Origin of the sequence: Lancefieldella rimae ATCC 49626, assembly GCF_000174015.1 — a bacterium.
GTDB lineage: Bacteria > Actinomycetota > Coriobacteriia > Coriobacteriales > Atopobiaceae > Lancefieldella > Lancefieldella rimae.
In genome coordinates, this window is record NZ_ACFE01000001.1 from 402,177 (window position 1) to 517,519 (window position 115,343).

At 50.2% G+C, this 115,343-nt stretch carries 107 protein-coding genes (2 of these 107 cut by a window edge); 24 read left to right on the forward strand and 83 right to left on the reverse strand.

The window, feature by feature from the left end; translation table 11 throughout:
• Positions 1–401, reverse strand: partial view of a PTS sugar transporter subunit IIB gene (locus tag ATORI0001_RS01905; protein ID WP_003148175.1) — the 5' portion only. It extends 85 nt beyond the left edge of the window; 401 of the gene's 486 nt are visible here — the first part of the coding sequence; the start codon lies at positions 399–401; its stop codon lies off the left edge, out of view.
• Between the two features lie 20 nt (positions 402–421).
• On the reverse strand, positions 422–862 hold the full coding sequence (locus ATORI0001_RS01910; RefSeq protein WP_081450659.1) for a PTS sugar transporter subunit IIA: 441 nt from the start codon (positions 860–862) through the stop codon (positions 422–424).
• 193 nt (positions 863–1,055) lie between these two features.
• Here ATORI0001_RS01910 and ATORI0001_RS01915 point away from each other — a divergent pair, with 193 nt between their 5' ends.
• Complete coding sequence (locus ATORI0001_RS01915) at positions 1,056–1,856, forward strand: MurR/RpiR family transcriptional regulator (RefSeq protein ID WP_003148358.1); 801 nt, start codon at positions 1,056–1,058, stop codon at positions 1,854–1,856.
• A 22-nt stretch (positions 1,857–1,878) separates the two neighbouring features.
• Positions 1,879–2,700, forward strand: a complete 822-nt coding sequence (locus tag ATORI0001_RS01920) for a Cof-type HAD-IIB family hydrolase (protein ID WP_003148413.1) — start codon at positions 1,879–1,881, stop codon at positions 2,698–2,700.
• 55 nt (positions 2,701–2,755) lie between these two features.
• Here the strand turns inward: ATORI0001_RS01920 and ATORI0001_RS01925 are convergent, their stop codons facing one another.
• The 10 genes from ATORI0001_RS01925 to ATORI0001_RS01970 all read right to left on the reverse strand — a co-directional run bounded on the left by ATORI0001_RS01925 (position 2,756) and on the right by ATORI0001_RS01970 (position 11,496).
• A complete protein-coding gene (locus ATORI0001_RS01925; RefSeq protein ID WP_003148154.1) occupies positions 2,756–3,385 on the reverse strand; it encodes an RDD family protein in 630 nt (209 codons plus the stop codon).
• Positions 3,386–3,411: 26 nt separating this feature from the next.
• A complete protein-coding gene (locus ATORI0001_RS01930) occupies positions 3,412–4,191 on the reverse strand; it encodes a copper homeostasis protein CutC (RefSeq protein WP_003148361.1) in 780 nt (259 codons plus the stop codon).
• Positions 4,192–4,225: 34 nt separating this feature from the next.
• Entirely contained in the window at positions 4,226–5,338 is a 1,113-nt protein-coding gene (locus ATORI0001_RS01935; RefSeq protein ID WP_244851828.1) for a Sapep family Mn(2+)-dependent dipeptidase, read from the reverse strand.
• Between the two features lie 14 nt (positions 5,339–5,352).
• Entirely contained in the window at positions 5,353–6,321 is a 969-nt protein-coding gene (locus ATORI0001_RS01940; protein WP_003148228.1) for a glycosylasparaginase, read from the reverse strand.
• Positions 6,322–6,410: 89 nt separating this feature from the next.
• Positions 6,411–6,932 (reverse strand): GrdB-related putative oxidoreductase, encoded by a 522-nt coding sequence (locus ATORI0001_RS01945; protein ID WP_003148508.1) that lies wholly within the window; start codon positions 6,930–6,932, stop codon positions 6,411–6,413.
• 104 nt (positions 6,933–7,036) lie between these two features.
• Entirely contained in the window at positions 7,037–8,416 is a 1,380-nt protein-coding gene (locus ATORI0001_RS01950) for a PTS sugar transporter subunit IIC (protein WP_003148830.1), read from the reverse strand.
• 41 nt (positions 8,417–8,457) lie between these two features.
• Positions 8,458–8,796, reverse strand: coding sequence for a PTS sugar transporter subunit IIB (locus tag ATORI0001_RS01955; RefSeq protein ID WP_040324416.1), 339 nt, complete (start codon positions 8,794–8,796; stop codon positions 8,458–8,460).
• 256 nt (positions 8,797–9,052) lie between these two features.
• Positions 9,053–9,616, reverse strand: coding sequence for an alkyl hydroperoxide reductase subunit C (ahpC, locus tag ATORI0001_RS01960; protein WP_003148353.1), 564 nt, complete (start codon positions 9,614–9,616; stop codon positions 9,053–9,055).
• A gap of 216 nt (positions 9,617–9,832) precedes the next feature.
• Positions 9,833–10,504, reverse strand: a complete 672-nt coding sequence (locus ATORI0001_RS01965; protein WP_003148763.1) for a DUF3800 domain-containing protein — start codon at positions 10,502–10,504, stop codon at positions 9,833–9,835.
• A gap of 191 nt (positions 10,505–10,695) precedes the next feature.
• Positions 10,696–11,496 (reverse strand): class I SAM-dependent methyltransferase, encoded by an 801-nt coding sequence (locus ATORI0001_RS01970; RefSeq protein WP_003148635.1) that lies wholly within the window; start codon positions 11,494–11,496, stop codon positions 10,696–10,698.
• A 68-nt stretch (positions 11,497–11,564) separates the two neighbouring features.
• On the opposite strand from ATORI0001_RS01970, the gene ATORI0001_RS01975 reads away from it, so the two are divergent.
• The gene (locus ATORI0001_RS01975; protein ID WP_003148521.1) at positions 11,565–13,418 is read left to right on the forward strand and encodes an elongator complex protein 3; all 1,854 of its coding nucleotides are present in this window, start codon (positions 11,565–11,567) and stop codon (positions 13,416–13,418) included.
• Positions 13,419–13,476: 58 nt separating this feature from the next.
• Here ATORI0001_RS01975 and ATORI0001_RS01980 read toward each other — a convergent pair whose 3' ends face one another.
• The 4 genes from ATORI0001_RS01980 to ATORI0001_RS01995 all read right to left on the reverse strand — a co-directional run bounded on the left by ATORI0001_RS01980 (position 13,477) and on the right by ATORI0001_RS01995 (position 17,649).
• The gene (locus ATORI0001_RS01980) at positions 13,477–15,042 is read right to left on the reverse strand and encodes a S1C family serine protease (RefSeq protein WP_003148293.1); all 1,566 of its coding nucleotides are present in this window, start codon (positions 15,040–15,042) and stop codon (positions 13,477–13,479) included.
• A gap of 124 nt (positions 15,043–15,166) precedes the next feature.
• On the reverse strand, positions 15,167–15,841 hold the full coding sequence (locus tag ATORI0001_RS01985) for a winged helix-turn-helix domain-containing protein (RefSeq protein WP_003148387.1): 675 nt from the start codon (positions 15,839–15,841) through the stop codon (positions 15,167–15,169).
• Positions 15,842–15,973: 132 nt separating this feature from the next.
• A complete protein-coding gene (locus ATORI0001_RS01990; protein WP_003148158.1) occupies positions 15,974–17,287 on the reverse strand; it encodes a glutamine synthetase family protein in 1,314 nt (437 codons plus the stop codon).
• A 140-nt stretch (positions 17,288–17,427) separates the two neighbouring features.
• Positions 17,428–17,649, reverse strand: coding sequence for a FeoB-associated Cys-rich membrane protein (locus ATORI0001_RS01995; protein WP_003148273.1), 222 nt, complete (start codon positions 17,647–17,649; stop codon positions 17,428–17,430).
• A 221-nt stretch (positions 17,650–17,870) separates the two neighbouring features.
• On the opposite strand from ATORI0001_RS01995, the gene gpmA reads away from it, so the two are divergent.
• A complete protein-coding gene (gpmA, locus tag ATORI0001_RS02000; protein WP_003148819.1) occupies positions 17,871–18,635 on the forward strand; it encodes a 2,3-diphosphoglycerate-dependent phosphoglycerate mutase in 765 nt (254 codons plus the stop codon).
• A gap of 1,170 nt (positions 18,636–19,805) precedes the next feature.
• Here the strand turns inward: gpmA and crcB are convergent.
• From crcB to aspS, 4 genes are read right to left on the reverse strand one after another with little or no spacing between them, the layout of a single operon-like run.
• Complete coding sequence (crcB, locus tag ATORI0001_RS02010) at positions 19,806–20,177, reverse strand: fluoride efflux transporter CrcB (RefSeq protein ID WP_003148510.1); 372 nt, start codon at positions 20,175–20,177, stop codon at positions 19,806–19,808.
• Positions 20,178–20,189: 12 nt separating this feature from the next.
• Entirely contained in the window at positions 20,190–22,013 is a 1,824-nt protein-coding gene (locus tag ATORI0001_RS02015; protein ID WP_003148573.1) for an ABC transporter ATP-binding protein, read from the reverse strand.
• Positions 22,006–23,991, reverse strand: a complete 1,986-nt coding sequence (locus tag ATORI0001_RS02020) for an ABC transporter ATP-binding protein (protein WP_003148717.1) — start codon at positions 23,989–23,991, stop codon at positions 22,006–22,008. Before ATORI0001_RS02020 ends, ATORI0001_RS02015 begins: the two co-directional genes overlap by 8 nt.
• A 12-nt stretch (positions 23,992–24,003) precedes the next feature.
• Positions 24,004–25,809: an aspartate--tRNA ligase gene (aspS, locus tag ATORI0001_RS02025; protein WP_040324481.1), complete on the reverse strand. Its 1,806-nt coding sequence runs from the start codon at positions 25,807–25,809 to the stop codon at positions 24,004–24,006.
• A gap of 285 nt (positions 25,810–26,094) precedes the next feature.
• Here aspS and ATORI0001_RS02030 point away from each other — a divergent pair, with 285 nt between their 5' ends.
• The gene (locus tag ATORI0001_RS02030; protein ID WP_003148597.1) at positions 26,095–26,754 is read left to right on the forward strand and encodes an HAD family hydrolase; all 660 of its coding nucleotides are present in this window, start codon (positions 26,095–26,097) and stop codon (positions 26,752–26,754) included.
• Positions 26,755–26,917: 163 nt separating this feature from the next.
• Entirely contained in the window at positions 26,918–27,223 is a 306-nt protein-coding gene (locus ATORI0001_RS02035; RefSeq protein WP_003148313.1) for a hypothetical protein, read from the forward strand.
• Between the two features lie 406 nt (positions 27,224–27,629).
• On the opposite strand, the gene ATORI0001_RS02040 is transcribed toward ATORI0001_RS02035, so the two are convergent.
• From ATORI0001_RS02040 to ATORI0001_RS02050, 3 genes are all read right to left on the reverse strand, one after another.
• A complete protein-coding gene (locus ATORI0001_RS02040; protein WP_003148188.1) occupies positions 27,630–29,228 on the reverse strand; it encodes a 4Fe-4S dicluster domain-containing protein in 1,599 nt (532 codons plus the stop codon).
• Positions 29,229–29,371: 143 nt separating this feature from the next.
• Positions 29,372–30,118: an RluA family pseudouridine synthase gene (locus ATORI0001_RS02045; RefSeq protein WP_003148813.1), complete on the reverse strand. Its 747-nt coding sequence runs from the start codon at positions 30,116–30,118 to the stop codon at positions 29,372–29,374.
• Positions 30,118–31,065 carry a LysR family transcriptional regulator gene (locus ATORI0001_RS02050; RefSeq protein ID WP_003148525.1) on the reverse strand — a complete coding sequence of 316 codons (948 nt, stop codon included), beginning with the start codon at positions 31,063–31,065 and terminating at the stop codon, positions 30,118–30,120. Before ATORI0001_RS02050 ends, ATORI0001_RS02045 begins: the two co-directional genes overlap by 1 nt.
• 109 nt (positions 31,066–31,174) lie before the next feature.
• On the opposite strand from ATORI0001_RS02050, the gene ATORI0001_RS02055 reads away from it, so the two are divergent.
• On the forward strand, positions 31,175–32,677 hold the full coding sequence (locus ATORI0001_RS02055; protein ID WP_003148433.1) for a Na+/H+ antiporter NhaC family protein: 1,503 nt from the start codon (positions 31,175–31,177) through the stop codon (positions 32,675–32,677).
• 590 nt (positions 32,678–33,267) lie between these two features.
• On the opposite strand, the gene hisS is transcribed toward ATORI0001_RS02055, so the two are convergent.
• On the reverse strand, positions 33,268–34,581 hold the full coding sequence (gene hisS / locus ATORI0001_RS02060) for a histidine--tRNA ligase (RefSeq protein ID WP_003148834.1): 1,314 nt from the start codon (positions 34,579–34,581) through the stop codon (positions 33,268–33,270).
• Positions 34,582–34,819: 238 nt separating this feature from the next.
• On the opposite strand from hisS, the gene sufC reads away from it, so the two are divergent.
• From sufC to ATORI0001_RS02090, 6 genes are read left to right on the forward strand one after another with little or no spacing between them, the layout of a single operon-like run.
• Positions 34,820–35,617 (forward strand): Fe-S cluster assembly ATPase SufC, encoded by a 798-nt coding sequence (gene sufC, locus ATORI0001_RS02065; protein WP_003148673.1) that lies wholly within the window; start codon positions 34,820–34,822, stop codon positions 35,615–35,617.
• Positions 35,614–37,032: a Fe-S cluster assembly protein SufB gene (gene sufB / locus ATORI0001_RS02070; RefSeq protein WP_003148214.1), complete on the forward strand. Its 1,419-nt coding sequence runs from the start codon at positions 35,614–35,616 to the stop codon at positions 37,030–37,032. Before sufC ends, sufB begins: the two co-directional genes overlap by 4 nt.
• On the forward strand, positions 37,032–38,192 hold the full coding sequence (locus tag ATORI0001_RS02075) for a SufB/SufD family protein (protein ID WP_003148409.1): 1,161 nt from the start codon (positions 37,032–37,034) through the stop codon (positions 38,190–38,192). The genes sufB and ATORI0001_RS02075 overlap by 1 nt, the downstream gene beginning before the upstream one ends.
• Positions 38,189–39,478, forward strand: a complete 1,290-nt coding sequence (locus ATORI0001_RS02080; RefSeq protein WP_003148385.1) for an aminotransferase class V-fold PLP-dependent enzyme — start codon at positions 38,189–38,191, stop codon at positions 39,476–39,478. Before ATORI0001_RS02075 ends, ATORI0001_RS02080 begins: the two co-directional genes overlap by 4 nt.
• A gap of 56 nt (positions 39,479–39,534) precedes the next feature.
• Positions 39,535–40,035, forward strand: a complete 501-nt coding sequence (gene sufU, locus ATORI0001_RS02085; protein ID WP_003148571.1) for a Fe-S cluster assembly sulfur transfer protein SufU — start codon at positions 39,535–39,537, stop codon at positions 40,033–40,035.
• 2 nt (positions 40,036–40,037) lie between these two features.
• Positions 40,038–40,466 carry an RrF2 family transcriptional regulator gene (locus tag ATORI0001_RS02090; RefSeq protein ID WP_003148520.1) on the forward strand — a complete coding sequence of 143 codons (429 nt, stop codon included), beginning with the start codon at positions 40,038–40,040 and terminating at the stop codon, positions 40,464–40,466.
• A gap of 408 nt (positions 40,467–40,874) precedes the next feature.
• Here ATORI0001_RS02090 and ATORI0001_RS02095 read toward each other — a convergent pair whose 3' ends face one another.
• The 17 genes from ATORI0001_RS02095 to ATORI0001_RS02175 form a co-directional block, all read right to left on the reverse strand.
• Positions 40,875–41,750, reverse strand: a complete 876-nt coding sequence (locus ATORI0001_RS02095; RefSeq protein WP_003148691.1) for an ABC transporter ATP-binding protein — start codon at positions 41,748–41,750, stop codon at positions 40,875–40,877.
• 9 nt (positions 41,751–41,759) lie between these two features.
• Positions 41,760–42,806: an ABC transporter substrate-binding protein gene (locus ATORI0001_RS02100; RefSeq protein ID WP_003148198.1), complete on the reverse strand. Its 1,047-nt coding sequence runs from the start codon at positions 42,804–42,806 to the stop codon at positions 41,760–41,762.
• Position 42,807: 1 nt separating this feature from the next.
• A complete protein-coding gene (locus tag ATORI0001_RS02105) occupies positions 42,808–43,581 on the reverse strand; it encodes an ABC transporter permease (protein WP_003148406.1) in 774 nt (257 codons plus the stop codon).
• A 168-nt stretch (positions 43,582–43,749) separates the two neighbouring features.
• Positions 43,750–44,358, reverse strand: a complete 609-nt coding sequence (locus ATORI0001_RS02110; protein ID WP_003148429.1) for a sugar O-acetyltransferase — start codon at positions 44,356–44,358, stop codon at positions 43,750–43,752.
• 147 nt (positions 44,359–44,505) lie between these two features.
• On the reverse strand, positions 44,506–45,270 hold the full coding sequence (locus tag ATORI0001_RS02115; RefSeq protein ID WP_003148224.1) for a phosphotransferase family protein: 765 nt from the start codon (positions 45,268–45,270) through the stop codon (positions 44,506–44,508).
• A gap of 187 nt (positions 45,271–45,457) precedes the next feature.
• Positions 45,458–45,871, reverse strand: coding sequence for an EamA family transporter (locus ATORI0001_RS02120; protein WP_003148269.1), 414 nt, complete (start codon positions 45,869–45,871; stop codon positions 45,458–45,460).
• A gap of 121 nt (positions 45,872–45,992) precedes the next feature.
• Positions 45,993–46,358 carry a hypothetical protein gene (locus ATORI0001_RS02125; protein ID WP_003148733.1) on the reverse strand — a complete coding sequence of 122 codons (366 nt, stop codon included), beginning with the start codon at positions 46,356–46,358 and terminating at the stop codon, positions 45,993–45,995.
• A gap of 52 nt (positions 46,359–46,410) precedes the next feature.
• The gene (locus tag ATORI0001_RS02130; protein ID WP_003148447.1) at positions 46,411–46,719 is read right to left on the reverse strand and encodes a thiamine-binding protein; all 309 of its coding nucleotides are present in this window, start codon (positions 46,717–46,719) and stop codon (positions 46,411–46,413) included.
• A gap of 2 nt (positions 46,720–46,721) precedes the next feature.
• Positions 46,722–47,291 (reverse strand): Asp23/Gls24 family envelope stress response protein, encoded by a 570-nt coding sequence (locus tag ATORI0001_RS02135; protein WP_003148532.1) that lies wholly within the window; start codon positions 47,289–47,291, stop codon positions 46,722–46,724.
• A gap of 38 nt (positions 47,292–47,329) precedes the next feature.
• On the reverse strand, positions 47,330–47,557 hold the full coding sequence (locus ATORI0001_RS02140; RefSeq protein ID WP_003148365.1) for a DUF2273 domain-containing protein: 228 nt from the start codon (positions 47,555–47,557) through the stop codon (positions 47,330–47,332).
• Between the two features lie 5 nt (positions 47,558–47,562).
• Positions 47,563–48,258 (reverse strand): Asp23/Gls24 family envelope stress response protein, encoded by a 696-nt coding sequence (locus ATORI0001_RS02145; protein ID WP_003148316.1) that lies wholly within the window; start codon positions 48,256–48,258, stop codon positions 47,563–47,565.
• A gap of 451 nt (positions 48,259–48,709) precedes the next feature.
• Entirely contained in the window at positions 48,710–49,330 is a 621-nt protein-coding gene (locus ATORI0001_RS02150) for a DUF47 domain-containing protein (protein ID WP_003148233.1), read from the reverse strand.
• 61 nt (positions 49,331–49,391) lie between these two features.
• Positions 49,392–50,441, reverse strand: coding sequence for an inorganic phosphate transporter (locus ATORI0001_RS02155; RefSeq protein ID WP_003148390.1), 1,050 nt, complete (start codon positions 50,439–50,441; stop codon positions 49,392–49,394).
• Positions 50,442–50,580: 139 nt separating this feature from the next.
• Positions 50,581–51,288: a 5'-methylthioadenosine/adenosylhomocysteine nucleosidase gene (locus ATORI0001_RS02160; protein WP_003148835.1), complete on the reverse strand. Its 708-nt coding sequence runs from the start codon at positions 51,286–51,288 to the stop codon at positions 50,581–50,583.
• Between the two features lie 20 nt (positions 51,289–51,308).
• Positions 51,309–52,091: a mechanosensitive ion channel family protein gene (locus ATORI0001_RS02165; RefSeq protein ID WP_003148208.1), complete on the reverse strand. Its 783-nt coding sequence runs from the start codon at positions 52,089–52,091 to the stop codon at positions 51,309–51,311.
• Positions 52,092–52,098: 7 nt separating this feature from the next.
• The gene (locus ATORI0001_RS02170) at positions 52,099–54,630 is read right to left on the reverse strand and encodes an ATP-dependent helicase (protein WP_003148373.1); all 2,532 of its coding nucleotides are present in this window, start codon (positions 54,628–54,630) and stop codon (positions 52,099–52,101) included.
• A gap of 95 nt (positions 54,631–54,725) precedes the next feature.
• A complete protein-coding gene (locus ATORI0001_RS02175) occupies positions 54,726–55,673 on the reverse strand; it encodes an undecaprenyl-diphosphate phosphatase (protein WP_040324485.1) in 948 nt (315 codons plus the stop codon).
• Positions 55,674–55,945: 272 nt separating this feature from the next.
• Here ATORI0001_RS02175 and ATORI0001_RS02180 point away from each other — a divergent pair, with 272 nt between their 5' ends.
• Positions 55,946–57,070, forward strand: a complete 1,125-nt coding sequence (locus ATORI0001_RS02180) for a coiled-coil domain-containing protein (protein WP_003148500.1) — start codon at positions 55,946–55,948, stop codon at positions 57,068–57,070.
• A 180-nt stretch (positions 57,071–57,250) separates the two neighbouring features.
• The gene (locus ATORI0001_RS02185) at positions 57,251–57,760 is read left to right on the forward strand and encodes a hypothetical protein (protein ID WP_040324418.1); all 510 of its coding nucleotides are present in this window, start codon (positions 57,251–57,253) and stop codon (positions 57,758–57,760) included.
• On the opposite strand, the gene ATORI0001_RS02190 is transcribed toward ATORI0001_RS02185, so the two are convergent.
• The 6 genes from ATORI0001_RS02190 to rfbC form a co-directional block, all read right to left on the reverse strand.
• Entirely contained in the window at positions 57,747–59,768 is a 2,022-nt protein-coding gene (locus ATORI0001_RS02190; RefSeq protein ID WP_003148735.1) for an outer membrane protein assembly factor BamB family protein, read from the reverse strand. The genes ATORI0001_RS02185 and ATORI0001_RS02190 overlap by 14 nt on opposite strands.
• Position 59,769: 1 nt before the next feature.
• On the reverse strand, positions 59,770–60,588 hold the full coding sequence (gene lgt / locus ATORI0001_RS02195) for a prolipoprotein diacylglyceryl transferase (RefSeq protein WP_003148314.1): 819 nt from the start codon (positions 60,586–60,588) through the stop codon (positions 59,770–59,772).
• 14 nt (positions 60,589–60,602) lie between these two features.
• Entirely contained in the window at positions 60,603–61,160 is a 558-nt protein-coding gene (gene dcd, locus ATORI0001_RS02200; RefSeq protein WP_003148220.1) for a dCTP deaminase, read from the reverse strand.
• Between the two features lie 179 nt (positions 61,161–61,339).
• Positions 61,340–61,576: a NifU family protein gene (locus tag ATORI0001_RS02205; protein ID WP_003148550.1), complete on the reverse strand. Its 237-nt coding sequence runs from the start codon at positions 61,574–61,576 to the stop codon at positions 61,340–61,342.
• 182 nt (positions 61,577–61,758) lie between these two features.
• A complete protein-coding gene (locus tag ATORI0001_RS02210; RefSeq protein ID WP_003148443.1) occupies positions 61,759–64,392 on the reverse strand; it encodes a U32 family peptidase in 2,634 nt (877 codons plus the stop codon).
• 38 nt (positions 64,393–64,430) lie between these two features.
• Entirely contained in the window at positions 64,431–65,030 is a 600-nt protein-coding gene (gene rfbC, locus ATORI0001_RS02215) for a dTDP-4-dehydrorhamnose 3,5-epimerase (RefSeq protein ID WP_050768517.1), read from the reverse strand.
• A 153-nt stretch (positions 65,031–65,183) separates the two neighbouring features.
• Between rfbC and ATORI0001_RS02220 the strand changes: the two genes are divergently transcribed.
• Complete coding sequence (locus tag ATORI0001_RS02220) at positions 65,184–65,864, forward strand: glycosyltransferase family 2 protein (protein WP_003148152.1); 681 nt, start codon at positions 65,184–65,186, stop codon at positions 65,862–65,864.
• 19 nt (positions 65,865–65,883) lie between these two features.
• Positions 65,884–66,270 carry a DUF2304 domain-containing protein gene (locus ATORI0001_RS02225; RefSeq protein ID WP_003148338.1) on the forward strand — a complete coding sequence of 129 codons (387 nt, stop codon included), beginning with the start codon at positions 65,884–65,886 and terminating at the stop codon, positions 66,268–66,270.
• On the opposite strand, the gene ATORI0001_RS02230 is transcribed toward ATORI0001_RS02225, so the two are convergent.
• Positions 66,248–67,495 carry a lipopolysaccharide biosynthesis protein gene (locus tag ATORI0001_RS02230; RefSeq protein ID WP_003148263.1) on the reverse strand — a complete coding sequence of 416 codons (1,248 nt, stop codon included), beginning with the start codon at positions 67,493–67,495 and terminating at the stop codon, positions 66,248–66,250. The genes ATORI0001_RS02225 and ATORI0001_RS02230 overlap by 23 nt on opposite strands.
• Positions 67,492–68,433: a LicD family protein gene (locus ATORI0001_RS02235; RefSeq protein ID WP_244851829.1), complete on the reverse strand. Its 942-nt coding sequence runs from the start codon at positions 68,431–68,433 to the stop codon at positions 67,492–67,494. The genes ATORI0001_RS02230 and ATORI0001_RS02235 overlap by 4 nt, the downstream gene beginning before the upstream one ends.
• A gap of 75 nt (positions 68,434–68,508) precedes the next feature.
• On the opposite strand from ATORI0001_RS02235, the gene ATORI0001_RS02240 reads away from it, so the two are divergent.
• Both ATORI0001_RS02240 and ATORI0001_RS02245 read left to right on the forward strand, forming a co-directional pair.
• Complete coding sequence (locus ATORI0001_RS02240) at positions 68,509–69,300, forward strand: glycosyltransferase (protein WP_003148496.1); 792 nt, start codon at positions 68,509–68,511, stop codon at positions 69,298–69,300.
• A gap of 16 nt (positions 69,301–69,316) precedes the next feature.
• A complete protein-coding gene (locus ATORI0001_RS02245; protein WP_003148236.1) occupies positions 69,317–70,228 on the forward strand; it encodes a Gfo/Idh/MocA family protein in 912 nt (303 codons plus the stop codon).
• Here ATORI0001_RS02245 and ATORI0001_RS02250 read toward each other — a convergent pair.
• The 8 genes from ATORI0001_RS02250 to tyrS form a co-directional block, all read right to left on the reverse strand.
• Entirely contained in the window at positions 70,225–71,196 is a 972-nt protein-coding gene (locus ATORI0001_RS02250; protein ID WP_003148649.1) for a DMT family transporter, read from the reverse strand. The two genes, ATORI0001_RS02245 and ATORI0001_RS02250, sit on opposite strands and share 4 nt — an antisense overlap.
• Before the next feature lie 37 nt (positions 71,197–71,233).
• Positions 71,234–73,024, reverse strand: a complete 1,791-nt coding sequence (locus tag ATORI0001_RS02255; protein ID WP_003148178.1) for an NTP transferase domain-containing protein — start codon at positions 73,022–73,024, stop codon at positions 71,234–71,236.
• Between the two features lie 175 nt (positions 73,025–73,199).
• Positions 73,200–74,045: a LicD family protein gene (locus ATORI0001_RS02260; protein ID WP_003148176.1), complete on the reverse strand. Its 846-nt coding sequence runs from the start codon at positions 74,043–74,045 to the stop codon at positions 73,200–73,202.
• Entirely contained in the window at positions 74,045–75,112 is a 1,068-nt protein-coding gene (gene rfbB, locus ATORI0001_RS02265; RefSeq protein ID WP_003148235.1) for a dTDP-glucose 4,6-dehydratase, read from the reverse strand. The genes ATORI0001_RS02260 and rfbB overlap by 1 nt, the downstream gene beginning before the upstream one ends.
• Position 75,113: 1 nt before the next feature.
• The gene (rfbD, locus tag ATORI0001_RS02270; RefSeq protein ID WP_003148663.1) at positions 75,114–76,013 is read right to left on the reverse strand and encodes a dTDP-4-dehydrorhamnose reductase; all 900 of its coding nucleotides are present in this window, start codon (positions 76,011–76,013) and stop codon (positions 75,114–75,116) included.
• A gap of 1 nt (position 76,014) precedes the next feature.
• The gene (gene rfbA / locus ATORI0001_RS02275) at positions 76,015–76,917 is read right to left on the reverse strand and encodes a glucose-1-phosphate thymidylyltransferase RfbA (protein ID WP_003148808.1); all 903 of its coding nucleotides are present in this window, start codon (positions 76,915–76,917) and stop codon (positions 76,015–76,017) included.
• A gap of 38 nt (positions 76,918–76,955) precedes the next feature.
• The gene (locus ATORI0001_RS02280) at positions 76,956–79,163 is read right to left on the reverse strand and encodes a DUF6541 family protein (protein ID WP_003148594.1); all 2,208 of its coding nucleotides are present in this window, start codon (positions 79,161–79,163) and stop codon (positions 76,956–76,958) included.
• Between the two features lie 12 nt (positions 79,164–79,175).
• Complete coding sequence (gene tyrS / locus ATORI0001_RS02285) at positions 79,176–80,387, reverse strand: tyrosine--tRNA ligase (RefSeq protein WP_003148322.1); 1,212 nt, start codon at positions 80,385–80,387, stop codon at positions 79,176–79,178.
• A 166-nt stretch (positions 80,388–80,553) separates the two neighbouring features.
• Between tyrS and ATORI0001_RS02290 the strand changes: the two genes are divergently transcribed.
• Positions 80,554–82,731: a transglycosylase domain-containing protein gene (locus tag ATORI0001_RS02290; RefSeq protein WP_003148424.1), complete on the forward strand. Its 2,178-nt coding sequence runs from the start codon at positions 80,554–80,556 to the stop codon at positions 82,729–82,731.
• Between the two features lie 133 nt (positions 82,732–82,864).
• On the opposite strand, the gene ATORI0001_RS08050 is transcribed toward ATORI0001_RS02290, so the two are convergent.
• Positions 82,865–83,413 (reverse strand): arginine repressor, encoded by a 549-nt coding sequence (locus ATORI0001_RS08050; protein ID WP_003148421.1) that lies wholly within the window; start codon positions 83,411–83,413, stop codon positions 82,865–82,867.
• Between the two features lie 290 nt (positions 83,414–83,703).
• Between ATORI0001_RS08050 and ATORI0001_RS02300 the strand changes: the two genes are divergently transcribed.
• Entirely contained in the window at positions 83,704–84,552 is an 849-nt protein-coding gene (locus tag ATORI0001_RS02300; protein ID WP_003148196.1) for a cysteine peptidase family C39 domain-containing protein, read from the forward strand.
• Positions 84,553–84,637: 85 nt separating this feature from the next.
• Here ATORI0001_RS02300 and ATORI0001_RS02305 read toward each other — a convergent pair whose 3' ends face one another.
• Positions 84,638–86,359 (reverse strand): phospho-sugar mutase, encoded by a 1,722-nt coding sequence (locus tag ATORI0001_RS02305; RefSeq protein WP_003148677.1) that lies wholly within the window; start codon positions 86,357–86,359, stop codon positions 84,638–84,640.
• A gap of 218 nt (positions 86,360–86,577) precedes the next feature.
• Between ATORI0001_RS02305 and rlmKL the strand changes: the two genes are divergently transcribed.
• Both rlmKL and ATORI0001_RS02315 read left to right on the forward strand, forming a co-directional pair.
• On the forward strand, positions 86,578–88,821 hold the full coding sequence (gene rlmKL, locus ATORI0001_RS02310; RefSeq protein WP_003148252.1) for a bifunctional 23S rRNA (guanine(2069)-N(7))-methyltransferase RlmK/23S rRNA (guanine(2445)-N(2))-methyltransferase RlmL: 2,244 nt from the start codon (positions 86,578–86,580) through the stop codon (positions 88,819–88,821).
• A 182-nt stretch (positions 88,822–89,003) separates the two neighbouring features.
• The gene (locus ATORI0001_RS02315) at positions 89,004–91,337 is read left to right on the forward strand and encodes a KUP/HAK/KT family potassium transporter (protein WP_003148765.1); all 2,334 of its coding nucleotides are present in this window, start codon (positions 89,004–89,006) and stop codon (positions 91,335–91,337) included.
• A 198-nt stretch (positions 91,338–91,535) separates the two neighbouring features.
• On the opposite strand, the gene ATORI0001_RS02320 is transcribed toward ATORI0001_RS02315, so the two are convergent.
• The 17 genes from ATORI0001_RS02320 to rpsL form a co-directional block, all read right to left on the reverse strand.
• Complete coding sequence (locus ATORI0001_RS02320; RefSeq protein WP_003148696.1) at positions 91,536–91,778, reverse strand: hypothetical protein; 243 nt, start codon at positions 91,776–91,778, stop codon at positions 91,536–91,538.
• A gap of 59 nt (positions 91,779–91,837) precedes the next feature.
• Positions 91,838–92,155 (reverse strand): 50S ribosomal protein L24, encoded by a 318-nt coding sequence (rplX, locus tag ATORI0001_RS02325; RefSeq protein WP_003148577.1) that lies wholly within the window; start codon positions 92,153–92,155, stop codon positions 91,838–91,840.
• Between the two features lie 13 nt (positions 92,156–92,168).
• Positions 92,169–92,537 (reverse strand): 50S ribosomal protein L14, encoded by a 369-nt coding sequence (gene rplN, locus ATORI0001_RS02330; RefSeq protein ID WP_003148475.1) that lies wholly within the window; start codon positions 92,535–92,537, stop codon positions 92,169–92,171.
• Positions 92,538–92,599: 62 nt separating this feature from the next.
• Positions 92,600–92,866, reverse strand: coding sequence for a 30S ribosomal protein S17 (gene rpsQ / locus ATORI0001_RS02335; protein ID WP_003148345.1), 267 nt, complete (start codon positions 92,864–92,866; stop codon positions 92,600–92,602).
• A 16-nt stretch (positions 92,867–92,882) separates the two neighbouring features.
• Positions 92,883–93,098: a 50S ribosomal protein L29 gene (rpmC, locus tag ATORI0001_RS02340; RefSeq protein WP_003148377.1), complete on the reverse strand. Its 216-nt coding sequence runs from the start codon at positions 93,096–93,098 to the stop codon at positions 92,883–92,885.
• Positions 93,098–93,523: a 50S ribosomal protein L16 gene (gene rplP / locus ATORI0001_RS02345; protein ID WP_003148140.1), complete on the reverse strand. Its 426-nt coding sequence runs from the start codon at positions 93,521–93,523 to the stop codon at positions 93,098–93,100. Before rplP ends, rpmC begins: the two co-directional genes overlap by 1 nt.
• Positions 93,523–94,230 (reverse strand): 30S ribosomal protein S3, encoded by a 708-nt coding sequence (gene rpsC, locus ATORI0001_RS02350; RefSeq protein ID WP_003148217.1) that lies wholly within the window; start codon positions 94,228–94,230, stop codon positions 93,523–93,525. The genes rplP and rpsC overlap by 1 nt, the downstream gene beginning before the upstream one ends.
• A 6-nt stretch (positions 94,231–94,236) precedes the next feature.
• Entirely contained in the window at positions 94,237–94,599 is a 363-nt protein-coding gene (gene rplV / locus ATORI0001_RS02355) for a 50S ribosomal protein L22 (RefSeq protein ID WP_003148441.1), read from the reverse strand.
• Positions 94,600–94,613: 14 nt separating this feature from the next.
• Positions 94,614–94,874: a 30S ribosomal protein S19 gene (gene rpsS / locus ATORI0001_RS02360; RefSeq protein ID WP_003148471.1), complete on the reverse strand. Its 261-nt coding sequence runs from the start codon at positions 94,872–94,874 to the stop codon at positions 94,614–94,616.
• Between the two features lie 21 nt (positions 94,875–94,895).
• Positions 94,896–95,732: a 50S ribosomal protein L2 gene (gene rplB, locus ATORI0001_RS02365; protein ID WP_003148337.1), complete on the reverse strand. Its 837-nt coding sequence runs from the start codon at positions 95,730–95,732 to the stop codon at positions 94,896–94,898.
• A 150-nt stretch (positions 95,733–95,882) separates the two neighbouring features.
• Positions 95,883–96,182 (reverse strand): 50S ribosomal protein L23, encoded by a 300-nt coding sequence (gene rplW, locus ATORI0001_RS02370; RefSeq protein WP_003148299.1) that lies wholly within the window; start codon positions 96,180–96,182, stop codon positions 95,883–95,885.
• Complete coding sequence (gene rplD, locus ATORI0001_RS02375) at positions 96,182–96,808, reverse strand: 50S ribosomal protein L4 (protein WP_003148141.1); 627 nt, start codon at positions 96,806–96,808, stop codon at positions 96,182–96,184. Before rplD ends, rplW begins: the two co-directional genes overlap by 1 nt.
• Before the next feature lie 43 nt (positions 96,809–96,851).
• Positions 96,852–97,472, reverse strand: a complete 621-nt coding sequence (rplC, locus tag ATORI0001_RS02380) for a 50S ribosomal protein L3 (RefSeq protein ID WP_003148332.1) — start codon at positions 97,470–97,472, stop codon at positions 96,852–96,854.
• Between the two features lie 936 nt (positions 97,473–98,408).
• On the reverse strand, positions 98,409–98,717 hold the full coding sequence (gene rpsJ, locus ATORI0001_RS02385; protein ID WP_003148726.1) for a 30S ribosomal protein S10: 309 nt from the start codon (positions 98,715–98,717) through the stop codon (positions 98,409–98,411).
• 41 nt (positions 98,718–98,758) lie between these two features.
• On the reverse strand, positions 98,759–100,855 hold the full coding sequence (gene fusA / locus ATORI0001_RS02390) for an elongation factor G (protein ID WP_003148231.1): 2,097 nt from the start codon (positions 100,853–100,855) through the stop codon (positions 98,759–98,761).
• A gap of 26 nt (positions 100,856–100,881) precedes the next feature.
• A complete protein-coding gene (gene rpsG, locus ATORI0001_RS02395) occupies positions 100,882–101,352 on the reverse strand; it encodes a 30S ribosomal protein S7 (RefSeq protein ID WP_003148153.1) in 471 nt (156 codons plus the stop codon).
• Positions 101,353–101,386: 34 nt separating this feature from the next.
• Complete coding sequence (gene rpsL, locus ATORI0001_RS02400) at positions 101,387–101,758, reverse strand: 30S ribosomal protein S12 (RefSeq protein ID WP_003148259.1); 372 nt, start codon at positions 101,756–101,758, stop codon at positions 101,387–101,389.
• 69 nt (positions 101,759–101,827) lie between these two features.
• On the opposite strand from rpsL, the gene ATORI0001_RS07920 reads away from it, so the two are divergent.
• Positions 101,828–102,241 (forward strand): hypothetical protein, encoded by a 414-nt coding sequence (locus tag ATORI0001_RS07920; protein ID WP_162010738.1) that lies wholly within the window; start codon positions 101,828–101,830, stop codon positions 102,239–102,241.
• A gap of 6 nt (positions 102,242–102,247) precedes the next feature.
• Here ATORI0001_RS07920 and ATORI0001_RS02405 read toward each other — a convergent pair whose 3' ends face one another.
• The 7 genes from ATORI0001_RS02405 to rpoB all read right to left on the reverse strand — a co-directional run.
• Entirely contained in the window at positions 102,248–103,126 is an 879-nt protein-coding gene (locus ATORI0001_RS02405; RefSeq protein ID WP_003148399.1) for a GNAT family N-acetyltransferase, read from the reverse strand.
• A gap of 112 nt (positions 103,127–103,238) precedes the next feature.
• Positions 103,239–103,583 carry a hydrogenase maturation nickel metallochaperone HypA gene (locus ATORI0001_RS02410; protein WP_003148325.1) on the reverse strand — a complete coding sequence of 115 codons (345 nt, stop codon included), beginning with the start codon at positions 103,581–103,583 and terminating at the stop codon, positions 103,239–103,241.
• Between the two features lie 32 nt (positions 103,584–103,615).
• Entirely contained in the window at positions 103,616–106,621 is a 3,006-nt protein-coding gene (locus ATORI0001_RS02415; protein WP_003148339.1) for an FAD-dependent oxidoreductase, read from the reverse strand.
• Between the two features lie 37 nt (positions 106,622–106,658).
• The gene (hypB, locus tag ATORI0001_RS02420; protein ID WP_003148244.1) at positions 106,659–107,333 is read right to left on the reverse strand and encodes a hydrogenase nickel incorporation protein HypB; all 675 of its coding nucleotides are present in this window, start codon (positions 107,331–107,333) and stop codon (positions 106,659–106,661) included.
• Positions 107,334–107,628: 295 nt separating this feature from the next.
• A complete protein-coding gene (locus tag ATORI0001_RS02425; RefSeq protein WP_237755876.1) occupies positions 107,629–107,979 on the reverse strand; it encodes an ArsR/SmtB family transcription factor in 351 nt (116 codons plus the stop codon).
• 190 nt (positions 107,980–108,169) lie between these two features.
• Positions 108,170–112,612, reverse strand: a complete 4,443-nt coding sequence (locus tag ATORI0001_RS02430) for a DNA-directed RNA polymerase subunit beta' (RefSeq protein ID WP_003148828.1) — start codon at positions 112,610–112,612, stop codon at positions 108,170–108,172.
• Positions 112,613–112,617: 5 nt separating this feature from the next.
• Positions 112,618–115,343, reverse strand: the 3' portion of a protein-coding gene (rpoB, locus tag ATORI0001_RS02435; RefSeq protein ID WP_237755889.1) for a DNA-directed RNA polymerase subunit beta. It continues 727 nt past the right edge of the window; 2,726 of the gene's 3,453 nt are visible here — the last part of the coding sequence; its start codon lies off the right edge, out of view; it ends in the stop codon at positions 112,618–112,620.

The following is a 115,343-nucleotide window of genomic DNA, read 5'->3' on the forward strand; positions in this document are numbered from 1 at the left end:
TTTATCTGCTCTTTTTCTTCATTGGAAAGAAAAATATTTTTTGTAATTTGAACTCTTCCCGGCAAAGATCCCAAATTGCCCAAATTGAGCTCTGTTATAGGGATATTGGTACCTTCCAGCTTCTTTGAAAGCTCAAGTGCCGCTGAAATTCTCTTAAATAACAGCATTGTTCTTTCATCCGAATCGCTATGCATAAGACGTTTTGCAGTTTCATCAACAGATAAAATTTCAATATTTACTCCAGCAGGGGCACTCATAGAAAGCACTGTGGACATAAAATCGTCCTGAGCCAGCTGATTATCAACTACTATGATTCGTTTTAGCTGTAGGTACTTTAACCATGATGTCATGATTTGCCCATGCACCAATCGTTCATCAACTCTGTAGGCGGTTATATACATTCCAACCTCCTTTCCATATTCTATAAATCCAACTGAGTAAACAAGCTTCTTACTGACTGCATTCCTGAGGAGCAAGCAATTTCTGCAGCTTCAGAAAGCGTTTTTTCAGATTGAATTGAAGCGACTTCAAGCAACATGCCTAAATTCAATCCACTTATGACTTCAACGGGTATCGTGTCATGAAACTTCTTGTATGCACGAGCCGACATAAGAAACGGGCTGCCACCAGGTATATCTGTTACTATGAGACATCCCCCTCGATTTCTTGATTGCCAAACATAGTCTTCAACTTGAGCGTAAAGTTCTTCAGGACTCTGTTTTGCTAAAAATCCGCATGCATTTATCCAACCATTGGGTTTTCCGTAAACAAGATCCAATGTCGCTAGAAACTCTGTCCCCAAATTTCCATGCGTGACAATCAAAAGGTCGAACATCTTCTTTTCCTCCTCCACCACTCTCATTGCTATTCTATAATTTTAGAAATACTTATTCAATATTTAATGAATAAACTACCCTGAATGGCCTAATTTGGACGGTAAACGTAGCTTTATGTCAAAATTTTCAATACTTGGTAGCTTAAGAAGTTGCGACTATGCCAATCTGAGTATCATAGTTGTAACCAGACTGAATTGACTATTCAAATTGGAGCGATATATGGATGCATTCCAGCAAATGTCTTCAAATGAGCGTAAACTTACGCCAACAGAACATCTCATTTTTGAGGCAATTACTGCTGATCCTGAAAGCTTTGTCCAAAGCACCACAACTATGGCAGCTCAATATGCAGGAGTTTCTCAGAGTGCCATAAGTCGGTTTTGTCAAAAAATAGGATACGACACATTCAGCGAGTTCCGTATGGATCTCATGCTATCCCTGTCGACACACACACCTACACAAACGGCTTCACAAGAAAAAAACCCTATTGAGTATTTATGTAACATGGTACGAGCCACCGATATATCAGTAAAAAAAGAAGTCTTTCGCAATTTGACAAAGCGAATTATACGTTCGGGGAAAGTAATTACTACGGGTGGAGGATTAAGCGCTCCTCCTGCACTCATGCTTTCAATGGAACTTCTGAAATATAAAATCCCCTGTTATTTTGCCCAAAATGGACAGGAAATGATTTATATGCATGTCGTGAATCCAGACGACCTTATAATCATTTTTTCTTCAAAAAATGATACACAACGACTTCTTATCAATATCATTCAAGACTTACCAAAAAATCGACGTCCTTATGTAGTACTTGTCTCTCATTCAGCTACGCATCCTCTCAAAAAATATGCCGATGATTTCATTCTGCTTCCCACATGGCAAACTGAGCGCTATCCTGTTTATATTGAGCCTATGACCTCTATGCTTGCATTTTGCAGCATAGTAATGCTATCAATCTCCAAATTGTCTAAAAAGGATCCCGAGCCTCTCCCGCCTATCATATCCGGAATGTTCTAAGCACCAAACAGATTGGAACTCCATGTCATCCTACAAGCTCATTGCAAGCGATCTTGACGAAACGCTGCTTGACTCAGAACATTGTCTCCCCAAAAACGTACGCGAGGCTGTTCTTGCCGCACGTAAAAAGGGCGTGAAGTTTGTCCCCGCATCAGGCAGAAACTATCAAAGCATCCAAGTTACCTTGCGAGAGCTCGGTCTTTATGACCAACCAGACGAATATACAATCTCATTTAACAGTGGAATCATTACCGAAAACAAAGATAACCACATTATCAGCATGGAAGGCATCTCTCACGAGTTTGCTAACGAAATTCTTCAAAGGGCTCTTACCCTCGGCGATCTCTGCGTCCATGTCTATACGGCTCACAAAATCTGGGCATGGAACGTTCCTGAAATCGAGCGCTTCTATACCAGCAAGCTACAAAAAATGGATGAGACCACCGAACCTAATCTGGCATTTCTCGCCGGCGAGAAGATCATCAAGTGCCTGGTCATGAACACCGATGCAGCCTATCTCCACCGCCTTGCCGCCGAATGGCAAGACATCACTGAAGATATCGATGTGAGTTTCTCGGCAAATCGCTACCTTGAATTTAACAAGAAAGGCATAAATAAAGGTACCGGCCTCGTGCGCCTTGGACATATTCTTAACATTCCCACAAAAGACATCATTGCCATCGGCGATAACTACAATGATTTACCCATGATCAAAACGGCCGGCCTTGGCGTATTCATGGCAAATACCCCCGAAGAGCTTAAGAGCCAGGCAGACTACGTCACCACGCTTGACAATAACGCCGGCGGTGTCGCCGAGGTTATCGAGAAGTTTGTCCTCTCGTAAGCCTTTATCGTAAGTTCTTGTCGTAAGCCTTTACCGTAAGTCCTCTTGTAAGATTTTATTGTGCAGCGCGTACCACTTTTGTGGTACCGATAAAATCATGAAGTGCTCTGTGATCTTTGGTAAACCAAAGCAATGCCACGCTTACCAAACTCACAACAATCCCAACGTATAGCCCATAGGCAAGTGAAACCCCAGAGGTTAGCTGTACGACATTACGAAGAGTTGCACTGGCCGTTACAAGAGCCCCTTCAACGACGATGATTCCTATAACCTGTCTCAACAACAGCTGCCCAAGTGACGCTCGCGATCCGTCTGCGGCCACGATTTTAAGATGAAATAAACGCTTTCCCGGTGTCTGACCTTCCCAGACAAAGGCCGGCAAAATCACAAAATACAGAATGGCGCACAGCAGTGAGAGCGCTCCTGCAATGAGCCCATAAGGAGCTTCAAACGAGAGAATATTCTGTTGAGTTACGTCACCGTAGAGTTTCTGTGCAAAAAGAGCCGTCGGGAGTGACGTCACCAAAGCCCCAAGATACCAATCAACCAGATAGGCAATAAATCGTATTCCCAAATGAACGTCTGCCGGCTGGTTCTTCTCGCTTGGAACTAATTGCTGATCTTCGGATACGCCAGTCTTTTTGGCGCTGGTCTTCTTGTCATCTACGCTCTCTTGGCTATCCATACTATCCTCTCATACGCTCTTTGAAACTACGCCCATGCTTCTGAGGCGCTTTGTATAAGCTCCGATACACGACCGGTCATAACTTTTTCATGATAGCAAGCCTCGCTACCCTCACGATACGCAAAACTGACAAAGGGAGACCGTGTGGTGGGATCTTCTGCAGCTCCTTTACATGATGCGTGCACCTGAGTTACGCCGGTTTCTCGTATAAGCTGAGCCACATTTTCCGGCTTAATGCCCGATCCGGGGAGAATCTCAATGTGAGCGGCGTAGTTTTTCTGAAGTTTTGCGATCAAAGGGGCGCCGGCAAGGGCAGTCGGACGCTGGCCTGAAGTAAGAACTCTGTCAGCATGAACAATTTCAATCAGAGCTTCAATGGCATCAAAAGGCTGCGGCGTAAGATCAAACGCACGATGAAATACCACAGTGGCTCCCGCCTCATGGATAATGTCAGACAGTATGCGCGAGCGAGAAAGATCAATCGTTGCGTCAGGGGCTAATATGCCAAACGCAATTCCGTCGGCACCTGCCCTCAGAAGTTCCTGAACCTCATCTCTCATCTGATGAAACTCGTCGTCAGAATAGGCAAAGCCGGCGGCTCGCGGGCGAGCCATGCAGATGACTTTGAGCGACGTACGTTCTTTGACCAGCTTCAAGCTTGAAACGCTTGGCGTCAAACCTCCCAGTGGCAAAGCCGCGTTGAGTTCTATTCGGTGCGCACCGCCCTTCTCCGCTGATAAGGCATCGGCAAACGAACCGCAGCAAATTTCAACGCTGAACCGTTGCACATGTTCAATCTTCTGCATATCCGTATACAATCCCCTCTTTTAAACGCGCGTCTCACCGGGAAAGCTCATAGAGACTCAGAGCGTAAATCTTTGCATTTGTAACAAGATCGTCTAGAGCCATCCACTCATCCGGCAGATGTCCTATACCCTTCTGTCCCGGAAACGAAGGTCCAAACGGAACAATATGGGGCATCAGTTTGGCATAGGTCCCACCCGTTGTAGTCACCGGCGTACCGTCAAGCCCCGTAACACGCTCGTAGGTTGACCGTAGCGTTTGTACAAGGCGAGAAGATCGGTCAAATCGGACGGGGTTCCAGTTTGTTATCGTCTCAATGCACGTGTTCGGAAGAGCCGTACGCATACGACTAACCAACTCATCGGCAGTAATGCCGGCAGGATAGCTTATGGACATTTCAAGAGCGCGGAGCTGCGGATCAACGCGATAGTTTTTTATCTGAAGCTTCCCAAACTCTTTGTCTGCATACGCAATGCCAAAAGCCTCTCCCGTATCTCGCGCATTGAGCACGCGGTCATTTAAGAGCTCCGCAAGATCTTCCGGCGTTTGACGATGTGGAAGCACACGGACAACAAGCCGACCGCGCTCCGCATAGACGACCGGGTATTTGCAATCCGGCGTAAAGCCCATACAAGGCGGCTTTTGATGTGCAAGGTAGTATTCAAGATCCGTAAAGCCGGTTTCCTCATTGCAGCCGAATATAATGCGTATTTGAGTCTTTGGCTTAAAGCCAAGCTTTTTAAGGGCGGCAAGCGCATAGAGACAGGTATAGATGGGACCTTTGTTGTCAAGAACTCCCCTGCCGTACATGATGCCGTCTACAATTTCAGCTCCAAACGGCTCATGCGTCCATCCCGTTCCTGTAGGTACCACATCCAGATGTCCAACTGCACAGACATACTCCTTGGAGGAGCCAAAAGATGCATACCCCATATGATTGCCGATGTTTTCCGTAGCAAATCCAAGCTCCGCGGAATCAATGAGTGCCTGTGTCAGAGCTTTCTTTACACCTGCTCCGAAAGGAGCTTCCGGCACCGAACTTCCTTGTACGCTGTCAATGCGCACAATGTTTTGGATTGCGCGAATCATCTGCGGCACAAGTGCATCAACGGCTTCAAAAATGTCTTTGTCTGAAAAGGTGTTTTCCACAGGCACAAACATCCCTACCTCAGCTCAATCGGCGCCATACGAGCTGCCATATACTCATCGAGCCATGCCTGCGTAGCGGGCTGGTAGGTCGTATGAGCTTCTCGTTGTTCCGTCACATACACCGTAGGCTCAAGCTCTTCCGTTGCCACGACAAAAGAAAAATCATCCGTATTGGTAGCCACACCCCACAAGCCTTGGGCATTCATTGCAACCACCGAAAGATCTCCCGCAGAACCACGCATACTTTTGAGCTTTCGGTCAAGTTCAAAGACGGCACGTTCGCAAGCTTCCTGAGGGCTGAGTCCTTCTCCCATGAGTCGTACAACTTCATAGGAAATGCACCCTCTCATGCAATCTTCACCAAGACCCGTAACGGTAGCCCCACCATAGTGACTATCGGCATACAACCCTGCACCACATACCGGAGAGTCTCCGATACGTCCGGGACGCTTCATAAACAAACCGCTCGTAGAAGTTGCGGAGGTAATTGAACCCTTTTCGTCAAGACATACCATGCCAACGGTATCATGACCTGCATAGGGTTTCAGATCTTCTTGGTGAGGCAGACCGCCGTCAGCTTTAAGTCTATTCATGTAATGAATTTTTGCCCGATCGGTCAGCATGGTCTTACGAGCAAAGCCTTGACGTGCCGCGTACTTCTCGGCACCTTCACCCACAAGTACGCAGTTCACGCCATCATGAGAAAGTGCGCGCGCAATGGATACGGGATGAGCAAAGTCTTTGAGAGCGCCAACGGATCCAAAGTCAAGTGTGTCTCCGTCCATAAAGCCTGCATCAAGCTCTACGTCTCCCTCTGCATTGGGAAGACCGCCGAAACCCACTGATTTGTAATAGGGAAAGTCCTCTACTTCACGAATTGCCATCTCAACAGCGTCACCCGACTGCTCTTTTTTGGCAAGCATCTTTGATGCAGCGCTAACACCTTCTAAAGCCATACGCCACGTGGCAATGATTCCCCACACCGTACTCTCCTTATCTCCGCACGACGAATTTGTACAAAAGCTGTGCCGGATTTAATTCCATACGCAGCTCATTCCATAAAAGTCTGCTCTTAAAAACAATACGTTTGCTTAAACGGTTGAATATCGGCCCCGGTATATAACGCATGGGCAATCTCACACATAGCACGAAGCGATGCGTCCAAACCAACCCCACCTTTTTTGGGCACCTTTACCAACGGGACACAGTCTTTGAATGCCGCAATCGTCTCTTCATTTTCCGCGGAGAGAGCCGCAAACGCTTGAGCCACACCGGCTTTTTGTATTGCTTGGGCCACCTCGGCCGCCATACGACCAAAGCCAAGATAGTCAAAGGCAGGTCCGCACATAACAACGTCCGGCTTTATTTTCTCAACCATGGCGCAGTATTTGCGAAGACATTCCTGCTTGTTTTCCGCATAATAGCCGTCTCCGCAATACAGACATGCCAGTACCTGACCGTTATACGTTTTCAGATACGGCTCCATCATTATCGCAGGACCAACAGCACCTTTCATAAGGCCTAAGGGAACCATGTGGTCGTCCTTAATTCCGGCTCCTGCCTGGATCTGATCGAACACCATGACTATCTTCATGCAAAACTCCCGCCTTTGCCTTCACGAAAATCTTCACAAGACATCCGACTGAGCTTGTACGCCAGCCGGATGTCTTGCGTTCATTGACTACGTCTCAAATTACATCACAAATCGTCAAAAGAAAGATTGTCAAGGTCGATGGCATCAGCTTCATCAACTTCATCCATCTTGGAGACGTTCTCCTTTTCTTCCTTAAGGTATTCGTCATCCATGGCCTTAATAAAGGGCATATAGATAAAGACACCCATAACCAAGAGAAGTGCCTGCAAAAGCGCACCCACCCAGTTGGTTGCCAAGAAACCGGAAATGATTGCCGGCGTCGTCCATGGGATGTTAATACCCGAGCACACCGGAACAAGTCCGACAGCCATACAGGCGTATGAAATCACGATATTTAAGGTTGGCACCAGCATAAACGGAATCAGCATGGCCGGATTCAAGACCAACGGAAGTCCAAAGACAATCGGCTCGTTAATGCCAAAAATACCAGGAACAAGGGCAAGTTTGGAAAGCTTTTTAATGCGCTGTGACTTGCAGACCATAAACATCGCAATAATAAGCGAGAGCGTCGATCCGCAGCCGCCAAAGGTTGCAAAAAGATCCTGGAACTGTTGACAGATGATGTGCGGAGAGCCAACACCGTTGGTAAAGAACGCAACGTTCTCGGCTGAAAGAGTCTGAAGAATGGGGTTGAATACGGCACCCACCACAGAGCCGCCATTAACTCCAAAGAACCAGAAAAGATGCAGGAAGATATAGGCTATTACCATGGCACCCAAGGTATCGCCAAGGTTAAGAAGAGGCGTTTGCAAGAACTTATACACAATAGTAAAAGCATCAGTCTGTAAAAGACCCAAAATGAGATTGATACCGAAGAAGACGGTCATAACCACACAAGCGGGAATAAGTGCCGAGAAGGACTTGACAACCGTAGGTGGCACTCCCGGAGGCATCTTAATGGTCCAGCCTCTGTCTTCAACCCACTTATAGATATGAACGGACGCAAAGGCGCAGATGATACCAATAAAGATGCCTTTAGCGCCAATCCAGCCGGTGGAAATACCGGGAAGCGTCACAGCGGTCTTCTCGCCATTGATAAGCGTGGAGCCGTTTACCCAATATGGCATCAGAAGGAACCATGACATAATCGCAGTTGCTGCGGCAAAAATTTTATCCGTTTTCATCTCACGCGCAAACGAATACGCAATGCCAATCACGGCAAAGATGGCCATGATGGAAAACGTTGCGGACGAAGGCTTGGATACAAAGGCTTCAAGTGTCTCACCGGTATTTTGGTTCACAACGACAGAAGCAAGCCAGTCGGTCCAAGCTGGAATAGGAAAGTTTGCAATGAGTAAGAAGATTGATCCTGCAATGAGTAAGGGGGTTAAAACGAGAAAACCATCTCGAAGCGCAACAAGGTACTTATTTTTACCAATGGCTTCCGCAAGTGGTAACAGCAATTTTTCAAGCCGTTCCATCATGGTAGTTCCTCCGATTCACGTGTATATAGGGTCTGTACGAGTTACTTTCCTGCTTTTGCCTGCTTGATGAGAAGAACCGCCTTCTTGAGGACCTTCTCGCCGTCCATCAGACCGTAGGATTCTTTATCAATAAGACTGATAGGTATACCTGTAGGACCATAGCGTTTCACTGTTTCGTTATACATGTGTGAAACTTGAGGACCCAAGAGAATGCAGTCGGGATGTTCTGCCTCAATGATTTGACCGATTGAATCGACCGGCTTGGCCTCTACCGTAATAGGCAATTTGTGATTGTCAGCTACCTGCTGCATTGCGTATGCCAACATACTCGTAGACATCCCGGCACTGCAAAAAAGGAAAACCTTCTTTGTGTTTCCCATATTTCCCACCCCCTTTCAATCCTTCAAGACATCAATCCTTTCAAACACGTTAATCATCCTCAGTTAGTTGCATTTTTTCAAGACGGCAATTCCGTAAACGGTAGAAAAGTAAAGGTCAGTGTGAGCTTCCCATACAACAACGGGCAACGAACCCAGAAGGATCCATTGCCCGTCATATCGTGTCCGCATACCGCATAAGGAAACGATACAGTTACTCAAATGTTTTCTTAGGCCCTCATGAGCCTCTCAAGTCTGTCTATAGCCGGCCGACAAGATCAAGACCCGGCTTCAAAGTTTTTGCACCGGGCTGCCACTTGGCGGGACAGACCTGATCGCCATACTGAGCAACAAACTGAGCGGCCTGAAGCAAGCGTAAAAGCTCATCGGCATTACGCCCAATACCGCCGGCGGTAACCATCTCAACTTGAATGATACCTTCAGGATCGACGATAAATGCGCCGCGTTCAGCCTGACCGGCTTCTTCAATGAGAACGCCGAAGTTTCTTGCCAGCACATGCGCAGGATCGGCGAGCATCGGATAGGTTACCTTGGAAATACTCTCAGACTCATCGTGCCACGCCTTGTGCACAAACTCGGTATCACAGGAAACGGAGTAGATCTCCGCACCAATCTCTTGGAACTTAGCGTAATTCTCGGCAAGATCTTCGAGCTCAGTTGGGCAGACAAACGTGAAGTCGGCCGGATAGAAGAAGAAAAGGCTCCACTTTCCCAACGTATCCGCCTTTGAGATGGTTTTGATCTCGTTGTTTTGGAACGCCTGCACGGTAAAATCTTTAATTTCGTTGCCAATCTGGGACATGTCGTCCTCCTTCGGTCGGGTTTATCAGACAACGGTACGGTATTGCTACCTTGCCGGTAGTATTACCCATAAGTTAACCATTTCTAACTACATTTTCGTAAAATTTTGAAAGAGAAGATCTTTTCCCAACTATTATCACAGGCCAAAACATATACGAAATGATCCCAAAAGTATGTCATGTCCAGTTAACTGAAAATAATACGTTGTTAATGAATTTTAAAATAACCTTATTCGGTCTAACTGATTGAGCCAGTTTTTCTTAAGTTTTCTCTTACTCTCAAAAAAGATCTCTTCCGAACGCGAAAGCTTTCCCTCATCAGCCTTTTTCGCAGCAAGTTCGAGTGTGCAGATGAGATCTGCTGACTGGAAGAGACGATAGTCCGAGGGTATAACCTTACGAAAATCAACGTCGAAGAAAACGGATCCGAATACAGTGCCAATAAGCTCAGTGACAGGTGCCTGCCCATTGTCATAGTAAACAATAACATGGTCAAATGACAGAAAGTACTCCATATGATCGCGTAAGAATCCGGAAAGCTCACGTGCAAGCCGAGTCTTAAGACGTATACGGTCAGAACACTCTTGTTTTTTCACGACAATAGTAAAGAAATGTACCCCAGAATGACGGGTAAATGCAAAGAGAGCACCTGCAAGAGCCCTTCTTGTAGAGAGTGAGAGTGATGAAAACTCGCCTTCACGGCGCACGATAGGACCCGCATGGACTACCTGCGAGGACGGTAAACCAAGTTTGAGAACCCTCTGTTCAAATCTAGAAAGTTGTTCGGCAATAGAGTGATTCTGCTCATGAAAGACAAGTGTGAGGAGATAGTAGTCAGAATGGACACCGAAGTCACCTGATTCATCAACAAAAATACTGAGTTCAGACATTCGACTCCTAATTACACAAATGGCGGGGGACTTCCCCCGCCGTAGGGTGGACCAAGGCCACAAAAGCCAGTCCAACTACGATAAGTTTAACACATGATTTTGCCCAAACACAAACTTTTCCTGAGTATCGTGTTATTGCTTTGTTGGAAGATGTGATACGAGTTTATTAAAGTATCAGCGTCAACAAACGCTTAGATGCGCTGAAACACAATATACCGGTTAAGATTTCCCTCTTTCCCATCTGCACTAAACTGTGCACACATACGAGCCTGAGGGGTAAGTTGAGCAACAAGATCTTCAAGCTCGCCTTGGGTAAAATGATGACAGTAGCGCCACGTATGGGCCTGATTTTGCCAACCCAACAGATAGTCATTTTTCTCCAAAGCATCCGAGCTTATCCGGAGCTGTTGCAAAGCCTGAGCGGTTGTTTTATTGGCTTTGGCAGCTAATTTTGCACTGTTCATAAACTGCCAAAATGAAACGCAGAGATACCCTCCCGGTTTGGTTTTATCTAGCAGAGTACATAAAAGTCGTATTCGATTTTGAACTCCTGGTACATGATGCAGAAGACCAAAGGCAACCACCAAATCACAAGCCGATACCTTCAACTGAGTTTCCAAGGTGGTATCTAGGAGGCTATCAACTAAATCCATTTCAATGAAGGTAATTTGGGCGCCCGTCATGCCACTTTGAACCAGCGCCTCACAATTATCTACCGCAAAATACGATGCAGGTTGCACTCCTGCTTGATCCGTCAAAAATCGAGCAAAACGCAGATTCCCACACCCCACATCAAGCACGCAGGGCTTCTCGACAGCCATAAAACAAGACATGACATCCAAGCAGTGTTGCCAGCCTTGCCAAGGCATCTGTCGTGTGGCAGAGAAACTCTGAGCCTGCTGTGTGTAGAACTCAGAGGTAATTCGACTAAGCTGACGAGCGGTCTGCTTACTGATAGATGAGCCATTAGAAATGTTTCTGCAAGTATTCATGTGTAAATTTTACTCCACCGCCCTATCCTAACAAACGTAAAGTCAGACCAATTGCATATAATACGAGTATGGATGAACTCATTTTGGACATATTGCAACAACTTCGTGCGAACTCTCAGGGCGCTCTTGATGCGCACCAGCTTGAAGTATTACTCAACTCCCATAACAGTGGGATTAACAGCAGTATCAACAGTTCAGATCGCAAAAAACTGATACCCAAGCGCGCCATCCTTCCCTATTTTTTACGGGTTAAGGACCAAAATACCAAGCTGTGGCGCTCATGGAATGTTACACCAGAGCTTGAAGCGCGCTTTATACAATCGGTTCGTATGAAACCACGTCGCACTGCCTCAGGTGTAGCAACCATCACGGTTATCACGCGGCCACACACTTGCTCAAGTAACTGCATATACTGCCCCTGTGATCTGCGTATGCCCAAAAGCTATATTGCCAATGAACCCGCCTGTCAGCGTGCAGAGCTGGCATTTTTTGATCCTTATATACAAGTTGCTGCCCGCCTGCAGGCACTGCATCAGATGGGCCATTCCACGGACAAGATTGAACTTATCGTATTAGGTGGAACCTGGAGCGACTATCCCACAAGCTATCAATACTGGTTTATACGCGAGCTATTTCGCGCGCTCAATGAATGGCCGCGCTCACCTCAACATATCGAGAAGCGCACGGATTGGTATCGATCTTTTGGATTGCAAAATACAGAAGAGGCTCTGTCTTCGTTTGTTGCGTACCGGCAAGCAGCCATCAATACGGGAGCTGCAACATACAACCAAGCATTTCATGAGTTATACGATCCCAGCCAGTCACATCAAAAGGCATGGTCACACATGTGTGCCACATTTGACGACCTTCTCGAACAACAACACCGTAACGAGACTGCGGCTTGTCGCGTCGTAGGTCTGGTTATAGAAACACGTCCCGACACGATTACCCCCGATAACCTGCGCATGTTCAGACAGCTTGGGTGTACCAAAATACAAATCGGCATCCAAAGCACACGTCAAGAAATTCTTGACGCCAACCTGCGCCGCATGACTGTCGCACAGATAAAGCGCGCGTTCTCGCTTATCCGTCTTTATGGATTCAAAATTCATTCGCATCTGATGGTGAACCTGTTGGGTGCAACACCCGAGGAAGACAAGTGCGACTTCAATAACTTTGTAACTGACCCGGGCTTTCTGCCAGATGAGATTAAGCTCTATCCTTGCGCACTGGTAGCCGGCACGCAGCTCGTTAAGGCATACCGAGAAGGTCTCTGGCGTCCCTACTCCAAAGACGAGCTGGTGGATGTGCTCGTACACGACGTGTTGACAGCTCCTGCATACGTGCGTATTTCTCGTATGATTCGCGACATTAGCTCTACCGATATTCTGGTGGGAAACAAACACACCAATTTGCGCCAAATGGTTGAGCAGCAGCTGAACACAGAGGAAAAAGCTGCGCATGTACAAGAAATCCGCTTTAGGGAAATCAACCAGCAACAGGTACACGCAGACGAACTCATATTGCAAGATCACGCATATACCACAGCCGTAAGCGACGAACACTTCTTGCAATGGGTAACTGCGGATAACAAAATCGCAGGCTTTTGCAGGCTTTCACTGCCACATTGGGACGAGCTGGCAGCAGGCAGCTGTGACGTACGTGCGGATGAATTGTCAGTACAACCGGGTCAAGCGATGATTCGAGAATTACACGTCTATGGCCAGGCTTTATCTCTGGGCTCAGAGGGCTTATCGGCACAACATCAAGGCCTTGGGCAAAAGCTTCTGGCGCAAGCAGAAAAAATCGCCGCAGACGAAGGCTATGGCATCCTCAACGTAATTAGTTCCGTTGGCACACGCGCTTACTATCGTGCACAGGGCTTTAAGGATGCCGATCTATACCAGCAAAAGGAGTTGTAAAAGCGCATCGTAAAAGTGCATGCTCATGAGCCTGACTCTCACGATGCTACTTGTCCGGCTACTCCGTAAATATTGAAAAGATTTCCATGAACAGCCGGTAGAGCGACACTCCGATCTTCTCAAAAATATTAAGCCGATCGAACTTCTCCTTATACACTTTATCTGAACCATCGACACCCAACAGGTCATCAATCAGCTCATTGATAGGATCAATTTCAGCATCATCGTCACGAAGGTCATCTCGCGTGTCTGAGTTGGTGTTTGAATTGCTATCTGAATTGGTCTCCGAGTTGGTCTCTGGGCTATCCTGCGAGTTGTCTTGAGTGTTCTGATCTTTTTCCTTCGTCCGAGGGGCATTCTTTTGTGTAAGACCCTTTGGAGTGTTATCGGAATCGCCGGTTTTCTTCAATTTGCTCAAGGCCTCATCCGAACCAAGCACTACCTTAAAGGTCTTGCTTTCACCATCACGGATAATACCAACCTCAACCGTATCGCCAATTGAATGGGAGCGAACCTCAACGAGTACCTCATCGGAGGACGAAATCTTCTTGCCATTTATGGAAACGATGATATCCCCTTCTTGGATACCCGCTTTTACCGCAGGCCCTTCAGGATCGGAATCAGCAACGTATGCACCATAATCGACATCCAAGTCATTTGACTTGGCATTGCGTTCGTTTACCGTCTGCATAGAAAGACCCAGATACGCATGGGTTACCTGCTTTCCGGCAATGATTTGTCGCGCAATATCCACCGCATAATTTCCTGGAATCGCAAAGCCGATACCGGCAAATGACTTGGTATCTGACGAGAAGAGCGTGCAGATTCCCACTAACTTTCCGCTAGAATCAACGAGCGCTCCGCCGGAATTACCGGGATTAATCGCCGCATCTACCTGGATGAGATTTGCATAAACAGTAGTCTCTCCGCCCTCAGTTTGCAGAAGATCTCCTCGGGAAAGAGCCGACACAATTCCCGCTGAAACAGAATGCTCCAAACCAAAAGGACTGCCGACGCTCATGACCCAACTACCTGGGACAAGCTTTGAGGAATCCCCGATTTCAATGGGAACAATGGAAGCTCCCTTAAAATCAACATGAAGAACGGCTAAGTCAGACGAAGCATCATAGCCGACGACGGTTGCGTCATACTCGGTATTTCCTACAGAAACTGATACCTTTTTGTAATTCTCGATAACGTGATAGTTCGTAATGATGTTTCCATCTTTATCAAAAATAACGCCCGAACCAAAACCCTGTTTGCCGTCCTGGTAGTTGACATACACCGATACAACTGACGGCAACACTTTAGATGCCACCGCCTCACTCGTTTCTGCGCTTTGCTGACGGGCGCTGATTGTCACGTCCTGTACCGGTTGATTCGATCCGCTTACCGTTACGTTTGTGGAGCGATTGACAACCTGGGCAAATCGGCTAAAAATGCCGGTTGCAAGCAAAATTGCCACAACGACTGCAGCTCCTATGCAACCACCCAAAATTCCTACAAGAAAGCGGCCGAGAAGCCCATGCCGACCTTGCGGCCGTGAACTCGTCAATGTTTCTGTAACGCCCTGTGGATCTTCCGGCTTGCCCGTCTCTGGCGCACTATTTGTAGAGCTGTCCATACAATCTCCTCTAAACTCTTGCCAAGGCCCAACGCTCCTCCGCTAAGGCTCAATGTCCCTCGCAAGATGCTCATTCATATAAAAGCAACATCTCTATGTTTGCTTTGCATTATTTTACACGTCATTACACGCGAAAGAGATACCCAACACCGCGTACGGTTTCGATATGAGCCGCCGCCTGCGGGCCGATTTTTGAGCGCACACGACGCACGTGTACGTCAACCGTACGCGTACCGCCACAATACTCAAATCCCCACACGCGCTGCAAAAGAACCTCGCGAGAATATGCTCGGGACGGATGGTTTGCCAAAAAGGCAAGCAGCAAATACTCCATATACGTAAGATCTACCGGCGCATCATCAATGTATACCTGATAGGTAGCCAGATTGATTTTAATGTTGTCTACCACGACAAGATCACGAGAAGTGTTTTCTGTTGTAGGCCACAGTAAAATCGAACAGCGTAAGCTAAATTCCTGTAGACTTGCGGTAGAAAGAATGAAATCATTTCTTCCCTGTGGTGGCAGTACAAGACCCGTTATAGCCTCAAGATCGCATACAAAAAGGCGAGGGATGGCATTATTTTGTACCGCATAACTTTCAACGGCAGATGCAAATTCAGACGAGAGGCCCTTCTCGTCAATAATAATTAAATCGAAAACACGACCGGAAAGCGGCACCTGAGAAAATGTGGCCTCAGTGGCAAGGGCAACGGAAACATCAATCACACGGGTAAGCTCACGCATACGGTCGTGCAAGCGTGTGGTAGCTGAAATGAGAAGGATGTTCTTGTGGTGCATCAAACCCTCCTTAGGAACGTGCTATTTAGGTAGCGTAGCACAAGTGTCATGCGTATGCTCCAGCGTAATCGCGGGTACTCTCGCATACGCATACCTGCTCTTACGCAATCACGCATGCTTCTTCGTAATTGCTTATACCCCCGCATAATATTTCATGCGATCCCAGTCGGTAACGGCAATGCAGCTCTCACGCCACTCTTCCTCTTTGCGCTCACAAAGATAGGTAAAGACATGATCGCCCAACGTCTCGCGCATAAGCTTGGAACCCTTAAATCGCACGAGCGCCTCTCCAAGCGTAGTCGGCAAAGCCTCACCATACTCAGCAGGATCTCCGCCTTCATACTCAGCGGGTAGCTCAAGCTCTTCTTCAATACCTTTGAGACCTGCCATAAGTGTGGCAGCGAGGGCCAGATACGGATTGGCACAGGGATCCGGATTCAAGAGTTCTGCGCGCGTGGCAATGTGTTTACCCGGTTTATGTGCAGGAATACGAACAAGCGCCGCACGGTTATTGCGACCCCAGGTAGTATGACTTGGAATGGAATCGCGATCAAAGCGCTTATACGAATTGACCGTCGGATTTGTAATGAGCATAAATTCAGGCGCATACTTGAGAAGACCTGCCACATAATGCTGTGCAAGTACGGAAAGATGTGCCGGATGGCTTGACTTCGGTGCCCAGAACAGGTTTTCACCCTTGTGGTCAAGAAGCGATTCATACAAAAACATTGCGGATCCAGGCACGCCCTGCAAAGGTTTAGGCATAAACGTCGCAAAAACACCGTGAAGCGTTGCGATATGGCGGATAACCAATCGGGCTGTCATGATGCTGTCCGCGCAACTCACCGCCTCAGAATAACGAAGCTCTACTCCATTTTGAGAAGGACCGGCCGCATGGAAGGAATACTGTACCGGAATTGACATGGCTTCAAGTGCTCGTGTTGTTGCGTAGCGCAAATCATGCGACAGGTCAGATGACGCGAGATCAAGATAACCTGCATGATCAATCGGCGTAGGATGAACGCTGTCGGTAAAATAAAAGTACTCGAGCTTAGGGCCAACATTCATTGCATAGCCCTTCTCGTCAGCTTTCCTAAATGCGCGTTCAAGCACGCGGCGCGGATCGCCCTCAAACGGTGTGCGGGAAGGCGTCTGAATGTCACAAAACACGTTGGCAACGGCCTCACCGTCGTTTTCCCACGGCAATACCTGAAACGTTGCGGCATCAGGAAACGCCAGCAAATCAGACTGCGCTTGTGAGGCAAATCCATCAACTGATGAACCGTCAAAACCGATGCCTTCAACAAAAGCTTCTTCAAGCTCCTCGGGAGAGATTGAGAGAGCCTTTAGATTGCCCAATACGTCCGTAAAACAGAGACGCAAATATCGGATATCGCGTTCTTCAACGGTACGAAGAATGTAGTCAATCTTTTTATCATCAGTCATGAGGTCCTCCGAACCATCACAGAGCCATTGTATAGAGCATGACACAACTTTTACGCATATACCATCTCACAACAATGTTTCACGCCTGTTTCACTTTTGCTTATTTTTTACGTTTTGCTTACAAGGAGCAAGGAGAAAACTTACGCCGAAGCACTGTCATGGGTAGCTATGGCAGCGTCTGCATCGGCAATCATCTTCTGTGCAACTCCGCAATGACCGTCTTTTGTGCTATGGGCAGTGCAACTTTTAGCTGAAGAGCAGCCGGAGCATTCCCCTCCCTTAAGACCCTTAACCAAAGAGCGAATGCACAACGCAACTGCCGCAGCCACAGCGAGAAGAATGACAATATCAATTACGTGCATAATCAAGACCTTCCATCAATAAGCGCATCACACAGACAAATACCATCCAAAAAATTAACGTTACTCTGACTCACAAGATTTCGTGTTAACTGAAGCAAACTATACCCAAGTGCGTCATACTAATACACGTAAAGAACCATTCATCCGTTTTGGTGAATGGTCGTGCGACACGACGACGGCGTGCGCGGTGTCGCAAGGATTTCTAGAGAAGGGATACCTTCATGGCAGAAGACAAGTACATGCACCTGGTCATCGTACGTCACGGCGAGTCCGAATGGAACAAGCTCAACCTCTTCACTGGCTGGACCGATGTTGACCTCACTGAGACAGGTCACGAGGAAGCAATTGCGGGTGGCAAGGCTCTTCATGAAGCGGGCTACGATTTTGACGTGTGCTACACCTCCCTCTTAAAGCGCGCAATCCACACGCTTAACCACGTACTTGACGAGCTTGACCGCAACTGGCTGCCTGTCCACAAGACCTGGCGTCTGAACGAGCGTCACTACGGTGCACTTCAGGGTCTCAACAAGGCCGACGCAGCAGCCGAGCATGGCGAAGCTCAGGTCAAGATTTGGCGCCGCTCCTTTGATGTCCAGCCACCTGCCCTTGAACCCGGTGATGAGCGCGATCCTCACGTGCAGGAAATGTTCCGCGATGTTCCCAAGGAAGACCTGCCGTACACCGAGTGCCTGAAAGACACCATTGCCCGCGCATGGCCTTACTTTGAGTCCGAGATTAAGCCACAGATGGAAGCCGGTAAGCGTGTTCTCATTGCGGCTCACGGCAATAGCCTTCGCGCTCTTGTCATGCAGTTTGAACACCTGACCCCGGAAGAGATTCTTGAGGTCAACATCCCAACCGGCATTCCGTGTGCATACACCTTTGATGAAAACTGGAATGTTGTCGATAAGCACTACATTGGCGATCCGGCTACCATCGAAGCAAAGATCAACGCCGTTGCCAACCAGGGTAAAGTCAAGAAGTAGAAACTAATACACTTTACTTCGAAGCAACTTGGCAACGCTTATTCGCTTCAAATCAAGCCTTTAGTGGTGGATTGAATCACCACTAAAGGCTTAAATTAGCAAGAAAACATAACTAAACGTCATTTTTGACTTAATGTTTGTTGGAGCAGTATGCGAAATGCATCACTTCTATCCTCAGAAAGCAACTATAGAATCTCTTCTTGATTGAGAGCAATATTGATTTGAATCATGTTTTGCCTCTAAGCCTCTTCTGTTTTCTGGCGATTGCAAATTTACTTGGAAGTGGACCTATGGCTCATTTCCATCTTTTACACCATTTTAGGGACATGACCTGGTTAATTATTCTTTATTGATAAAAATAGGGCTAAAAGCGATAATTTCTACTGGTAAAACTAAAGATACGCGTATTTAGATACGTTCACTCATATACTGCACGATCTCTTCTTATTTGAGCTTTCTTACACTCGTGTGAGGAAACTCTCTGTACGTTGTTGCTGAGAAGATAGGTGCCATCTGAGAGCATCTCTTATCCCTATGTTTTTTTAAGAACTCTTCTAAATCAGCGACGGTTGGAAAAATTTTGTACGAAACCCTTTTATTTGCATCTGTTATCTCATAGATGCCGCATGCCATTTTCAAGGTATGGTCAGCAGTGCGTAAATAAAGCTTGGCAATCTCAAGCGACTTAAAGGGAAAATTCCATCTCTGCAGGCCTCTTTTTGGATCGTGTTCAATGCAGATACAGCGCCCGCAAGTACCGCATATATACTGCGTATGATGCTTCAAACATTCCAAGGGATTAATCAGTGGAGTAATCCTTTTGTCTTCGACATAACATTCCTCGCACATCCCAAGCCCTCTCTGTTGTTTCAGACTGTCTCGATAAGAGCATTTTACGGCCAACAAGAACATGTATTTGGAAATATCAACGATTCACAAAATGAACTTCTCCTCACGATAGTTAAGTAGCTACGCCATAGATAAATTGCCCGCACGGTCTCCAGCTTATAGAAAGATATGAGCCTCTCCATCGCAAAGCTGCTATGACTGCAGCAGAGATTTGCTTGGTTGATTTTCATTCTCAACCGAATATATCTGGAGTACTCGCTTCCTAAAAGACGTTCTAGACTTTCTGACTCCTTACAAGTCCTAAAAGATGCCGCGTCTGAACTACGCAACGGCCGCCGCAAGCTTCAGGCCAACAAATACGGCAAGCAAACAAGTCACGACGTTGACTGCAATGTTACAGCCTGCACCTACCCAGTTTCCTGCCTGAATAAATGAAAACGTTTCATTCGAGAAGGTCGAGAAGGTTGAAAGGCCTCCACAAAGGCCAACGGCCAAAAATAACTTAACCTGTGGCTGAAGCGGACTTGCAAGGTCAAGCCCTGTCACAAAACCAATTATCAAACCTGCCACTACATTTGCAGCAAACGTACCTGCCGGCATGCCGGGAATCCACTGCTTAAAGAAAACTCCCAACTGCCAGCGACCCAAACTACCAAGTGCTCCACCGAGGGCAACTGCCAGAGCTTCAAACATATCCGGTTCCACCTACTCCAACTCACGTGAGCCGGTGTAGAGCTGATAATACTCACCGTGCTGCGCAATCAGCTCATCGTGCGTACCGCGCTCAATGATATGTCCATGTTCAAGCACCATAATGGCATTTGCGTTACGCACGGTAGAGAGGCGGTGCGCAATCACAAAGACGGTACGGCCCGCCATGAGGGCATCCATGCCCTGCTCGATAAGAGCCTCGGTGCGGGTATCAATGCTCGATGTGGCCTCATCCAAAATTAAAACAGGAGGATCGGCAATGGCGGCGCGCGCAATCGCCAAGAGCTGGCGCTGACCCTGAGACAGATTGGCTCCGTCAGATGTCAACAAGGTATCGTAGCCTTTTGGCATGCGGCGGATGAACTTATCGGCATTGGCAATCTTTGCGGCAGCAATAACTTCCGCATCCGTTGCATCCAGCTTGCCGAAGCGGATATTGTCCGCAATGGTACCGGTAAAAAGATGGGTATCCTGAAGCACAATGCCCAAAGAAGCGCGCAGCGCCGCTTTCTTGATATCGTTTACCGGAATGCCGTCGTAGGTAATGGTGCCGTCACGCACGTCATAGAAGCGGTTAATCAAGTTGGTAATCGTAGTTTTGCCGGCGCCGGTTGAGCCGACAAAAGCAATCTTTTGGCCCGGTTTCGCAAACAGTGAAAGGTTGACAAGAACTGTCTGGCCTTCGTCGTACCCAAAGGTCACATCATCAAAGCGAACGTCTCCGGCAAGCGAGATCTTCTCGCCATCAGGTTTTTGCCATGCCCAGCATTCATCGCCGGTATCGTAGCTACCGGTACGGACGAGAGTAACGTTTCCGTCGTCCACCTCGGGCGAAAGTTCCATGACGCCAAAGATGCGCTCAGCACCGGAAAGAGCCGTCATGAGGAAGTTGCCAAGTTGCGTGAACTGATTGAACGGCATGGCGGCCTGTCGAACAAAAACCAGGTACGAGGCGAGACTTGCCACATCGGCGTGTCCGTTAACCGCAAGAATGGCACCCACAACGGTGACCACGGCATAATTGATATACGTCAACGATACCGTGATGGGCACCATAGTGGCTACGTATGTCTGCGCACTGGTACCTGCAGCTCTCAGTTCCTCATTGTAGGCACGGAACCCCGCAAGGTTTGCCGCCTCGTGGTTGAACACTTTTACGACTTTAAGGCCGGAAATGCTTTCTTCGGCATAGCCATTAAGAGCCGCAAGCGACGTCTGCTGCGTAGCGTAATACGCTGCTGAACGTCCGCTTGAATAGCGCGCATATAAGACAATCAAGACATCAAAAGCTACGGTGATAATAGTCAGCTGCCAATTCAAAACAAAGAGCAGGATAAGCGTACCCACCATCTGAATAAACGCCAGGATAAGATTGGCAAAACTGTTGTTGAGTGCTTCGGAAATAGTATCAACATCATTGGTAAAGTAACTCATAATGTCGCCGCGCGTTTGCCCGTCAAAGAATTTCAGCGGCAACGTTAAAATATGCTCAAAGAGGTCGCGACGGATGTCAAACACCACCGTCTGAGCAGCCCAAACCATGGTCTGTGTATAGCCAACGCTCGTGAGGGCACCAAGCAGATACACGCCTGCCGTAAAAAGTACCAGGCGCGTAAAGCCGGATACATCTCCCGCACCAACGGCAGCAACAACCGGTTTGATCATATACGTGCCGAGAAGCGCAGAAAGACCGCTTATCGTTACGAGAAATGCCACAAGAAGCAGGCGCTTTTTCGCATGCCCGAGATACGTTACAAAACGGCGCAGCGTGTAGCCTACGTTTTTGGGGCGCACCGATGCTCCTCCGCGACTAGCCATGATGCACCTCCTCTTCCGCTATGGCAGACGCAGGCAACACGTCGTTCTTCTCGCCAGAAACCAAATCTTGAGCAGAATCATGACTCTTAAGATCAGAGCCATGTACCTGCGACTCATACAGCTCTCTATAGATAGGACTTTGGGCGAGAAGCTCTGCGTGCGTGCCTGTCATGTGAACACGACCGTTGTCAAGGACGACAATCTGATCTGCCTCCATAACGGAATTTACGCGCTGAGCGATAATGATTTTGGTTGTACCTTTGAGACGCGCCAAACCGCTTCTGATCTTAGCGTCAGTTGCCGTATCAACAGCGCTGGTAGAATCATCAAAAATCAGAACCTGAGGGTGCTTCAAGAGCGCGCGGGCAATACACAAACGCTGTTTTTGGCCACCCGAAACGTTAACGCCGCCTTGACCCAAATCGCCGTCAAGGCCACCGATGCGGTCGAGAAACTCATCCACACAGGCAATTTTACATACCTCAAGCAATTCTTCGTCAGTTGCCTGAGGATTCCCCCAGCACAAGTTGTCGCGTACCGTGCCCGAGAATAAAACATTTTTCTGGAGCACCACCGCAACGGCATCACGGAGTGAGGCTAAATCATACGCGCGAACGTCATGGCCCCCTACTTCAACCGTGCCCGTCGTTGCGTCATAGAGACGGGCAATCAGCTGTACCAGCGTAGTTTTACCGGAACCGGTACCGCCAAGGATTCCGATAGTGGATCCTGAAGTAAAGGAAAGCGTAATGTCCTCGAGAACGTCTTCTTTGGCGTCAAAACTATATTTAAAAGAGACGTCCTTAAACGCGATGGAACCGTCTGGAACCTTTGTTAGACCATCTTGTGGAGACTTGATGGCAGGTATCTCAGAAAGTATTTCGCCGATACGATGCACGCTGGTAATAGCGCGCGCCGTCAACAGAAAAACGCCCGAAATCATCATGAGCGAGTTCATAATCAACAGCACGTAGCTCATGAAACCCGTGAGCTCGCCAACTCCAAGCGTACCGGCCATAATCATCCGGCCACCAAAAAGCAAAATGGCAACGTTTGCCACATACATGGCTGCCTGAAATGCCGGAACGTTCATAACTGACGTACCGAATGTACGTGTTGCCGTTTTGGCATAAGCGGCATTAACGGTAGCAAAGCGATCGGATACAAAGCCTTCACGCACATAGGCTTTAATCGCACGGATAGCAGCAAAATCTTCCTGGAGTACCTCATTGATTTTATCCATCGACCCCTGCAGCGCTTGGTACAAAGGACTTACACGAGTCACAATAAAGAAGAGACAAAGCGCCAAAAAAGGCAAAACGGCAAAGTAAACAAAGGCCAGTTCAGGACTCATTACACACGCCAAAAAGACACCCATAATCAGCATGATGGGTCCACGCATGAACGGACGCGTACCCATGGCAATGGCATTTTGAATGATGGTCACATCGGAGGTAAGACGCGTAACCAACGAGGAGGTGTCAAAACGATCAAGATTTGCAAATGCAAAGCCCTGCATGCAGGCAAACTCGTCCTCGCGAAGACGCGCACCAAGTCCCATGGCCGCACGAGCCGAAAAGCGTGCATAACCAATACCTGCACCCATGGCGAGAAGCGCAAAGGCAACCATGGCGATACCGTTGACAAACACGGTTTGCAAATTGCCATGCATGATTCCCTCATCGACGATACGTGCCATCAAAAACGGAATGAACAGCTCAAGCACTGATTCCGCAAACACGCACAGTCCCGACTTGATAAAGTCGGCGCGATAAGCTCCAAAGTGGGAAGCCAGCACTTTGATGTCGGAAAGTGCTACGCCTTTTTCAGTGGTGGCGTTGGCACCGGTTGCGGCAACGTTATCTGCAGTGACGTCGCCGGTAACAACGGTGGCGCCGGTTGCAGCAGCAGCGGTATCGGTGCCGCCGTTCTTCTCGGCAGACGAAACGCCCGCTCTATAAGAAGTATCTTTAGACACAATACTCTCCCCCTACAACGTGCGGAGAGATACCTCCTTTAGTTGATCATCAGTCACAGGCGACGGCGCGGCAGACATAAGATCCGAGCCCGATGTTGTCTTGGGGAATGCCATGACATCACGGATAGAATCGGCGCCCGCCAGCAGCATACACACGCGATCGAGGCCAAGCGCAAAGCCGCCCATGGGAGGTGCGCCATAGGTCAGCGCCTCCATCAAAAAGCCAAACTGAGCCTCTGCACGCTCTTTGGTGAAGCCCAGCTTCTCAAGGATGCGAAGCTGCAGGTCAGCGTTGTGGATGCGCATGCCACCGCCGCCCGCTTCAAAGCCGTCCATCACAAAGTCATAGGTATGCGAACCAATGGACAGAGGATCGGCATCCAGAAGGTCAATCTGATCTTCATTTGGCTGCGTAAAGGGCATGTGCTCTGAGGCGTAGCTTTGCGTTTCTTCGTCCCAGTGGAAAAGCGGGAAATTGACTACCCACAGGAAGTCATGTCCTTCGCGAGGAACTTCCAGCACGCGTGCCATATGCAGACGCATGCCACCCAGAATCTCATCCGTCTCAAGACGAGCTCCCACCGCAAAGAGAATGAGATCGCCCGGCTGCGCTTCCATCTCTGCGCGCAAAGCATCAAGCTCATCTGCCGAGAAGAACTTGGCAATGGGACCGCCGACGCTGCCGTCCTCTCTATACGCAATCCACGCAAGACCTTTGGCTCCGAAACCTGCCGCAACTTCGCCGAGCTTATCGATTTGTGAGCGCGGCGAAGAACCCGCTCCACGCGCATTGATGGCCTTTACATACTGCCCGTCGGTGTGCGCGGCGCCGCTAAAGAGCTTGAAGCTGGAATCTTGGAAGATATTGGACACATCGTGAAGTTCCATGCCAAAACGAGTGTCGGGCTTATCGGTGCCATACGTATCCATTGCGTCCCAATACTGCATCCGACGAAGCGGCGTCTGCATCTGAATTCCCATCTTTCCAAATGCATCTGAGAGGATGTCCTCAAGCTCAGACATCACGTCATCTTGAGTCACGAAGGACATCTCCGTATCAACTTGGGTAAATTCAGGCTGGCGGTCCGCCCGAAGGTCCTCGTCGCGGAAGCACTTGGCAACCTGGTAATAGCGCTCCACACCGCCAATCATCAGCAGCTGTTTTAAGAGCTGCGGAGATTGTGGAAGCGCATAAAAGCTGCCCCCCTGCATGCGTGAGGGTACGAGGAAATCTCGCGCACCTTCAGGCGTTGACTTAAAAAGCGCAGGAGTTTCCACCTCGGTAAAGTCACGCTTGTGAAAGGCTTCACGAAGCGCAAAGGTAAAGTCGGAGCGCAGACGAAGATTGCGAGCCATACGCGGACGGCGCAGGTCAACGTAGCGATATCTCAGGCGCAGGTCTTCGTTCACGTCAATGTGATTCTCAATTTGGAACGGTGGTGTCTGAGCGGTGTTCAGCACCTCAATCTCAGACGCCAAAATCTCAACCTCACCGGTTGCCAGCGATTCGTTCGTCTGACCTTCGGAGCGATGTTGAACGGTACCCGTGATGCAAACCGGCCACTCAGGACGGATACCCTCGGCCGTCTTGAATGCCTCAGATGCCACGTCGGGATCAAACAGCACCTGCGTCAAACCCTCGCGGTCACGAAGATCCACAAAGACAAGGCCACCGAAGTCACGACGGCGCCAAACCCAGCCGGTAAGCGTAACAATCTCGCCGATATTCTCGGCACGCAATTCTCCGCAGGTATGCGTGTGCATACTATGCTGATTGACGGGCTTGAGCGAAATCGATTTTGATTGTAACGTTGGCATGGCGCTTGAGTTGGATGTATCCACTAAAAATCCTCTCGTCTCTGCTGTCCTGTGTCAAATCGGACAGCGCTCAGCAGACGGCAAACGTGTGTAGACGGCACACATTTGCACCAAGATGACATTGTACTCCGCAAAGGTGACATCTTTGCGAGCAACTACTATATTGGTAACGGTTTTACGCGATTGTTACGTTTCCGACGGTTGCGCGATTGCTGCGTGTCGCGATTGCGCCGACGGCTACACGCGCCGATTTTTCTGCCATGCCGAGAAGAACGAGGTTTTGCCATGCCATACAAAGCTGCAGTGTTTGATCTTGACGGAACACTTCTCAATACCATCGTTGACCTTGCATGGGCAACCAATTACGCTCTCAAACAATACGATATGCCCACCTATACGGTTGACGAGATCAAGCACCTCGTTGGCAATGGAGTTGCCAAACTTATCCACGATGCGGTGCCCGAAGGAACCCCAGATGAGCTCTGTCGGAAAGTTCTTGCAACGTTTAAAGAACATTATGCCGACCACAGCCTTGACACCACCGCCCCCTATCCCGGCGTGGTCGATGCCATCGATCGGCTTCGCGCTTCGGGCGTGAAGTGCGCTGTCGTTTCTAACAAGCCTGACTTTGCCATCGCAGATCTCATGAACCATTTCTTTTTTGGTAAGTTCGACTATGCCTTAGGTCAACGCGACAATCTTAAGCGCAAGCCTGATGCGGAGCCCGTTCATTTTGCGCTCCAACAAATTGACGTAGCTCCGGAAGATGCCGTCTACATTGGCGATTCGGAGGTTGATATCGCAACCGCACGAAACAGCGATATGCCGTGCATTAGCGTTACTTGGGGCTTTAGGGACAAAGAGGTCCTTCTCGCCGCGGGAGCAACCACACTGGTAGATGCCGCTGACGAAATGGTCGATGCAATCCTTTTACCAGAGAAATAGTCCATAGGCAAGTGTCTGATACATGGCATACGTCTACCGTGTAAAAACCTACGCTTACCCGATGAATTGAAAACGTTTGAATATCAAAGCCTACTCGGCGGTATATTCAAAGAAAGTGCGTCCCACAGGATGGTTTTGCCGTCTACGAAGAAAGGATAGCATCATGGGTAAGAAAAGCTCTGAGGCACTTGAAATCTCTTACGAGGACCTGGTCAACTACCTGCACAATCATCATTCAATATATATGAAGGTTGGCAACCAGGTATACTACCTCACAGACGTTAACTTTGAAGCATGGCGTGCACAAGACACCAGTATTCGTAATACCAAGAATCACTTCGTTGATTGCTCTGAACTCGTTCCTACGGTCGATGAGTTTTTAAGCCTTCCCTTTGTTAACGGCAAAACTATCAAAGACGTATTCTCACATGCCACTTTCTATGCATCCGTCAAAGACCAGAAAGAGTAAGCACTACGTAAGTTCGTTTACGTTCATTTGACTCGGTAAAGTCCGACCTTGTATTTCCAAGGCCGGACTTTTGCCGTAAATCCCACGTTTAGTGGTGGTTTGATTCACCACTAAACACCAAAATCGGCCAAAAACCACCACTAAACATCGTTTCCCCGGAAAAAACCACCACTAAACCCGTCAAATGGTACCGTTTTACAAAATTTTTATTTAGTGGTGGATTTCAGAAAGCATTCTGAATTAAACATGGTGAATAGAATGCCGGATCTCAGAAGACCTCTCACGCGAGAAGAGCTGTGCGGGCGTTTCTCGCCCACAAACTCTTCTCGCTACCTCACGCAGTACATCTCACGTTGCGTACTGTAGCATCGTTCTTGGATACATGAGCTTTCTCCCTATCCGGTCCTCATTGCCCTTTAGGCTTCTGAACTTCCCTGACCTCGGCAATCTCAACCTCAGGAGAAACGGAACCGGCCAGCTCGGGAATGAGCGGATTGTACTCGTTTTTGGTCGCAACGTCTTTTGCGGCCGTCTTTGCGTAGCGTTTGACCGCGGCAGACGCGCGATTGATAGCGGAAAGGGTACCCGCACCGGCAACGCAGCCTCCCGGACACGCCATACCCTCCAGCAGATAACCGGGATACTTGCCCTTCACGGCATCTTTCATCATCGCGCGACAGTTGTCGAGACCTTCTGCGGCCATGACCTTAACCTCCAGGTCGGGATGCTTATCGTGAATGGCATTCACCACTGCCGTGGCAACACCGCCGGAAACCGCAAAACCGCGACCGTCACGTGAAGATGCTTCAAAATCACTCTTGTCGTCAGCAAGCGACTCAAACGCAATGCCCTTTGCCTCCATCATGCCGGCAAGTTCCTCAAATGTCAGAACAAAATCAACCTCTGACTTAACGGAACGACGCATCGCCTCCAACTTCTTAGCAGAACACGGACCCACGAACACAATCTTTGCTTTTGGATGGTTCTTGCGAATCAGGCGTGCCGACAAAACCATGGGAGTCAGCGCCATTGAAATGGCATCCGCATTGTCGGGAAACTCCATCTTTGCCATAGCCGACCAAGACGGACAACAGCTTGTTCCCATAAACGGAAGTTTTTCGGGAACTTCGTCCAAAAAGTCTTCGGCTTCCTGCACCGTACACATATCGGCACCGGTTGCAACCTCTTCAAGGCTTGCAAATCCAAGCTGCTTGAACGCTTCACGGAGCTTGCCGACGCCGCCCTTGCCAAACTGGCCCACAAACGACGGAGCCACCGTTGCAATAACCTCGTTGCCTTGGTTGATGGCGGTAATTACCTGGAAAATCTGGCTCTTATCGGCAATGGCACCAAAGGGGCAGTTAACCAGGCATTGCCCACAAGAAACACACTTCTCGTAATCAATATCGGCTCGACCATGCTCATCAGAGCCAATGGCGTGCATGCCACAGGCCTCGGCACAGGGGCGAAGATGATGCAGTATGGCGTGGTAGGGGCAGACCTTTTCGCACATACCACACTTGATGCACTTCTCTTGATCGATAAAAGCTTTCTTGTCGACAAAACTGATGGCGCCTTTTGGACAGATTTCTCGACACGGGTGCGCAAGACAACCCTGGCAGGCGTTTGACACACGAAACACATTGTCTTCGCAGGCATTACATGCAAACTTGATGATGTTAATCAGCGGAGGCTGATAGTACACCTCGGGAATGGCTGCCTTCTCGATACCCTCCGAAAGCTGCTCGGGATGGTCGACACCCTGCATGGGCATGCCCATGGTCATGCGCACGCGCTCTCCTGCTACCGCGCGCTCCAAAAATACGCTTTCACGGTAGGTTGCAATCTCTCCCGGAACAATGGTATACGGAAGGTGCTCCATCTTGTGAGCTACTTCTTCGAGGGGCTTCTCGCCACTCTCGTACGCAAGTTTAGAAACCTCTCGAAACACCTTCCGGCGAATCTCCGTAAGGTTAGTGTACACACCACGCATGGTACCTGGCATGAAATCCCCCTCGCTTTGTCTTCGGCAGTGTATCCCTCATACACGACCGATAAATCGTCTACCTGACCGTACGCACGTCACCGGTTGAAGCTAACTCAGTGTGCGCACAACGACTTTGACACATATTTCAGTATGACTGACTTTTACGGATTCTGCACGCTCCATCCGGTAAAACGCGACGGCCATTCCGTTTTCAACACAAGAGACTCGCCTGTCACCGGATGCACAAACGAAAGCTCATAGGCATGCAGCATAAGAGACGCCTGCGTGAAAGCGGCAGTCCTTGTGGAAGGGGCTCGCCCATACATGCTGTCTCTCGCAATCGGACCATACAAGCCGTCTCCCACAATCGGAAAACCCAGGGCCGAGAAGTGCACGCGGATCTGATGCTTTCTTCCCGTACCCAGCTCGGCAAGCATGAGTGATCGCGTGCTTTGACCTCGGCGTTGTACCTCTAGGCGGCGAACATGCGTCAAAGCTGCCTTTCCCGTCTTTGACACGTGCATTCGTCTTGCGTCATGGCGATCTCTTCCGATCGGCAGCGTAATGTCTTGCTCTCCTTCCGGAAATTCCCCTTTCACCACCGCAAGATAGGTCTTATGTACATTACGGCTTCGTATGAGCTCATCAAACAGTGGCTGGGTTTCTTTATCAAGCGAGAAGAGCACAATGCCCGTGGTGTCCTTATCAAGACGATGCAGCGCTTGCACATCTTGCGCCTGCTGTACACAACCATTGTTCTCAAGATAAACGCGGGCGAGATCGGTAAGCGTTTCGGCGGCGCACATGTCGGCGCGTTCGCCCGCGTGCGAGGTACCGTCGCTATGAATGATGATACCTGCAGGCTTATTAACCGCAAGAATATAGCTATCTTGATAGATGATATCCATTAGACACTCGCCTCAGAAGTCACTTCGGAAAGCTGCTCTTTGAGCACCTCATCGAAAGATGTGATGGCACTCCACACGTGCTCGGCTTTTCTCCACGCAACGCTTACGGAATAGGTCATATCTTTACCAAGTTCTATAACACACAAGCCCGCATCCTGCGGTTTTGTAAACGTTGAAGCCACCAGCTCAGACGGCAAAAAGCAGGCACCTACACCACGCACGGCCAGTGCCATGAGGGTCTCCGAATTTCGAGACATGACTTTGATGTGCGGGTTAATACCTGCGCTTTCAAATGCCTGCCGAGCCAAATTGCCCGCAACATCACGCTTGCCTACCGTCAAAAACGGAAGGTCGGCAAACGGTGAAAGGTTCGCGGTCTTCTCAACCTTGGCCACTACCGCATCGGCGTCGTTTCCATAGAGCTCACGCAAAAGGTCGTAAGCCACCACAAGCACAATCTTCTCGAGAAAAAGATCGTGGACCACCAAATCGTAGGCAGGACCCGTAATGGTTGCCACCACCAGATCAAGTTGACCGCCCGACAGCCATTCTACCAGCTGGTCATTCTCCCCTTCATGCAATTCAATCGAAATGAGAGGGTGCTGTTTTTGAAAAGCCGCTATTGAGCGCGGCATGATAATGTGCCCGCGAGTTGCCGTTACTCCCACTCGCAGACGACCACGTTCATTACCTGAAATATCTCTGAATTCTTGGCGCATCGCACGCCTGGTCGCTTGAAACCGACGAGCATATTTCAGAAATTCTTCCCCTGCATACGTCAGCGTCAGGGGCACACTTCTATCAAGCAGCTTGGTGCCCAACTCTTTTTCGGTGTGGGCAATATTTGCCGAAAGAGTCTGCTGCGTCACATTAAGACGTTCGGCCGCTCGCGTAAAACTTCGCTCCTCTGCTACCGCTACAAAATAGTCCATAGTTTGAAAGTTCATGACATCCCCACCAAATACTGTCTCAACCTCGTATTTTTTAAGTTTTCAGGAACCTTTCCATCGTTTTCCCAGTTCACATTAGCACAAATTTTACCTGTAATAATGACCAATGAAAACAGTTAGACATATCTTTTTTGAGCACGTACGCTATACCGTGAAAGGACAGATTTTTCAGGAAGTTGGTTGCATGACAGAATTTGTGATTATCGGTACCTTCGCCGTACTCCTTATTATCGGCACCGTCCTGTCTGTTCCCCTTATCTATACCTTACTTATGGGTTTTGCCCTCTTTTTTAGCTACGGTATTTCCCGTAGTATTTCCGCCAAAGCCCTCTTGCGCTCAGCCGCAAAATCCATTTGGGAAGTCCGTTCCGTTATTGCTCTTTTTGCCATTGTCGGTGCCATGAGCGCCGCATGGCGAGCCTCCGGAACCATTCCTGAGATTGTCAGCATTTCATCCAACCTGCTCTCACCCTCGGTCTTTGTACTGGCAACATTTCTCTTGTGTTCCATGATGTCCATGCTCATCGGCACCGCTTTCGGAACCGCCGCCACTATGGGCATTATCTGCATGTCAATAGGCCGCGCCATTAATGCAAACGAGCTTCTCATTGGCGGAGCAGTGCTTGCCGGCAGCTACTTTGGCGACCGCTGCTCTCCCATGTCCACAAGCGCCATGTTGGTCTCACAGCTTACCGACACCAACCTGTCAAAAAATATCGGTCGCATGCTCCGAACCAGCGTGGTTCCCTTCATCATTGCCTGTCTCATCTATGTTGCATGGGACACGTTTATGGGCGGATCGGGTACCGTACCTGATGTAACTTCCATTCTTTCACGCGCATTTCGTCTTTCATGGGTCGCGCTCGCGCCTGCCATTTTGGTAGTTGTTCTTGCCCTTTTGAAGGTCGATGTCATTATTACCATGCTCTCCAGCCTCCTGCTCGCCTGCGGCATCTGTATCTTTGTCCAGCACGTTCCCATCATAGAGCTCCCTCAGATCCTGCTTTTTGGTCTACGCGCCCCGGGAGCAACCGTCGCCAACATGGTCAATGGCGGCGGAGTATTCTCGATGCTGAATGTGGTATTTATCGTAGCTATTTCTTCAAGTTACGCAGGTCTTTTCCAAAGCACGCACCTGCTTCGACGTATGTGCGAGATGGTCGCTGACCTAAGCGATAAGTCAACACCCTTCTTGAGCATCCTTATTACCAGCATGTTTACTTCAATGGTCTCCTGTAATCAAACACTTGCCATCATGTTGACCAACAACCTTTGCGAGCATACGGAAAAATCTTCAAGCGCACTTGCCCTTGATATCGAGAATAGCGCCGTTATCTTGGCTCCTTTGGTTCCCTGGTCCATCTCAAACATCTCGGTACTTTCCGCTATTGGTGCGCCCTCCATGAGCCTTCTGGCAGCATCATTTTTGTATCTGTTGCCTCTGTGGTCGTTGGGGATTTCCATTTGGCTGCACCATCGCCCCGAGAATATCAATTGCCGCCGCGCTCACTTACTTGGACTTTCTGCTGATGATGTAGCATCTTCTTCGCTGGCACAGACACATCAAGGAGTCAATGTGGAGAAGTGCTTGGAAGTTCAAACAGCATAAGGCTACAAAGATTTTACTGTGTAGCCATACTAGATAGCTCCTTATGAACTTTTCAAGCGTTTTACTGTTTGTGTATATTTTAAGCTTCAGGCTTTGCCTTTGCTCTTCGATCCTTCGGAATGCAAGCCGCTCTTCACCTGCGCCTTGCTTCTCGCCTTTGCTTCTCTTCCCTTACTTCGCTCTGTCTTTAAAACCACCACTAAATAAAATATTTCCGAATTTCGCTCTATCTGCACGTTTAGTGGTGGTTTTTTCCGGAAAAACGATGTTTAGTGGTGGTTTTTCCGGGATTTGAGCGTTTAGTGGTGATTTGATTCACCACTAAAGAGCCATTTTTTCCACGAAGTTATTTGCTCGTGCTTCTCATTAAATATATCGTCAGAATCGGCATACATCATTGCGCCTCCACATCCACACTACTGGAAAGATGCCGAGAAGACCTTGGTTGAAAGTTAAGCATTTAAGGGATGAGGTTCTCTAACGAATCAGGCTGGTCGTGTGGGCCTCTGTCGTACAGATACTCATATTCCGACACCAACTTCACTCGAATCTCCAGGCAATTCTCGCCATTTGAGCCGGAAGTCTCAAAGCTACGCCAAGCGCTGACGTACCTCTTCAACAAGTCGATCTGCAGGAACCTGTATCTGCTCGTGAGTTGTCATATCTCGAAGAGTCGCCACTCCTGCAGCCACCTCATCGGGCCCCAGCACCACACAAAGCTTTGCCCCCAGTTTATCCGCCTGCTTGAACTGAGCTTTGAGAGAGCGGCCTGTACGATCGGCTTCCGTGCGGATACCGGCACCACGAAGTGCGAGTACGACAGAAAATGCCTCACGCGCTTCTTCGGCAGAAGTAGTTGCAACGTACACGCAACAAGGAGCTGCGATATCCGTTTCAATGCCCTGCGCCGCCAACGCCAACATGATGCGCTCAAAGCCGACGGCAAAGCCCACGCCCGGCGTAGGCTTTCCACCTTCAAGCTCCATAAGACCATCGTATCGGCCGCCACCACCGATGGCACCGATACCCGCATCCAACGCCTCAACCTCAAAAACGGTGCGCGTGTAGTAATCGAGACCGCGCACCAGCGTTGGATCTTCAACATACGCAATACCGGCTGCATCAAGATATGCTTTGACCTGCTCATAATGCGCTCGACAGTCGTCGCAGAGATTGTCGGAAATGAGAGGCGCGTCTTTCATGACGGCTTGACAGCTCTCGTTTTTACAGTCAAAGGCGCGGAGCGGATTGATCTCGGCGCGCTCAATGCAGTCGTCACACATGCGGTCCGCATGATCAAGAATGAACTGCTTGACCTTCTCGCGATATGCCGGACGGCATTCAGCATCCCCCATGGAATTAATCATGAGTTTCAGGCGAGATGTATCAAAGCCCAGCTCTTTAAAAAACTGCATGAGCATAATAATGGACTCGGCATCAGCGGCGGGATCCGACGCACCAAGCCACTCAACACCTACTTGGTGGAACTGACGAAGCCGCCCCTTTTGCGGGCGCTCCCCGCGAAACATGGCTTCGGCATACCACATCTTGGCCGGAGCGGCTCCTTGCGGCACAAAGTTATGCTCAACTGCCGCACGTACGACGCCGGCGGTTCCCTCAGGACGCATAGCCATGCGCTGGCGGGGCTTCAATCCCGCCTCACTGCCCGAGGCCAGCAAATCTTCCATAAGCGCACCGGAAAACACGCGGAACATCTCTTTGCGCACGACATCGGTAGACTCACCAATACCATGGACAAAGGTATCCACCTGTTCTATGGCCGGTGTCTCGATGCGATCAAATCCATACGTACCAAATAGATGACGCGCTATATCTTGCATACGCTCCCACGAGCGCATATAGCCGCCATACAAATCCTCGGTACCCTGAATTCGCTGCCCCATGTGTCCTCCTGTCATAATTCACAGATGGTGAAAGTATACCCGCATACAAAAATGGTTGCATAAAAGATCGCTTCATTTTTCGATAAATTACGACAGGATTCGATAAATTACGCCGGAAGACTTGTTTTTTAATTCCTATAATTTAGTATGAATTAGTCAACCTTCGGGTATGACTCAATCGCCATACATGTGCACTAACCGACCCAGGGTTTTGTGCATAACGATACGGGAGAGATATATGACAGATGAACTTCTCCGCATAAGCGGTATTTCTGCAGGTACAGAGGACAAGCCCATCCTGCATGACATTAACCTTACAATCGGCCTTGGTGAGACCCATGTGCTTATGGGGCCAAACGGCGCAGGCAAATCAACGCTTGGCCGCGTTGTTATGGGAGATCCAACGTATAGCACCACCTCAGGTACCATCCTGTTTGACAACCAAGACATCACGGACTTTTCTCCCGATAAGCGCTCGCTTGCCGGTATTTTTCTTTCCTATCAGTCACCGGTTGAGATTCCCGGTGTGCCTCTCTATTCTTTTTTACGTACCATTACGCAAATGCGTCCGGAGCTCAAAACAACCGCGCGCAATTTCCGTAAGCGCGTCGGAGAAATTTCCAACCGGCTTGAGCTTGATCAGAGCTTCTTGATGCGTGAGCTGAACGTAGGCTTTTCAGGTGGCGAGAAGAAAAAGATTGAGATGCTCCAACTTCTGCTTCTGCAGCCAAAGCTTGCCATTCTTGACGAAACCGATTCCGGCTTGGACATTGATGCACTTGCGGTCGTTTCTCGTGGTATTGAGGCCTACCGCACGTCCTGTAACGGCTCGCTGTTGGTCATTACCCACAATACGCGCATTCTTGAGCGCCTTGATGTGGATCGCACACACGTCATGGTTAAAGGTCATCTGGTAGCTGATGGCCCGGCTTCCCTTATTGACGAGATTAATCGCAGCGGGTTTGAGCAGTTTGAGAAAGACGTGGCTACAAAAGAGGAGAATGGCGAAGTTTCCAAAGGCGGTGTCAGCGAGTGAGCGAGAAAAAGCGGTCTCAGGTCGCTGATATTAACCGCTCCCTGTATGACTTCACCAAGTCCGAAGAGGGCTACGAGCGTTACGCAGACGGCCTTACGCCAGAGATTGTACGTACCATTTCAGCAAAAAAAGACGAGCCGGAATGGATGCTCCAGTTCCGACTTTCGGCGCTGGAAACCTATCACACCCGCGACATGGCATCCAACTGGGGCCCGTCCATTACCGGTCTTGATATGGATCATATTTCCACGTACGTCTCGCCAAAGACCAAACAGTCAAACAACTGGGATGATGTTCCCGAAGACATTCGCGACACCTTTGAGCGTTTGGGCATCCCCAAAGCGGAAGCGGAGAGCCTTGCCGGCGTAGGGGCGCAGTACGATTCCGAGATCGTCTATCACAACATGCGCAAAGAGGTTGCCGAACAGGGCGTTATCTACACCACCATTGAAGATGCCTTACATGATCCCAAGTGGGAGCCGGTGGTCAAGCAGTACTTCGGTACCCTCATTCCTCCCGCCGACCACAAATTTGCGGCACTTCACTATGCCGTTTGGTCGGGCGGATCCTTTGTCTATGTGCCCGCCGGCGTGAGCCTTGACTATCCGCTGCAAAGCTATTTTCGCCTGAATGCACAGGGCGCCGGACAATTTGAGCATACACTCATTATTGTCGAGAAGGGTGCTGACCTGCACTTTATTGAAGGTTGTTCCGCACCGAAATACTATGCCGCCAATCTTCATGCAGGAGCCGTTGAGCTTTTTGTTAAAGACGGGGCAAGACTTCGCTATTCGACCATCGAAAACTGGTCCAAGAATATGTACAACCTCAACACCAAGCGTGCGCTCGTTGGCTCCGATGCCCGCATGGAGTGGGTCTCCGGTTCTTTTGGAAGCCACGTCTCTTATCTCTATCCGTCTACCATTCTCAACGGCGACCGCTCCAACTGCGACTTTACCGGCATTACCTTTGCCGGTGCCACCCAGGATTTGGATACCGGTTGCAAGGTCATCATCAACGGCGCCGACAATACGGCATCGGTTGATACGAAATCCATCTCCAAAGACGGTGGCGTCAATACCTTCCGTTCCGCCGTTACCATTGGCCGCAAAGCTGCCAACGCACGTGTATCCGTTTCTTGTCAGTCACTCATGCTGGACGACATCAGCCGTTCGGACACCATCCCCGAGATGGACGTGAGAAACGCTACCGCACAGGTTGGACATGAGGCTACCATCGGTCGCATTTCTGACGACACCATCCTCTACCTCATGAGTCGTGGCTGCTCTGAGGCTGAAGCACGCACGATGGTGGTAAATGGCTTTGCAAATCCCGTTTCAAAGGAACTTCCTATGGAATATGCCGTTGAGATGAATAATCTCATCAAACTCGAGATGGAAGGGGCGATTGGCTAATGACTGTGCACACGGCCGAACATATCCGTATTAAATCTGCCAACGTTCCCCCTGCGCAAACATGGAACCGTCTTCGTGCCAACTCTCTTGCACTGACCGTCCCCAAAACGCCTGATGCGGGAACGGTATACCTTCCGCTCCCCCGTCTCTTTGAGCGTATTGAATGTGGCATGGGGCCCGAAGTTACCAACTACATAGACTCGCAAGTCTTTGAGGCCACCTACCATGAGGTTCCTGCTCACACCACACGTAAAGAGCCGATTGTCATCTCCGTCTCAGCCGCCGAAAACGAATGCACCAATACCGGCGTTATGGTACGCGAGGGTGCGGAAGCAACCATTGTCGTTGTCGCACGCGCCGGCGAGAAGAACACCGAGACTGCAGCCGATAACACCGGCGCAAAAGCCAATGCGGAAGCTGACGCTCCGGCAACAAGCGCCGCACTCGTGCGTATCGTTGCAGAGAAACACGCACGCATACATCTTGTGGAAATGCTCGGTATTGACGATGACCAGCAACATCTTGAAAGTGTTGGTATTGAAGCTCATGAAGATGCCGTTTGTGACGTGCGCCAATACGCACTTGGCGGAGGCGCCGTCGGCATGGGACTTGCGGTTAACCTTGTGGGCAACCGAGCTCGCCTTGATCTGAACAACCGCTACCACGCCTGCCACGAGGAACTTCTCGACATCAACCACGTTGCTCGTATGCGCGGATGCGCAACGCGCGCCGAAATTGCCGAATCGGGAATTCTGAACGATTCTGCGCGTAAAACCTTGCGCGCCACCATCGACCTTATCCGCGGCTCAAAAGATGCCAAAGGCAACGAGGCCGAAACGGTGCAGATTTTAGGCGACGGCGTTGTCAATAAAACCATGCCGGTCATTCTCTGTGACGAGGATAACGTCGCCGGTAACCACGGTGCCACCATCGGCTCTGTCTCCCCTGAGCAGATTGAATATCTGCAGGCTCGCGGTCTTTCTCGCCACGAAGCAGAGCTCCTTTTTGTGCGCGCCCTCTTTGAAGACGCCATCATTCATGCACCCGAGGCTCTCTCTCACACCGTTGCGGTTGAGCGTGCCGAGAAGGTCTTAGGGGCCGATGTTGCTCATGACTTTGACGATGCCACCGAGGCAACCTTTGGAGGCGACAAGGCATGACAGCTGACCGTTTGAGCTCATCAGAACTGACCTCTTCAGAACTGACTGAGATTGCCGATAACCCCTATAAAAAGGATTTTCCTCTTCTGGCGCAAAATCCTGAAATTGCGTATTTGGACAGCGCTGCAACTTCTCAGCGCCCCAGTAGCGTCATTGAAGCGCAGAAACACTTTTACGAGGCCATCAACGCAAACGCCCTGCGCGGGCTCTACCGTCTTTCCGTTGATGCAACCGCTGCTATTGAGGATGCTCGTAAGGCTTTGGCGCGCTTTATTGGAGCGGTAGATGCCGATGGCACCCCACGTGACCGCGAGATTATTTTTACACGCAATACATCGGAATCGCTCAATCTCGTGGCATCAAGCCTTGGGCGTCTTGTGCTCAAACCCGGCGATGACGTTGTTATTTCTATCATGGAACATCACTCCAACATCATCCCCTGGCAGCAAATTTGTGCTCAAACCGGTGCTCGCCTTGTCTATCTGCGTATGAATGATGCCTTTGAGATTACGCAAGAAGAGCTCGAATCAAAAATCACCGAGCGCGCAAAGATTGTTTCGGTTACTCAGGTATCCAATGTCCTCGGAGTTTCCAACGATATCTCTGCCATTGCGAGACGCGCGCACGCTATGGGTGCGTATATGGTAGTCGACGCCGCTCAGTCAGCGCCTCATCTTCCCGTTGATGTTCGTACGCTTGATTGCGATCTTTTGGCCTTTTCGGCGCACAAGATGTGTGGCCCCATGGGCATCGGCATACTGTGGGGAAAGGCCGACATACTTAACCGGATGCCTCCTTTCCTTACCGGCGGCGAGATGATCGATTCCGTTACGGAAACCGGTGCCGTCTGGGCTCCCATCCCAGAGAAGTTTGAAGCGGGTACTCAAGACGGCGCAGGTATTTGCGCTACCGGAGAAGCCATTGCGTACCTTGAAGGATTGGGTATGGCAAACATTGAGAGGCGAGAAGCGCTTCTCGCCCGTTATCTCACCGAACGCCTTAATGAGCTGGAATTCATTGATATCATTGGACCGCAAAACGGCGCAAGACACATCGGAGCCGTCTCCTTTAACGTGCGCGGTGTCCATCCACATGACGTTTCGTCCATTCTTGACATGGACAACGTGTGTATCCGTGCCGGTCATCACTGCGCCGAGCCGCTTCTCACAGAGCTTGGTCAATCCAGCACCTGTCGCGCAAGTGTGGCATTCTATAATGACGCATCCGACATTGACCAACTTGTTTCCGGACTTGCACGCGTCTGGACTATCTTTAATGGCAACTAGGTGATGGCAACTAAGCTGTAATGGCAACTGGGCTGGCTGAGGGAGAGCTAAACTATATGGCTGGTAACGACCTTTATAACGCAGAATTTATGGATCACGTCTCGCATCCTGACTATAAGTATGAGATGGAGCATCCAACCTATACGCATGAAGGCGTCAATCCCTCTTGCGGAGATGAGTTAACGTTTTCTGTTCGCCTTGCCGATGACGGCACTATTGCCGAGGCCGCATTCACCGGTCATGGATGCGCCATCTCGCAGGCAAGTGCCGACATCATGAGCGATCTTATGGTTGGTCGCACACCCGCAGAGGCCATTGACCTCTGTCAACTCTTCGGACGCATGATACGTGGCGAGGAGACCGACGATACCGTGCTGGAAAAGCTGGAAGATGCCAACCTCCTTCACGACATTGCCCATATGCCCGCACGTGTGAAATGCGCCGAGCTTGCGTGGCGCACGCTGGAAGAAATGCTTGAGGCGCAACAGCAAGGCGACGGCACAAGTGCTGCCCCCCTATCCACCAGCGCAAAAGCTGCTTCTGAAGGCGGTAAGTAGCCATGGCAAACATGTTCTCCACAAAGGGCATGTATGCGTTACGTGCTATGGCGGATTTAGCCGTACATGACGGTTGGATCTCACTTGGCGACGTTTCCGAGCGTCAACATATCTCACGCAAATACCTTGAACAGGTCATTTCTCTTATGCACAAGGCCGGCTATGTTGAATCGCTGCGCGGAAAAGGCGGTGGATACCGGCTCACACGCAAGCCCGAGGAGTACACGCTTGGCGAGATTTTACGTGCCACCGAAGGAAATCTTGCTCCGGCATCTTGTCTCAATTGCACAAATGAGACGCTCTGTCCTCAGATGGGTTCTTGCACCACCGTCAATATCTGGCGCGATCTTGGCAAAATGACCTCGAGCTTTTTGGATAGCAAAACCCTCGCCGATATTGCGTGGCATGAAGGGAATATACAAGCGCACTAAAAAAACTTACGGTACTGATGGGGCACCTGCGCTTTTCTTTACATGTCTCTTAGAACTGCAGTCAGGCGACTACAGAAACTTCATGCTGCGCGTTCTTCTCACTGTTTTCAAAATCTGCTCACATTTGCTCTTTTGCAGAGCTGTCGAAAGTGCCAGTGCTGCCGAAACTTTGTAGTGCTGCCAGAAATGCGCCAAGTATGGCTTGAACTGCCATACTTGGCGCAAGTTTGGTATATATGAACCATACTTGCTGCAAGTTTGGTTAATCGTGCCCAACTTGCAGCAAGTTTGGCAGCGCTATTATGACGACCCAACTTGGCGTCATTTTGGCAGCGCTGTTCCGGCAGCGCTAACCTAGCGGCGCTATTTGGGCAGCGCCAACCTGGCAACACCAGATTACAAACGCACTTACAAACACAACCTCAGTACCTCTCGCTTTGCTGCCAAAAACTCATCGGTCAGCTCAAATTCCACAGGAGAGGTTTCTGAATCAACGCCATTCGGAGCATCAGCAAAATTGCCCTCTGAAGTGGAGTGCTGCCGAGACCGCTGTGGCGTAACCTCGCCCACGATTTCCGTCACAACGCCTTGTGCAGGATTTCCCCGCATCACAAAAATATGCGACGCCATGGAAACCGCTTCATCCACGTCATGGGTGATAACCAGCGCAGACATGTTCATCTCAGCCACCGCGGACATAAGCCACTCACGCATTTCTCGCCGTGTAAGCGCATCAAGTGCCGAGAAGGGCTCGTCCAAGAGAATCACATCGGTTCCCGTCAGGCTGGTGCGCAAGAAAGCCGCACGCTGTCGCATGCCGCCCGAAAGCTCGGAAGGCCAGCTCTGCGCCACTTCCCCCAAACCCATGCGTGCCAGTAATTCTTGAGCTCGCACGCGGGCTTCTTGTCGAGAAACACCCTGGAGCACCAACGGAAGCGCAACATTGTCCACGATGCGCTTGTGTGGCAAAAGCAGGTCCTTCTGAAGCATGTAGCCAATGCGTCCCGGTGTGCCCGTTACGTCTTCGCCATGCAAAAGCACCGAACCCGATTGCGGCACAAGAAGCCCCGCAAGCGCATGTAAAAGCGTTGTCTTTCCGCAACCGGAGCGACCGACCAAACAGCACAGCTCACCGGGGGCAATCGCAAGGCTGATGTTACGGGCAACTTCTCGACCATCTCCCCAGGCAAGCGCAAGATGCCGAGCTTCAAGGGCGAGTGTGGTAGATGTTGCTGCCGTCGCCGCCGGCGATGTCGCCGTCGTTGCCGTTTTAGCCAATCCCATGTCGCTCACTTACTTCAGATAGTCAACGGTAAATCCTGCTGCAACGTCAATTTGCTTGTCAAGGAGCTTTTGATCATTGAGCCACTGATAAAACTTTGACCAGCGGTCTTTGTCAATTACGCCCCAGCTCTCTGCGTCGTCAATATATTTTGATGCCAAGAACTTCTGGCTTGTATGCACCAAATCATGGTCAAGCTCGGGAACTGCCTTCAACAAAATATCGGCCGCGTCCCCGGGATTGGAAACGGCATATTCATAGCCCTCTTTAACTGCAGCAAGAAAGCTCTTCACCGCTCCGGGATTGTCCTTCATGTACGCGTCGTTGGCAGCAATGACCGGCGTATAGATGTCAAAAACCGGATCAATCGACTGGAACGAGAAATAGTTGTAGGGAAAGCCCTGTACCTCAGCGTTTTGGACCGCCCACTGCTCGTAGACCCACACGGTATCAAACATATTGGCTTTAAGTCCCGAAACTTCATCGTCAACCTCATACGGCACCATCTTGATGCTTTCAGGGTCTCCACCGTCAGTCTGAACCACAGACTTAACCGTTGCCTGCTCAACGGGAAGATTCCATGTTGCGTATGTATGGTTTTGCATCTCGCGTGGACGAGTGATGCCGTCATCCTTGCGGCTCATAATACCCGAGAGGTTATGTTGAATAATGGCCGCCACGGCAGTATACGGAAGCGGATGCTCGGAAGCGAGGTTATTGGCGATAAAATCTTGATACGAGACACCCATCTGTGCGCCGCCTGAACCAATCAGCGCATCGGCACCGTCCGCAGGAGGCTGCTGAATCTCAACCTCAAGGCCGTGGTTTTTGAAGAAACCTTTTTCCTGTGCAACGTAGATACCGGTATGGTTGGTATTCGGCGTGTAGTCCAGCACAAACGTAATCTTGGCATGCTCGACCGAATTGTTCTTCTCGCCCACTGGAGCCTTTGGTTGTTCAGGCGTACATCCCGAAGCAAGAAGCCCGGCTGCCGAGAAGCCCATCGCGCGCAGGAAGTTTTTGCGCGAAAGAGTCCCGGTGCGAAAACGACGATTCATGTTATTCCCCTTTCACTTTATTTTTGCTCTGTTTGTCCCATGGCATAAGCTGCATTTTGAGGAGGCCAACAAACCACATCAACAGCAGAGAAAGTGCAGAAACCACTACGATAGCCGCGAACATCCGATCGTAGGCAAAGGCTTTTCGCACGCGCGTCATGTACACGCCAAGGCCCATATCTCCGCCAAGCCACTCCGCAATGACCGCCCCAATTACGGCATATGTCACGCTGATCTGCAATCCCGAAAAAAACTGACGAGCAGCAGCAGGAAGTTTGACATGACGGAAAATCTGCACGCGGTGCGCTCCCATAGTCCGCATAAGATCAATCACATCGGAGTCAACTGACCGAAAGGCCGATATAAGCGCCACGGTCACAGGGAAAAAGGTGGATATTGCCACGAGAACCACCTTCGGCAAAATCCCAAACCCCATCCAGAGCACCAAAAGTGGCGCAATAGCCACCACGGGAATAGTTTGCGACACCGTAATAAGCGGAGAAAATGCGTGGTAGAGGCCTTCAAAACGATCCATCAACACCGCAATTACAAAACCTATGACCACACCAATCGCAAGACCCAAAAGCGATTCTTCAAGCGTCACCAACGTGTGGGACGCGAGAAGACCTGCGTCTCGTATAAGTGCGAGAAAAACTTGGTAAGGAGACGGTACAAGGTAGTTTGGAACGATGTTTAGCACAACGACAATTTGCCAAAGCACAAGCAATACCACAATGGTTAATGCCGGCAGAAGCACTCGTTTTAATTTTGTCATGTCATCTCCTCTCAAAACCGCCGCGCGGACATGAGATGACATGATTCCTACGCTGGCATTATCCAGATCAGGTATGAGCAGAGTCTGCTCCGGGTCAAAATCGCAATGGATCTTATCTCAGCCGGCGTGCGCCAGCTCCCCGCTTCTTTTTGAGTGTAGCACGATTTGCTACTCTAAACCAAAAAGTTCTTTCAGACCGACACGATCCTTCTTGGTAATTTTGCGAACCGGCTGCGCAGGAGATCCCATGGCAAGATATCCTGCAGGAATGTCCTTGGTGACCAGACTGTTTGCTCCAATCACGCAACCATTGCCGATGGTTACACCACCCAGCACCGTCACGTTTCCGCCAAACCAACAGCCATCGCCAATGGTAATGGGCAGGGCGCGCTCTATACGAAGATTGCGCTCTTCAGTATCAAGGGGATGCTGTGCGGTGTACGCTTTGAAATGTGGGCCGATAAAAGCGTCGTCACCAATGGAAATTGGTACACAATCCATGAAATACGCATCGTGATTTACAAAGCATCCGTTCCCAAGCGAGGTATTACTGCCATAATCCACATAAAGAGGCGCCAAAACGGTTGAATGTTTGCCAAGATGACCAAAAAGGCTCGTAAGGATCTCTGTCCCGTGATCCCGATTGCTCGGACGCATCTGATTAAATCCCCACACCAAGTCTTTTGCGCGCCAGAATGCTCGGCTCAGTTCTGCATCAGGTTTCTCTCCATACCATTCACCCGCAGACATTCGTTCAAACATAGACTTTTCCGACACAAGATCTCCTTTACTTCAAAAAAACGGGATGCACCAATCAATGCATCCCGTAAAGACATCCTTCACAAGCTTTGGCTGTCGCAAAACCAGCGTATGTGCGTAGGTCAGCCCACAATACCCCGGTCAGCGTATACGCCACCAACCAGCCTACATACCGTCGTACACGTTTACCCAGCGGAGCAAAAACTCCGTCTCATGCACACGACCGCGGGCAAGCTCAGCTGCTGCAACAATGCCCATCCATTCGTTCACATATTCGCGTGTGCAGCCCTGTTTCTCACAGTATTTAGCGATGTACTTCTCGGCAAGTTCTTTCTCATCGTTGAGCAGCAGGCGCAAATAGGTGGTAGCGCAATCGGCAGCGCCATTGCCCTGGGTAGCATGAGCCCAGTCCACAATGACCGGCTCGCCCTTCTCGGGAATAATAACGTTTGACGGGACAAAATCGCCGTGGCAGACCTTCGCGTGATTCTTCATGCCGTCAAGCTTCATCAAAAGCTCATAGCGAGCATCTTCGGCGAGCACGTCGGGGATGCTGTTAATCATACGCGCAAACTTATCCCTCTGGCGCGGAAGGAGCGCGGAGCGATGCGCGTGGACTGAAAGTTCAAGATCGACAAACTTATCCAAAAGTTCATCGGTCTTTTCCGGATGATCTTTGAGCAGCTGACGAAGGGTGGGGCCTTCCACCTTAAGCGTAGCGATAGCCCAGCTATTCCCCACTTTGCTAATCTCCGTCAACGTTGGAACGTTAATGCCCGCTTGCTCTGCCCGAGCAAGATTCAAACCTTCATTAAGAATGTCTGCCGCGGGTTTGCTGCCATTAAAAACCTTTACGACGGTATCGCCGTTGTCATATACAACCTTGTTATGACGCTCAACGATAACCTTCTTCTCCTTGGATAGTTCCATAGCCAAGCCCTCCTCTTGCAAAGCCGATACGTGCAAACTCCAAGTCTGGAGGCTAGGGATGCATGTGCCTCCTCTAGTCACCCCCCTATTTTCCCCCAATAGTTCCGTTATGGCGAGAAGAACGGGCGGTGAGACGGCTGAACGGGGTTCATTATGTCGTAAACGGAAACTGTGACCGTTATATCCACTAGACTACCATCACTAACGTTCCTACCGTAATGAGAGCAGCTCCGAAGACAGACTTTAAAGTCAGTTGCTCATGAAGCAACACCGCAGCAAGTGCCAAGGTAATCACCACAGAAAGTTTATCCACCGGCACCACATCTGTTGCACGGCCAATTTTAAGCGCATAGTAATAGCAGAGCCACGAAGCTCCCGTTGCAAGACCTGAGAGAATCAAAAAGAGCCAGCTTCTAGGGCTTATCGAGCTCATCCCATTCTGCGCACCCGTCATAAAAACAATACCCCACGCCATTGCGACTACCACGACGGTACGAATGGCAGTTGCAAGATTGGAATTCACACCGTCAATTCCGATCTTTGCGAGAATCGATGTCAGAGCCGCAAAAATTGCTGAACCCAGAGCAAACACAAGCCACATATTCGATCGGCTTCCCCTCTGAAAAGAAATTTTAGAATGCATGAAATTCAGGCTCCATATGATTACTCGCAAGCACACTATGTGAGTTTGCTATAAAACCAGTCAAACCTCTCACCCTCAATCAAACCGTCGGCGGTTTGGTCCCAAAAATTGAGCCATTATATTTTTTGATTGCTCGTAACGTATCGATAATTGGAATAAAAAGAAACACAGTAAATGCTATACCGGCAACATAATAGGCAAGTGAATTCTGCTCAGAAAAAGATATCTGAGTCCATGCAACAAACGGAACTCCCACAGCAACAAGAATTCCTATAACAACCTCGTCAATTCCGGTTCTCCATGCAAGTTTTGGTTTATCGGCAGGTAAAACGCACACGGTATGGTAATCGTGCAACAAGCTGACGCTTCCTGTTTTCATCTGCCATACGCCAATAATGATAAAAACAATTCCGAATAAAGTGCTTCCTATAAGAGCGACAACCATAGGATCACCCTGCCTCATTTTGACAAACCCTTAAGAACCAAGGTTTTACAAATTAGTACCCCTCAGGATGATATTTTCCAATCTTATGCTCAGTAGTCATAACGTCACCCTCTGACTTGAAGTTAATCTTGGCGTATGTCATAACGTGAGTACAGCCCACCTTCGCGCCAATAAGCTGACAGTTCTTGAGTACCTCCATGCAAAGATCATAGCTGCCCTCAATGACTGTCTCAAATGGTCCGACAAAATACTCCACGCCGGTACTCGCAATATAGCCAATAACCTCATCAACGATACGACACGTCTCTTCATCGGAAGAAGCGTCCATCGGCAAATACTGAATGGCAACTGAACAATTCATACCTACTCCTGGGATTCTTTTGTTGCCTCTTTTATGGCATCTTTCGTTGCATCTTTTGCCGGTTCTTCTCCCGCTTTCTCAGAACCTCGCATCCGCTCGTACTCTTCTTCTGTCAGGACATCCTCAATACGCAAATTGATGCCGGCAACTTCAAGACCTGTCATACTCGTAACCTGAGCCGACACCGCCTGCTTCACGTCTTCGAAAACCTGGGGAGCGTATGCGCCAAAGCGGATAAGAACCGAAATACTAATGCGCACCGCATTTTCACGAGCCACTTCAACACTCACGCCCTTAGCGGCATCAGTTGCACCAAGTACATCTTGTACGCGGTTAAGCCAGTTGCCACGAGCTCCCACCACATTGTCTACTTCCCTGAGAGAAAGGGCGGCGATCTTTTCTATAACCCCATCGGAAAACGTTAGGGAATCCTCATCTGCGAGCTCAGTATCAGGCTGAGCTTGGGTATCTGTAAGCTCAGCACTCGGATTTGCGTTCGGATCTTTTGTAATATCTGCAAAGACGGTCTCATCTGCGGGTACAATCTCGGTACCAACGGTCTCATCAGCCATGAAAACTCCTCACCGGTTAACAAAACATTAATGACACATCAACGACGATCAGAAAAGAACTCGCGAAACTTTGTAATGAGCGTTGCAGCACCATCGAATATCTGGCCGATAGCTACACCGACAATAACCAAGATTATCAAAATTAATGTCCGCCAAAAGCCCAAATTAAAGAAGAGAATAGCCGTCAGCAGGCCGCACACGCCACCAATAAAGGCGTTTTCGTGACCGGGGAAATGATCATGAATCCATGCCTGAATCGTATTCATAGGCCTTACGCCTCCTCGGAAATTGAAGTCTCGGATCCACCATGCTCCGCTGTCATAGAGACCCTAATCTCAGATGACGAATCTGCTGAAACCATAGGCTGACCAGACACCTCAGTATTACGTTTTTTATCGGAAGAATCCGCTGTCTCTTCTGGTGAATTCTCTTCCGATAGGTCTTCTCGTGGCGAGAAATTCGCACCGTCCACAAACGCTATATTAATGGAAGCCACCGTATCTCCACACACTGCTGCCAAATAAGTTTCAAGTTGGCTGTGAAGACGTGGGCCGACTTCGGTAACGTCAAGTGCCTCCTGAGGTATTACTCGTACCGATACCCGCACACGATTGCCGCGGGTAATATCTACTCGCACGCGATCGCAAAGGCAATCTCCTTCAGCGGCAACGGCACTTTTAGCCTGTGAAACAATGGCATCGCGCGTCACGGAAATAACTCCTCCGTCAAGGGTTGCAACCGTGAGTGAGTGAATATTTCGAGAGAACAAGCCCATCAAAAGACACACGGTAAACCCGGCAACCGAAATAATCATGCACACTTGAAGTGCAATAAGGTACACCTCATTGAGCAAAAGATTTGATGCAATTTCAGTCCATGGACCAAACCATGTAAGAGTAAGCCCTGCAAGAGATGCGCCCCCTGCTAACGCAAATATAACGAGACAAAACCTCTTGAAACCGTTCATGAAACCTCCCACCGGAATCAGCTTTTTCTACCGGAATCGGCTTTTGTATAAGTTTACTCCATCACGCTTGCTTCATCGCGCTTGCTTCATCGTATGGGCAAAACACTTTAGGCCAACTTAACAAGTTTTGACTGGATTTTGGAAACCATGAAACGGCTCACTCAATCCACAGGGTGACTCTTACGACCTGTGATGTAGTTTTGAAAAGCTGTGATGTAGTTTTTCATGGCGAAAAGAGCGATTTTCTCGTCATATCTACATCACAGCACTGGTTTTTGAAGCAGAAAAGTACATCACAGCTTCAAAAAAGTACATCACAACCCTGGCTTTGAGCCACGCCTTTGAGCTATGCCGTTGAGCACACCTTTGAGTTATGCCTTTGAACCGCATGAACTGTGCTTCAAAACTTAGCAGCACTTCTCGCTAAGATCTGACCTACGTAAGATCTGACCTACGCGTTCTTCATAACCACTGAACGCACAATACCTGCTGCTTTATCGCAGGAGTCGAGCGCTTGCTCCATACGGTCAAAAATACGCAACCATGCAACGGTCTCACGGCCAGTCATCTCATCGCGGAAGAGACGAGAAAGAGCGTTATGGTACACAAGGTCACCCTCATCTTCAACGTGACCAACAGCGATTGCTTTCTCCATCACGATGGGGTCTTTCTTATAGTCAGCCAAATGGTCCAGCATCTCTTTGACCGTAATGCACGCACGGAGAGTGAGCTCGGCAAGCTGTGCGCCTTCTTTGCGGAACTCGTCAACATTGAATAGGTCAAGGCGCTCGGATACGGAATTCATGCCGTCGACAATGTCATCAAGACCAAGCGCAAGATCAGAGATATCTTCTCTCTCAAAAGGAGTGACAAAAGAGGAGTAGAGTTCTTTCATGATGCGCTGGACTTTTTCGTCGCATTCACGTTCATAGACCTTCATCTGTGGGATACGAGCCGCCGTCTCGGGGTACCCATCGAGAATGGTTGAATACTCCTCCGCCGTCTCGACAATCTTTGCCCCAAATTCCTTAAACAACGTATAAAAAATATCTTCTTTAGGCTCACCGAACATACAATCCTCCAATATAATTCAGCTTAACGAGACAATCTTTTACCTCAAACAATTGTGCAGATTAGAACAGCATCAAAAACAGCTTTGCAAACAAATACCCGATAAGCCCACAACCCGGAAAGGTAAAGACCCACGCAAGTACCATATCCTTTGCAACGCCCCAATTTACTGAACGTGTATTTTTGGCAGCACCGGCTCCCATCATGGCGGTCATCTTGGTGTGAGTAGTGGAAACAGGAAGTCCGGTAAGTGTAGACAAAAGCAGGGAGGCTGCGGCAGAGATGGAAGCGGCAAAGCCTTGGTAGCGCTCAAGTTTTACCATCTCCATGCCTACTTTTTTAATAATGCGGCGACCCCCGATGGCAGTACCAAATGCCATAAGCCCGGCGCACACTACCTGTAACCATAAAGGAAACACCTCGGTGCCGGAGGTTCCCGCACCGGCGGAAAGTGCAATAGCGAGCATAGCGATAGACAAAAATTTCTGTCCATCCTGCGCTCCGTGCATCATGGCAACAAACGCCGAACCCAGCACTTGAAGATGGCCAAACGTGCTATCGGCGTGTTTTCTGTTGACGTTTTTGCAGGTTGCATGAATGATTTTGACAATCACCCAACCGGCGATAAAGCCGGAAATAGTTGAGAAGATAAGACCAATGATGACCTTACTCCACTCATCCCAATTCACTGCATCGAAATTGCCGTGGAGCGCCAAAGCTGCTCCCGTAAGACCGGCGATAAGAGCGTGCGACTCTGAAGTGGGAATACCAAGTGCCCATGCACCCACCGCCCAGGTCACAATACCGACGCAGCCCGCTGCAAGCGCAATCAATGCCTGGTGATAGTCGGTTCCAAAATCGACCATACCAATGATGGTGTCCGCAACCGCGGTAGAAACAATACACATAACCACAAGACCCACAAAGTTGCAGATAACACTCATGGCAATAGCATTGTTAACCTTAATAGAACGGGTACCGACAGACTCAGCAATGGCATTTGCCGCATCAGTGGCACCGTTCACAAAAATACAACCGAAAATAAGGACAATGACAACGGCAAGAAACGGATTTGCCACAATCATGTCGAGGAAGCGTCCAAAGGTAATCATTCGGTACCTCTCCAGTACTCCTGCTCTGTCCTTCTCATAATAAACGAAATAGACAACGTTTAGCGAGAAAATACTACCGTCTGCCGAAGTAGTTGTCTACGTCTTGCCAAGTTGAAGAAAGTCGTATCGGCAACATTGCTCAGTTATCCATATACGAAAGCTGCTTGACCATCTGCAAAACTATCTCAGCACACCTTTGCGAAGCGGTTCTTTCAAAAGTCGCATAATCAAGCTGAGACGACACTCCCGGCTTGTCAGACATAAGCCGTACAATCACAAACGGAAGGTCGTTGAGCCATGCAACCTGTGCGATAGCCGAGCCTTCCATCTCGCAGCAGAGCGCTCCGAATTTTTTGAGCTCCTCTGCCTTTGACGCATCTGCAACAAACTCATCACCCGATACAATTCTCCCCTGCATTGCCTTTATATAGGGAGCGACTTTTTCCACCGCGTCAAGCGCCTGCTTGCAAAGTCCCGTGTCCGCTGGAAATGAAAACGTTGCAATACCGGGAATCTGACCTTGTGGATATCCCAGTGTATGCACGTCAATGTCGTGTTGCACACAATCAGACGACACCACGACATCTCCCACAATAAGATCATCAACGAGAAGCCCCGCAATACCCGTATTGATGACGCAATCAATCTCAAAGCGGTCAACGAGAATCTGTGTGCACAGTGCTGCATTAACCTTGCCAATGCCTGATTGCACCACCACAACGGCCGTGTCTCCGATACTTCCTTCGTAAAAATTTCTTCCAGCCACAGATACGACACGCTCAGACGACATAGTGCGCACGAGAAGAGCAACCTCTTCTTTCATGGCGCCAATAATTCCAACTTTCATGCGAGGCTCCACTTCTCACGCTAGGACTCCACTCCCGCAAGCCACAAACGCCCGACGAGAGCACGCACGAGCTTGTCTGCCACGGGTTCTGCCTGTACCGAATCTCTGATGTGAAGGTGAACGAGAGCCTGAACGCCCACGTTCGTAATGCTCTCAAACCGAACTTCAATCGGAAACGTAAGGTCAAGACTTTCGGTAAGTAACTCTTGAGCAACCTCGATAATCTCTTTCGTGACCACATCAAGATCTGCCGTAGGCTTTACCAAAACAGGCACGGCAACGTCTGTGATTGCCCAACGGGTTCGGTGTGTAAACGCGGTTTTATTCAACACCGAATTGGGGATAATCTGAATCCGGCCGGTACGCTCGCGCACAATGGTTGAACGCCAGTTTATATCCGTCACCTCACCGGAAATATCCCCTATGGTTACATGATCGCCGGGTTTAATGACTCCCGCCAGCATTAAACCAAGTCCGCCAATAAGGTTTGAAACGGTGTCTTGCAAACCAAACGACAGAGCAATGGAGGTTACGCCCAATGCCGTAACAAAGGCAGTCGGCTGTATGCCAAAGACGGGCTGCAATACGGACAGGATGGCAAACATCCAGATAATGCTTCGGATGACGTTAAGAAAGATTGAAGCCGAAGGAATCCGTGAAGCATCCAAGGCTCTTCTCGACACGCGAATTACCAGGTGCTCAATGATGAGCGCAATGACAAAAACCGTGGCGAGAAATACAACGCGATAGAAAAAGTCTGCAGGTGCAAGACCGAGAATTGTCTGATTCGTATCGGAGAGCATCCTTACCCTAACTTTCTATTTTGACGATGGGTGCAAAGCCTTTCATCAACTTTTTAATCTTATTCGTCCGAGTAAACTTAACCTCAATGGTATCGCCTTCCGCTGAAAGTACAATCCCCGGGCCAAAGGTTTTATGGGAGATCTGATCCCCCGCCTCAAATGTTACTTTTGCACGTACAGGGTCTTTTTGTATCGGTGCAAACGACGAAGAAGTCGTAGAGGAACCGCCGGTCGAGCGTGTCCGTGAACCAAAAACATTGCCACCGTATACCTCTGAGCCACGACCTGAGCCAAACGTACCGTGACGGTCCCCTCGTTTTTCCCAGCCGATGCCCAAAAAATCCGACGAACCGATGCCTATGGCTCTCACGTGTTCAGAAGGAATTTCCGAAATGAAGCGAGATACGGGATTTGCCTGTGTGGATCCGTACATACGTCGTGTGGAAGCATAGGTAAGGTAGAGTTTTTTGCGTGCGCGCGTAATGGCAACGTAGGCAAGACGCCGCTCCTCCTCCAAATGTGCTGAGCCCGTATCGGAAGCGATGTGCGGGAATATGGTCTCTTCCATCCCCGCCACAAAGACGGCCGGAAATTCAAGACCCTTTGCGGAGTGAATGGTCATAAGCGTTACGGCAGAGGTTGATCCCGCAAGGCTGTCCAGATCTGAACGGAGTGCCAGCCATTCCATAAACGCCGGCAGCTTCTGAGCAGCCACGGAAGGATAGTCGGGAGCGCCATATGCCGCCGCATCAAAAACCGTTCCGCTGGCACCCGCCGTATCAAAAACCGTTTCGCTGGCACCCGTCGGGCTGGAAACCGTCACACTGACGTCTGCCGCGTAGAAAGCCACATCGGCCGTTTGCGCATCTCCGCCATCCAAAGCACCCGCCGCGCGAAGTTGTTGGAGACTCTCAAGTGTTTCTGCTATGTCATCGTGCGTCTCATCAAACTCAGCGGCAACACTAAAGAACTCGCGGATATTCTCAATGCGGCCATCGGCCTCCATGGTATGCTCCGCCTCATATGCACGGATAAGGCCCGATCGATCGACTATTGCCTCAATGACTTCGTCAAGCTCTCCGTCTATCGTGCGACCAGCCTCAATGGTCCCCGTAAACTCCGCAAGCGAGTTACGAACCTTGGCAGAAAGTAGGCCTTCTTCAGCAATGCACGCTTCGCACGCAGCAAAAAACGACAGCTGATTGTCGAGGGCAAATTTCTGAATTTTGGAAATGCTCGTGGAGCCGATACCGCGTCGAGGCGTATTGACCACACGAAGCGCTGCCACATCATCGTCAGGATTGAGAATAACCTTCAGATACGCCATGACATCTCGGATTTCAGCCCGATCAAAGAATCGCGTGCCGCCTACGATCTTATACGGAACGCCTGCTCTGAGCAGCATATCTTCAAGAATACGGGACTGTGCGTTGGTACGGTAAAAGACGGCAATGTCGTCGTAGGAAGTTCCCCCGTCATGAAGTTTTTCAATTTCCGAGCCAATCCAACGACCCTCATCACGCTCGTCTGCCGCGCGATACACGCAGATCTTCTCGCCGTCACCTTCATTGGTAAAAAGCTTCTTCTCGGTTCGGTGTGCATTGTGGGCGACAACCGCATTTGCCGCTCCCAGAATATGCCCCGTTGAACGGTAGTTCTGCTCGAGTTTGACTACATGAGCGTCTGGATAGTCTCCCTCAAATGCTAGGATATTTTTGATATCAGCACCACGCCAGGAGTAAATGGACTGGTCGTCATCTCCTACAACCATAAGATTTTTATACTTTGATGCTAAAAGATTGGTAATTGCATACTGAACGCCGTTGGTATCTTGATACTCATCAACATTGATATAGCGGAATCGCTCCTGATACGCATCCAAAATAGCGGGATTTTTGGAAAGCAATTCAAACGCCTTAACGAGAAGATCGTCAAAGTCCATGGCTTCCGCCCGCTTCAGGCGGCTTTGCAAGGCCCGATACACACGAACGGCAACATAATCAGCAGGTGAAGATGCCGCCTGCTCCATATCGTCTGGCGTGATGAGTGCGTTTTTTGCGGCGCTTATCTTTGATCTCAGAGAAGCCATGGGAAACTGGCGAACGTCAATATCCAAATCGGCCATAATAGCCTTTACCAGACGCTTGGAATCGTCGTCATCATAGATGGTAAAGTTGGGGCCAAAGCCTACGGCCTCAGAGTCTTCTCTGAGCATACGTACGCACATGGCATGGAAGGTGCATACCCACATACCACGTGTGCCTCCGGGAAGAAGCGTACCCAGACGCTCGCGCATCTCGGCTGCGGCCTTATTGGTAAACGTAATCGCAAGTATCTGCCAGGGGCGCACGCCTTCATCGGCAATCATATGCGCAATGCGATAGGTAAGCACGCGCGTTTTGCCTGAACCTGCTCCGGCAAGCACCAAAAGCGGTCCTTGGGTAGCCAACACCGCTTCACGCTGAGCGGCGTTAAGATCTTGAAGACTCAGGCGCGAGGGATTGGCGGAAAAAAGATCTAGCTGTGACGCATCAGACATAGTGCTCCAATTACATCCGTGGAGAAACTCAGTAGGACACTCAATAGAATACGAGTGTAGCGCTAAGCGCGGACAACAATTCTTTTTGAAAGCCGTTATGCAAACAAGGCAAAGTATGCGATAACCGCAATACCTAAGATGATGCGATACACGCCAAACGGCTTAAAGTCGTGTTTACGCACGTACCCCATAAGGGCTCGGACAACGCCCAGAGACACCACAAAAGCCACCACACAGCCAACCGCAAGAATTGCAATTTCAGGTGAGGTAAACGAATTTCCCTTTAAGAAAAACTTTACCAAGCGCAAACCCGAAGCACCTACCATCGTAGGAATTGCCAAGAAAAACGTGAATTCAGCCGCAACCGAGCGCGAACATCCAAGCACCAAGCCGCCAATGATGGTAGCTCCGGAACGCGATGTTCCCGGAATGATGGACAGCACCTGAAAAAGGCCGATGCCAAACGCCGTCTTCCAATCCAGCGCATCAATGTCAACAACACGTGCCTGTTCATCGGCACTGCGACGCTTTACTACGGTATCTTCAGAGAGGCGCATGTGCTTTCCGTGAGGCTGCACAACAGGAGCTGCCTTGGCGACCTTCTCGCGATGTGCCTCCAAAAGGATAAAGATCAAGCCATATAAAATAAGAGTTGAAGCAATGACATACGGGCTGCCCAAGCGCTCTTCAATAAAATTATCCAAGGGAATGCCGACTGCCGCAGCTGGAATACAACACACCACGACCTTTGCCCACAACTTCCACGTGCAACGACGCTCTTCTTTTGTTTTATGAGGCGAGAAGGGATTGAGTTTATGGAAAAAGATGGCACACACGGCAAGGATTGCTCCAAACTGAATCACCACGACAAACATATCCCAAAAGTCAGCAGACACACTCAGCGGCACAAATCTATTCAAAAGCAGCATGTGCCCGGTCGAGGAGATGGGTAGCCATTCCGTTATACCCTCAACAATTCCATATACTGCAGATACGATAAGATTAAAAACTTCCACAACTCCCCTTTCGTTTTGTTTGTACATCATCGCGCAAAGCGTAAGTACCGACAAGTACGAGTTCTTCTCGACATGAAATCTGCTTTATAGATACCCCGTATGGATTTTCCTATAGCCGACCTTGAACGCTCCAAAGCACTGCTCTCACCTGCAATTCTTGCAAAATACCCCTCAAAACGTGTAAACTTGATACCCTCGCACGAGCGGAGAAGAGGTCATTGCGCACCCACGCATGCAAACCCCAATCGCGGAGGTATCGTATTTTGAGTTTTGGACAACATAGGGCACACAGCAATAGGATGCACGGCATCAAAGGTTCTGTGTTTGCCCTTACACTTGTATGTATTCTTTCCGTTTCTCTTGTTGCTATGCCTTACACGGCGTATGCCGAGTCTCTCGAAGATCTTCAGGCAAATATCGAGAAGAGCAACAACGACTACAACAACGCAACCAATCAGGTCGCTGACTTGCAGCAAAAGATTCAAGACAATGAGGCCCGTATCAAGGAAATTGAAAACCAGCTTCCGGAGCAACGCTCAAGAGCTGCGGCATCTATCGCAAATACCTATCGGATGCAACAGGGCTCTCTTGGCATTATTGATTTGATTTTATCGACCGACAACTTCAATGATCTGATTTCACTTCTGCAATACCTCAATATCATCTCAAATCGCAATACCGAAACCATTAATAACTTGGTCAATCTCTCAAACGAACTTGATGCCACCAAAAAAGATCTCAACGCTCAGATGGCCGAAGCTGAAAAGCAAAAGCAGGCCGCCTCTGAGGCGCTACAAGAGGCCGTTGATGCCCGTAATGCGTTGCAAAAACAAATGGAAGAGCAGCGCGCAGCAGAGAAGGCTCAAGAAGAAGCTGCCATTGCTGAAGCGCAGAAAAAAGCTCAGGAGTCTAACAACACCTTCACCAACGCATCAGGTCAGCAGACCGGCTATGTAGCACCTTCCGACAACTCGTCTAATAACTCCGCTGATAACTCTTCTGATAACTCTTCTGATTCATCTCATTCTTCCAATCCTTCCGGCTCCGTTGATTGGTCGGATGGAAAGAGTGCTTTTGTTTCAAAGTGGAGCGGCAGAATTGATGCATATCTTTCAGGGTCGCCCTTAGCGGGATATGGCTCAACGTTTGCGGAAGCCGCATGGGAGTACGGTGTTGATCCGCGCTTCTCGCCTGCAATTTCTGCCGTCGAGAGCACCAAGGGAGCCTATTGCTTCAGACCGCACAGCGCATGGGGCTGGGGCTCTTCCAGCTGGGGATCTTGGGAAGAAGCAATTTGGGCCCACGTTGCCGGACTCGCCAGTGGATATGGCGGCTACCTCACGTATTCAGGTGCGGCAAAATACAATCCCGCAAACCCCAATGGCTGGTATTCGGCCGTTCAAGCCAATATGAACATGATTTGATAGGTCGGCCGTTCTGTTTACCGTTCGGCATCCACGCCTCACTCGGCTACCCTGCGTGCCGCGTAGGTGCCACGCATACCGCTCGGCCGCTCCGTTTACCGCTTAACTTACTTTTCCAACCAACTTCCCCACGTTATGCCATACACTCTAAGGGAGTACGTTTAACAGATGGGGGTACGTATGATTTATGTCGGCAATTTTAGCTATAACGATACAAATGACGATAAGGACAACTACTGTCTTATGCCCTGCCTTGTGGAAGCTCAAAGTACCGAAGAGGCCTTGGAGCTCTTTTCCGAGCATCTCTTTGAAGTGAGCAAAGTGTCGGATTTGCTTGATGGCGCTCAGGAAATTTATCTTGATTCGATAGTCGAGCTGCCTGAGATTCCATCAAACCCACTCATTATGCAATGGCAAAAAATTATGCCCGCCGGAGACGGTCTTTGCAGCATTACAAGTGCTCTTCCTACGGTTGAATTTGATGATGACGTTGCAAACGCATACTCGTGGAACGAAGCCGAACACAATCATAGCCATGGCCACGATGACTGCGAACATGATGACTCCGTCTACGACCACGAAGATTACGAAGGCCACGAAGATCATGAAGATTACGGCACTCTCGATGACCTGAACGAGGAACTTCTTGAAGAATTGGCTCAGGACGAAGAGCCCTTTATGCGTTTCTAAAGGTACTTCTCCTATTTGAAATAAACAAATAGGAGAAGATTCCCATAAGCGCAATTACGGTTGTTCCTCCAAGAATGGCGCGCATCGGAAGCGATTCCTCTTTCTGGGAATCGTCCGTTGAAGTCGCACCTTTTCGCTGAGTCTCAGAAGACGTATTCATCGCATGATTCTCTTGAGAATTACCTTGCGTGCCACTTTCTGGCTCTTGTGTTGAGTGGGACTCACTCTGCCGAGAAGGACGCGCGGAAGTTTGAGTAGACACCGTACCAGCCGTATCGGATTTTGTCTGAGGTGTATACGGTGCGTTGCCATCATGTACATCTGATGAGGAATTGTTTTGGCTGGAATTATCCGAAGGCTTCTTCTCATCCGAAGAATTATCCGTATCGTGCGGAGCTTCTTTGTCAGCAGTAAGTGAGAAGAGCGTGCCTGAGTTGTTGGTGTAATACAGGTTTCCTTGTGCGTCGCAGATGACAGGCGAAGTCCCAAAGTTCTTATACGCATCTTCAGGAACATATATGTGCGTCAGCGCGTCACAATCCGACGTATTGTGTCCTGACACGTCAGAATCTCCAAGCACATATCGCCACACTCCACCAACCGGATCGTTAACCGTAAAGTAGACGTAGGTCTTCTCGCCCTGTTGTGAGACAAGAGGTGCACCGTTAACCTCGCCTTCACCGGCATGAACCGTGCGCTCAATTTTAAGCGTATCCAAATTAATAACGGAAAGCACGCCGGATTGGCCTTTGTCTTCCAAATCGACCATGCCTCCCACAAACGCCTTTCCTCCGGCAATCGTGGGAGTTGACGAAGACGAGCCGGCAAACTTCACGCTGCCACGGGCCACAAGCTCATTTCCACACTTTTCAAAGACATGAAGGGTTCCGTCATGGGTCACCGTGATGTAGGTGCCGTCTCCGGTTTCTGAGTTAACCTGATACGGAATCACGCCCGCACGTACAGAGCTCCCAAGATTCAGCTTGGACTTTACCGACCCCGTTTTCCCGTCGAGAAGCACCACGTCTCCCGACTCATTTCCTACAATGAAATCCGTTCCCGCAGCCGCAGCACCGCTGCCGCAATAACCGCTGGATTTTTGTTCTTCACTCGCGCGAAGTGCCCATTTTATAGAGCCATCGGTAAGGTCCACACAAACGAAATCTCCTCTGCTTCCCTTCCCCGATTGCATTTGAGTAAATCCCGTTACGACAGACGTTCCGTCATGTGAGGCGGTAAGCGTTGCAAGCGTCTGGTATGCCGAAGCTCCGGACAGATCCTCAGAGCGCCACACACGCTCAAGCGAATCCAGCGAAAATGCCGTCAGGTGTCCGTCATCGGTAGCAACCACCACTAAACCGTTTACAACGAGCGGACGAGTCGTGTGGGAAAGGGTGCTGTCCAACGTTGCCTGGCCTACGATCTTTCCCGTTGCACGCTGGGCTTTATACAGCGTATTTCCACGAACAAAGTAGACGTGATCACCAGAGATAACCTGATGGGAAACAACCGATGGATATGTGCCGATTGTCTTGGGAGGAAGGATCCATTGAGCATGTACGTTTCCCGTGGGAGTCAAAAACGAAACAAACGCTGAATTACTTCCGTTTGGATATCCTCCCCACGTTGGCGTAATTCCTAAACGAGTACTCCCTGCCTGAGAAGCAGCGGGTGTTTTAGACTTGACCTTTGCGGGCTCGGATATCCCGGATACAGACTCGGGTGCACTCTCAGAGGTTCCCCTAGGTTCACCCTCAGATTGAGACTTGGCCTTATTTACGGATTCAGTCTCAGACGTATCATTAGACGTTGGCACGCCTTCAGATGCAACAGTAGAATGAGCGGTATTTTCAGTGTCAGGAGACGTATTTTTTGAGGTTGCGTCACTGCTTTTTGAAGATTCGGTGTAGCTCGCAGCTAGATTGCCGGTCTCTGCATAAGCTGCAAAAGGTAGAACCGAAAGCACTACCACAAAAGAGAAAAGGATTGTTATAACCCTCTTTCTCATGCTACCTTACCCTCCCTACTTGAGGAGAGCCTACTTTGTGTGCATATACAAGAACTCCTATACCTAAAATTATAAGCGGAACACTGAGCAGTTGGCCCATGGTAATAACACCACCTAAAAGATATCCAAGCTGCTGATCGGGTAAGCGTACAAATTCAATAAGAAAACGGAAGACGCCATACAACAATAAAAATATGCCGATAAATGTTCCCTGTGAACGCGGAGGATATGCTCTTGAAAGCGCGTAGAGAACTATAAACAACACCAAACCCTCGAGAAGTGCTTCGTAGAGCTGGGAAGGATGACGGTAGACGGCACCGCCTGTTTCAAACATAACTCCCCACGGAAGATTGGTTGGCTTTCCCCACAGCTCTCCATTGACAAAGTTTGCACATCTGCCAAAAAAGAGTCCCAAAGGAGCTCCAATGGCCGCAAGATCGGCGATGGTCGGAATCGAAAAGTGCATCATACGGCACGCAAGTGAACCGCCAACGACAGCACCGACAAGACCTCCGTGAAAGCTCATGCCTCCCTGCGAGAACGCAAAAATATCCAAGGGATGTTGAAGATAGTATCCTGCGCCATAGAAGATGACGTAAAACAAGCGAGCTCCGATAATGACTCCGAACGCTATACTCACAAGAAGATTAAGCGTATCGTCAACGGTTATATCAAGCTTCCAGCGACGCGCTGTACGGTAGAGCATAACGCCCGCCAAAGTAAAGCCAACAAGATATGCCAGCCCATACCAACGGATGGAAAGCGGTCCGATGGATATGGCTACCGGGTTAAGAGAATGATAGAGCTCGTTAAGCCACACGTACTTCTCGCCACCTACTTTTGAAGGACATGAGACGGTGTAGCCCCACGCTGTCCCTGGTAATGACTGCCAAGAGCTTCAGATCCATAGGGACGCTCGACCGGAGAACTCATACGTTCAAAAGAGAGCTGACCAATGCGCATCCCCGGATGCAGGGCAATGGGAAGAGTAGCCACATTGGAAAGCTCAAGAGTCAACTCTCCATCCCAACCGGGATCAACATATCCGGCAGTTGAATGAATCATGAGGCCAAGGCGGCCAAGCGTTGATTTGCCCTCAAGCTTACCCAAGATGTCATCGGGAATGGCAATGCGCTCAAGAGTGGTTCCAAGTGCAAACTGACCCGGATGAAGAACGAATACCTCACCCTCGGGAACGTCAATTGACTCCGTAAGACCATCTTGTGTTGTTAAGGGATCGATGCAAGTGTGTATAGAATTGCGGAAGATCCTAAAATTTGAACCAAGACATACGTCAACGGAAGCCGGTTGGATATTTTTGTCGCACAAAGGCTCAATCAAAATACGACCAGCTAAAAGCTCACTTTTAATGTCGCGATCTGAGAGGACCAAATCATCTGCCTTTCCCTCACGGTGGTTCCCAATTTCTTGCCTTACTACAGTAACACGCTCACTTTAGCACGCGCACTTTCAAAAAAGAGGCGCGCACCAAAAATGCATCATATTAACGCAGGAAATTCAACATATTTCCATTAAATTTGAACGCGCCCTACTTACTTGAGCAAATACCGCTACAGCATCGCCGGCTGAACGCGCTTTACGCCGGGTACGTGTTCAACAAGAATACGCTCGATGCCCTCAGACATATCATAGGCAGACAGAGGGCAACCGGCGCAGGAACCGGTCATCTCAAGGGTTACCGTACCGTCGTCATTCACATCGATAAGCTCAACGTCTCCACCGTCCGCCTGAAGGCTCTGACGGATTACGTCAAGCGTAGCATTCAAAAGTTCCCTGTTAATTGCCATAGCCGATCTCCTTATGGTCTCAATACGATGATCAAAGTCTTTTGTATCGTACCCAATGACCTTCAAATGATACGTTTCTTACATCACACGTTTCTTGTGGACTCCCTCAGGAACTCCCTTGCGCGCTTCTCCCAAACGTGGCGTCTTAAAGCAAACGGCCGCATAAAGGCAATCGCACACCGCTAACCAATGGGCGAGAAGAGATGCCCTTGCGTTGCTCCCTCAAGACGGCTCGGCAAAGCTCTTTCCTGCTTCACGGCAGCTACTGCAGAAGCCACACGCGCAATGGCACGCTCTGTCTGCTCTTTGGTCAGCAAAGTGGCATCAACCATAAGCCGGGTAACTCCGTGGGCGAGAAGGACATCAAGCTCAGGTACCGCATCAAAAGGCTGAGGGGCCCAAATACGTGAGCGACCCTGAGTATCCGTGGTAACGGGAAGATAATCGTTATCAATTCCGCGCAGATAATGCGGCTCTTGGCGCAACTTACAGGTATCACAGTCATGGATGCACTTCCCCGTTGCCATAAGCACGCAATGCTCGCTTGTCATGGTGCGTATGCGGCCACTGACCAAATACCCCACGGGAACCGAGGCATTTTCCGCAATATGAGCAATCTCAGCAAGAGTCAACTCGGAATTCAGCCAAACGCCACAGGCACCGCTGTTTACAAGAGCGCTCACGGCATAATCGTTGTGAAGAGGAATACATTCCCGGATTTCTGCCATCGCATGGCAATCAAGCGCACACGCAAGCTCTGATATATTACCGACGGCCACGGGAGCTCCCGTGCGAATCCACGGATCAAGCCGCAAGTGATCCGCCTCGCGACACACTTCATCCAGCCACGGCACCACGCGTGCAAGCATATCATCCGGCCAGACACCTTGATTGAGCGCATCGGCGGATGCATAGAGACGAGAAGCTCCCGCCGCCTGTGCAATACGTGCCTGCTCCGGTGAGGTCACAAGCACACATATCTCAGCGTCTTTTGCCCTTGTTTGAGCAGAGGCTCTGTCTGACAGGAGCAAAGATGCCGCTTTGGCTGCTGCGCTGCGTTCATTTTCGGCGGCGCGACGAGAGAGAGGCGCCGTGTTCTTCTCGCGAGCTCGATAGCCGGCAAGAATCCGTTCTTCGAGAGCCATGCACGCATCTGCGCGCACGCCGTGGACGGCGGAAAAGCTCATGCCGCATTCCGCATCAAGATCAATGTCAAAGCATATGGGCTCAAAGGGAGATGAACCCATGCGTCCCACGTGCTCTCTTAACTCTTCCGTACTAACCGGCTTCGTGCGTGCCTTCTCAACCACAAAGCCCTGGACGGATGCGGAATGCTCCCCGTCAGCGGTGGTAAGTGAAACGGTAAACGGCTGGCCAATATGCGCAGAAACCCGCACGGAAACGGCGCGTTTGCGGGGACAGTCGAGTGAGGCAATCCGTTCCGCCTGAGCACGCGCCGCCTCCGAACGAATCACGCGTACCACGGAGCCAACCGCCATCACGCGAGCCGCTCTGACCGTCAAGGTGCTGTCCGGCTCCGCATCACAAGGAGCCAAGGCTGTTAAGAATTTCGTAGGGTCATCAAGAGGGCGAATCTCCAACAAGTCCCCTTTGCCAATGGGTGCATGGACGGCCAAATCAACATCAGCCTGCTTGTAGCGCCGCAGCTTTACCCGTCCGCCGTTAAGTCCGCCTTTCTTCTCGACGGCATCCTCAAGCGCGCGACCACCGACCACCTCGCCTACAGTCTCACCACGGTTGTTTGACCGCTCGTAGCTCATCATTTCGTTGCCGGCAGTACCTTGTAGATATGCGTCGATAAGCCCGCGATTAAAGGAACGTTTAAGCAGGCGATGGCGATACGCACGATTTGAGTCGCTGTCCTCACCAGCCACAAGAGCGTCAAGCGCTTCTCGATAGGCACGTACTACCGAATACACATACTCGGGCGCCTTCATGCGCCCCTCGATCTTGAGCGATTTGGCGCCCGACGCTACCAATTCTGGCAAATCGTCAATGGTGCAGTAATCCTTGGGACATAACAGGCGCTCAAACTCCGGACGAGAAACTACCGTATGATCGGTATCCACCAACACGTACGGCAGACGACACGGCTGTGCACACGCACCACGATTTGCAGAGCGTTCGCCGCGCATGGAACTCATATGGCAAATGCCCGAGTAGCAAAAGCACAGCGCGCCATGGCTAAAGCATTCCACATCAACGCCCTCTTGGGCAATGCGGCCGATCTCTTGAGAGGTGAGCTCGCGAGAAAGCGTTACGCGGCCAACGCCGAGCTCTCGGCAAAACGCCACGCCTCGCGCGTCGTGTATGTTGGCCTGCGTAGACACATGGCACTCCATCTGGGGCCACGTACTTCGGACCTGCCACAAAAGCCCCCAGTCCTGGATAATAAAGGCATCGGCACCTAAAAGCCACGCGCGGCGAATCAGCCTCAATACGCGTTGCATCTCGTCCCACTTGACCACCACGTTGACCGTCACATACACTCGCGTGCCCGCAAGATGTGCACGCCTGCATGCCTCCGCAAAAGACGCATCATCAAAGTTGTCGGCACTGCGCCGAGCATTAAAGTTGCTGCCAAGCCCGCAATAGATGGCGTCCGCACCGGCCGCCAGGGCCGCACTGAACGCTGAGGGGCCTCCTGCCGGAGCGAGAAGCTCCACAAAAGCGGCATTGGCAAGCGGCGTTGTGTGTTCAAGCTCGTGGGACGATGCATGGGTCCATGACGCTTCATTCATGCGGTTCTTCTCGCCAGCGGCACACGCACGCTCGCGACGGTTTCGATCATTCATGTATATCCTTGCGTAGACGGTACTTGGTTTGAGCGATATTAGTTTTTCAGTGCAGAAAGAGGCGGATGCACTTTATCCTTGTCGGACAAAATGACGCGCGCAGGATCAAAGTTCTTCTCACCGAGAAACGCCGGCCACACGATACCTATCTCAGGATCGTTCCACATAACGCCACCCTCATCGCCCGGATGGTAGGTGTCGTCGCATTTGTAGCAGAACTCAGCCTCATCCGAGAGCACCAAAAATCCATGGGCAAATCCTCGCGGCACAAAGAATTGACGGTGGTTCTCTTCGGAAAGGACGATGCCTTCCCACTTACCCCAGGTAGGACTCCCTACGCGCAAATCAACTGCCACGTCAAAAACGGTACCCCGAATAACTCGAACCAGTTTTGCCTGAGGATGTGCAATCTGAAAGTGAAGTCCCCGAAGCACCCCTTGCGATGAAGACGACTGGTTGTCCTGGACAAATTCCGCATCAATACCTGCCGCTACAAAGTTGTCACGTCGATAGGTTTCCATAAAGTATCCGCGGCGATCACCATACGTCTTTACATCGACTGCCATCACTCCCTCAATGGAGGTAGGAGTGAACACAAAATTACCCGATGTTATGGAACGTTCTGTCAACTCAGCCACGATACGGCTTCCCTTCACGCGCAACTCGTTTTATACTCACCACTTGTCTGATGAGTCCACAGATAACTATACTCAAACAATCACCCAATGAGTACGCTATTATTTTAGTGGGAGACTCAAAGACACCGCAAAGATCGTACAGAAGGAAAAGCCGTGAGAATTCTTGCACTTGTACCTGCATATAATGAGGAAGCCTGCATTGCGGACACTATCACTGAATTAACACAGACATGTCCGTCCGTTGACTATGTTGTTATCAACGATGGATCGAGTGATTCCACGTTGGCCATCTGCCGCCGGAATAATTTCAATTATATAAACTTACCCGTCAACGGTGGACTTTCAGCGGCTTTCCGCACCGGTATGCGATATGCCAAAGATCATGGTTACGATGCTGCCGTGCAGTTCGACTCCGATGGCCAACATATGCCGCAATTCATTCCAGCCATGGCAGAAGCGCTTGAGCGAGACCACGTCGACATTGTCATAGCTTCCCGCTTTGTAACCAAACAACGCGGATCAAGTGCCCGAGAGATTGGTTCCAAACTCATCAGCTGGCTTATCAAGCGCAGTACCGGACAGGTCATCACCGATCCAACCTCCGGTATGCGCATGTACAATGCCGCAATGATTGACAGATATGCGCGCTCGTTTGACTTCTCGCCGGAACCCGACACCATTTCGCTCCTGATGCGCAAGGGTGCGCGGATCAGCGAAATTCAGACCGAAATGCGTGAGCGCCAAGGCGGTAAGAGTTATCTCAACTTCTATAACTCTATTGTCTATATGGCACGCACGTGTCTTTCACTTCTTCTGTTCCAATGGTTTAGATAAACCGAGATAAGGTGGCTTTATGTCTATCATGCTTCGAATTTCTTTACTCCTTGGTGCTCTCTTTGCACTCGGCATTGTTATCAATAGCGTCCGCAAATCACGAATCCGCATTTCAGATTCAGTGTTTTGGGTCATATCCGCAACTCTTCTTCTCTTGTTTGCGATTATTCCGCAAATCCCCTTTTTCTTTTCTCGACTTTTTGGATTTGTCTCAACCAGCAACTTCGTTTTGGTTGTTGTGATAGCCCTGATGCTCATCAAACTGTTCCACCAGTCGTGCAGCATTTCTCGCCTTACCTATAAGGTTGAATCGCTTTCCGCTACGATTGCCCTTCACGATAAAGACTTACGTGACGAGAAGAACCTCGATTCCATCACCGACTTCAACCACGCTGCCCGCGTTTAGCTCGCAAGCCCAGCGCACAGAAGACTCCGAATACCAAGGCAAGCATCAGGAGCGAGGCGTCATACAAAAGGCAGGCACCCATCATGCCGCCCGTTGTAATGAAATAACCTGACGTCACAAATGCAAAACCGGCGCCGCAGGCATAGCTCACCAAAACGCCAATCTGCTTTCGCATGGTAACCACAGCATAGTAGAGAATCACCGTAAGCGCATTCAGCCAGCCTCCCACCAAAAGCACCATAAGTTCCGCTTGATACGGGGAAAAATCAAGTCCGTACAGTATGCCTAAAACCGGTGTGCCCAAAGGCCACGCAAGAGCCATGGTAAGCAGCGTGGCAAGCGTTACTGCGCCAAAACCCTTGAGGATGAGAGACAAAAACGAGGCGATATTGCCAGAAGTCCACCGATTAGCCATATCGGTCAAAAGCGGCTTAAAAATGAAATTACTGAGCAAGTTAATGACCATCGCCGGCATGAAAAGTGCCGCATAAAACGTCTGATACTCGTTGCTCATGAAACGTGCCATGGCGTATTTGGGAGCTCCCACCACATAGGTCAGCAAGAACGATCCCGCAAAAAGCGGTGCCGTGGTCAATAGCAATTTTCCAATGGACCCCAGGTTAAAAGATGGTTTCAGAGACTCCATTGCCTTTGCGGGCGCGTAAATCAGCACAACCATCACCACAGCAGACGCCGCAAAAGCAACAAGACATGATACCAGCAGATTCCTCGTAAGTACCACACCCGCAACAAATGCGACAACCGTCGTCAGTACACGGAAGAAAAACGCACGTCCTGCAATATCAAGTCTTCCGTGCTGTTGAAACATACCATGAAACACATCTTCAACAACGTCAAAGAGACGCAACGAAGCAATCAGAGTAAAAAGCAGACCTTCATACGTCAGTCCCTGCGTGGTAGCGGAGTAGATAACCACGCCGATCATCATACAGATCGTCGTAATGCAACGCGACCCCAGATATACGCCAAACGGAAATTTTTCTTCCGTATCGGTTGCTTGATAGGTGCGAATTTCAAAATGGCCGATTACCATGAGCTGCTGTGCAATGGCATACGCAAGCGAGAAGATGCCTCCGGCGGCAGCACCCATCGTCCGCGTCACTGCCATCAGCATGAGGACCGTTGACGCGGCATTCATCAACGAGCCAAGCGTGTTCCAAAAATAGTTTTTGCGCATTTGCGCCGGAGATGTTTCTATATTCATACGCTCTTCTCGCCAAAAGCCGCAAAGGCATCACGGCTTCCCTTAGTGACATCGATATCTTTCCACTTGCCAAAATCAAGTCTGCCGGGATGATGGTTCTTGCGATCATCCTCGGGAGGAAGCTGCATGTAATCGCCATAGCCCAGCCGCAAAAGTTTGTCATACTCCTTGGGGAGAACCGTCGTGATGTCTTCAAACGGAACGCGCACGGTTGGGAACACGTCGCTTTTGCTCATGGTCCAATTTTCGGGATCAGGCTCGACGAAGCTGGCGTAAACGTCGGTTTCTTCATGCTCGCCCAAGCGAGCCGCCCTGTCCCAATGGCTCAAAATGAACTTTGAAGGAACATGCAGGATACGCATGGTCCAGTGGATAAGAAAACATCCCGCAAGCGCGAGCGTGCGCTTCCAGCCTCCCAAGGGTATATGCGGCCTCGGTGTGGCACGCAGGAAATTCAAGCGTCCCCAAAACCACGTGCGGCGTTTGGTGCGGGCATACGTCTTTTGATCCCGAGGAATCTTGTCAAACGGAAAGATTCCGATGGAGATGGTATACGTAAACGGGCAATCCATAAATTCATCCGGTACGCACACGGTACCTCTCAAAGAGAGGTTGGAATTTACCGCAGGAAAGAAGTCGTCAGTGCGTCCGTTTTGAATAATAAAATCGGGTCTGATATGTGACGGACCTTCTGCAAGAAATTTTTCATAGTCTTCACGAAACATCGAAATGTCCACATCATCATCCCAGGGAATGAAGCCTTTATGCCGAATGGCACCGATTTCGGTACCGCCATACGCTTGATAAGAAATACCGAGTTCACCACAGACACGATCAAGCTCATCCATCAGCATGGTAGATAAAATCTGAATCCGACGCAATTCCTTCGGATCATCGTAACCCTTATATGTTTCAAATCCCACAAAGACTCCAGCCAACGAGTTCTGGTTAATGTTTCTATAATACAGATAATAAAAAGCTCCACAACGAACGCTTCATGATGGGATGATACCATGTACACACCAGCCGATCACACCTTTGCCATTTGTGCCTACGGGGAAAGTCCGTATTTGGAAGAGCTCATCTGCTCGCTTACAAAGCAGACACTTCCCACAACACTACTCCTTGCAACTTCCACGCCCAATGATTTAATTTGCAATCTTTGCGAGAAGTACAACATTAAAATGTATATCAATGAGGGACCCGGGGGCATCGCCGGCGACTGGAACTTTGCCGTCAGCTGCTGCACCACTCCCCTCGTAACCATTGCTCACCAAGACGATATCTACAAACCGACCTATGCGGAAGAAATGCTTGCGCGCATAAACGCCTCATCTTTGCCTCTTATATACTTCACCAATTACGGAGAGCTCAGAGACGGACGTGAAATAGACGACAATAGGCTCTTGAGCGTCAAGCGTCGTCTGCTCTATTCCCTCGGAAAACCTGAAAATGCGGGCAAACAGTGGGCAAAACGACGTGCGCTTAAATTGGGATGTGCCATCTGCTGCCCTTCCGTTACGCTCTGTCTCCCAAACCTTGAGCTTCCCGTTTTTGAAGCCGGTTTTGGCTCAAACCTTGACTGGCAAGCATGGGAGAAAATCAGTCGTAGGGAGGGAGATTTCCTCTACAACACAAATATTTTGATGCTTCATCGCATCCATGAAGATTCCGAGACCAGCCATCTCATACATGATAATCGCCGTGAAGCAGAAGACCTTGCAATGCTTGAAAAATTTTGGCCCACGCCCGTGGCAAAACTCATTAATCTTGCCTACAAAAAAGGTCAAAAAAGCAATGGATAGAGGTACCTCTATCCCCATGGCGATATATACTAAAGTCAACGGCATGGAGATTGTAGGGGTTGCAACTTCCCGCAAAGAATCGCTTGCTCAAGGACTTGCCTCACTGCCTCTTGTAACGAACGACATTGATGAGCTTCTCGCCGCCGTAGATGCGGTAATCATCTCTTCCGATCCGCTTTTACACCATGCGCAGGTAGAGCATGCGCTCAAAGCCGGCAAGCACGTACTGTGCGAGTCTCCGTTCGCCCTCACGCCCCATGAGGGTAACGCGCTCATGTCATATGCACATGAGCACAACCTCGTACTCCAAGACGCCATCAAAACCGCCTACTCCACGGCGTATCACCGCCTTTACCTCTTAGTCAAAGGCGGAAAGATTGGTAAGGTTGTCTCCGTTGATGCAACCTGCACCACACTTCGCTACAGCAAAGAAGACAAAGCGGTTTCGGGCGCCAACTGGGGTGGCATGGGAGAATGGGGGCCCATCGCGCTGCTCCCCATTTTTCAGCTTTTAGGAACCAACTATACATCCAAGCAGATAGTCGTTCGCGGCGAGAAGGGCTATGTCCACGAAGGAGAATTCACCAAAATTGATTTGGTATACCCAACTGCCGTTGCTTCCATGAAAGTGGCCACCGGCGTCAAATCTGAAGGCGAATTAATCATTTCCGGCACTGATGCCTATGTATACGTTCCCGCACCGTGGTGGAAAACCGACTACTTTGAAATCCGCTATGAGAATCCCGCTGACAACAAACGCTACTTCTACCAACTTGAAGGCGAAGGATTCCGCTACGAACTCATTACCTTTGTGCGAGCGGTATCCACCGGCCGAGAAAATTCCTATATCGCGCGAGACATTTCATCCGCGCTCTGTCACATCATGGGAGACTACTACAACAGCCCCAACACACTGCGCATCGACTAAGCTTCTCTTCCGGAAGACTCCCGTTTGATCCCCAATTCACGCCAGTCGGGCGTTGCCGAGAGCACCGTACCTACGATGATGACAATACAGCACAGTGCGGCCAAAGGCGACGGAATTGCTTCGGGCATGATAGCTGGCAACAATACACCTGCAAGAGCTGCAAAAATAACAGCCCACGCAGAATAAGAGATATTGAGCGCCATACCGCGAGAAGCTCCGATGGCGTCAATGGCCTTGTAATAGAAGAGATACGATACGGTGCCCGCTAGCGCGGCGAGAAGAACAATGCCGTTTGCAGGCGTCACTGCCGTCTGAACGGCAAAGCCAAACGAACCCGTCAAGGGAACCACCACGATACCGTAGGCAAGAGCAGAGGTAGTTTCTCGGATTTGAAGTGCCGTTTCATTGTCAACCGCACTGTCTTGCATACCCCAAGCCAAAATAACCGCTTCGGATCCCCAACCAAAAACGCAGGCACACACACCGAGAATACCAATAGCAACATTACCATTACCGGTAACGGCATCGGCAGAGGTTAGTCCCATCAGCATGACCCCAACAAGCGCCACAAGAAGTGCAAGCACCTGTTTAAGCTTCATGCGTTCTTTTAACAAAAGCCATGCAAGCGCAGAACCAACGGCAGGATAGAATGCGGAAATGGCTGCCGTATAACCTGGTCCAATATTATTGATGGCCGCGAGATATCCGCTCATACCGATAGGACCGCCGAGCAGCGCACCAAGCACGACAACCTTTCCGCTTCTCGTCTTTAAAGCAGAAACGGTGTCCCTCAAGCGTCCACGAGCACCCATGAATATCAAAAGGATCAACGCCGCAAAAACGTCATGCACACATGCACTGACAATTGATGCCTGAGGTGCATCAAGATATGGCGTCATGCCAAGAGCTACACCTAGGATGACGGTATCGATTGCCCACAGGATGCCGCTTATTAATCCGTATTGCATGTTGAAACCCGCCCTTCTTGCCTCATATGTACTACGTTTACGCCTGATTTTCTTCATACCAACTAAGAAGCTTGTCTATATACTGCGCAGCGTAGCGGTAATAGATAAAGAACCACTCGCCTACATTCTCTCCTTCAGCCTCTTTTACCAGCGACCAAAGATACCAGCACCAACCGGCAAAGACCACGTAGCTCCAAAAATGACGACGCTCCTTTGTGGTTGCCGTCCGTCCGAAATAATAGTCAATGGCTTTGTTTGCCTCATCCTCTGAAAGCTCGCAGCATACCGCAAAAGTACCGAAGTCATTTGCTTCATCGGACATACCTGCATATTCCCAGTCGATAAGACTGTAGGTATCGTTTTCGTCAATAAGGAAGTTGAGGGAGAAGAAATCATTGTGAGAAATGACTGTCTTGGCATGGTCTGCATCAGCATATGCCTTGAGTTTAAGGATTTTCTCGCGCAGCTCAAAATAGCCAGGAACTTCAATAGGGCCATGCTCCTTTAAGACCTTCTCATAGTTGAGACCCTCATCAACAAAGCTAAAGTGTCGATCAAGTACCGCGCCACTTTCATGAAGTGTCCGACCCATCTCCATGGCACGGCGAAGCTGCTCAGGATTATGCGGATCCAAATTCTTTGCGTCCTTTACAAAGTGAGAGATTTTCCAGCCCTCCTTTTGATCCTCATAAATGAACGTACTATCTAGACCGAGTTCTCGGGCAAGACGAAGACCTGCCTCCTCGCCTGCTCTGTCCACAAGCTTTTCCGTGCCAACGCCGGGATGGCGATAGACGTACTCCTGTACGTCCTTACCAAAGCCAACCGTAAAATGAGCGGAAAGATTGGTCAGACCCTGCTTAAGCGGATAGAAGCCATGAATATCGGACTTCTCGCAATGGAGCACGGAAACGATATTGTCAAATATCTCTGAGTCAATGTTTTCAATAAACGCAGGATCAAATTCACGCAGTTCATCAAGGGAATCAAACTCGTTGATAACACCATCGGGGTATTTACGAATGGTCATCGAGAGCTGTTTGATATGGTCAGCGTATATGTCTTCCCACAGTTTGTCGGCAGTTTCCGGCCTCTCGTAGACCGATTCAAGAATCTCAACGAATCGTTTTGAGAATGCACGGTCAAAATACACGTGTCCAAGCATGACCCACGCATCAAAGCCGCCAATCTCAACACCGGTAATACGACCTCCGGGCCCCTCCTTCAAGCACCACTCTTTTGTGGGTCCTGCAACATAGGTTGCCGAATAATACGCGCCATACACGTAATGCTCAAACGGGTTGACGGTAAAGTAGTCATCTGACGAGCAGATATAGGTATTACCAAGTCGGTTTTTAACGTACCAAAGCGTGGAGTTATTATTGCGCGTTGCATAGTCAGGATTAACCACGATGCTAACCCCAAACTTGCCTGCTAGGTAGAAGAAGTACTCCTTCTTGTATCCCACAACTACCGTAATATCGGTAATACCGGCTTCCATGAGTTGGCGAATCTGACGCTCGATCAGAACTTCTCCACGCACTTTCAAAACACCTTTTGGTTTTTCATACGAAATGGGAGCAAAGCGAGAAGAAAGTCCTGCAGCCATAATAATGGCGTTGTCAACGGCATACGGCTTAAGCGCCTCAAGACCCTTTTGAGTGATCATGCGGTTTTTGATAAGACCTCGATTTTCAAGACTCTTAACGGCCGTATTAACGGTTCCCAGCGAAAGCTTTGTTGCCTCTGAAAGCTGACGCTGATTCAGCTTTTCATTGGTGCTTGCAAACATCTTCAAAACGGTAAAAACATTTTTTGTCAGTGCCATGAAACCTCCCGCCGTCTATACCTGCACGGCATCTTGCCTACCGATATAGATGCATTTCATTACGATGTTCAATTTATCATAATTATATCAGTAATTTGAACATATATGCAAGAATAAACGCTATCTGCGATTACGGCAGATAGCGTTTCACAAAATATCCGATATTGGGATTTTCTTAATATGGTCCAAAATCCAACCGGGCGGGATAATGATTTTTGCGCTTTTCAACGGGTGGAAGCTGCATGTAATCACCGTATAGAAGTTCAAGCTGATGTTCAAGATCACGTGGGAAAGCAACCATCATTCCCTCGTACTCAAGTTTTCTTACCGGGAAAATATCATCAAAAAAGTATGTCTCTTTCCATTTGTAAGTATCGTTCATATAGGCAATACGCTTGGTCTTCACGTGTGCATAGCGATTACGGGCTTCTTGTTCACGCGCATACATCTTACGCGTTGAAACACGGAAGAGTTTGCAGATGCCTCTGCCGACTACTACACCAGCGCGCAACAGCTTACCCTTAATGCCGTCGGCAAGAATGACAGGATGAGGCACGTCAACAAGGATGCGCATATGCGACCAGAACCACGTATCATTGACCTGCTTCTTATATTCCCTCTCATCATCCGAAACATTGTCAAAGCAGTACACGTCCAAAAAGATACCCAAATCAAGCGGAAGCGTCGCAAGCGCTTCCTCGCAAAACTGTGTTCCGTTCAGCATGATGCGTGTAGTGGGAAACGGGTAGTTAATGTCCCGCTCGGTATTGATGATGTTGTACTTATCAGACCATTCCCGATCATATATCTCAAGCAGCTTGTGGAAATCTTCCGCCGGAAGTGCGACGTCAATATCATCGTCCCAAGGTATAAAACCCTTGTGACGTAAAGCACCGATACCTGTACCTCCAATACCAAAATAGCGAAGATTATATTTCTCACACGTGTCTATAAAGTCCTTGAAAATCATACGCTCAACACGCTGCAGGTGGTGGAGGGTTTCTTCATCATATTCGCGCATTATCGTCCCTCATACATTCTCTTATAGTAATCTTGATAGGCTCCGCTTACCACATGTTCCACCCACGTACGGTTTTCAAGATACCATGTGATCGTTTTAACAATCCCCTCTTCAAATGGGGTCTCCGGATACCAGTCAAGCTCTTCTCGGATTTTATCAGGTGCTATGCCATAGCGACGGTCATGGCCCTTTCTATCCGTCACGTGCGTAATAAGGCTTTCATTAATTTCAGGATCGCCGGTAAGTTGGCTCACTTCGGAAATAATCCGCTTTACGATGTAGAGATTATTTCTCTCATTGTGTCCGCCAACGTTATATACCTGCCCTAAGCGCCCTCTTTCAAGCACCATATCAATGGCCTTGCAATGATCTTCCACATACAGCCAATCACGCACATTAAGTCCGTCGCCATACACCGGAAGCTTGCGATGATCCAAGCAATTCTGGATCATCAGGGGAATCAACTTCTCAGGGAATTGATACGGGCCATAATTGTTGGAACAACGGGTGATAACCGCAGGGAACCGATAGGTGTCAAACCATGCTTTCACAAACATATCCGCACTTGCCTTCGAGGCTGAATACGGGCTGTGCGGAGACAGCGGCGTATCTTCACGGAAAAATGCTTCAGGATCGTCCAGAGGCAGTGAGCCGTATACTTCATCGGTTGAAACCTGCAGGTATATATGGTCTCCAAAGCCACCGCATCCATCATCCCATGCAGCTTTCGCAGTGCTGAGAAGCGCTACCGTTCCCATCACGTTGGTATCCGCAAAGGCTCCGGGATCTTCAATGGAGCGATCAACATGGCTCTCGGCAGCAAAGTTGACCACATACGTGGGAGCGTACTTCTCAAAGAGACGTGCAAGGGCCGCTCGATCCCGTATATCAACCTGCTCAAATACGAGACGGCTGTCATGTTCATAGGCACTCAGATTTTCAAGATTACCCGCATACGTCAGTACATCCACATTAACCACGCAAATGTCTTCATGCATACGAAGCAAATACTGAATGAAATTTGATCCAATAAACCCGGCCCCACCGGTAACCAAATATGTTTTCACGCTATCCTCTTCCGACTGTTGCAAGATAGGTGGCAAGGGCTTCTTGCCACGGACGCATTTTGTTTCCAATAGTAGCAGCCAAATGAGCATTTTCCAAAGAGGAATACGCAGGGCGAGAAGCACTTTCGGGATGCATCTCTTTCCAGTCCGCTGAACTCACGCGCTTGACGCGACAATCAAGCCCACTTCCTCGCATGATTGCCTCAGCAAAATCAGCCCAAGAGCAGGTACCTTCATTGGTGCAGTGGTAGATTCCATACTCGTCGGTTACACCTAGAGCAAGAAGCTCGTAGGCAAGGTCGTTTGCGCTGGTGGGATTGCCAAACTGATCGTCCACCACGCATATCTCATCGTACTTCTCGCCCAAGGAGCGCATCGTAGCCACAAAGTTTTTTCCCTCATATCCATAGAGCCATGCCACGCGCACGACAAACGTATGTGCGTATGCGGCAAGCGCAAGTCCTTCACCGGCGAGCTTTGAGCGTCCGTATGCCGAGATGGGTGCCGGTACGTCAGCTTCCGTACGCGGACGCGGATCGGTACCGGGAAATACATAGTCCGTTGAAACGTGAATAAACTTAGAACCCATACGACTGCACGCGCGAGCAAGGTTCATGGGCCCCAAGGCATTTGCAGCGAATGCCTGGTCAAAGTGCTTCTCGCAGCCATCAACATTGGTCATGGCGGCGCCGTTAATTACAAGATCATAGGGATCATGAGCTATAAACCAAGCATCAACGGCTTCATGGTTTGAGATATCAAGCTCGTCGATATCAATGTAGTCAACTTCGGCATCTTTATACGCAGAAGAGATTGGTCCGATCTCAGCCTGCCCACTCTCAAGCAATCGTTTGAGCTCATTGCCCAGCTGACCATGGGCACCGGTGATAAGAATCCTCACACTATTCTCCTCTTCCGCTGGGAACTACGCGGCCTTCGGCAACACTTTTAAGATGTTTGCCGTAATCTGACTTGCCATAGCGCGTTGCGCATTCAATCAATTTCTTACGGTCAATCCAGCCGTTATCAAAGGCAATTTCTTCAGGAACGGAAACAGGGAGCCCCTGCGCCGTCTCTACCGTCCGTACAAAGGTAGAAGCCTCAAAAAGCGATTCCATGGTACCGGTATCAAGCCACGCAAAGCCTCGGCCCAACGTCACTACGTCAAGCGTTCCGTCCTCAAGGTAGAGCCTGTTTAAATCGGTGATCTCATACTCGCCGCGGGCACTTGGTTTAACCTGCCCTACCATATCCGTTACACGGGCATCGTAGAAATACAATCCCGTTACCGCATAGTTTGACTTGGGATGTTCGGGTTTCTCTTCGATAGAAACGGCGTTGTAGTTTGCATCAAACTCCACGACACCAAAACGCTCGGGGTCATCCACGTGATAGCCAAACACCGTAGCTCGGCCGCACTTCTCGGCTTTGGCAGCCGCCTCTCGAACCAGTTTGGAAAGACCGTTTCCATAGAAGATGTTATCGCCCAAAATCAGTGCACAGGAATCCTCACCAATGAAATCCTTGCCGATGACAAAGGCCTGCGCCAAACCGTCAGGGGACGGCTGCTCGGCATAGCTGATGGAGATGCCAAAATCAGATCCGTCTCCCAGCAAACTCTTAAAGTTGGGTAAATCACGCGGAGTCGAGATGACCAACACATCACGGATACCCGCAAGCATAAGCGTTGCCAGTGGGTAATAAATCATGGGTTTGTCATATACCGGCAGCAGTTGTTTAGATGTTACCGTCGTCAGCGGATAGAGCCTCGTTCCACTCCCACCTGCAAGAATAATGCCTTTCATACATCCTCCAAGCAACGTTTGTACAATCAGATGCGCCTTTAATCAATCGCCGTTATGCGATACAGGCGATATGGTCCTTCTGCAAGTACTACCTCAAAGCCGGGCGTATTGTCGGTTATTTGAAGACCAGGAAACTTCTCTTTGTGATTTCCCCGCAAAGCAGGGTTGTCCACGTCAAGTAAGATGACATAGTGCGCACCGATGTCCCGAACAGCCTCCTGTACTTCACGGTCGCCACTAATTTGATTGAGCTTTGTCCGGATGAGCTTACTTTGTGAAGTCTCCTGATATTCAGCCTTCTCCCGGTAATATACACGCATGTCATGAGTTGCATTGGTAATAAGTGAGCCATCATATGGGTTATTAATCACGAGCGAATCATCACCAATGATTTTTTGCGATTTCTTAACAAAAGCTTCCTCCGCAGCCGAATATGTCATGCCATCACGAGGTTCATAGACTTCATTCATCCAGCCAATACCACAGCGAATCTCGCTCTTTACGCGTGCGGGAAGCTTGCTAAGATCCCATGGAGTAAGCAGTGCGCCTCCATACACAAGTGCAATAAGAATAGCCGCACACACCTGAACGGTCACTTGAGAGACGCAGATTGACGGAGCTTTTGGATGTTCTTCGATATTAAGAGGCTCGTAACGAAGCTGAAGTTGAAGAATACCCTCCCGAGAAAGTGCAAAGATATTTCTTTTTTTGATAAAAACAATAGCTTTACTGATGAAAAATCCAATTCCCATGGCTATGACATAAATGCCAGCCGCAACAATAGGAACGGCAGCAAAAACAACCATAGCCGCAGTTCGCTCTGGATCGGTATACCAAAATCCCGAGAAAAACCGTTTAATCGCAAGATTGTCAGAAAGACTGCATATAAGAATAACTGCACAGAATAAGAAAGCTCCATTCAGCCAACGATAGTCCTTCTTGATAAGGCAATATATAAATCCAATCCAAAAGGCAATAGTAAAGAAAAATAACGGCAGTCTTATAATCAGTCCAAAATTTACTATGTAGTAAATCATAGTTGTCGCATCTACTGTAATGCCCCACACAAAGTTCACAATAGGTGCCATAAAGCTGGAATTCAATACAACATACCAAGCCAAGACAGATACACCGATCACAAGTACTTCTGCTATCACGAGAAATATAAGCTGCCTCGATTTTTTCTTTATGCCATGTTTATGTGCAGTATATTCAACTATCCGAGGAACGTAGTTAAACAAAATGTACGGAAAAACAAGTACCGCCCAAAAGAAGTCAGCGTTCGGCTGCATTGACATAAGGCCAAAAAGGCTTATAACAAGCAATGTCATCCCAACCCAAGAGACAAAAAATTCGCGTTCTTTCACCTTGGGATTCTCTGTAGATACACCGGTACTCTTTCTTTCTTCAACAATTTCTGACATTCCGCCGGTGACAGCAATAAAGAGATATACACAAGAAGGGACGCAACAAAACGCAATGACATTAGGAAATATTCCATGTACCGTAACCATTCGAATGGGAAAGGCAATATTTGCAAATACCACAGAGGCAATAATAAAACTAGAAAGATAACTCTTTTTCTTAAAAATACCTTGAATAAGTGCAGCAATGCCTGTTGGATACACGATTGCAACAAATAAGAACCATGTAGCATTTTCACATATTGGAGCAGAAACTCCTGTAATTGAAGATGTTACGGACGCAATAGTATGAAAGGCATACGGATAAAAGCCCTCATCAGTAAAAGGAGCCTGGATAGATGGCACGGCCCCATTATAAAACGCTGCATGAAGCATTGAATATATGCCGGACTGCGTGCTGCGTACAATGTAGGCGAGATGAGCATAGTTATCTGCTGATTGTAAAAACCAAGCAGGATTTCGGACTGCTTTATGAAATATAACAAAGAAAAGTCCCAGTGTAAGAATCCCCACCACTAAAAGAAACTTTCCTTCTACATATTCAGGGAGATCAAGCTTTCGCGCAAGGCGGCCGGAAAGCAAACGAGTACAACCAAAAATGAGTACAGCACATACCGCGACACACCCTAAAAGAGGCACCACACCCCTGAGTCCAAGCGGGTAAATGACAACACCCGAAATTGCCAAGAGTGCTCCAGACAATACAGGCGCAATAACGCAGGAAGTTGCCCGTTTTCCTCCGAGCAAACGGGCAACAAGATATCCTGGTACATAACAAAGAACTGCTACCACAAGAAGTGCAAGCGCAAACTGTATCCACATACCAAGCGCTCCCTATACCAGTTTTGCGAAACGGCGCTTCCCAGCCTGAAGTATTGCATGATCGAGAAGATCCGGATCAACGTTATACGATTTTGGTGCAAGCGCTTCCCCGTTAATCTTAACGCCGCCTCCGTCAATAAGACGTCGTGCATCTCCTGCTGAAGCCGAAAGCTTAACTTCAACCATCAGCTTAGGCAGATACACAAGCCCCTGTTCATTACGTACGAGCTCAACAGAAAACTCGGCAACATCATCCGGAATCTCATGTTTCTTGAAAAGCGCGTCAAAGGCCTCTTCTGCCTGCGCTGCTTTATCGGCACCATGATAGAGTTCCACAATATTGCGACCAAGGGCGCGCTTGAGAGCATATGGGTCAGCCGTTCCATCCTCAAAGCTTGCATCAATGGCATCAATCTCATCAATTGAAAGCGTTGAGCAAAGGCGATAATAGCGCGCTACAAGCTCATCGGGAATGGACATAATCTTACCGAACATATCAGCGGGTTCATCGGTGAGACCAATATAGTTTCCGTAAGACTTTGACATCTTTTTAACGCCGTCGGTACCCTCAAGCAGCGGCATCGTAAGGGCAATCTGAGGCTCCATTCCTTCATCGCGCATAAGATCGCGGCCGGCAAGCAAATTGAAAATCTGATCATTTCCGCCCATTTCAACATCGGCTTTAATCATGACCGAATCGTATGCCTGAAGTACCGGATAGATAAACTCATGTAGCGCGATGGACTGCTGGTTGTGATAGCGCTTTGAAAAATCCTCACGCTCCAGGATACGCGCCACCGTAAATTTGCTCATGAGACTAAGCATCGTCTCAAGGTTCATTGGTTTGATCCAATCACCGTTATGCACCACGGTAGTGCGATCCGGATCAAGAATCTTCATAGCCTGCTCAACATATGTTTGAGCATTCACTTCAATTTGCTCCGATGTCAACGGAGGCCTCGTTGAATCTCTTCCGGACGGATCACCGATAAGTGCCGTGCCATTACCAATGATGAGGGTTACGTTATGCCCCAAATCTTGGAACTGACGCATTTTACGCAAAGGAACGGCATGTCCGAGGTGTAAATCAGGACTGGTTGGATCAACGCCAAGCTTGATGGTAAGAGGTTTTCCTTTTGCAAGTTTCTCTTTCAATCCCTCAAGAGGGACAATCTGCATGGTACCTGAAGTAATCACTTTAAGCTGCTCTTCAACTGGAAGCACGAGCACAACCTTTCAATCCCGATGATTACATAGATGTCTTGCGTTATCTATGTAGTCTTTGTGTCAAAATATATCTATATCAGTCTACAACAATATAAAGCTGTCTTTTTCCATAGAAAATGACAATCGCGCTATATAATTGTTTGGACTATGACAAGGAGGCGCAATGGGTATTAGGACCCGTCGAGCACATAAGCACGCAAATACGCACGTAGTAGGATTTGGTATAGCAGGGTTTTTTGGATTCCTTGCTCTTCTCGCTTTAGCGTTTGCCATTTCTTTGGGAGCAGTGGTTTCTTCATGGCTTGAAGATCTCCCCGACTACAACTCTGCAGACGCATATCTCGTTGCAGAGCCCACACGAGTCTACGACGCTAAGGGTAACGATATTGTCGATTACTACCTTCAGCAACGTCGCTCCGTAACTCTTGATCAGATTTCTCCTTACGTGCTCAAAGCAACGGTCGATACTGAGGACCGCCGTTTTTACCAGCACGGAGGCATCGATGCATGGGGCATTACCCGTGCTGCCGTTGGTACTCTGTCCGGTGGTGGCGAGGGAGCTTCCACCATTACACAACAGTTGGTGAGAAATACCGTTCTTTCAAACGAGCAGTTTGAGCGTTCCGCAAAACGTAAGATACGAGAAGCATACATTTCCATCCAGATGGAAAAGAAGTTCTCAAAAGACCAAATTCTTAACATGTATCTCAATACCATTTACTACGGCAACGGTGCCTACGGTATTGAAGCAGCCTCCGTCATCTATTTCAACAAGCATGCAAACGAACTTACGCTGGCCGAAGCCGCTACCTTGGCCGGTCTTCCCCAAGCTCCTTCATCATACGATCCAACTTCCGATCCCGAAGCAGCAAAAGAACGCCGTAATACCGTTCTTGAGCGCATGCACCGACAAGGCGATATCACAGACGAAGAGTACGAAAATGCCCTCAATGAGGAACTCGTACTCAATCCGGGAAAGCTCACGGAGTCGGTGGGTAAATACCCCTACTTTACGGATTACGTAAAGAACCTGCTCCAGGAAGACTTTGACTCCGATACCATCATGCAGGGCGGCTTGAAAGTCTATACCACGCTTGATCCCGATCTACAAAAGGCTGCCGAAGACGCTTGTAACAGGCGCCTTCAAGAGCTGGGAAATTCTCGCTTAGGTGCGGCACTTGTATCAATTGATCCATCAAACGGCTACATTAAAGCCATGGTTGGCGGTCAGGATTACAACAAGAGCCAATATAACCTTGCAACCACCACCTACCGTCAGATGGGCTCATCATTTAAGATGTACACCCTTGTTGCGGCCATCGATTCAGGAATGAATCCCAACATCATTATCAATGGCACGTCTCCCATGCAGATTACCCCTACATGGCTCGTACGCAACGCCGGCAACTATAACTACGGATCCATTTCTTTGCGCGAAGCTACCGCTTGGTCATCAAATACCGTATATGCCCAGGTTGCCGATGCAGTTGGTATCGACAAGGTCCTTAACACCTGCTATGCCATGGGTATTCGAACCCACCTCTCTCCGTATCTTTCCACCACACTCGGATCTCAAGGCGTCACTGCAGTCGAACAATGCACTGCCTTTGCAACGCTTGCCGCCGGTGGCGTACGACACGATCCCGTTGCCATTACAAAGATCGAAGACCGTAACGGCAATGTCGTCTACGAGCACAAAGACAATTCCGTACAAGCTCTCAGACCTGAAGTTGCGCAGGCAACTACTGAAGTATTGGGCGACGTTTTGAAATACGGTACCGGTCGTTTTGCCAATAATCTGAAGACATTTAACCAACCGGTTGCCGGTAAAACCGGTACCTCGGATAACTCTGAAGACCTTTGGTTCTGTGGCTACACGCCACAGCTGGCAACGGTTGTATGGATGGGCTATCCGGACGCACACGAGGCGGTTATTTTGGGTGGTGGCGAAGGCTCTACCTTTACCACGGCACAGTATGCCTGGGCATACTATATGAATGCGGCACTTCAGGGTGTTCCTCGAAAAGAATTCCCAACGACAACCACAAAAATAGACTACAAACCAAACAGTGCCTGGAAATTTGTGGGCGGCAATGGTAATTCAACTAAAACTACCACGACGACACAGCAGACTCAGACTACCGATACCACAAACACCAATACCAATAACACCACTAATGATTCTGACGATGACGATGACGAAGACGACAACGATGATGAAGAAGATACGCCAACAACACCATCAACGCCTTCTACACCTTCTACACCTTCAACCCCCACCACGCCTACAACACCTACGACACCATCAACACCTTCCACACCATCTACCCCGAGCGGGTAAAGACGTAGTGCTTTGAGTCTTTCATGTGGCGAGAAGAGCCGCAAACATATACATCGTGAGTGTATGTTTGCTCTTCTCGCCTTTTTTATAGCTGATTAAACGGTATTGTTGCTCATTCCGTCCCGCTAATGAGCTATTCCGTCCCGCTGAGCTGCTCAATAATTTTCAGGACATTTTTTGTATGGGACGCATCGTCAACGGCGAGAAACACCGTATCGTCTCCTGCTATGGTTCCTACACAAAAGTCCAGATCAACGTCATCAATGGCGCTCGCAACCGCAGGAGCCGTACTTGGCCGGCAATGAATCACCACGAGATTTCCCGCGAAAGATATCTCCGTCACAAATTCAGAAAGCATCCGCTGGAGATGGACGTCTTCCGAAAGCACATATCCCTCTTCCGGCAGCTTCTGGAGATCCATTTCTGCAGTATCTCGAGAGACCGTAGCTTGGGTACATACAAATCCACGTTTTTTTAAAAGCGATACGAGTTCACGCTGTGTCCGGACTGATTGGCTCCGAACAAGTTCACGTATTGCATTTTGTCGCACACTGTGATGTTTCACGAACTCGTCCCTCCTATCATCTTTTGAACTAAAATCATACTCCCAAAAAGCTATTTTGTTTACCTGTGTACCGTTTAGAGTTAAAAGTAGCGCGCTCAGGGGGCTTAGCGCGTCCATTTATCGCATTTTTTGACGAATATGACGGCTCAGCGGCTATTATTAGAATGATGTGATGAGCCGTATAGAATATGTGCGGAGGAAGTATGCCTTACGATAGTCAAGAACCTCGTTACTCAGCAAACACACCACATAACAGAGGTCTCAGCAACCAGTCCCATCGTCCTCAAAGAACACATACGCAGGCGAGGCGCCCTCGTCCACAAGGCAAACGGCATCGTCGCCGTTCCGCCTTTTCACTTGGCTCTCTTCATTTTCCAGGGCTACGTCAGTTGAACAGCCAGCGCCGTATGCTGATTGTGGGCGTCTTAGGCATTCTTTTGGTTCTTCTTTTGGTATTTGTAATTTCAAGCTGCGTACATGCATGCAGTAAAAAAGCTGCTCCAGAAGTCGAGAAGAACCCCGTGGATTCACGTGTTGCCGCAGGAGTAAGTGAAGATCTCACCAAAGAGTTCAGCACTGCCCTTAATCAAGGCGAAAACCTCAAGTGGATTGCCGAGCACGCAGCCGACTACAAAGACCCTAAGATTCCCGAGCTTGCTCTCAAGCATCCCGAAGCCATTGACTTTGTGGCAAACTACCCGTCCTCAGACGGTAAGGCAAGTGCGTATGAAGAAACAATCGAGAAGGGCACCGCTCCAAAACTCTTTACGTGGGATTCTCGTTGGGGCGGCGTAAGCTTTGGCTCGTCGATTCTGGCCGTAAACGGCTCCGGCCCCACTGCCCTTTCCATGGCATATATGGGACTCACCGGCAAAGGCGACAAGACTCCCGCAGATATTGCAGAACTGGTTACGAAAGCAAACGATGCTACCGGAGACTCAGGAATGCACAGCGATTTCGTTGAGAACCACCTGGATGACCTTAAGCTCCGCGCGCAGAGCTATGACTCCTCCGCCGCAAACATCAATGCCCTTCTTGACCAAGGTACATATCTTTTGGCAGAGGTAAAGGAAAATGCCTTTGGTGATAACGCTCCTGCTCACTGGGTTCTTATCGCAAGCGAAAATGCCGACGGCTCCGTCATGGTATACGATCCCACCTCGCCTGAGGTTTCCAGCCATCCGTGGGACTCTGCCACCGTCGCCGCAGCAACACAAACGCTCTACGTAGTCAGCGCGAGCGAATCTGCAGAATAACGTAGATCTGTCATAAAAAGCAAGTTAAAGGCTCCCGAGGGAGCCTTTAACTGTCTCAATTACAAGCTGTCTCAAGAATCCCTTGCTACTTCAAGAGCTTCTCGGCAGCGGCACTTAGAACCGTAAGGTGAGCCTCTGCCTCTTCGCGCGTCTTTCCGAGCGAGAAAAGATATGCCTTGACCTTGGGCTCCGTACCAGAAGGACGGAAAATAACCTTGTGGTCTCCTTGCAGCCTATACTCAATCACATTCGAGAACGGCAACGTCTGGGGGGCTTCTTTCTGAAGACCGGAGGTACGCGGCATTTGTGCTCCCGTTGCATAATCGGTCATACCGATAACCTCATAGCCACCAAGCTCTTTCAGCGGATGCTCGCGTAGGTTGCCCATTATCTCGGCCATACGCTCCGCGCCGGAAGCACCGGGGAACGCCGCATTTACCACGCCATTGAGATAATATCCATACCGCTGATATAAAGCATCCATTGCTTCATACAAATCCATGCCTTTTGCGGCGTAGTAAGATGCCATCTCAACGCAGAGCATCGTGGCTACGATAGCGTCCTTGTCACGCGCATGCGTACCCACCAAATAGCCATACGATTCTTCAAAGCCCATAAGGAAACGATTCTCCTCGCCTTCGGCTTTGAGTTGATCAATCTGATCGCCAATATACTTGAAGCCCGTAAGCACGCGGCGCATTTCAAAACCACGAGCACGCGCCAAAGCGTCGGGCATCGCAGACGAAACGATAGTAGAAACCGCTACTTTCTCATTGAGCTTCTCGCCGCGCTCTTCTGCCATTGAAAGCAACCAATCGAGAAGGAGCACGCCCATCTCATTGCCGGAGAGCAGCACGTAATCGCCATCATGCGGAATTGCCGTACCCATACGGTCCGCATCAGGATCGGTTGCAACCAACAAATTGGGCTTGACCGTATCGGCAAGACGAAGCGCAAGCTCCAAAGCCTCACGAAACTCTGGATTTGGATAGGTGCACGTTGGGAAATTGCCGTCGGGTTCTGCCTGTTCCGGAACAACGGCCACATCATGCACGCCGATTTCCTTCAAAATACGGGTAACAAGCTCCATACCGGTACCATTAAGCGGCGTGTAGACAACCTTGTATCCGTCGGCAGCCTTAAAGCCCGGAACGGAAACGCGCTTGATGGCTGCAATGAAGTTGTCGAGAACTTCTTCGGAGGTCCATTCAATGAGACCCTGCGCGAGACCCTCATCAAAGTCCATTATCTTTACGTCAAAGGGATTAACGCGTGCGATATTGGCAGAGATTTCCGCCGCGGCCTCGTCAGTAATCTGACCACCGTTGTCGTTATAAACCTTGTAACCGTTATAGACGGCGGGGTTATGCGAAGCCGTAAGCACGATACCTGCGGACGTATGAAGATAGCGCACCGCAAATGAAAGCGTCGGTACCGGCTCAATGCGGGGATACACATATACTTTGATGCCGTTAGCCGCTAAAACACCGGCAGCCACACGCTGAAAGTCTTCGCCCTTATTACGGGAGTCGCGGGCAAGCGCCAGTGAGGGATGCTCATAGTGGGCATTGAGGTAGTCTGCGACGCCCTGTGTTGCTTGAGCCACAACATACACATTCATGCGGTTGGTGCCCACACCAAGTACGCCACGGAGACCTGCCGTTCCAAATGCAAGATCGCGATAGAATGCATCGTAGAGCTTATCTGCATTCTCGGGAGCAAGCAGTGTTGTAAGCTCAGATTTCAAATCGCCTTCTTTTACCTGGGCATTCCAGAGATCGACCGCAGCCTGAATTTTTGCATCCATTGCTTCTCCTTTGTATGCAGACATTGTTTTCAATGTGCTCTCTTCTCTTTATTTTATGCTAAATAACCCTCCGTGGAAAAGCTCTGACAGAGGTATTTTTATCTCCTGTAAAGCTCTCAGACAGAAAGCCTCTCTTTCATGAGAAAATGGGAGTCGGTAATAACGTAAGCGTATTGGAACAACATGCCAATATTTCTTGACGGGCGAAGGGTGTCCCGATGACAACAGATATTCAAGAGTTCTTTGCAACATGTCCCAAGGGTTTTGAGCAACTCCTCGGGTGCGAATTATCAAGGCTTTCCATCTCTCAAATACGTCCTCTGAGCGGGCAGGTTTCCTTTAGAGGGACACTTGCGGACGCATATCGTGTCTGTCTTTGGAGCCGCCTTGCTTCTCGCGTTGTTCTCGTGTTGGGCCGTATGTCCGCAACACAGGCAGACGAACTGTATGCAGGGGTCTCTGAGATTGACTGGGAGGCACACATTTCCCCGCACGCAACTTTTGCGGTTAACGCACACGGAACCAATAGCGAACTCAGAAACGCTCATTTCACCGCCGTTCGCGTAAAAGATGCCATTGTTGACCAGCTGATTGCCAAACGCGGTAGCAGACCCATGGTTAACACGGATTTTCCGGATGTCACCGTCACGGTGCGGATTACAAAAACGCATGCGTCCTTAGGCATCGACCTTGCAGGAGATCCCCTCTTCAAACGCGGCATTATCTCAAGACGTACGCTCACGCAAAACCTTGCGCCTCTGCGACCAGACTACGCCGCAGCCCTTCTCGCCGCTCATGGTATCTACGGAGGAAACCGTAGCGAAAAGCATGGCGGAAAGTCTCTGGAAACCCCTGCTTATGAAGCAGCAGCCGCGACGCCCTCCATTCTTTTTTCCGGTGCAGGCTCCCTGGTACATGAGCTCGTTGGCATACGGAGCGACTGCGCGCCGGGCCTTCTCCGCACCAGATGGGGAATGCTTGGCTGGGTCGGCCATGACAGCAAGGTCTGGAGCGAGCTTATTGATGAGGCTACGTATCGTGCAAACGCGTGCGAGAAGAACCTTGAAGTATGCATCTCCGATACACGTCCCAAAGCGGACGTTGCCGCACGACATTCCCTTCGGGCATCAGGTCTTTCTGCCAGCCTTAGGTTCTTGTCGCCAAAAGAGCTTGCGGAGCATACCACAGACGGTGGGATTGTTGCGGATATGTCGTGGTTTGGTCACAACCTTGCCGTACAAGGGAGCGCGCTTTCGGCACTTGCACACTTCGTTGGCACGAAAGCTACCGTATTGTCACTGGATGAAACTTCCGATACCACACTCGGTCAGCAAAGTTCCTCCGTCACCAACGTTCTTGTCGGCAAGACTCCTGCCGGCATACGTACCTATGCTGCGACCAAAAACTTTGAGCTTCCTCCCACGGTTACGGTCCGTGCAAAACAGCTCCCGGTGCTTGTTGGTGCTTCCGATCAATTCAGTGCGCGGCTTACAAAGGTTGCGAAGCTGCGCGCTCGATGGGCAAAACGTGAAGATATCAGCTGCTACCGCATATACGATGCCGACTTACCGGACTACGCGGTCAGCATAGATCTCTATCAGGGTTGCACCTCTTCCAAGCGGTGGCTGCAGATTTCCGAATATGCCGCACCGCACGACATTGACGCAACGCTGGCAAAAAAACGCCTGCTTGACGTGCTCACCATTGCTCCCGAAGTACTTGAAGTTCCGCCTCACCACGTTAACCTGCGTATCCGAACGCGAGCCAAGGGAGGCTCTCAATATGTCAGTGAGGGTGAAGCGCCCACCTACGCACACAAACAGACGCTCCTTATTGACGAGGGAGGACTGACCTTTGAAGTCGATTTTTCTCAACATCTTGACTGCGGTATCTTTCTCGATCATCGTCAGACGCGAGCCATGATACGAGAGATGATGAAGACAGCCGGTACTGCCAAGAGTTTCCTTAACCTCTTTGCCTATACGGGCACGGCCACGTGTTACGCCGCTGACGGAGGCGCTCTTCATACCACTACCGTTGACCTCTCCAAACCTTCTTTGGAATGGGCACGGCGCAATATGTGCCAGAACGGCTTCGACGGACAAGAGCATGAGTTTGTCCAAGCCGATGCACTCACGTGGATTACGGAACAGCGTCGTTCCAAAAACCGCTGGAACGTAATTTTTTGCGATGTTCCGACTTTTTCCAACTCGTCTCGTATGAAAAAAGCTTCTTTTGACGTACAGCGCGACCATGCCGAGCTTATCATCGGTATCTCGCGCTTACTTACCCGTGGCGGAGTAGCGCTCTTCTCGTGCAATTTACGTTCCTTCAAACCGGATGTCGAGAAGATCGAGCGTGCAGGAGTTTCTTTGGAGGACATCACAAAAGAAACAATTCCGGAAGATTTTGCGCGAAACCAAAAAATTCATCACTGTTATCGCGTCACACGAGTAAAATAGCTGAGTTTGGCTGTATCCAAACGCGCTCACCCAACCCGCAATGAGCGGACACCGAGCGCGTATCGATATGTCCCAAACACTTGCAACTCGCCCAACCGCGCAAAGGCTGGTCATCTTTGCTCGATTGGACTATCCTAAGTAGGTATCTAAACTGCCATTTTATGGTTGTTGAGAGGAAATACATGAGTAATCAAAAGTCGGCTCCCGCCGCTCTTGCCGGTCGTAAAAACCTACGTAAATCAACTGGTGTGCCGCTCAGTGCCGGCATGGTGCTTGTAACGCTTGGTATTGTGTACGGTGACATTGGCACTAGCCTGATGTATACCTTAAAGGCAATCATTGCAGGCAACGGTGGCCTCTTTACGATGGACACCGATGTCATCCTTGGCGCGCTTTCCCTCATCATCTGGACTCTGACCCTTATTACTACCGTTAAATACGTTCTTATCGCCATGAAAGCGGACAATCACAACGAAGGCGGCATCTTTGCCTTGTACAGTCTTGTCAAACGCTGTGCGAAATGGTTGATTATTCCGGCCATGATCGGAGGAGCAGCGCTTCTGGCCGACGGTATTCTCACACCCGCAGTTACGGTAACAACCGCCATTGAAGGTTTGCGCACCATTCCTGCAATGTACGCACTTATCGGCACAAACCAACAAACGGTTGTTTTAATTACCATCATCATTCTTTGTTCACTCTTTGCCATGCAACAGGCAGGAACCTCACGTATTGGTAAGGCGTTTGGTCCCGTTATGACCTTGTGGTTCTTGTTCTTGGGTATTACCGGCCTTGTCAATATGGGTGCCGATCTTTCCGTCATTCGCGCCTTAAACCCCCTGCGCGGCATTACCTTTTTGTTTGACGGCAAGCTCAACGCCGCCGGCTTGATGGTTTTGGGCAGCGTTTTTCTTTGTACGACAGGCGCCGAGGCTCTGTACTCCGACATGGGCCACGTTGGCAAGAGCAATATCTATGTTTCTTGGCCATTCGTTAAGACGTGCCTTATTCTCAACTACCTTGGCCAGGGAGCTTGGATTATCTCAAACCACACCGATAGAGGCCTCAACGCTATCAACGATCTCAATCCATTCTTCCAGATGCTCCCCGATACCCTCCGACCTTTTGGCGTAATACTTTCCACTCTTGCGGCCATTATCGCCTCACAAGCACTCATTACCGGTTCGTATTCCATTGTTTCAGAGGCTGTTCGCCTGGATCTTATGCCTCACATGAAGATTAACTATCCTTCAGAAACAAAGGGTCAGATCTATATTCCTTTGGTTAATACCATTATGTGGGCCGGATGCATTGGCGTTGTACTTCTTTTCCAGAGCTCCGAGCACATGGAAGCCGCTTACGGCCTGGCCATCACGGTAACGATGCTCATGACCACCATTTTGCTTTACACCTATCTCATTCGTATTCGCAAAAACCCTTTGGCGGCCGTCGTCTTTTTAATCTTCTTTGGCGCCATCGAAGCAATGTTCTTCTTCTCGAGCCTGACCAAGTTCTTCCACGGCGGATATGTCACGGTATTTCTCGCCACCGCAATCTTCATTGTTATGTTTGTTTGGCGGCGTGGCACTGCCATTGAGCACACACAGAGCGTGTACCTGCCGGTTAATAAGTATATTGACCAGCTCAAGAGCCTTTCTCAAGACAACGATTATTCTCTGCTTGCCGATAACTTGGTGTTTCTCACCAACGACTCATCCTTTGACAAGCTCGACCGCGACATTCTCTACTCTATCCTGGATAAGCGTCCCAAGAGAGCTCGGACATATTGTTTTATCAACATTTCCGTTACCGATAAGCCCAATACCCGAGAGTTTGTTATTAACGACTTCGGGACTGATTTCCTCTTTAAAGTTACAATCCGCTTAGGCTTCAAAGAAAACCAGCGCATCAACACCTACCTTTATCAGATCATTGGCGACCTTATCGCCAGCGGTCAGCTTGCGCCACAAAATCACAAGTATTCAATCTACCGTGAGCATTCGGAGATAGGCGACTTCCGTTTCTGTCTCTTGCGAAAAGTGCTTGCCCCCGAAACCGACATTTCTGGTTTTGATAAGCGCTGTCTTGAGCTGAAGTACTTCATTCGTCGCATCTGCGGCTCCCCCGCTCGTTGGTATGGTCTTGAAAACTCAAATGTCATTTTTGAGTATGTTCCACTCTTCTCCAAGGTTAAGCGTGAACACAAGCTTACCCGAGTAACGCTTGAGGCAACTCCTGACATGGGTATGTCTTTAAAAGCCGAGAAGCAACATGAGCGTATTGCAGAAATAGAGGAAGATGACGACATCTTCTCTGCTGCCATGCATAAGGACCGCATTGAAAATGCTGCCGCCGTTCATAACCTTGTTGGCGGTGACACCGCAAGCTTCAAGCCTCTGAAGCTCGATGAGGAGGACGAAGACGAAGGCAGCGAGGTTGACGAGGTTGAAGGCGAGACTGAAGGCGAGGAGCTTCTCGACAGCGAAACTGCAGGCGGCACGCTTGATTCTGAGTAAGTCTAACGGCAACAGGTCTAGCGGCAACAAAGGCTCTCTCCGATAGAGAAGACACATGAAGGATTTCTGCTTTGGAGTGACTTTTTTGCCCCGAATTTAAAAAGCCCCAGTTAAGTCATCAAACTTTTAAATCACAACCACCCGCACAGCGGGTGGTTTTATGTTTCGCGCGTTACTCGCGCTCAACAGGCTAAGGCCTTAAAACAAGACGGCTGTCTGCAGATTTGCAGACAGCCGTTGATACGTAAATTCAACAGCCACAGCAAGGTTACGGCAAAGTAAAGCGAGAAGGCCTACGAGCATGATCATACTGCCTAGCGCTGCCAAACTTGCAGTAAGTATGGCAGTCCAAGACATACTTGGCGTATTTCCGGCAGCTCTGTTTTTAGTAGCACTAAAGCAATCAAAGAGTTCAAGCCACTCACGCAAAATAAAAACCACTCCAAAACTCTTTGGAGTGGTTTTTCGGTCATTATTCTGCTGCAAAAGCGAGAAGAAACTTACAGCTCCTCGCCTGAACGCTTGGAAACGCGCACCTTGGTGCCGTCCTCCTTGAACGCATAACCAACGCGCGTTGGCTTGTCGTCCTTAGGGTCGATAAGAGCAACGTTGGAAGCATCAATTGCTGCCTCATGCTCAACAATACCGCCCTGCTGGTTTGCTGCATTGGGCTTCATGTGACGCTTAACCATAGCGACACCCTCAACAACAACCTTGTTGTCCTCTGGGAGAGCACGAAGAACTTCTCCGCGCTTACCCTTATCTTTACCGGTGAGGACCTCGACCGTGTCGCCCTTCTTGATCTTCATCTTAGGCATCTGTCAGTCCTCCTTACAGCGTCTCGGGTGCGAGTGAGACGATCTTCATGTACTTGTGGTCACGCAGCTCACGCGCGACGGGCCCGAAAATACGGGTACCCTTAGGCTCACCCTCTTTGTCAACCAGAACGCATGCGTTCTGATCAAAGCGGATATAGCTACCGTCCTTGCGACGGGTGTCCTTAGCGGTGCGAACGATAACGCAGCGAACGATGTCGCCCTTCTTCACCGAACCACCTGGAGTTGCCTCCTGAACAGCGCCAATAATGACGTCGGCAAGGCCGGCGTAACGACGCTTGGAGCCACCAAGGACCTTGACGCACTTTACGCGCCTTGCGCCGCTGTTATCAGCGACGTTAAGCATGGTCTCCATCTGAATCATGTGACGTTCCTCCGGAACCTAATTTCTTGCGCCATACAGGCGCAAGAAACAACGAATGTTACTTACTTAGCACGTTCAACGATCTCAGCGAGACGCCAACGCTTGGTCTTAGACAAAGGACGGGTCTCCATAACGCGGACCTTATCGCCCAGAGCAGCCTCGTTCTTCTCGTCATGGACGTGAAGCTTCTTGCCGATAGTCATCATCTTTCCGTACTTAGGGTGGTGCTTGCGGTAGGTAATCTCAACCGTGATCGTCTTCTCGCCAGAGATTGAGACGACGGTTCCGGTACGAACCTTACGCGCATTCCTGCTTTCGGTCTCTGCCATAACTTATCTCCTGCGACTAATTCTGATCTGCGGCTTGTTCCGCAGCAATCTGACGGGTACGCATCTCGGTCTGAACGCGAGCAATGTCACGCTTGACCGTTTTAACGCGGGCCGTGTTATCCAGCTGGCTGGTTGCCATCTGGAAACGAAGATTAAAGAGCTCTGCACGGCCTTCTTCGAGCTTCTTTGTGAGCTCGTCATCGCTCATAGCTTTGATGTCCGTATACTTCATTATTCCTCCCCGTCCTGATCGGCGCGGGTGACAATCTTGGTCTTGATGGGAAGCTTGTGCTGTGCAAGACGAAGTGCCTCACGAGCAACTTCCTCAGAAACGCCATCGATCTCAAACATAATGCGACCTGGCTTGACAACAGCAACCCATTCCTCGGGATTGCCCTTACCCTTACCCATGCGGGTTTCTGCCGGCTTCTTTGAAACTGGCTTGTCAGGGAAAATGGTAATCCAAACTTTACCGCCACGCTTCATTTCACGGGTAATCGCAATACGAGCAGCCTCAATCTGGCGGTTAGTAATCCAGTGAGCCTCCTCCGCACGAATGCCCCAAGAACCAAAGTGCAGACGGGTGTTACCCTTTGCCTGGCCCTTCATGGAACCACGCTGAACCTTACGGTGCAAAACACGCTTAGGTGCAAGCATTAACGGCCCCTCCTCTCATTGCGGCGACGAGGACGAGAAGAACCTTCAAGAGCCGGATTTGGTGCGGGCTGACCTGGCATCTTCTCGCCGAGATAGATCCAAACTTTGATGCCGCAGGCGCCCATTGTGGTGCGAGCCGTTGCGGTGCCATAGGCGACAACAGCGCGAAGGGTGTGCAGAGGCACGCGACCCTCACGGTACCACTCGCGACGACCCATCTCAGCGCCGTTCAGACGACCGGAGCACTGAATACGGATACCCTTGGCGCCGGCCTTACGGGCGGACTGAACCGCTTTACGCATGGCGCGGCGGAATGCAACGCGCTGCTCAAGCTGCTCGGCAATAGACTCTGCTACAAGGTTTGCGTCAAGCTCAGGACGCTTAACCTCGATAACATCAACGTTAACCTGACCCTTGCCAACCTTGGCAACGCGCTCAAGGTCCGCACGAAGTCCGTCAATCTCTGCGCCCTTCTTGCCAATGACAATACCGGGGCGGGCTGAGAAAATAGTGACCTTGACCTTATCGCCAGCGCGCTCAATGTCAATACGTGCAATGGCGGCTTTCTCAAGGCGCTTCTCAAGATATGAACGGATTGCAAGGTCGTTGCCGAGATTCTCGGCGTAGTTTTTATCGGCGTACCAACGAGAGCGCCAGTTCTCAGTTACACCAAGACGGAAGCCTGTAGGCTGAACCTTCTGACCCATATGTTCCTACGCCTCCTTTCGAGGTGCAACGACAACAGTGATATGGCTCATACGCTTATTGATGCGTGAAGCCGAACCCTTTGCACGGGGACGGATACGCTTAAGCGTCGGACCTTCATCAACGTAGGCATACTTGACGACAAGATCGCGAGCATGCAGGTGATTGTTGTACTCAGCATTAGCAACAGCGGAGCGCAAAACCTTTGCGATGTCAACGGCGGCTGCGCGCGTTGAGAACTGAAGGATCTCGAGGGCCTTCTCGACAGACTTACCGCGTACCAAAGCGATAACGGTACGTGCCTTACGAGGGGCGACGCGCACATACTTTGCCGTAGCGCGAACCTCAAGTGAATCGGTATTTTTAGCCATGTATGATACTCCCCCTAGTCGGCCTTGTGACCACGGAAGGTGCGGGTCAGGGCAAACTCGCCCAGCTTGTGACCGACCATGGACTCGGTGATGTACACAGGAACGTGCTTGCGACCGTCATGAACGGCGATCGTATGACCAACCATCTCGGGGAAGATGGTGGAAGAACGTGACCAAGTCTTGATGACGTCCTTCTTGCCGGCCTCGTTCATTGCAGTGACACGCTCAAGGAGGCGAGTCTCCACAAAGGGGCCTTTTTTGAGACTTCTGCTCATAAATCTACTCCTACTCGTGTCTTACTTTGACTTACGACGACGGATAATCAGACGGTTGGAAGCCTTCTTCGGATCGCGGGTCTTATAACCCTTGGTCGGCTTACCCCACGGGGTAACGGAAGGACGACCGGACGTGTGATTCTTGCCTTCGCCACCGCCGTGTGGGTGGTCAACAGGGTTCATGACCGTACCACGAACCGTGGGGCGTACGCCGGCCCAACGTGCGCGACCGGCTTTGCCGATCACAATGTTGGAGTGCTCGGCATTGCCGACCTCGCCGATGGTGGCGCGGCAGGTGAGAAGCACGCGGCGCAGCTCGGAGGACGGAAGGCGCAAAACGGCATATCCGTTATCCTTACCCATAAGCTGTACGGACGTTCCCGCAGAACGTGCCATTGCAGCACCCTTGCCGGGCTGGAACTCAACTGCGTGCACGAGCGTACCCACGGGGATCTGCTCAAGCGTTGTGCAGTTGCCGGGCTTAATGTCAACATCCTTTGTGCCGGAAACAACCGTGTCACCAACACTTAGTCCCTGAGGACACAGAATGTACGACTTTGCTCCGTCAACGTAGTGCAGAAGAGCAATACGTGCAGAGCGGTTTGGATCGTACTCAACCGTAGCGACCTTTGCCGGTACGTCATCCTTACGACGCTTAAAGTCGATGCGACGATACTGGCGCTTATGGCCACCGCCCTGATGGCGAGTAGTAATGCGACCGTTGTTGTTACGGCCGGCCTTCTTTGGCAGGGGCTCGAGAAGTGACTTCTCGGGCTTATCAGTCGTAATCTCTGCAAAGTCAGAGATTGTCTGGAAGCGCCTGCCTGCGCTTGTTGGCTTTATGTGCCTAACTGCCATAAAATCTTTCCCTTTCTCATCCGTTGGCCAGCCCGTTTGGGAATGAGCGGATTGACACCGGACAACCACGGCGCCGCGCGTATCTACTTAAGCGCCATACAAACCCGCATATCTACATGTGCTATATGCGGGTAAAAGAACCGAACGTACTTACTCAGCAGACTGATTTGCAAAAATCTCGATCTGCTCGCCCTCAGCAAGCGTCACGATTGCCTTTTTCCAACTGCGGGTCTTACCCTTTTGCTGATAGCGCAGACGCTTACTCTTTGGCTTTACTGACAGCGTATTAACCTTGGTCACGTGGACGTTGAAGAGTTTTGCCACGGCAGCGGCAATCTCCTCTTTACCGGCAGACTTTGCAACCTCAAAGGTATACTTGCCCTCGCTCATCAAATCATACGCACGCTCAGAAACAATCGGGCGAATAATAACTTCATATGCGGAGTTCATTATGCAAGCACCTCCCCAAGCTGCTTGGCAATATCTGCAGACATGACAAGTGCGGCGTTATCGATAAGCGAACGGGTTGTTGCCTCAGAGACGCCAAAAATGCTGACCTTCTTAAGGTTACGGAAGGACAGGTAGGTATTGATGTCGTCATCCGGAACAAGAAGGGTAACGCGCTTATTCTCAAGGCCAAGAGCCTTCAGAACAGCCACTGCCTGCTTGGTAGAAGGCGTATCAAACTCCAAGTTGTCAACGAGAACAAGCTCGGAATCGGCAACTTTACCGGAGAGGACAGACCTCATGGCAAGCTTAACCATCTTGCTGTTAACGCGACGTGCGTGGGAGCGTGGCGTAGGTCCAAAAATAACGCCACCGCCGGTCCACTGGCCGGCACGAATTGAGCCCTGACGAGCACGACCGGTGCCTTTCTGACGATACGGCTTCACGCCGCCGCCGGACACCTCGTGACGGTTCTTGGTTGAATGGGTACCCTGACGCAAAGATGCAGCCTGGCAGGTTACAACCTGATGCACGACAGGGATATTTGGCTCGATGCCATACACGTCAGCAGAGAGATCAGCGTCGCCGACCTTCTTGCCTTCTGTGTTTTTAATCTCATACTTCGACATGTTGTCTCCTTGTTAGCCTAAGTGTTTGCTTGTAAAGCGGCCCTTAAGCCATGCGGACTTGGACGAGAGCGTTCTTACCGCCGGGGACAGCACCCTTGATAAGCATGAGGTTCTGCTCAGCGTCAACGCGAACCAGCTTGAGGTTCTTAACAGTCACGCGCTCTGCACCCATGTGACCATACATGTGGAGACCCTTGCGAACACGCGCAGGGTATGCGCACTGACCAATGGAACCCGGACGGCGCTGGTTACGAGAACCGTGTGTCATAGGACCACGGGAGAAGTTCCAACGCTTGATTGTGCCCTGAAAGCCCTTACCTTTGGAAGTACCAATAACGTCGACAGCTGTGACTTCAGAAAAGTCAGCAACGGTAACAGTGTCGCCGCATTTGTGCTCCTCACCAGCAGGAACGCGCACCTCGCGGAGGTAACGCATAGGCTCAACACCCTGAGCCTTAAAGTGACCGGCCATTGGCTTGTTGACATGCTTCTCAGAAATGTCACCAAATCCGATCTGTACGGCATCATAGCCGTCTGTCTCTGCAGTCTTTACCTGCGAGACCGTGCAGGGGCCAGCAAGAATAACGGTAACGGGAACGACGTTGTCGTTCTCATCCCATACCTGGGTCATGCCCAGCTTGCGGCCGAGGATGGTATTCACCATGCTCTTTCCTAACTCTCGGTGGTCATGGGACCCTTATGGGCATATCGGATGCCCCTCCCCAGCGGACCACTTCCTGTACTATGCTGCTTTTAGACATACCTGTCCCATTCGAGCAGCTTGTCTACTTTACGCTTGTTCGAGATCTTTTACAAGGAAATTTTTCAAATTCGTGTGTAAAATGTGATGCTGTAGCTGCAGATTCCATTTGCACGGTCTTCTCGCCGCGTGTTTTGCGAGGTCAAACCCCGCTGCCGGGCGTATCTATCGTGTATTTTCGTGTGTATTCGCACGTGTATTCTTGTGTGTGCTCGCGCGTATATTCTCGTATGTGCTCTCACTTTTGCGACAGGCGCCATTTCACCACCTCGTGACCTATTTCACCACTAAACGAGAATTTCTGGAATCTGCCGGAAATCAACTGTTTAGTGGTGGTTTTTCCGTAAAAACGATGTTTAGTGGTGGTTTTTCTCGGATTTGAGCGTTTAGTGGTGAATCAAATCACCACTAAACACCCAGTTTGGTACCAATTTCCTACGTCACGAGAAAACCACCACGAAAGCAAGACGGCTGCCTGCGGATTTGCAGACAGCCGTTGATACGCAATTTCAACGATTGCGAGAAGACCTTACGAGCATAATCATACTGCCTAGTGCTGCCAGAAATACGCCAAGTATGGCTTATATTGCCATACTTACTGCAAGTTTGGCATATATTAACTAAACTTGCTGCAAGTATGGTTAATCGTGCCCAACTTGCTGCAAGTTTGGCAGCGCCATTATGACGACCCAACTTGGCGCATTTTTGGCAACACCCTCTTGGCACCACCCTCTTGGCAGCACCAAGGTAATCAAAGAGTTCCCGGTGTCTCGCGCAAAAATCAAAAACCCTCCCACGTGATGCGGGAGGGTTTTGCGATTTCTGGATTACGCCGCTTGCTTAGAGCTTGATCTCAATGTCAACACCAGCGGGAAGGTCAAGACGCATCAGCGAATCAACCGTAGTGGAGTTGGGGTCGAGGATGTCGATAAGACGCTTGTGTGTACGCATCTCAAACTGATCGCGGGAATCCTTATCCTTGTGCGGTGAGCGGATAACCGTATACAGGTTACGCTCGGTTGGCAGAGGGATGGGACCGGACACGCGTGCGCCGTTCTTCTGGGCTGTATCGACAATCAGCTTTGCAGACTGATCAACAACCTCGTGATCATAGCCCTTGAGGCGGATCCTGATCTTTTGATTTGACACTTTAGGTACCTCCATACATGAGCCTGAGCTCGTGGTTGTTATTAGGACTCGGAACCGCCGTTTTTGGCGACGATTTCATCACGGACTGCTTTAGGAACAGGCTCGTAAGAATCAAACTGCATGGTGTAGCTTGCACGACCCTGGGTCTGGGAACGCAGGTCGGTTGCGTAACCGAACATCTCGCCGAGAGGCACTTTTGCGCGAATGACCTTGGTATCGCGGCGATCCTCCATGCCCTCAATCTTGCCACGGCGAGAAGAAAGATTGCCCATGACATCGCCCATGTACTGCTCGGGAGTCTCAACTTCTACAGACTCTACCGGTTCAAGCAGTACCGGATCGGACTTCTTGAGAGCGTCCTTGATTGCCATAGAACCGGCAATCTTAAATGCTGCCTCAGAGGAGTCGACCTCATGGTATGAGCCGTCAACAAGGGTAACCTTGATATCCACAACGGGATAGCCTGCAATGACACCACTGTTGAGCGCCTCACGAATGCCCTTGTCGATAGAGGGGATGTACTCCTTGGGCACGACGCCGCCAACGATGGCGTTGACAAACTCGTAACCTTTACCCTGCTCGTTGGGCTCCATGTCGATGACGGCATGACCGTACTGACCGCGACCACCGGACTGACGGACAAACTTGCCCTCAGCATGAGTAACGGCCTTACCGGCAGTTTCACGGTAAGCAACCTGCGGCTTACCCACGTTGCAGTCAACCTTAAACTCGCGGCGGAGACGGTCAACGATGATCTCAAGGTGCAGCTCACCCATACCGGCAATGATAGTCTGGCCGGTCTCGTGATCCGTGTGAACCTGGAAGGTTGGGTCTTCCTCGGCAAGCTTAGCCAGACCCACGGACATCTTCTCCTGCTCAGCCTTGGTCTTAGGCTCAACAGCAACGTCAATGACAGGGTCGGCAAAGCTGATGGACTCAAGCACGATGGGGTGCTTCTCGTCACAAAGGGTATCGCCCGTAGTGGTGTTCTTGAAGCCAACGCAGGCAACGATGTCGCCGGCAGAGCACTCCTCACGATCCACGCGGTCATTGGCGTTCATCTCAAGGATGCGGCCCAGACGCTCGCGACCGTCCTTGACGGAGTTATAGACATACGAGCCTGCTTCAGCCTGGCCGGAATAGACACGAATGTAGGTCAGCTTACCAACATACGGGTCGGTCATGATCTTGAAGGCAAGTGCCGAGAAGGGCTCTTTGATGTCTGCGTGACGTACCTCTTCCTCACCCTTGAGGTTGGTGCCATCAATCTCAGGCACATCAAGCGGGCTTGGAAGATAGTCGATAACGGCGTCGAGAAGTTCCTGGATACCCTTGTTCTTGTAGGCAGAACCCACAAAGACGGGATTCATCTTGCCAGCAAGAACACCGGCGCGGATAGCGCGCTTAAGCTCATCGACGTCAATCTCTTCTCCCTCAAGAATTGCCATCATGAGGTCTTCGGAGAAGTCGGAGGCAGCCTCAAGAAGCTCCTCGCGCTTCTCGGCAGCAATCTCAGCAAACTCAGCTGGAATCTCATCAAGAGGCTCAGGGTAAATCATGCCCTTTGCATCCTCTTTGAAGTCCCACGCCGTGTTGGTAACAAGGTCAACGAGGCCCCAGAAGTTGGACTCGGCACCCATAGGAACCTGTGCCGCAACTGCGGGAGCGGACAGACGCTCTTTCATGGTCTCGATGGCGTGGAAGAAGTCGGCGCCCACGCGGTCAAACTTATTGATGAACGCGATACGAGGCACGTTGTACTTGGTTGCCTGACGCCAAACCGTCTCGGACTGTGGCTGGACGCCCGCAACGGCGTCAAAGACGGCAACGGCACCGTCGAGGACGCGAAGCGAACGCTCGACCTCAGCGGTAAAGTCAACGTGACCCGGGGTGTCGATGATCTGGATAACGTGATCCTTCCAGAAGCAGGTGGTTGCTGCGGACGTAATGGTTACGCCGCGCTCCTGCTCTTGGACCATCCAGTCCATCGTTGCCGCACCGTCATGGACCTCACCGATTTTGTGAGTCTTGCCGGTGTAGTAAAGAATGCGCTCCGTAGTGGTGGTCTTACCAGCATCGATGTGAGCCATAATACCGATGTTACGGAGGTCTTTCAGATTGTACTTGGTTTTAGCCATTGTATTAGATACTCCTGATCTCCGACTTAGAAGCGGTAGTGGGAGAAGGCTCGGTTGGCCTCTGCCATCTTGAAGAGGTCTTCACGACGCTTGACGGAAGCACCAACGCCATTGGTTGCATCAATGATCTCGTTGGCAAGGCGCTCGGCCATTGTCTTCTCTTTACGTATACGGCTGAAGTTAACCATCCAACGGATAGCAAGGGTAGTGGCGCGACGAGAGTTAACCTCCATAGGAACCTGGTAGGTAGCACCACCCACGCGTTTAGGCTTGACCTCAAGAGTAGGACGGATATTGTCCATAGCCTTCTTGAAAACAGTCAGAGCATCCTCGCCGGTCTTCTCGGCAACGATATCAAAGGCACCGTAGACAATGCGCTCTGCGGTAGCTTTCTTGCCATCGAGAAGAACTTTGTTGATGAGCTGGGTAACCAGTCGGTTGTTATAGACGGCGTCAGGCATAACCTCACGACGTACTGCTGCTGCGCGACGCGGCATGTTTATCTCCTAAGAACTAAATCGAGTAGTGAGGTTACTTTGCACGCTTGGTGCCGTAACGGGAACGAGCCTTTGCGCGGTTCTGAACTGCAGCGCAGTCATATGCACCGCGAACGACCTTGTAGCGAACGCCAGGAAGGTCGCGGACACGGCCACCGCGGACAAGCACAATGGAGTGCTCCTGAAGGTTGTGACCCTCGCCGGGAATGTAGGCGGTAACCTCGATGCCGTTGACAAGACGTACACGAGCAACCTTACGAAGCGCCGAGTTAGGCTTCTTAGGGGTTGTGGTGAAAACGCGGGTGCAAACGCCACGCTTCTGAGGGTTGTGCTGCAAGGCGGCGTTCTTGGATTTGGCCTGAACGCTCATACGACCCTTGCGGACGAGCTGGTTGATAGTAGGCAAGATATTCTCCTTCTTATACCTATCTACGTGCAGTTTTACATATTCTAAAGGCGACACAGCACTGTCCCCTTGGAATTACGCAAGGAAGAACTTTACGCCGATGTTTGCTGCTCGTCAACACACCACGTTGCCGGGCGTATCCATACCACAGAATATCCATACCACAGGAAGAAAACGTTTTGTCGTTGGCGAGAAGTGCCTCTCGTCGTACAGCTTGCGCGCCTGTTCTCTTCTCTTGATGAACTGCCGGAACTGTCCGTGCTGCCAGTGCTGCCGGAAATGCGCGAACTTTGTAGTGCTGCCAAAAATGCGCCAAGTATGGCTTGGACTGCCATACTTACTGCAAGTTTGGCATATATTAACCATACTTGCTGCAAATTTGGCAACTTGTGCCCAACTTGGCGCTATTTTGGCAGCACTGTTCCGGCGGTACCAACTTGGCGTCATTTTGGCAGCACTATTAATTCGAGGCAGCGCCGCTAATTCAACTTAGTCCAAAATAACCTCAAGCTCAAAGACGATCTTCTCGTCTTCAAACCAAAACATATCACACGAACGCATACCTGCGTCGTTTACAAGCATGGCGGCAAGACACGAAGCATCGGCTCCTATGTACAGGCTCTCACAGCTAAACGTTGCGCCGCTCCCCTTGTACGCAGAGCGAATATGGTTCATGTATGCGCGTTTGCCTCGGATTGTCGTAGTTTTCCCAGCTTCTCTAAGTTCCCAAACAACGTCCTCGGCAAGGAACGTCTCGTATGTTTCCCAATCGCGCATGTTTTCCGCTTGGAAAAACTGGGCGAGAAGCTCTTCATTGTCAGAAGTAAATACCGCGCCGTTGGCGAGAAGTTCCTTATTGCCAGACATTCCTGCAGGTACATTTGAAGCTAACTTCAAAACGGCGATTAATTCCTCGCCGTCCTTCTCGCCCGTCTCAACAAATCCAAACGAACGATAGAGATTCCGAGCAGCTTCATTTTCAGGTTCATAGGAAAGCCAGCAATAATCTGCCTTGCCACACGGGAAGGTGCGTATAAACTCCAGCGCGAGTTTGAGGGCTTCTTTCCCGTATCCTTTACCCTGATGCTTTGCGTCTATCATCAGACGTCTGAGATCGTAGCTGCCATAGGCTATCGCCGGAGCGTCGTCCCAGCAGTCGTCCGCGCCAAAGCCGACCATCAAAAAACCCACCGGTACGGCACCCTCGTAGATGCCAAAGGGAAATACATGCCCATTTCCTGTTATGGAAGTATAGGCCTCGATAATGCTTACGTCGTTGCCGGCAACAAAGGCCTTCTGCTCCTCAGACACCTTGAGTTCAAGGATGTCCCATACATTTTTTCCGTTTATGCGTTCCAGTCTTAGCACGAGCTCACCATTCGCTTGGCGCTTGCTTGTTGAAGGACAATCACATTTTACGATAGTAGGGTTGTTGATGCGCGGCGGACAAATGCCACAAATCTCTCACTACAAGAATCTCTCACGTGGCTTCGATCTCATCCAGCTCAAGCTCTTGACCTTGGATAAGCTCGGTTTTCTCGCTGGCGCAATACGGACACGTGCGGCCGTATTCAACGGTAGCATAGGTTCGATCACAATCAAGACAGCGGGTTACTGCCGGTACGCTCTCAATCTCAAGCTCGGCCGCGCGCATCAAATCGGTGCGGTCGGCCGCCCAACGCCATACATCTTGAAGATACGACGGAATGACGCCTGAAACCTCCCCCAGCCGCAACTTTACGCGAGCGACTGAGGTGAGGTCATTTTGGCGCCCAAGGTCTTCGACCATATCAATAATGTAAAACGCAATGCCCAGCTCGTGCATGAACCGTCCCTGATACCTTCACCAAATCAACGTCAGCTTGAAATGCCCGTACTGCCGGCCGGCACCGGATTGCCAAGCTCATCAGTGGTCACGTGCGACTCGGGCTTAGCGGATTTCTCGCTGCGCTTCTTATTCTTGATGATCTTAACGGCTCGCTTGCCAATATACCCCAGAATCTTTGTTTTCTTGTCTTCCGCACGCACCATCGTGGAACACTCGGGGTTGTCTCGGAAAAGATGTATCGCATCGAATTCGCAGCGTGTCGTGCACAGGCCGCAGCCAATACATTTGTTGGCATCAACCACGGACGCACCGCACTTAAGGCAACGAGCAGTCTCAATGCGCACCTGCTCAGGCGTGAACGTCTTGCGGACATCGCTCCAGTTATGACGAATACTCTCAACTTTTCCGCACGCAGGAATCTGCCTACCCGCATGATCGTACGAATCGGGATTGAGCGCAATCTCGCTTTTATCCAGCTCAACGTAATGGCGCTGATTGCGGCCAATGGTAAGCGATGACCCCGCTTGCACAAAACGATGCAGCGAAACCGCAGCTTCATGACCCGCGGCAATGGCATTGATGACAAAACTCGGACCGGTATATACATCACCGCCGACAAAAACATCAGGCTGCGCCGTCTGGTACGTCTTGGGATCAGCCACGGCTCCCTTGCCGCGACCCAGCTCCACCGCCTCACCCTCAAGCAGATTCCCCCACTCGATGGACTGGCCGATGGAAAGCACCACGTTATCGGCTTCAACAAAGACGGTGTCGGTCTCGTCATAGCGTGGCGAGAAGCGCTTGTTTTCGTCAAACACCTGCGTGCAGCGCTTAAACGTAACGCCACGGACACGACCGTCTTCCGTGGTTTCTATTGCAGCCGGACCCCAGCCGTTATTGATGGTAACGCCGTCTTCACGCGCCTCCGCGATCTCTTCGGGAAGCGCCGGCATCTCATCGGGCTGCTCAAGGCAATACATGGCCACCGCATCAGCTCCGCAGCGCATGGATACACGAGCGGCGTCAATGGCAACGTTGCCGCCACCGACGACAACGGTCTTTCCGGAAACCACATGTGCGAGATCATCCAGAGCCGTCCGTAAAAACTCAACGGCAGTACTTACGCCGACAGCGTCTTCTCCGGCAATACCGGCTTTGCGACCTCCCTGGCAGCCAATGGCCACATAGAACGCTTTGAAACCGTCCTGGCGCAAATCGTTCAAAGAGATGTCCTTGCCCACCTCAACGCCACAACGGATCTCAACGCCCATTTCACGCAAGACGTCAATCTCTGCGGCCACCACGTCCTTCTGGAGTTTATAGGCAGGAATGCCGTAGACCATCATGCCGCCGGGGAGCGCATTTTTCTCAAACACCACCGGATTATAGCCACGCTCCGCAAGATAGAAAGCACAGGAAAGACCCGCAGGACCGGCGCCGATAATGGCAATCTTTTCCATAAAGCGACCGCGATTGGAAGGAATCACCGGCTCGGGAACAAAGCGATGTTCTGCTTCAAGGTCCTTCTCGGCAATGAACTTCTTGACTTCGTCGATGGCAATGGCCTCGTCAACCGTACCACGCGTACAAGCCGCCTCGCAGCGACGATTACACACACGTCCGCAGACGGCCGGGAAGGGATTTTCTTTCTTGATAAGTTCGAGGGCGTCGCGATAGCGTCCTTCGGCCGCCATACGGAGATATCCCTGCACCGAAATATGGGCCGGACAGGCAACTTTACAAGGAGCGGTGCCGGTATCGTGGCACTCAATGCGGTTGTTGTTCTTATAATTCCAGTCCCAGTCAGCCTCGCCCCAGAACTTGTCGTCCGGAAGATCCTGCATAGGATAGGTAAGCTGACCGTGCACGGTAGAAAGCTTCTGACCCAGCTGAGGCGCTCCCGCCGGACATACCTCCACGCAGCCGCCACACGCCACGCATTTTTCCGCGTCCACATGAGCCACAAAAGACGAGCGGGAAAGGTTCGGCGTATTGAACAGCTGCGAGGTACGCAAAGCATAGCAAACGTTTACGTTACAGTTGCAGATGGCAAAGATCTTATCCTCGCCGTCAATGTTGGTAATCTGATGGACAAAGCCGTTCTTCTCGGCACGCTGGCAAATGTCAATGACCTCGTCGTAGGTGATATAGTGGCCTTTGCCGGTTTCCACGCAATAATCGGCCATGTCGCCGATAGCAATGCACCAGTCCTCGGGATCGTCGGCACAACCATCGCCGCGGACGCGCTCGGCCAAACGACACGAGCACGGCGTTGCCGCATATCGATCATATTTTTTGAGCCAATGCGAGATATGCTCCACCGAAACCGTATGGTTAACCTGCTCAATGGAACGCTCAACGGGAATCACGTGCATACCTATGCCGGCACCTCCCGGAGGCACCAGCTTCGTAGCCATTTTCAGCGGCAGATACGTCATACGCTCAAACAGCGTCGCTATCTCCGGATGCTCCTCCAGCTGGCTCTCATTCATAACGGTAAACTCAGCAGATCCGGGCACAAACATGGGTAGCACGTACTGTTTTTCACGCTCGGCGTTTTCCCAGTTGTATTCAATAATGCCTTTGAGGGACATACTGTCGAGAAGCTCCTGCAATTTTGGAGCCGCCAGACCGGTGGCACTTTGCAGTGCCGAGAAGGTCATGGGCACGCGCACTTTCATGTGCTTGGTAACGGCGGCTTCTTCTTCGGTCATCACCGATGCGATACCCCAGTATTCAGGATCATCCTTGGTCACTTTGTGGCCAAGACGGTCGGTGATTTTTTGAACTTCACGGAGAACGCCGGGTTTCAAAGGCTCATCGGCAGCAGGGCCGGGTTCGTTCGGATTTGATTTGCGGTAGGACACCACGTCTTTGTTTTCGGTAATGTGATTTTCTTTAATGTTTTTGATGGCCTCGCCAGCGGGATTGGTCACAGGCAATACATTGCGAGCCGCAATCTCCGCATCGGTTAAATCTCCTCGCATAGGATTGCCGTCGGGCGGGGTTACACGTACGGGAATCTCCTCAGCCATTTCCTCTCCTATCTGGCCAGATGAAACCACTTTAACCTTACTTCTCTGTCTTCCACGCTGCAACGCGCTCGCGCAGCCACTGATACCACGCGTCCATACCCTCTCCCGTCTGAGCCGAAATGGGGATAACACGTGCCTTGGGGTTGCGCATGGCGACGTTTTTGCAAAGGGTATCGAGATCGAAATCAAAATATGGCATGACGTCCGTTTTATTCACAAGCACCAAATCACAAACCTGATACATAAGGGGATACTTAAGCGGTTTATCATCCCCTTCAGGAACAGATAAAATGGTGATATTAACGCCCGCTCCCGTATCAAATTCCGCAGGACACACAAGGTTGCCCACATTTTCCAAGAAGATTACGTCGGTGTCGCCTGCGGCAAGACCTTCGAGTCCTTGTGCACACATAGCGGCATCCAGATGACACATGCCTCCCGTATGAAGCTGAATCGTCTGAGCGCCCACCTCTGAAATAGCGGCGGCATCGACATCGGAATCAATGTCGGCTTCCATAACGGCAATATCAAGCTCCCCTTTAAGTGCCTTGATGGTTCGACGAAGCATCGTTGTTTTTCCGGACCCAGGAGACGACATCAAATTAATAAGCAGTGTCCCTTTTTCCTTCATTTTGCTGCGAAGTTCGTTGGCTTTTTGGTCGTTGGATGCCAAAACGCTCTGTTTAACTTCTATGACGCGATAGTCACTCATTATTGTCTCCCCCGATAATTACGTTATGTGGACAGCGCAGACGAGAAAAGTGCAGACAGACTCCCCTATTGCAGTCTCCATCCACAAAACGTACCGTTCACAAAACCTTCCGTCCGCAAAATCTACTACCGTTTAATTTTACCAGCATACTTGAAATGACACCGAAATCGCGCCGGTTTTCTCATCAATCGATGAACGGAGCCAGGCGCCCGCAAAGTCATGCCGTATGCGCAAGGCTGACTCCGGTGCGCCTCAACGCTCAGCTCACTCGTGGAGGTATGCCATATGTCTCAACTCACTCGTGGAGGTGTGCCGCATGTGCAAGGCCCACGCTGATCAGCGTAATAACATGCTCGTCGGCAAGGGAGTAAATGACACGGCGACCGTCTCTGTGAGCGGTAACCAGCCCCCTGTCACGCAGGAGGCGCAGCTGATGCGAAGTTGCCGATTGCGAAACAGGAAGAAGATCTTGCAGCTCTGTAACGCTCTTCTCGCCAAGCGCAAGCGCACCAAGAATTTGAAAGCGAGTAAAGTCCGAAAGCGCATCAAAAATCTGCGTTGCATCATAGATGACATCGTCGTTCACGAGAAATTCACGAAGCGCTTCTTCTGAAATAGGCTCACAGATTGTGTGTAGTTCACTCATAGCTATCCACTCTATCTTCATCGAAATCGTTCCTTGCAAGTATACCTGCTTTACGGATACCTACGCGATATTTACATGGTATGTATTCGTCCTTCTCGCTCACTCAGCTCATTATCTGCCTGTCCCCATACTCATAAAAAGAACCCCGACCAAAGCCGGGGTTCTTAAAGCATTGCTGCACGAAGCAAAACTATTTGGTCTTTTTGCCTTCTGCCTGTGCATCGAGACGTACAACCTGAGAAAGCAGGTCATCAAGCGAGCCAAGATCTTCGTTGATGATATCCGAATCAAGGTTATCGGTATTGCTGCTGCCAATAAGCTCAAGGTCAGAGTCTTCATGCGTTGCCGGAGCAGCCGTACCAAGCATCAACCCTCCGTCAGCATCCGGCGAGAAGACCATGTTAAGCAGCTGAGAAAGATCCTCAGCGTCGGCCTCGTCCTCATCGGGCTCAAGGATGTAGAGAAGATTGCGAGCATCGAGACCTTGACGGAGCTCTTCGATTGCCTTGGAGCCAATTCCGTCAATACGGAGAAGGTCTTCTTCGGTCTTGCCAATCAGATCCCCAACCGTCTCAATACCAACCTCGGAGAACTTATTGGTCCAGCGCTGGGAAACCCCAAGGTCGTCAAAGAGGTACAGCTTGGCATCCTCACTTGAAAGGGTGCGCCCGTTCTTCGAGAAAATGCTCCCGTTGCCGTATTCGTCGCCAACCCAATCAAGCTGCTTTGGAAGCTTCTCTTCAATATCTTTAAGGCTCTGTGGCGCCCAATCCGGCAACACCTTCGCCCTATCGGAAGTGGGTCCGTCAATCTTAGTACCGTGATAGGTAAGTTCAACGTCGCTGTACGCGGAAAGTCCGGTACCTGCAGGAATCTGCTTACCAACGATGACGTTGGACTTGAGATCCAACAGGTGATCGACATCGCCCTCAATGGCGGATGACGTGAGAACGCCTGCGGTACGGATAAACGAAGCGCTGGAGAGCCAAGAGTCAATGGAGCTTGCAACCTTTAAGGTGCCCAAAATGGCAGGCTCGGCCTCAGGCGGCGTACCGCCGGCAAGCGTGATATTCCTGACCGTATCCGCAAAAACATACCGGTCAACGTACTGTCCCAGCAGATACTGAGAATCGCCGGGGTTCGTAACCTGAACGCGACGAAGCATCTGACGGGCAATAACCTCAATGTGCTTGTCGTTCAGATCAACGCCCTGTGACGTGTAGACGTCTTTAACGGACTCGACAAACGTATGCATCGTGGATTCGATGTCAGTAAGCTTACGCAGCAAGCGGAAGTTAACAAAGCCGCGCGTGATTTGATCGCCTGCACGAACTTCCACGCCCTCCTCAATGTCAGGCATGAAACGAACGGAAGCAGGAACGCGCCACTCCTCAAGAATGCGGGAGTGATCTTCGCTGTCAACAATCCGAAGCAGATATTCGGTCGTCTCCGGCGTAATGAGAAGCGTGCCCGAAACAGGAGCGAGGTCGGCCTCACGACCGAGGATCTTCTCGTTAACATTACCGACAACGTCGAACATACGAGCGACCGTCGGGAGACCCTGCGTAATATCCTCGGCACCGGCAACACCACCGGAGTGAATGGTACGCATCGTAAGCTGAGTACCCGGCTCGCCGATGGACTGAGCGGCAATAACGCCGACAGCCGTACCGATATTGACCGGACGACGGGTAGAAAGATCCCAGCCGTAGCACTTCTGACACACGCCATATTTGGACTTGCAGGTAAGCAGCGCACGGAGGCGAATCTTCTTCAAACCGTGCTCAATAAGCTTCTTCAGATCGTCAACAGACTCTACGTAACCGCCGGCTGCGATAAGAACTTCGCCGGTCTTGGGATCGCAAACGTCCTCAAGCGTGCAACGGCCTACGAGATCGGCATCAACGGAGCTCTGACCGGGCTTAATAATGGGATAGGTAATTGCCTCATCGGTACCGCAGTCCTCCTCGCGCACAATGACGTCTTGCGCAACGTCAACAAGGCGGCGAGTCAGATATCCTGAGTCAGATGTGTGAGAAGCCGTATCGACAAGACCCTTACGTGCACCATAGGTTGAAATGAAGTACTCAAGTGGCTCAAGGCCTTCACGGAAGTTTGCCTTAATGGGAAGGTCGATGGTCTCACCGGACATATCAGCCATGAGTCCACGCATACCAGCCAGCTGGCGAAGCTGTGTCTTGGAACCACGGGCGCCCGAATCGGCCATCATGTAGATGGGGTTATTCTCTGCAAAGCCCTCAAGCATCTCAGAGCCAAGCGTATCGGTGCACTCCGTCCACGCATTAACAACCTCGGTGTGGCGTTCGCGCTCGGAAAGGAAGCCATCCTCGTAGTACTCGTTAATCTGATCGACGCGCTTCTGAGCCTCAGACAAAAGCTGTGCCTTATTGTCGGGAATGACTGCGTCCCACACGGAAACGGTCAAACCGGCAATGGTGGCATAGTGGAATCCCGTTGCCTTAATGGCGTCAAGGATCGGCTCAACGTCTGCCATCGGGTAACGATCGCAGCAATCATTGACCAACATGCCAATATCGGATTTCACCATCTTGTAGTTAATGAACGGGTAATCCTCGGGCAGACATTGACGGTTAAAGATGATGCGACCAACCGTTGTCTCAAAACGCTGAGGATGCTCGGATACGTCCAAATCCTCAAACTGGCCGCGGCCACACATAATGCGGAAGATTGGATGGCCGTTCTCGTCATGCGCGTTCGCATCGGCCGAGCTTACACGAACGACAACCTTCGCCTGAATATCCTGGTCGGGATTTGTGTCAATGGCGAGAAGCGCATCGTTAAAGCTTGCAAACGTCAGCGTCTTGTCTTGCTCGCCGGACTTTTCCGAAGTAAGGAAGTACACACCGAAAACCATATCCTGAGAAGGTACGGTAAGCACCTTACCGGATGCGGGACTACGCAGGTTATTGGACGAAAGCATGAGTACGCGAGCCTCAGTCTGTGCCTGAGTGGAAAGGGGCACGTGAACCGACATCTGGTCGCCGTCGAAGTCAGCGTTAAACGGAGCGCATACCAACGGGTGAAGGTGAATTGCCTTACCTTCAACAAGAACTGGCTCAAACGCCTGAATGGACAGGCGGTGAAGCGTAGGTGCACGGTTCAAGAGTACCAAACGATTCTGAATGACCTCATCAAGGACGTCCCAAACCGCAGGAAGACCACGGTCAATGGCGCGCTTCGCACCCTTGACGTTTTCAACCTTATGCAGCTCAACCAAGCGGCGCATCACAAACGGCTTAAAGAGCTCAAGCGCCATGGCCGACGGAAGACCGCACTGGTGCAACTTCAGATGCGGGTCAACGACAATGACGGAACGGCCGGAATAATCGACGCGCTTACCCAGAAGGTTCTGGCGGAAGCGGCCTTGTTTGCCCTTGAGAGCCTCGGCAAGAGACTTCAAAGGACGGCCTCCCCTGCCGGTTACCGGACGGCCTCGACGGCCGTTGTCAAAGAGGGCATCGACGGATTCCTGAAGCATGCGCTTCTCGTTGTTGACGATGATTGCCGGAGCATCCAGATCAAGCAGACGCTTCAGGCGGTTATTGCGGTTGATAACACGACGATACAGATCGTTGAGGTCAGATGCCGCAAAGCGACCGCCGTCAAGCTGAACCATAGGACGAAGATCAGGCGGGATAACGGGAATGACGTCAAGAATCATGTTAGCGGGATCGTTTCCGCCCTTAAGGAAGGCATCAACGATCTCAAGACGCTTGATGGCCTTCTCGCGCTTTTGCTTTTGAGAATCCTCGTTGGCGATAATGGCGCGGAGCTCCTCGGCCTCTTTGTCCAAATCAACACCACGGATAAGCTCGCGGATTGCCTCGGCGCCCATACCACCCTTAAAGTAAATGCCATAGTAGCGCTTAAGCTCGGAGAAGAGCCCTTCATCGGTGATGAGTTCACGAGTCTCAAGCTGCATGAACTTCTCGTATGCCTCGCGACGAAGAACCTTCTCTTCCTCGTACTCTTCTTCAAGATCGGCAATACCGGCACGAATTTCATCCTCAGAGAGAGGCTCGAAGTCATCAAACTCCTCGCCGGCAGGCTTTCCCTGCTCTTTGAGACGCTCAATTTGATCGTCGCGCTCGGCATCAAGCTCTTCAAGATCCGCTGCCAGCTCTTCGCGCAGGTCTTCAGCGTCAGCCTCTCGCGCTTCGGTATCGACACTCGTGACGATATACGACGCAAAGTAGAGAACCTTCTCAAGGTCTTTGCTCTTGATGTCAAGAAGACGCGCAAGTGGGAAACTTGTAGGGCTCTTGAAGTACCAAATATGGCTTACCGGAGCGGCAAGCTCAATGTGGCCCATACGCTCGCGGCGAACCTTGGCGGTTGTCACTTCAACGCCGCAGTTTTCGCAGACAATGCCCTTAAAGCGAATGCCCTTGTATTTGCCGCAATTACACTCCCAGTCCTTCACCGGTCCAAAGATCTTCTCGCAGAAAAGACCGTCACGTTCCGGTTTCAAGGAGCGGTAGTTGATGGTCTCAGGCTTTTTTACCTCACCATGGGACCATTTGCGAATATCTTCAGCAGACGCCAGGGAAATCTTAATGGCGTCAAAATCAGTGGAATCGAAATCTGCCACAGTCGCTACTCCTTATCGGTGGTCGCGTCGCCTACAAGTGCTGCTACATCATCGTCAGCCTGAGACGGATCGGCATCAAGTTCGTTTGCTTCAAGCCCGGCAAGAACATCAAAGGTCTTCTCACTCGAATCCTCGGTGGACTTGTGAGTCTGCTCGTTGCGCTTGCGATATGAAATTGGCTCAATGTCCAGGGCAAGCGAGCGGATCTCTTTGACCAGAACCTTGAAGGATTCCGGAATGCCTGCCGTAGGAATGTTTTCTCCCTTGATGATGGACTCGTAGGTCTTCACACGTCCATTGGTGTCGTCAGACTTAACGGTCAAAATCTCCTGGAGAACGTTGGCGGCACCATATGCATACAGTGCCCAAACTTCCATCTCACCAAAGCGCTGACCGCCAAACTGAGCCTTACCGCCCAACGGCTGCTGAGTAACCAGCGAGTATGGACCGGTTGAACGTGCGTGGATCTTGTCGTCAACCATATGACCAAGCTTCAGAATATAGGAGCAGCCAACCGTAATGGGACTCTTGAATGCCTCACCGGTACGACCATCATAGAGGGTGGTCTTGCCGCGTCCGTTAAGCTGGGGAATAAACTCCTCACGCATATGCTCGCCATACTCCTGCTGAGCCTTATTAAGCATGTTGATGTTGGTACGACGGACAATCTCCGCAACGTCTTCATCGGTTGCACCGTCAAAAAGCGGCGTGGACACGGGGATGGGTCCGGGCACATAGCGCTTGGAGTCTGCATCATCGTCGTCCCAGCCATGAGCGGCACCCCAGCCGAGGTGGCACTCAAGCAACTGACCCACGTTCATACGGGAAGGAACGCCCAATGGGTCGAGAATTACGTCGATAGGCGTACCGTCCGCCATATACGGCATATCCTCAACAGGCAGAACCTTACAGATAACGCCCTTATTACCGTGACGACCCGCGATCTTATCGCCCTGCTGAATCTTTCTGCGCTGCGCAATGTAGACGCGAACCAGCGTATTGACTCCTGGAGGAAGCTCATTGCCCTTCTCGTCAGAGCCTTTGTCTTTGCGGTCAAAGCGTACAACGTCAACGACACGGCCATATGAACCGTGGGGGACGCGCAGCGAAGTATCACGGACATCGTTGGACTTGTTGCCAAAGATGGCGCGCAGAAGCTTTGCCTCCGCCGTCTCAGATGTCTCGCCCTTTGGAGTGACCTTACCAACAAGGATGTCTCCGGGGCCAACCTCGGCGCCAATGCGGATGATACCGTCTTCATCAAGGTTGGCGAGCATGTCCTCACCAACATTGGGGATCTCTCGCGTAATCTCTTCGGAGCCGATCTTAGTATCGCGTGCGTCAATCTCGTGACGAGAAATGTTGACGGACGTGAGAAGATCTTCCTGCATAACGCGCTCGGAAACGATGATGCCGTCCTCGTAGTTGTAGCCTTCCCACGGCATATATGCCACGGTAAGGTTCGCGCCAAGCGCCAACTCGGAGTGATCGACGGAAGGACCGTCCGCAAGCGGCTGACCCTTCTCTACCAAGTCGCCCACTTTGACAATGGGACGATGGTTGATGCAGGTAGATTGATTGGAACGCTCATACTTAGGAAGATCATACGTCTCCGAACCGTACTCATCCGAATACACGGTTACATGAGCGGCGTCTGCCTCGGTAATCTCGCCCGCATGTTTTGCACAAATAAGCTCTCCGGAATCAAGAGCCGCTCTGGCCTCCATGCCGGTACCAACGTATGGTGCATGAGAGCGAATCAGAGGCACTGCCTGACGCTGCATGTTTGCACCCATGAGCGTACGCTTTGCATCGTCGTGCTCAAGGAACGGAATCAGGTTTGCCGCAACGGAAAGAAGCTGTCGCGGAGATACGTCCATGCGATCAACGTCTTCAACGGACACCTGTGCGGGAGCACCAAAAGAACCGTCGAAGTCGCGCGTACGTGCAATGACACGATCAGCATTGACTACCTTGCCGGAATGGTCAATCTCAACAAAACGGCCGGTTTTAGGATCAATGGGCGTATTTGCCGGCGCAATGATGTGGTTTTCTTCCTCATCTGCCGTCATCCATACGATCTCATTGGTAGCCTTGCCACCTGCGACCTTACGATACGGAGCCTCGATAAAACCGTACTCATTGACGTGCGCATACAGTGCCAGCGAGCCGATAAGACCGATGTTGGGGCCTTCGGGAGTCTCGATGGGGCACATACGAGAGTAGTGTGAGTTGTGGACGTCGCGGACAGCCGTTGGTACGTTGGTACGGCGGCTAGAACCTGACTTGTGACCCGCAAGGCCTCCCGGACCAAGCGCTGACAAACGGCGCTTGTGGGTAAGACCGGCCAGAGGGTTTGATTGATCCATAAACTGAGACAGCTGAGAAGAGCCAAAGAACTCTTTAATGGCTGCCACAATGGGACGAATATTAATGAGGGTATCAGGTGCAATATCATCGGGATCCTGAGACGCCATGCGCTCACGAACCACACGCTCCATACGGCTCATACCAATACGGAACTGATTTTGAACAAGCTCGCCTACGGTACGCACACGACGATTACCAAAGTGGTCGATGTCGTCAAGATGCTTTGTCTCATCACCTGCATGAACCGCAAGCAAGAACTGAAGAGCAGCGACAATATCTTCATCGGTTAAAATGCGCTGATCTGCAGCTATCTCAAGACCAAGCTTCTTGTTAATCTTATAGCGACCAACGCGAGCCAAAT

Bases quoted from the DNA above. Each gene is read 5' to 3' on its own strand.
- ATORI0001_RS02180 (WP_003148500.1), top strand. From the start codon at position 55,946: ATGCACGGCATCAAAGGTTCTGTGTTTGCCCTTACACTTGTATGTATT.
- rpsC (WP_003148217.1), bottom strand. From the start codon at position 94,230: ATGGGTCAGAAGGTTCAGCCTACAGGCTTCCGTCTTGGTGTAACTGAG.
- ATORI0001_RS01965 (WP_003148763.1), bottom strand. From the start codon at position 10,504: ATGTCTGAACTCAGTATTTTTGTTGATGAATCAGGTGACTTCGGTGTC.
- ATORI0001_RS02425 (WP_237755876.1), bottom strand. From the start codon at position 107,979: ATGAGTGAACTACACACAATCTGTGAGCCTATTTCAGAAGAAGCGCTT.
- rpsS (WP_003148471.1), bottom strand. From the start codon at position 94,874: ATGAGCAGAAGTCTCAAAAAAGGCCCCTTTGTGGAGACTCGCCTCCTT.
- ATORI0001_RS02035 (WP_003148313.1), top strand. From the start codon at position 26,918: ATGGGTAAGAAAAGCTCTGAGGCACTTGAAATCTCTTACGAGGACCTG.
- ATORI0001_RS02300 (WP_003148196.1), top strand. From the start codon at position 83,704: ATGCTGATTGTGGGCGTCTTAGGCATTCTTTTGGTTCTTCTTTTGGTA.
- ATORI0001_RS02115 (WP_003148224.1), bottom strand. From the start codon at position 45,270: ATGGAACTATCCAAGGAGAAGAAGGTTATCGTTGAGCGTCATAACAAG.
- ATORI0001_RS02095 (WP_003148691.1), bottom strand. From the start codon at position 41,750: ATGGGATTGGCTAAAACGGCAACGACGGCGACATCGCCGGCGGCGACG.
- ATORI0001_RS01980 (WP_003148293.1), bottom strand. From the start codon at position 15,042: ATGGACAGCTCTACAAATAGTGCGCCAGAGACGGGCAAGCCGGAAGAT.
- ATORI0001_RS08050 (WP_003148421.1), bottom strand. From the start codon at position 83,413: ATGGACGCGCTAAGCCCCCTGAGCGCGCTACTTTTAACTCTAAACGGT.
- rplV (WP_003148441.1), bottom strand. From the start codon at position 94,599: ATGGCTAAAAATACCGATTCACTTGAGGTTCGCGCTACGGCAAAGTAT.
- ATORI0001_RS02045 (WP_003148813.1), bottom strand. From the start codon at position 30,118: ATGGATATCATCTATCAAGATAGCTATATTCTTGCGGTTAATAAGCCT.
- ATORI0001_RS02015 (WP_003148573.1), bottom strand. From the start codon at position 22,013: ATGGCTAGTCGCGGAGGAGCATCGGTGCGCCCCAAAAACGTAGGCTAC.
- ATORI0001_RS02165 (WP_003148208.1), bottom strand. From the start codon at position 52,091: ATGCTCTCCGATACGAATCAGACAATTCTCGGTCTTGCACCTGCAGAC.
- rplP (WP_003148140.1), bottom strand. From the start codon at position 93,523: ATGCTTGCACCTAAGCGTGTTTTGCACCGTAAGGTTCAGCGTGGTTCC.
- ATORI0001_RS02225 (WP_003148338.1), top strand. From the start codon at position 65,884: ATGTCTATCATGCTTCGAATTTCTTTACTCCTTGGTGCTCTCTTTGCA.
- ATORI0001_RS02140 (WP_003148365.1), bottom strand. From the start codon at position 47,557: ATGAATACGATTCAGGCATGGATTCATGATCATTTCCCCGGTCACGAA.
- ATORI0001_RS02250 (WP_003148649.1), bottom strand. From the start codon at position 71,196: ATGCAATACGGATTAATAAGCGGCATCCTGTGGGCAATCGATACCGTC.
- hisS (WP_003148834.1), bottom strand. From the start codon at position 34,581: ATGGGGCAGCGAATTCAGGGTACCGAGGATTTGTATGGCGGCTATATG.
- ATORI0001_RS02150 (WP_003148233.1), bottom strand. From the start codon at position 49,330: ATGTTCGGTGAGCCTAAAGAAGATATTTTTTATACGTTGTTTAAGGAA.
- ATORI0001_RS02205 (WP_003148550.1), bottom strand. From the start codon at position 61,576: ATGGCAATTAACAGGGAACTTTTGAATGCTACGCTTGACGTAATCCGT.
- ATORI0001_RS02135 (WP_003148532.1), bottom strand. From the start codon at position 47,291: ATGGCTGATGAGACCGTTGGTACCGAGATTGTACCCGCAGATGAGACC.
- ATORI0001_RS02170 (WP_003148373.1), bottom strand. From the start codon at position 54,630: ATGTCTGATGCGTCACAGCTAGATCTTTTTTCCGCCAATCCCTCGCGC.
- ATORI0001_RS02055 (WP_003148433.1), top strand. From the start codon at position 31,175: ATGAAAACAGTTAGACATATCTTTTTTGAGCACGTACGCTATACCGTG.
- rplW (WP_003148299.1), bottom strand. From the start codon at position 96,182: ATGAACTCCGCATATGAAGTTATTATTCGCCCGATTGTTTCTGAGCGT.
- ATORI0001_RS02050 (WP_003148525.1), bottom strand. From the start codon at position 31,065: ATGAACTTTCAAACTATGGACTATTTTGTAGCGGTAGCAGAGGAGCGA.
- ATORI0001_RS01910 (WP_081450659.1), bottom strand. From the start codon at position 862: ATGAGAGTGGTGGAGGAGGAAAAGAAGATGTTCGACCTTTTGATTGTC.
- ATORI0001_RS02410 (WP_003148325.1), bottom strand. From the start codon at position 103,583: ATGCACGAGCTGGGCATTGCGTTTTACATTATTGATATGGTCGAAGAC.
- ATORI0001_RS02230 (WP_003148263.1), bottom strand. From the start codon at position 67,495: ATGAATATAGAAACATCTCCGGCGCAAATGCGCAAAAACTATTTTTGG.
- ATORI0001_RS01930 (WP_003148361.1), bottom strand. From the start codon at position 4,191: ATGCAGAAGATTGAACATGTGCAACGGTTCAGCGTTGAAATTTGCTGC.
- ATORI0001_RS02145 (WP_003148316.1), bottom strand. From the start codon at position 48,258: ATGAACGGTTTCAAGAGGTTTTGTCTCGTTATATTTGCGTTAGCAGGG.
- rpsQ (WP_003148345.1), bottom strand. From the start codon at position 92,866: ATGGCAGAGACCGAAAGCAGGAATGCGCGTAAGGTTCGTACCGGAACC.
- ATORI0001_RS02030 (WP_003148597.1), top strand. From the start codon at position 26,095: ATGCCATACAAAGCTGCAGTGTTTGATCTTGACGGAACACTTCTCAAT.
- rpmC (WP_003148377.1), bottom strand. From the start codon at position 93,098: ATGAAGTATACGGACATCAAAGCTATGAGCGATGACGAGCTCACAAAG.
- sufC (WP_003148673.1), top strand. From the start codon at position 34,820: ATGACAGATGAACTTCTCCGCATAAGCGGTATTTCTGCAGGTACAGAG.
- rfbA (WP_003148808.1), bottom strand. From the start codon at position 76,917: ATGAAAGGCATTATTCTTGCAGGTGGGAGTGGAACGAGGCTCTATCCG.
- ATORI0001_RS02100 (WP_003148198.1), bottom strand. From the start codon at position 42,806: ATGAATCGTCGTTTTCGCACCGGGACTCTTTCGCGCAAAAACTTCCTG.
- rplB (WP_003148337.1), bottom strand. From the start codon at position 95,732: ATGGCAGTTAGGCACATAAAGCCAACAAGCGCAGGCAGGCGCTTCCAG.
- crcB (WP_003148510.1), bottom strand. From the start codon at position 20,177: ATGTTTGAAGCTCTGGCAGTTGCCCTCGGTGGAGCACTTGGTAGTTTG.
- ATORI0001_RS01950 (WP_003148830.1), bottom strand. From the start codon at position 8,416: ATGATGGAACGGCTTGAAAAATTGCTGTTACCACTTGCGGAAGCCATT.
- ATORI0001_RS02185 (WP_040324418.1), top strand. From the start codon at position 57,251: ATGATTTATGTCGGCAATTTTAGCTATAACGATACAAATGACGATAAG.
- ATORI0001_RS02125 (WP_003148733.1), bottom strand. From the start codon at position 46,358: ATGGTTGTCGCTCTTATAGGAAGCACTTTATTCGGAATTGTTTTTATC.
- ATORI0001_RS02160 (WP_003148835.1), bottom strand. From the start codon at position 51,288: ATGAAAGTTGGAATTATTGGCGCCATGAAAGAAGAGGTTGCTCTTCTC.
- ATORI0001_RS02190 (WP_003148735.1), bottom strand. From the start codon at position 59,768: ATGAGAAAGAGGGTTATAACAATCCTTTTCTCTTTTGTGGTAGTGCTT.
- ATORI0001_RS02240 (WP_003148496.1), top strand. From the start codon at position 68,509: ATGTACACACCAGCCGATCACACCTTTGCCATTTGTGCCTACGGGGAA.
- ATORI0001_RS02210 (WP_003148443.1), bottom strand. From the start codon at position 64,392: ATGAATGATCGAAACCGTCGCGAGCGTGCGTGTGCCGCTGGCGAGAAG.
- ATORI0001_RS02155 (WP_003148390.1), bottom strand. From the start codon at position 50,441: ATGATTACCTTTGGACGCTTCCTCGACATGATTGTGGCAAATCCGTTT.
- rpsG (WP_003148153.1), bottom strand. From the start codon at position 101,352: ATGCCGCGTCGCGCAGCAGCAGTACGTCGTGAGGTTATGCCTGACGCC.
- ATORI0001_RS01995 (WP_003148273.1), bottom strand. From the start codon at position 17,649: ATGCACGTAATTGATATTGTCATTCTTCTCGCTGTGGCTGCGGCAGTT.
- ATORI0001_RS01915 (WP_003148358.1), top strand. From the start codon at position 1,056: ATGGATGCATTCCAGCAAATGTCTTCAAATGAGCGTAAACTTACGCCA.
- ATORI0001_RS02090 (WP_003148520.1), top strand. From the start codon at position 40,038: ATGGCAAACATGTTCTCCACAAAGGGCATGTATGCGTTACGTGCTATG.
- hypB (WP_003148244.1), bottom strand. From the start codon at position 107,333: ATGAGTGACTATCGCGTCATAGAAGTTAAACAGAGCGTTTTGGCATCC.
- ATORI0001_RS01985 (WP_003148387.1), bottom strand. From the start codon at position 15,841: ATGCACCACAAGAACATCCTTCTCATTTCAGCTACCACACGCTTGCAC.
- ATORI0001_RS02120 (WP_003148269.1), bottom strand. From the start codon at position 45,871: ATGTGGCTTGTGTTTGCTCTGGGTTCAGCAATTTTTGCGGCTCTGACA.
- rplX (WP_003148577.1), bottom strand. From the start codon at position 92,155: ATGCCTAAGATGAAGATCAAGAAGGGCGACACGGTCGAGGTCCTCACC.
- sufU (WP_003148571.1), top strand. From the start codon at position 39,535: ATGGCTGGTAACGACCTTTATAACGCAGAATTTATGGATCACGTCTCG.
- ahpC (WP_003148353.1), bottom strand. From the start codon at position 9,616: ATGTCCCAGATTGGCAACGAAATTAAAGATTTTACCGTGCAGGCGTTC.
- ATORI0001_RS02315 (WP_003148765.1), top strand. From the start codon at position 89,004: ATGAGTAATCAAAAGTCGGCTCCCGCCGCTCTTGCCGGTCGTAAAAAC.
- rplC (WP_003148332.1), bottom strand. From the start codon at position 97,472: ATGGTGAATACCATCCTCGGCCGCAAGCTGGGCATGACCCAGGTATGG.
- ATORI0001_RS02130 (WP_003148447.1), bottom strand. From the start codon at position 46,719: ATGAATTGTTCAGTTGCCATTCAGTATTTGCCGATGGACGCTTCTTCC.
- ATORI0001_RS01955 (WP_040324416.1), bottom strand. From the start codon at position 8,796: ATGGGAAACACAAAGAAGGTTTTCCTTTTTTGCAGTGCCGGGATGTCT.
- ATORI0001_RS02245 (WP_003148236.1), top strand. From the start codon at position 69,317: ATGGCGATATATACTAAAGTCAACGGCATGGAGATTGTAGGGGTTGCA.
- fusA (WP_003148231.1), bottom strand. From the start codon at position 100,855: ATGGCTAAAACCAAGTACAATCTGAAAGACCTCCGTAACATCGGTATT.
- aspS (WP_040324481.1), bottom strand. From the start codon at position 25,809: ATGCCAACGTTACAATCAAAATCGATTTCGCTCAAGCCCGTCAATCAG.
- ATORI0001_RS02290 (WP_003148424.1), top strand. From the start codon at position 80,554: ATGGGTATTAGGACCCGTCGAGCACATAAGCACGCAAATACGCACGTA.
- ATORI0001_RS01925 (WP_003148154.1), bottom strand. From the start codon at position 3,385: ATGGATAGCCAAGAGAGCGTAGATGACAAGAAGACCAGCGCCAAAAAG.
- rlmKL (WP_003148252.1), top strand. From the start codon at position 86,578: ATGACAACAGATATTCAAGAGTTCTTTGCAACATGTCCCAAGGGTTTT.
- rplD (WP_003148141.1), bottom strand. From the start codon at position 96,808: ATGTCGAAGTATGAGATTAAAAACACAGAAGGCAAGAAGGTCGGCGAC.
- ATORI0001_RS02255 (WP_003148178.1), bottom strand. From the start codon at position 73,024: ATGGCACTGACAAAAAATGTTTTTACCGTTTTGAAGATGTTTGCAAGC.
- ATORI0001_RS02040 (WP_003148188.1), bottom strand. From the start codon at position 29,228: ATGCCAGGTACCATGCGTGGTGTGTACACTAACCTTACGGAGATTCGC.
- ATORI0001_RS02260 (WP_003148176.1), bottom strand. From the start codon at position 74,045: ATGCGCGAATATGATGAAGAAACCCTCCACCACCTGCAGCGTGTTGAG.
- ATORI0001_RS01975 (WP_003148521.1), top strand. From the start codon at position 11,565: ATGGATGAACTCATTTTGGACATATTGCAACAACTTCGTGCGAACTCT.
- ATORI0001_RS02280 (WP_003148594.1), bottom strand. From the start codon at position 79,163: ATGTGGATACAGTTTGCGCTTGCACTTCTTGTGGTAGCAGTTCTTTGT.
- ATORI0001_RS01990 (WP_003148158.1), bottom strand. From the start codon at position 17,287: ATGACTGATGATAAAAAGATTGACTACATTCTTCGTACCGTTGAAGAA.
- ATORI0001_RS02075 (WP_003148409.1), top strand. From the start codon at position 37,032: ATGACTGTGCACACGGCCGAACATATCCGTATTAAATCTGCCAACGTT.
- gpmA (WP_003148819.1), top strand. From the start codon at position 17,871: ATGGCAGAAGACAAGTACATGCACCTGGTCATCGTACGTCACGGCGAG.
- ATORI0001_RS02080 (WP_003148385.1), top strand. From the start codon at position 38,189: ATGACAGCTGACCGTTTGAGCTCATCAGAACTGACCTCTTCAGAACTG.
- ATORI0001_RS01945 (WP_003148508.1), bottom strand. From the start codon at position 6,932: ATGAAGATAGTCATGGTGTTCGATCAGATCCAGGCAGGAGCCGGAATT.
- ATORI0001_RS02175 (WP_040324485.1), bottom strand. From the start codon at position 55,673: ATGTACAAACAAAACGAAAGGGGAGTTGTGGAAGTTTTTAATCTTATC.
- rplN (WP_003148475.1), bottom strand. From the start codon at position 92,537: ATGATTCAGATGGAGACCATGCTTAACGTCGCTGATAACAGCGGCGCA.
- ATORI0001_RS01920 (WP_003148413.1), top strand. From the start codon at position 1,879: ATGTCATCCTACAAGCTCATTGCAAGCGATCTTGACGAAACGCTGCTT.
- ATORI0001_RS02105 (WP_003148406.1), bottom strand. From the start codon at position 43,581: ATGACAAAATTAAAACGAGTGCTTCTGCCGGCATTAACCATTGTGGTA.
- ATORI0001_RS02415 (WP_003148339.1), bottom strand. From the start codon at position 106,621: ATGGCTGAGGAGATTCCCGTACGTGTAACCCCGCCCGACGGCAATCCT.
- ATORI0001_RS02305 (WP_003148677.1), bottom strand. From the start codon at position 86,359: ATGGATGCAAAAATTCAGGCTGCGGTCGATCTCTGGAATGCCCAGGTA.
- ATORI0001_RS01970 (WP_003148635.1), bottom strand. From the start codon at position 11,496: ATGAATACTTGCAGAAACATTTCTAATGGCTCATCTATCAGTAAGCAG.